Annotated in this window: 84 protein-coding genes, 2 tRNA genes, 2 rRNA genes, 3 pseudogenes and 2 riboswitches (1 of these 93 running past the window's edge); of the genes and pseudogenes, 16 read left to right on the top strand and 75 right to left on the bottom strand. The window is 41.3% G+C overall.

Annotated elements, in window-relative coordinates; genetic code table 11:
• The 21 genes from L1611_RS17685 to L1611_RS17585 form a co-directional block, all read right to left on the bottom strand.
• On the bottom strand, positions 1-29 hold the start of the coding sequence (locus tag L1611_RS17685; protein WP_236315038.1) for a type II secretion system F family protein. 913 nt of this gene lie to the left of the window's left edge; the window shows 29 of its 942 coding nt (coding positions 1-29); it begins with the start codon at positions 27-29; its stop codon lies beyond the left edge, outside the window.
• A 4-nt stretch (positions 30-33) separates the two neighbouring features.
• Positions 34-966, bottom strand: coding sequence for a type II secretion system F family protein (locus L1611_RS17680; RefSeq protein WP_236315037.1), 933 nt, complete (start codon positions 964-966; stop codon positions 34-36).
• Positions 963-2,303, bottom strand: a complete 1,341-nt coding sequence (locus L1611_RS17675) for a TadA family conjugal transfer-associated ATPase (RefSeq protein WP_236315036.1) — start codon at positions 2,301-2,303, stop codon at positions 963-965. The genes L1611_RS17680 and L1611_RS17675 overlap by 4 nt, the downstream gene beginning before the upstream one ends.
• A 14-nt stretch (positions 2,304-2,317) precedes the next feature.
• Positions 2,318-3,442: a CpaE/TadZ family protein gene (locus tag L1611_RS17670; protein ID WP_236315035.1), complete on the bottom strand. Its 1,125-nt coding sequence runs from the start codon at positions 3,440-3,442 to the stop codon at positions 2,318-2,320.
• A 15-nt stretch (positions 3,443-3,457) separates the two neighbouring features.
• Entirely contained in the window at positions 3,458-4,246 is a 789-nt protein-coding gene (locus tag L1611_RS17665) for an SAF domain-containing protein (protein ID WP_236315034.1), read from the bottom strand.
• 15 nt (positions 4,247-4,261) lie between these two features.
• On the bottom strand, positions 4,262-4,999 hold the full coding sequence (locus L1611_RS17660) for a hypothetical protein (RefSeq protein WP_236315033.1): 738 nt from the start codon (positions 4,997-4,999) through the stop codon (positions 4,262-4,264).
• A gap of 776 nt (positions 5,000-5,775) precedes the next feature.
• On the bottom strand, positions 5,776-7,071 hold the full coding sequence (locus L1611_RS17655; RefSeq protein WP_236315032.1) for an NCS2 family permease: 1,296 nt from the start codon (positions 7,069-7,071) through the stop codon (positions 5,776-5,778).
• A 217-nt stretch (positions 7,072-7,288) separates the two neighbouring features.
• Positions 7,289-7,390: riboswitch (purine riboswitch) on the bottom strand.
• Between the two features lie 79 nt (positions 7,391-7,469).
• The gene (guaA, locus tag L1611_RS17650) at positions 7,470-9,008 is read right to left on the bottom strand and encodes a glutamine-hydrolyzing GMP synthase (protein WP_236315031.1); all 1,539 of its coding nucleotides are present in this window, start codon (positions 9,006-9,008) and stop codon (positions 7,470-7,472) included.
• Positions 9,009-9,411: 403 nt separating this feature from the next.
• A riboswitch (purine riboswitch) is annotated at positions 9,412-9,513 on the bottom strand.
• Positions 9,514-9,552: 39 nt separating this feature from the next.
• The gene (locus L1611_RS17645; RefSeq protein WP_236315030.1) at positions 9,553-11,769 is read right to left on the bottom strand and encodes a transglutaminase domain-containing protein; all 2,217 of its coding nucleotides are present in this window, start codon (positions 11,767-11,769) and stop codon (positions 9,553-9,555) included.
• A complete protein-coding gene (locus L1611_RS17640) occupies positions 11,756-13,021 on the bottom strand; it encodes a DUF58 domain-containing protein (RefSeq protein ID WP_236315029.1) in 1,266 nt (421 codons plus the stop codon). The genes L1611_RS17645 and L1611_RS17640 overlap by 14 nt, the downstream gene beginning before the upstream one ends.
• Positions 13,018-13,992 (bottom strand): AAA family ATPase, encoded by a 975-nt coding sequence (locus L1611_RS17635; protein ID WP_236315028.1) that lies wholly within the window; start codon positions 13,990-13,992, stop codon positions 13,018-13,020. Before L1611_RS17635 ends, L1611_RS17640 begins: the two co-directional genes overlap by 4 nt.
• A gap of 445 nt (positions 13,993-14,437) precedes the next feature.
• On the bottom strand, positions 14,438-14,608 hold the full coding sequence (locus tag L1611_RS17630) for a hypothetical protein (RefSeq protein ID WP_236315027.1): 171 nt from the start codon (positions 14,606-14,608) through the stop codon (positions 14,438-14,440).
• Between the two features lie 228 nt (positions 14,609-14,836).
• A complete protein-coding gene (locus tag L1611_RS17625; RefSeq protein WP_236315026.1) occupies positions 14,837-15,142 on the bottom strand; it encodes a WGxxGxxG family protein in 306 nt (101 codons plus the stop codon).
• 892 nt (positions 15,143-16,034) lie between these two features.
• A complete protein-coding gene (locus tag L1611_RS17620) occupies positions 16,035-16,775 on the bottom strand; it encodes a hypothetical protein (protein ID WP_236315025.1) in 741 nt (246 codons plus the stop codon).
• A gap of 271 nt (positions 16,776-17,046) precedes the next feature.
• Positions 17,047-21,273 carry an immunoglobulin-like domain-containing protein gene (locus tag L1611_RS17615; protein ID WP_236315024.1) on the bottom strand — a complete coding sequence of 1,409 codons (4,227 nt, stop codon included), beginning with the start codon at positions 21,271-21,273 and terminating at the stop codon, positions 17,047-17,049.
• A 168-nt stretch (positions 21,274-21,441) separates the two neighbouring features.
• The gene (locus L1611_RS17610; protein WP_236315023.1) at positions 21,442-24,255 is read right to left on the bottom strand and encodes an immunoglobulin-like domain-containing protein; all 2,814 of its coding nucleotides are present in this window, start codon (positions 24,253-24,255) and stop codon (positions 21,442-21,444) included.
• Between the two features lie 382 nt (positions 24,256-24,637).
• Positions 24,638-28,273, bottom strand: coding sequence for a LamG-like jellyroll fold domain-containing protein (locus L1611_RS17605; protein ID WP_236315022.1), 3,636 nt, complete (start codon positions 28,271-28,273; stop codon positions 24,638-24,640).
• A gap of 85 nt (positions 28,274-28,358) precedes the next feature.
• A complete protein-coding gene (yjfF, locus tag L1611_RS17600) occupies positions 28,359-29,342 on the bottom strand; it encodes a galactofuranose ABC transporter, permease protein YjfF (RefSeq protein ID WP_236315053.1) in 984 nt (327 codons plus the stop codon).
• On the bottom strand, positions 29,342-30,391 hold the full coding sequence (locus L1611_RS17595) for an ABC transporter permease (protein WP_236315021.1): 1,050 nt from the start codon (positions 30,389-30,391) through the stop codon (positions 29,342-29,344). Before L1611_RS17595 ends, yjfF begins: the two co-directional genes overlap by 1 nt.
• 1 nt (position 30,392) lies before the next feature.
• The gene (locus tag L1611_RS17590; protein ID WP_236315052.1) at positions 30,393-31,883 is read right to left on the bottom strand and encodes a sugar ABC transporter ATP-binding protein; all 1,491 of its coding nucleotides are present in this window, start codon (positions 31,881-31,883) and stop codon (positions 30,393-30,395) included.
• A gap of 256 nt (positions 31,884-32,139) precedes the next feature.
• Entirely contained in the window at positions 32,140-33,150 is a 1,011-nt protein-coding gene (locus L1611_RS17585) for an ABC transporter substrate-binding protein (protein WP_236315020.1), read from the bottom strand.
• 458 nt (positions 33,151-33,608) lie between these two features.
• On the opposite strand from L1611_RS17585, the gene L1611_RS17580 reads away from it, so the two are divergent.
• Together L1611_RS17580 and L1611_RS17575 are read left to right on the top strand one after the other, a co-directional pair.
• Positions 33,609-35,381 (top strand): sensor histidine kinase, encoded by a 1,773-nt coding sequence (locus tag L1611_RS17580; protein WP_236315019.1) that lies wholly within the window; start codon positions 33,609-33,611, stop codon positions 35,379-35,381.
• The gene (locus L1611_RS17575; RefSeq protein WP_236315018.1) at positions 35,356-36,891 is read left to right on the top strand and encodes a response regulator; all 1,536 of its coding nucleotides are present in this window, start codon (positions 35,356-35,358) and stop codon (positions 36,889-36,891) included. Before L1611_RS17580 ends, L1611_RS17575 begins: the two co-directional genes overlap by 26 nt.
• 194 nt (positions 36,892-37,085) lie before the next feature.
• On the opposite strand, the gene L1611_RS17570 is transcribed toward L1611_RS17575, so the two are convergent.
• The 14 genes and pseudogenes from L1611_RS17570 to L1611_RS17510 all read right to left on the bottom strand — a co-directional run bounded on the left by L1611_RS17570 (position 37,086) and on the right by L1611_RS17510 (position 55,111).
• Positions 37,086-38,141 carry an aldose epimerase family protein gene (locus tag L1611_RS17570; protein WP_236315017.1) on the bottom strand — a complete coding sequence of 352 codons (1,056 nt, stop codon included), beginning with the start codon at positions 38,139-38,141 and terminating at the stop codon, positions 37,086-37,088.
• A 180-nt stretch (positions 38,142-38,321) separates the two neighbouring features.
• The gene (gene mmsB, locus L1611_RS17565; RefSeq protein ID WP_236315016.1) at positions 38,322-39,479 is read right to left on the bottom strand and encodes a multiple monosaccharide ABC transporter permease; all 1,158 of its coding nucleotides are present in this window, start codon (positions 39,477-39,479) and stop codon (positions 38,322-38,324) included.
• A 1-nt stretch (position 39,480) separates the two neighbouring features.
• Positions 39,481-41,022, bottom strand: coding sequence for a multiple monosaccharide ABC transporter ATP-binding protein (gene mmsA / locus L1611_RS17560; protein WP_265738500.1), 1,542 nt, complete (start codon positions 41,020-41,022; stop codon positions 39,481-39,483).
• A 73-nt stretch (positions 41,023-41,095) separates the two neighbouring features.
• On the bottom strand, positions 41,096-42,172 hold the full coding sequence (chvE, locus tag L1611_RS17555) for a multiple monosaccharide ABC transporter substrate-binding protein (RefSeq protein WP_322972574.1): 1,077 nt from the start codon (positions 42,170-42,172) through the stop codon (positions 41,096-41,098).
• A gap of 125 nt (positions 42,173-42,297) precedes the next feature.
• The gene (araA, locus tag L1611_RS17550) at positions 42,298-43,779 is read right to left on the bottom strand and encodes an L-arabinose isomerase (protein ID WP_236315014.1); all 1,482 of its coding nucleotides are present in this window, start codon (positions 43,777-43,779) and stop codon (positions 42,298-42,300) included.
• Entirely contained in the window at positions 43,757-45,466 is a 1,710-nt protein-coding gene (locus tag L1611_RS17545; protein WP_236315013.1) for a ribulokinase, read from the bottom strand. Before L1611_RS17545 ends, araA begins: the two co-directional genes overlap by 23 nt.
• Positions 45,467-45,484: 18 nt before the next feature.
• Positions 45,485-46,177, bottom strand: a complete 693-nt coding sequence (araD, locus tag L1611_RS17540) for an L-ribulose-5-phosphate 4-epimerase (protein ID WP_236315012.1) — start codon at positions 46,175-46,177, stop codon at positions 45,485-45,487.
• A 321-nt stretch (positions 46,178-46,498) separates the two neighbouring features.
• The gene (locus L1611_RS17535; RefSeq protein WP_236315011.1) at positions 46,499-47,635 is read right to left on the bottom strand and encodes a GntR family transcriptional regulator; all 1,137 of its coding nucleotides are present in this window, start codon (positions 47,633-47,635) and stop codon (positions 46,499-46,501) included.
• Positions 47,636-47,881: 246 nt separating this feature from the next.
• The gene (locus L1611_RS17530) at positions 47,882-48,154 is read right to left on the bottom strand and encodes a DUF6250 domain-containing protein (protein WP_322972576.1); all 273 of its coding nucleotides are present in this window, start codon (positions 48,152-48,154) and stop codon (positions 47,882-47,884) included.
• Positions 48,145-50,523 (bottom strand): glycoside hydrolase family 32 protein, encoded by a 2,379-nt coding sequence (locus L1611_RS17525; RefSeq protein WP_407681744.1) that lies wholly within the window; start codon positions 50,521-50,523, stop codon positions 48,145-48,147. The genes L1611_RS17530 and L1611_RS17525 overlap by 10 nt, the downstream gene beginning before the upstream one ends.
• A 327-nt stretch (positions 50,524-50,850) precedes the next feature.
• A pseudogene (locus tag L1611_RS20975) lies at positions 50,851-51,465 on the bottom strand (glycoside hydrolase family 32 protein); the annotation flags it as partial.
• Between the two features lie 62 nt (positions 51,466-51,527).
• Positions 51,528-52,523 carry an ABC transporter permease gene (locus L1611_RS17520; protein WP_322972573.1) on the bottom strand — a complete coding sequence of 332 codons (996 nt, stop codon included), beginning with the start codon at positions 52,521-52,523 and terminating at the stop codon, positions 51,528-51,530.
• Complete coding sequence (locus tag L1611_RS17515) at positions 52,501-54,066, bottom strand: sugar ABC transporter ATP-binding protein (protein ID WP_236315009.1); 1,566 nt, start codon at positions 54,064-54,066, stop codon at positions 52,501-52,503. The genes L1611_RS17520 and L1611_RS17515 overlap by 23 nt, the downstream gene beginning before the upstream one ends.
• A 73-nt stretch (positions 54,067-54,139) precedes the next feature.
• On the bottom strand, positions 54,140-55,111 hold the full coding sequence (locus tag L1611_RS17510; protein WP_236315008.1) for a substrate-binding domain-containing protein: 972 nt from the start codon (positions 55,109-55,111) through the stop codon (positions 54,140-54,142).
• Positions 55,112-55,464: 353 nt separating this feature from the next.
• Here L1611_RS17510 and L1611_RS17505 point away from each other — a divergent pair, with 353 nt between their 5' ends.
• The 6 genes from L1611_RS17505 to L1611_RS17480 all read left to right on the top strand — a co-directional run bounded on the left by L1611_RS17505 (position 55,465) and on the right by L1611_RS17480 (position 64,373).
• Positions 55,465-56,346, top strand: coding sequence for a DeoR/GlpR family DNA-binding transcription regulator (locus L1611_RS17505; RefSeq protein WP_236315007.1), 882 nt, complete (start codon positions 55,465-55,467; stop codon positions 56,344-56,346).
• A gap of 472 nt (positions 56,347-56,818) precedes the next feature.
• Positions 56,819-58,588 carry a cache domain-containing sensor histidine kinase gene (locus L1611_RS17500; RefSeq protein ID WP_236315006.1) on the top strand — a complete coding sequence of 590 codons (1,770 nt, stop codon included), beginning with the start codon at positions 56,819-56,821 and terminating at the stop codon, positions 58,586-58,588.
• Between the two features lie 33 nt (positions 58,589-58,621).
• A complete protein-coding gene (locus L1611_RS17495) occupies positions 58,622-59,806 on the top strand; it encodes a response regulator transcription factor (protein WP_236315005.1) in 1,185 nt (394 codons plus the stop codon).
• Positions 59,807-59,822: 16 nt separating this feature from the next.
• Complete coding sequence (locus L1611_RS17490) at positions 59,823-61,088, top strand: ABC transporter substrate-binding protein (RefSeq protein ID WP_236315004.1); 1,266 nt, start codon at positions 59,823-59,825, stop codon at positions 61,086-61,088.
• Positions 61,089-61,277: 189 nt separating this feature from the next.
• Positions 61,278-62,738, top strand: coding sequence for a glycoside hydrolase family 68 protein (locus L1611_RS17485; RefSeq protein ID WP_236315003.1), 1,461 nt, complete (start codon positions 61,278-61,280; stop codon positions 62,736-62,738).
• Between the two features lie 87 nt (positions 62,739-62,825).
• Positions 62,826-64,373: a glycoside hydrolase family 32 protein gene (locus tag L1611_RS17480; protein ID WP_236315002.1), complete on the top strand. Its 1,548-nt coding sequence runs from the start codon at positions 62,826-62,828 to the stop codon at positions 64,371-64,373.
• Between the two features lie 244 nt (positions 64,374-64,617).
• On the opposite strand, the gene L1611_RS17475 is transcribed toward L1611_RS17480, so the two are convergent.
• The 4 genes from L1611_RS17475 to L1611_RS17460 form a co-directional block, all read right to left on the bottom strand.
• Entirely contained in the window at positions 64,618-65,538 is a 921-nt protein-coding gene (locus L1611_RS17475; RefSeq protein WP_236315001.1) for an AEC family transporter, read from the bottom strand.
• 236 nt (positions 65,539-65,774) lie between these two features.
• Positions 65,775-66,902, bottom strand: a complete 1,128-nt coding sequence (locus L1611_RS17470; protein WP_236315000.1) for a hypothetical protein — start codon at positions 66,900-66,902, stop codon at positions 65,775-65,777.
• 269 nt (positions 66,903-67,171) lie between these two features.
• Positions 67,172-68,101: a DMT family transporter gene (locus L1611_RS17465; RefSeq protein WP_236314999.1), complete on the bottom strand. Its 930-nt coding sequence runs from the start codon at positions 68,099-68,101 to the stop codon at positions 67,172-67,174.
• A 22-nt stretch (positions 68,102-68,123) separates the two neighbouring features.
• Positions 68,124-68,636: a MarR family winged helix-turn-helix transcriptional regulator gene (locus L1611_RS17460; protein WP_236314998.1), complete on the bottom strand. Its 513-nt coding sequence runs from the start codon at positions 68,634-68,636 to the stop codon at positions 68,124-68,126.
• 350 nt (positions 68,637-68,986) lie between these two features.
• Between L1611_RS17460 and L1611_RS17455 the strand changes: the two genes are divergently transcribed.
• Both L1611_RS17455 and L1611_RS17450 read left to right on the top strand, forming a co-directional pair.
• Positions 68,987-69,472 carry an ImmA/IrrE family metallo-endopeptidase gene (locus L1611_RS17455; RefSeq protein WP_236314997.1) on the top strand — a complete coding sequence of 162 codons (486 nt, stop codon included), beginning with the start codon at positions 68,987-68,989 and terminating at the stop codon, positions 69,470-69,472.
• Positions 69,473-69,503: 31 nt separating this feature from the next.
• A pseudogene (locus L1611_RS17450) lies at positions 69,504-70,681 on the top strand (site-specific integrase).
• Positions 70,682-70,907: 226 nt separating this feature from the next.
• On the opposite strand, the gene L1611_RS17440 reads toward L1611_RS17450, so the two are convergent.
• A complete protein-coding gene (locus tag L1611_RS17440; protein ID WP_236314995.1) occupies positions 70,908-71,897 on the bottom strand; it encodes a GIY-YIG nuclease family protein in 990 nt (329 codons plus the stop codon).
• Between the two features lie 95 nt (positions 71,898-71,992).
• Between L1611_RS17440 and L1611_RS20715 the strand changes: the two genes are divergently transcribed.
• Positions 71,993-72,127: a hypothetical protein gene (locus L1611_RS20715; protein WP_265738499.1), complete on the top strand. Its 135-nt coding sequence runs from the start codon at positions 71,993-71,995 to the stop codon at positions 72,125-72,127.
• Between the two features lie 151 nt (positions 72,128-72,278).
• Here the strand turns inward: L1611_RS20715 and L1611_RS17435 are convergent, their stop codons facing one another.
• The 4 genes from L1611_RS17435 to L1611_RS17420 all read right to left on the bottom strand — a co-directional run bounded on the left by L1611_RS17435 (position 72,279) and on the right by L1611_RS17420 (position 74,971).
• The gene (locus L1611_RS17435; RefSeq protein ID WP_236314994.1) at positions 72,279-73,229 is read right to left on the bottom strand and encodes a hypothetical protein; all 951 of its coding nucleotides are present in this window, start codon (positions 73,227-73,229) and stop codon (positions 72,279-72,281) included.
• A gap of 136 nt (positions 73,230-73,365) precedes the next feature.
• Positions 73,366-73,614, bottom strand: coding sequence for a hypothetical protein (locus L1611_RS17430; RefSeq protein ID WP_236314993.1), 249 nt, complete (start codon positions 73,612-73,614; stop codon positions 73,366-73,368).
• 143 nt (positions 73,615-73,757) lie between these two features.
• Positions 73,758-74,630: a hypothetical protein gene (locus L1611_RS17425; protein WP_236314992.1), complete on the bottom strand. Its 873-nt coding sequence runs from the start codon at positions 74,628-74,630 to the stop codon at positions 73,758-73,760.
• A 5-nt stretch (positions 74,631-74,635) separates the two neighbouring features.
• The gene (locus tag L1611_RS17420; RefSeq protein ID WP_236314991.1) at positions 74,636-74,971 is read right to left on the bottom strand and encodes an excisionase family DNA-binding protein; all 336 of its coding nucleotides are present in this window, start codon (positions 74,969-74,971) and stop codon (positions 74,636-74,638) included.
• A 183-nt stretch (positions 74,972-75,154) separates the two neighbouring features.
• Here L1611_RS17420 and L1611_RS17415 point away from each other — a divergent pair, with 183 nt between their 5' ends.
• Together L1611_RS17415 and L1611_RS17410 are read left to right on the top strand one after the other, a co-directional pair.
• Positions 75,155-75,691, top strand: a complete 537-nt coding sequence (locus L1611_RS17415; protein ID WP_236314990.1) for a helix-turn-helix domain-containing protein — start codon at positions 75,155-75,157, stop codon at positions 75,689-75,691.
• 8 nt (positions 75,692-75,699) lie between these two features.
• A pseudogene (locus L1611_RS17410) lies at positions 75,700-76,886 on the top strand (site-specific integrase).
• A gap of 198 nt (positions 76,887-77,084) precedes the next feature.
• Here the strand turns inward: L1611_RS17410 and L1611_RS17405 are convergent.
• From L1611_RS17405 to groES, 5 genes are all read right to left on the bottom strand, one after another.
• Positions 77,085-78,155 (bottom strand): hypothetical protein, encoded by a 1,071-nt coding sequence (locus L1611_RS17405; protein WP_236314989.1) that lies wholly within the window; start codon positions 78,153-78,155, stop codon positions 77,085-77,087.
• A gap of 106 nt (positions 78,156-78,261) precedes the next feature.
• Entirely contained in the window at positions 78,262-82,110 is a 3,849-nt protein-coding gene (locus L1611_RS17400; RefSeq protein ID WP_236314988.1) for an SIR2 family NAD-dependent protein deacylase, read from the bottom strand.
• 316 nt (positions 82,111-82,426) lie between these two features.
• Entirely contained in the window at positions 82,427-85,000 is a 2,574-nt protein-coding gene (locus L1611_RS17395) for a helicase C-terminal domain-containing protein (RefSeq protein ID WP_236314987.1), read from the bottom strand.
• A 296-nt stretch (positions 85,001-85,296) separates the two neighbouring features.
• Entirely contained in the window at positions 85,297-86,940 is a 1,644-nt protein-coding gene (gene groL / locus L1611_RS17390) for a chaperonin GroEL (protein WP_225067697.1), read from the bottom strand.
• A gap of 63 nt (positions 86,941-87,003) precedes the next feature.
• Positions 87,004-87,288 carry a co-chaperone GroES gene (gene groES, locus L1611_RS17385; RefSeq protein ID WP_236314986.1) on the bottom strand — a complete coding sequence of 95 codons (285 nt, stop codon included), beginning with the start codon at positions 87,286-87,288 and terminating at the stop codon, positions 87,004-87,006.
• Between the two features lie 227 nt (positions 87,289-87,515).
• Between groES and L1611_RS17380 the strand changes: the two genes are divergently transcribed.
• Entirely contained in the window at positions 87,516-88,229 is a 714-nt protein-coding gene (locus L1611_RS17380) for a CPBP family intramembrane glutamic endopeptidase (protein ID WP_236314985.1), read from the top strand.
• Positions 88,226-88,429 (top strand): DUF4305 domain-containing protein, encoded by a 204-nt coding sequence (locus tag L1611_RS17375; RefSeq protein ID WP_236314984.1) that lies wholly within the window; start codon positions 88,226-88,228, stop codon positions 88,427-88,429. Before L1611_RS17380 ends, L1611_RS17375 begins: the two co-directional genes overlap by 4 nt.
• A 28-nt stretch (positions 88,430-88,457) precedes the next feature.
• On the opposite strand, the gene L1611_RS17370 is transcribed toward L1611_RS17375, so the two are convergent.
• From L1611_RS17370 to moaC, 6 genes are all read right to left on the bottom strand, one after another.
• Complete coding sequence (locus L1611_RS17370; RefSeq protein WP_236314983.1) at positions 88,458-90,011, bottom strand: anti-sigma factor; 1,554 nt, start codon at positions 90,009-90,011, stop codon at positions 88,458-88,460.
• Positions 90,008-90,508, bottom strand: coding sequence for an RNA polymerase sigma factor (locus L1611_RS17365; RefSeq protein WP_236314982.1), 501 nt, complete (start codon positions 90,506-90,508; stop codon positions 90,008-90,010). Before L1611_RS17365 ends, L1611_RS17370 begins: the two co-directional genes overlap by 4 nt.
• Positions 90,509-90,908: 400 nt before the next feature.
• Positions 90,909-91,661, bottom strand: a complete 753-nt coding sequence (gene tatC, locus L1611_RS17360; RefSeq protein WP_236314981.1) for a twin-arginine translocase subunit TatC — start codon at positions 91,659-91,661, stop codon at positions 90,909-90,911.
• 18 nt (positions 91,662-91,679) lie between these two features.
• Positions 91,680-91,871, bottom strand: a complete 192-nt coding sequence (locus L1611_RS17355) for a twin-arginine translocase TatA/TatE family subunit (protein ID WP_236314980.1) — start codon at positions 91,869-91,871, stop codon at positions 91,680-91,682.
• Between the two features lie 35 nt (positions 91,872-91,906).
• Complete coding sequence (locus L1611_RS17350) at positions 91,907-92,545, bottom strand: redox-sensing transcriptional repressor Rex (protein ID WP_236314979.1); 639 nt, start codon at positions 92,543-92,545, stop codon at positions 91,907-91,909.
• A 56-nt stretch (positions 92,546-92,601) separates the two neighbouring features.
• On the bottom strand, positions 92,602-93,081 hold the full coding sequence (gene moaC / locus L1611_RS17345) for a cyclic pyranopterin monophosphate synthase MoaC (protein WP_236314978.1): 480 nt from the start codon (positions 93,079-93,081) through the stop codon (positions 92,602-92,604).
• 209 nt (positions 93,082-93,290) lie between these two features.
• Between moaC and L1611_RS17340 the strand changes: the two genes are divergently transcribed.
• Positions 93,291-95,222 (top strand): ABC transporter ATP-binding protein, encoded by a 1,932-nt coding sequence (locus L1611_RS17340; protein ID WP_236314977.1) that lies wholly within the window; start codon positions 93,291-93,293, stop codon positions 95,220-95,222.
• Between the two features lie 912 nt (positions 95,223-96,134).
• On the opposite strand, the gene tsaD is transcribed toward L1611_RS17340, so the two are convergent.
• The 20 genes from tsaD to L1611_RS17240 form a co-directional block, all read right to left on the bottom strand.
• Positions 96,135-97,157, bottom strand: a complete 1,023-nt coding sequence (gene tsaD, locus L1611_RS17335; protein ID WP_236314976.1) for a tRNA (adenosine(37)-N6)-threonylcarbamoyltransferase complex transferase subunit TsaD — start codon at positions 97,155-97,157, stop codon at positions 96,135-96,137.
• Entirely contained in the window at positions 97,157-97,606 is a 450-nt protein-coding gene (rimI, locus tag L1611_RS17330) for a ribosomal protein S18-alanine N-acetyltransferase (RefSeq protein ID WP_236314975.1), read from the bottom strand. The genes tsaD and rimI overlap by 1 nt, the downstream gene beginning before the upstream one ends.
• A gap of 9 nt (positions 97,607-97,615) precedes the next feature.
• On the bottom strand, positions 97,616-98,308 hold the full coding sequence (gene tsaB, locus L1611_RS17325; RefSeq protein ID WP_236314974.1) for a tRNA (adenosine(37)-N6)-threonylcarbamoyltransferase complex dimerization subunit type 1 TsaB: 693 nt from the start codon (positions 98,306-98,308) through the stop codon (positions 97,616-97,618).
• Positions 98,289-98,759 carry a tRNA (adenosine(37)-N6)-threonylcarbamoyltransferase complex ATPase subunit type 1 TsaE gene (gene tsaE / locus L1611_RS17320; RefSeq protein ID WP_236314973.1) on the bottom strand — a complete coding sequence of 157 codons (471 nt, stop codon included), beginning with the start codon at positions 98,757-98,759 and terminating at the stop codon, positions 98,289-98,291. The genes tsaB and tsaE overlap by 20 nt, the downstream gene beginning before the upstream one ends.
• A gap of 16 nt (positions 98,760-98,775) precedes the next feature.
• On the bottom strand, positions 98,776-99,750 hold the full coding sequence (gene thiL / locus L1611_RS17315; RefSeq protein WP_236314972.1) for a thiamine-phosphate kinase: 975 nt from the start codon (positions 99,748-99,750) through the stop codon (positions 98,776-98,778).
• 141 nt (positions 99,751-99,891) lie between these two features.
• Positions 99,892-100,845, bottom strand: a complete 954-nt coding sequence (gene ilvA / locus L1611_RS17310; protein WP_236314971.1) for a threonine ammonia-lyase — start codon at positions 100,843-100,845, stop codon at positions 99,892-99,894.
• A 56-nt stretch (positions 100,846-100,901) separates the two neighbouring features.
• Positions 100,902-101,489, bottom strand: coding sequence for a 3-isopropylmalate dehydratase small subunit (leuD, locus tag L1611_RS17305; RefSeq protein ID WP_236314970.1), 588 nt, complete (start codon positions 101,487-101,489; stop codon positions 100,902-100,904).
• A gap of 14 nt (positions 101,490-101,503) precedes the next feature.
• Positions 101,504-102,916 (bottom strand): 3-isopropylmalate dehydratase large subunit, encoded by a 1,413-nt coding sequence (gene leuC, locus L1611_RS17300; protein WP_236314969.1) that lies wholly within the window; start codon positions 102,914-102,916, stop codon positions 101,504-101,506.
• Positions 102,917-102,947: 31 nt separating this feature from the next.
• Positions 102,948-104,060, bottom strand: coding sequence for a 3-isopropylmalate dehydrogenase (gene leuB, locus L1611_RS17295; protein ID WP_236314968.1), 1,113 nt, complete (start codon positions 104,058-104,060; stop codon positions 102,948-102,950).
• A gap of 247 nt (positions 104,061-104,307) precedes the next feature.
• Positions 104,308-105,849, bottom strand: coding sequence for a 2-isopropylmalate synthase (locus L1611_RS17290; RefSeq protein WP_236314967.1), 1,542 nt, complete (start codon positions 105,847-105,849; stop codon positions 104,308-104,310).
• The gene (gene ilvC, locus L1611_RS17285) at positions 105,836-106,861 is read right to left on the bottom strand and encodes a ketol-acid reductoisomerase (RefSeq protein WP_236314966.1); all 1,026 of its coding nucleotides are present in this window, start codon (positions 106,859-106,861) and stop codon (positions 105,836-105,838) included. The genes L1611_RS17290 and ilvC overlap by 14 nt, the downstream gene beginning before the upstream one ends.
• An 18-nt stretch (positions 106,862-106,879) precedes the next feature.
• Entirely contained in the window at positions 106,880-107,404 is a 525-nt protein-coding gene (gene ilvN, locus L1611_RS17280; RefSeq protein WP_236314965.1) for an acetolactate synthase small subunit, read from the bottom strand.
• Positions 107,401-109,110 carry an acetolactate synthase large subunit gene (gene ilvB, locus L1611_RS17275; RefSeq protein WP_236314964.1) on the bottom strand — a complete coding sequence of 570 codons (1,710 nt, stop codon included), beginning with the start codon at positions 109,108-109,110 and terminating at the stop codon, positions 107,401-107,403. Before ilvB ends, ilvN begins: the two co-directional genes overlap by 4 nt.
• A 462-nt stretch (positions 109,111-109,572) precedes the next feature.
• Positions 109,573-111,240 (bottom strand): dihydroxy-acid dehydratase, encoded by a 1,668-nt coding sequence (gene ilvD / locus L1611_RS17270; protein ID WP_236314963.1) that lies wholly within the window; start codon positions 111,238-111,240, stop codon positions 109,573-109,575.
• Positions 111,241-111,262: 22 nt separating this feature from the next.
• The gene (gene ilvE / locus L1611_RS17265) at positions 111,263-112,165 is read right to left on the bottom strand and encodes a branched-chain-amino-acid transaminase (protein WP_236314962.1); all 903 of its coding nucleotides are present in this window, start codon (positions 112,163-112,165) and stop codon (positions 111,263-111,265) included.
• Between the two features lie 524 nt (positions 112,166-112,689).
• Positions 112,690-112,765: transfer RNA gene (locus L1611_RS17260), tRNA-Asp, on the bottom strand.
• 168 nt (positions 112,766-112,933) lie between these two features.
• Positions 112,934-113,010 (bottom strand) — tRNA-Met (locus tag L1611_RS17255).
• Between the two features lie 205 nt (positions 113,011-113,215).
• The gene (locus L1611_RS17250) at positions 113,216-114,352 is read right to left on the bottom strand and encodes a trans-sulfuration enzyme family protein (RefSeq protein ID WP_322972572.1); all 1,137 of its coding nucleotides are present in this window, start codon (positions 114,350-114,352) and stop codon (positions 113,216-113,218) included.
• Between the two features lie 588 nt (positions 114,353-114,940).
• Positions 114,941-115,056 (bottom strand): 5S ribosomal RNA (gene rrf / locus L1611_RS17245).
• A 186-nt stretch (positions 115,057-115,242) separates the two neighbouring features.
• Positions 115,243-115,343 (bottom strand): 23S ribosomal RNA (locus L1611_RS17240); the annotation flags it as partial.

Raw genomic sequence — 115,343 nt, 5'->3', positions numbered from 1 at the left:
ACGGTATAAATGCTGAATTGTGGGCTCATTTTACTACACCCTTATCCTTGTGATCCGTTTGATGATGACGAATGCGACAGTAATCATGCCGGTGAATACTGCGAGCAATATTAAACCGAATGTTGTAAAGATGACGTTCAAGAAGCCTTTGATGAATAAGTTCATCATCACAGCCATCAACAATGGCATGATGACAAGGATATAAGCGATCGATTTCGATTCAGCTGTCACTGTCTGAATCTCTTTATATACTCGAGCACGTTCTTCAAGCGTTGTAGCCATCAGATCCAATACTTCCGCCAGGTTCCCCCCGACTCTCCGTTGGATCAAGATCGTGCTTACAAAGATATTGATTTCATTACTGGATACCCTCTCGCGGAATCGATTCATCACTTCGTCAAGAGCATCTCCCAACCGAAGCTGTTGGTCCATCTTCTTGAATTCCGGACCAGAAGGTGCTTGGATTTCATTCCCGACCATTTCGATCCCCTGGGGTATGGTCTGACCTGCTTTGACCGCATTGGACATCATCCTGCATATTTCAGGAAGCTGCTTGTTGAAGCTTTCATTCCGTTTGTTCTGTCTGGAGCTTAAATATAATTTGGATGCCAGCCATGTGATCAAATAGGAAAGCAAGAATCCCATGAACAGGATCAGGCCGAGTACAAAATAACTGAAAAACCATAGGACAGCGATCGACAATATATAAATGCCCATGTATTCAGACGGCTGCAGGGGGGTGTTTGCCTGGATCAGTTTCTTCTTCAAGTCTTCTGCGAGCTCAGAGTTATCGAATTTGTCGCCGATCAGGAGGATGAAGCTTTTCCGTTTCAGCTGACCTGAGTCCTTAAACCACTCTTCTGCTTTCTTGGATGTTTTTTGAACCGTTGCCAACCGTTTGAAATAATAGATTGCAAGCATGAAAGAAAACAATGCACCGCTTAAAAGCAACCATGCGCCTGTCATGCGAGCACCCCTTCCGAGAACATCGATTCAGGGATCTCGATACCATAAGCTTTGAAGCGTTCAAATGCTTTCGGCACATAACCTGTCGATTCAAAATGCCCTTTCACACTGCCATCTGCCCTTACGCCCGTACGAACAAACCGGAAAATATCCTTGATGACGATCTTTCCGTCTTCCTCGAAGATTTCTGCGATGCTTACGATTTTCCGCTTACCATCGGTCTGTCTCGAGGTCTGGACAATCAGATCCAACGCCCCGACAAAATATCCGCGGATAACATCGACTGTCAGCGGCAACCCTGACATGATGACCATCGCCTCCAGTCTTCCTAAAGCATCCTTTGGAGAGTTGGCGTGGACAGTCGTCAATGATCCTTCATGCCCCGTGTTCATCGCCTGGAGCATATCGATCGCCTCCGAGCTTCTGACCTCCCCGACGATGATCCTGTCAGGCCTCATCCGCAACGCGTTTTTTACAAGTTGCCGGATTGTGACTTCTCCTTTTCCTTCCATATTCTCAGGTCGTGCTTCCATCCTGACCAGGTTGTCATATGTAAATCGAAGTTCAGCCATATCCTCGATCGTAACGATTCTTTCCCCGCGCGGAATCGAATCTGATAAGACATTCAACAAGGTTGTCTTTCCGCTCCCAGTCCCTCCAGACACAAGGATGTTGAGTTTAGCCTGGACTGCGGCCGCCAGGAACTCTCCCATCCGTTCGGTGAATGAACCGAACTCCATCAAATCCTCCATGGTGAAAGGCGTCTTATTGAACTTTCGGATGGAAATCGAGGGACCATCCAACGTTATAGGTGGTATGACCGCATTCACACGACTTCCGTCAAGCAAGCGTGCGTCCACCATCGGAGAGCTTTCATCGATACGGCGGCCTAAAGGCGCAATGATCCGATCGATGATATGACGGATATGTTGATTATCCTTGAAACGGATATCCGTCCGTTCCAGTTTACCACCTCGTTCAATATAGACCTCCCGGGGGCCGTTCACCATGATTTCTGTAATCGAATCATCCTGAAGCAACGCCTCCAAAGGACCGTACCCAACTGATTCATTGATGATCTGGCTGATGATCTGATCCATCTCATTTTGTGGAATGATGACTCTCTCTTCTTCAATCATCTGTTTGACTAATCGTTCTATCGTTTGTTTCCGTTCCTGGGCAGGCAATGTTGTAATTGATTCAAGGTTGGATTCTTTGATCAGACGACTTTTATAATGACGTACCCACGATTCCTGCTGTTCCGTTTCAACATCCCAGCCATTTTCCGGAATTTTATTCAAAGGTGCCGTTCCTGCCGCTTTTTGTAACCAGGACATATCTCTTCACCCCCTTATCCCAACAACACTTTATCTACAAAAAGACGGATGTCCCTTGCCGGTTTGAATCGGCCTTTGTCCTTCTCCTTCTTATAAAAGCTCTCTCCCATATTCAGAAAAGGCTGTAAGGAAAAGAAGTCTGAACGGACTGTAGCATCCAATTCTTTTCCAATCAATTTCGAAATATCCTTTTCTCCCAATTCACTTTTCGGATGGGCCCGGTTCAACAGGATTGAAAGGTTCCCTCGCGTTCCAAGCTGAAACCGCTCAAATAATTCGATGGCGTATTTGTAGCAACGCAAGGAAAGGCTGTCAGGGTTCAGTACATAGTGAATCTGTGTCGCTTCATTTAATCCTGTGAAACTGACCGTGTTGATCGTCGTCGGAAGATCCAATATGACATGATCGAAATGCGTCCTGCACGTCCTGATGATCTTCGTTATCAATTCCTCAGTGATATCTTCAGCTTTAGCAGGGTTTCTAGGCCCTAAAAGAATATAGTTGCCGGTCTTTTCATCCCGTGTGGCCACGTTCTCGATATGATTTAAAGACAGTTCTTTCAAAACTGGTTGAAGGTCTATATACGATCGATCTGTTTCTACGCTGTAAATCGTCTCTAGACCCCCGAATTGAGCACTGAGGTCAATCAAAATGACCCGTTTACTTTGATGGATTTGTAAAGATTGGGCTGTCATAGCAGCTAACAGCGTCTTCCCGCTGCCACCTTTCGCACTGTAAAAGGCATCAACCTGCCCGCCGCCTACAGAGACTTCCCCGAAACTTTCCTGTTGTTTCTTCACTTTTTCTTTTGAAGATTGGATGATATCGTTCAATCTCGATTGCTCTTCAGGATAGACGACCACATCATAAGCCCCGGCTTTCATCCACTCTCTTCCTTCTTCAAAAGAGCGCTCTGAAGTGATCCCGATCAGAAAGCTGGAGACAGGTGCTGTAAAACCTTCCGCCTGTTTCAATGCTTCACGATCAATGAAGTAGAAGTTGTATTGATTCAAATTTGAAAACGAACGTTTCCATTGTTCGTTTACCTCCGAATCAATTCCATGAGCCCCCAGAATATCTATCAGAGATTGTTTTATCGTTTGATTCGTCGTTATGATCAAGGCTTTCAACTGACTCACCGGACATCTTCTCCTTTACTGCTTCTCGTCTTTTTTGTCTTCTGGTTTTTCTGCTTTTTCACCATTCGGTTTGTCAGCTGCAGCATCATCAGGCTTCTTTTCTGCCTCTTTTTGTGTCGGTGCTTCCTTTTGTTCTTCTTGCTTTGGTTTTGTAGAAGTTTCTTCTGAGGCATCCGGTGTTGCATTATTGTCTTCCATGACCTGGTTGACCCTTAAGACCCGGATCTGTTTGGCTGCATTTTGTGAATGGATCAATCGTTCCGCATCATTCACCGGTAAGGAAACTTTGATTGCAGGGGGGCCTTCACTCTTTTCTTCAAATTGGACGACACGGACACTTTGCAGAAGCCGTTCTGTAATGACCCCTTTTTCTTTGTTATCCATGACAGATATGATATCTACCAAATCCCCTTCAGCTACCCCCTGGTCGATAAGGACATTTTCGCTAGGGTTCAGCCAGACCACTCTATGATCAGCAGGAATATCAATCTTTTTCCTGACTACACTTTTTGTGACCAGATCTCCTTCTTTCAAGTTGACAACGGTTATGGAATCATCCAAATCTTCTGATCGCTGGATGAATGAATCCACTTGGGCTGTTTTCGGCATCTCCACCCATGTAATGTCGCCATCCTCTAGTGAGGTATACGATTGGACATCCTTTGCCGCTGCGGCAACTTTTACTGTCGCGCTCAGGGAATCCTGCGCCATTTGGATCTGGTTGATGATAAATCCTGCAGCTGCAACAGCTAAAATGAATGCAATCGCCAAAAAAATGAATGCTTTTCTCTTAGCATCGATCATTGCTTCGTCACTCCATCAATTTAAGGTAGGTTGGTTTACTATATGTACAAAGGGTACATTAACAGGTAGATTGTACTCTTCTAATTCATAATGTTTTATATGATCCTTTACGGATAAATCATTTGAAAGGCCTTTCGATACCAGCCATGTTTGTGACGAAAGGACATCATCACGGCTCACCACACTGTCGACCAGTTCATCCAGACTGCCCGTTTCTTCAATTTTCGCTTTGCCCTTTTCAGAAACCAATAGTTTGAATGGTTTCTTTTTCTTTTTATAGATGGAGCGTATTTGATTTTTATAAAAGGCTTTAGGATCGGGGGTAATGATCCATTCTTGGGTAGTACTGCTGTATTGTGCAATACGATTGGTAACTGTGGATGAAGATTCATGGCTCTCTCGAGATAATTTATCGAGCAGCATATAGAGTGTCGCACGGTTATGTAGGATTGGGTAACAGTTTAATGATTGATCTGGGTACAACCAATTCTGAAGCCTCCGGATCAATTGGATATCGGTATAGGCTGGATCATAGAAGTATAAGATTTCGTGCGTATCAGATAAATTTCTGAAAAAGCGGATCTGCTCCAACTGGCTGAATGGAGTGATTCCGAGAGATCTGGACAATGACTTCGATTCCTTATCCTGGATGATTTCCTTGATCGGTTTAGGACCAAACTTTGTGTTTACTGGTTTAATGATTAAATCTTCTACTTGAAAGTTCCCTAACGTTTCATCAATTACAAGTTTCATAGTGAAACATCCTCCAACAAATCGACTGGGTGGTCAAGTCACTCGTGAAATTAGTGTAGAAATGACAAAAAATGTTCATATCATAAGGAAAAACTACCAAACAATGCCACACCCGTCAAAGTAGGTTTTAAAACAAAAATGTCAAAATATGGTTTTAAACTGATCCTTCAGAACCAACATCTTGAATTCAAGATACTTTTCGGGACAGTATCAGAGTAAAAAGGACCTTTGCGGAGATTTTTGTCCGATCTTATCCTTTTGGCAGATTTAGATATGATAATTCGTTTAAGGAAAGCCTTTATAAGCTTATATATGTAAATTTATGAAAATTTTTATATTTCTATATTGTTACAAATATTTTCGTTAAACGACTTTTCATAGGTCTAATATCACGTTCTTTCAGACACAAAGAGATGTTTATAAAGTTGAATGCCGGTAACAATATTCGGCGTTTTTCGCACAAAAATATCTTGGTGAATTAGTCTAAAAAAAACGGACTTGCCGCTTTGATTGCAGCAGGTCCATACGGATACAAGAAAAGCGCAAACGCCCTGATCAGCCACGAAGGTCACTGGAAGTCTGACGAGGAGGCTCGGATCAAACAAAGTTCGGTTCTGCGTGTCGACCGCCGCAGGAGGACTGAAGTGATCCAAGTGGTTGGGCGGTGGAGCTAGACATCACTTCACCGCGACCAAAATTTTATACTTTGTCTTATCCTTTAAAAGAAGGGATGGCCATTCATCAGACGGCCATCCCTTGATGCTTTTCAATTGCGCCTATGCCAGGAATGCAAAATACAAGATGAAGATGAAAAACATGAAATACATGATCGGGTGTACATCTTTCCATTTTCCTTTTACAAGCATCGTGATTGGATACATGATGAATCCGAGTGCAATCCCTGTTGCAATGCTGTATGTCAATGGCATGGCAATGATCGTCAAGAATGCTGGAGTTGCAATTTCGAACCGATGCCACTCAATCTTGCCGAGTACAGCGACCATCAATACTCCCACAATGATCAATACCGGTGCTGTCACAGACGGTGTGACCACACCGAGCAATGGTGAAAATAGCAGAGCTAATAAGAAAAAGCCTGCTGTCACAACGGAAGTAAATCCTGTTCGCCCACCGGCTGCAACCCCTGAAGAAGATTCAATATAAGCGGTTGTCGTAGAGGTTCCCAATACGGCTCCGACTACTGTAGCAGAAGAGTCTGCTAAAAGTGCGCGTCCTGCGCGCGGCAATTTGTTGTCCTTCATCAATCCTGCCTGAGATGCAACCGCCATCAGTGTACCTGCCGTGTCAAAGAAGTCGACGAACAAGAATGTCAACACGACGACCAGCATATCGATTGTCGTGATTTGATTCAAATGTTTGACCGCTTCACCAAACGTAGGCTCTAAACTAGGAACCGCACCGATAATACCAGACGGAAGTGGGATTTGTTGAAAAATAAGACCTACGATAGCTGTAAGTACCATCCCATAAAAGATACCGCCCTTGATCCCACGGACCATGAAAATGACGATGACGACCAATCCGAAGATGGCAAGCAGTGTATCACCACTTGTCAAATTCCCTAGCTGTACCAAGGTGGAATCGTTATTCTCGACAATTCCTGCATTCTGTAAGCCGATGAAAGCGATGAACAATCCAATACCGCTTGCGGCAGCATATTTCAATTCCTGCGGAATCGCATTTATGATCGTCTCTCTGATCTTCAATACGGTGATGACGATGAAAACCAATCCAGAAACAAGAACACCTGCAAGTGCTGTCTGCCATGGAATACCCATGACCATGACAACGGAATAGGTGAAAAAGGCATTAAGCCCCATTCCTGGTGCAAGGGCAATCGGATAGTTTGCCAAAAGCCCCATAACAAGTGAACCGATTGCAGCAGCAAGAGCTGTCGCTACAAAGACAGCCCCCTTGTCCATCCCGGCATCTCCAAGGATCGCGGGATTGACGAATAGAATATATGCCATAGATAAAAACGTGGTCAAACCTGCAATGAACTCTTTTCGATAAGTTGTTCCATATTCCTTAAAACCAAAAAAACGATCCATCCCCCAAACACTCCCCTTTTCTTTTGGTGCCTGGTACACTTTCAAAACCCTTGAGTACCAAGCCTTCTCAGATAGTGCCAGGCACTTTTTCAAAACCCGTGTGTACCAAGGGTTTGAAAAAGGTGCCTGGCACCGAAAAAAACAGAAAAAAAGCTTCAGGCAGATACCTGAAGCTTTGACGACAAGGGTTGGAACAGGCCAATCCAATGATAGGTTGTCCTATTGATTCATCCCTCGTAGTCAAGCTATTTACGGTAGCCTGGTAGAAACTTTCGGGCCTTATCCCCGACATTATACGATGACGTTATCTTTATTATTTCTTTATCAGTGTAATGGCGTTGACGAAATATGTCAACAAAAACACGAACATTAATCGATTTAAAAGTATTATTGTTCGTTTATTCCCATTCGATTGTGGATGGTGGCTTAGAGGTGACATCATATACGATACGATTCACATGATCTACTTCGTTTACGATCCGGTTCGAAATACGTTCTAGGACTTCCCATGGAATTCGGGCCCAATCCGAAGTCATCCCGTCAATGGAAGTTACCGCCCGGATACCGACCGTATAATCATAGGTCCTCATATCCCCCATTACCCCTACACTTCTCATGTTCGGAAGCGCAGTGAAGTATTGCCAAATTTCACGGTCCAAACCTGCATTCTTGATTTCCTCCCGCAAAATCGCATCAGAATCACGGACAATCTTCAGCTTTTCTTCCGTCACTTCTCCAAGAACACGAATACCGAGCCCTGGACCTGGAAACGGTTGACGCCAGACGATCTCTTCAGGCAGCCCGAGTTCCGTTCCGACTTTACGTACTTCATCTTTAAAAAGAGTGTTCAGCGGCTCGATCAATTGGAACTGCATATCTTCAGGCAATCCGCCGACATTATGGTGTGATTTGATCGTTTGTGCTGTGTCAGTTCCACTCTCGATGATATCGGTATAGAGTGTACCTTGTGCCAGATAGTCGATTCCCTCCAGTTTAGAGGCTTCTTCATCAAACACATAGATAAATTCATTCCCGATGATTTTACGTTTCTGTTCTGGGTCCGTTACACCCTTCAGCTTCCCTAAGAAACGGTCCTTCGCATCGATTTTGATCATATTCATATTGAACGAGTCACCGAATGTTTTCATGACGCTGTCGGCTTCACCTTTTCGCAGTAACCCGTGATCAACGAACATACAAATAAGCTGGTCGCCAATCGCTTTATGGATAAGTGCCGCGACAACAGAAGAGTCGACTCCTCCACTAAGCGCGCAAAGGACTTTTTTATCCCCGACGATTTTTCTGACCTTCTCGATTTCATCTTCAATGAAGTTTTCCATCGACCAGATCTTTTTACATTTACAGATGTTGACGACGAAGTTCTTTAGCAGTTCTATTCCATATTCACTATGTCTTACCTCAGGGTGGAATTGGACACCGTAAAGGTTCCGGGATGGATCGCTCATACCCGCTACAGGACAGGAAGGGCTCGTCACATCGGTCTGAAAGTCTTCAGGAGGTGCAACGACAAGGTCACCATGACTCATCCATACCGTTTGTTCTTCTGGTAAATCTTTATACAATTCATTGTAATGGCGTAATGCCACGGAAGCTTTACCGTATTCCCGGTGGTTCGCTTTTTCAACCTTGCCGCCGAAATGATGCGTCATTAATTGCATTCCGTAACAAATCCCAAGGACCGGGATACCTAAATCAAAAATTCGTTCATCGCATTTTGGTGAATCTGGTGTGTATGCACTGTTGGGGCCACCTGAGAAGATGATTCCAGCAGGGTTCAGCTCCTTGATTTTTTCTACCGTGATTTTATGGGAATGAAGTTCACTGTATACACCTAAGTCACGGATACGTCTTGTAATCAATTGATTGTACTGGCCGCCAAAATCCAGTACAATAATCATTTCTTCAGTTGTATTCATGTCAGCCACCTCTCTTACGGATCTATTATTTAGTTTGTCAATAATCCCAGAATCATACTTTCCCTCGTCGTTCAGGCTTTTCTATTTTAAAACTAGGCTTAGTTGAATTTTTTTGTTGATTTCTTGCCTAATGATAAGGGTAACTTCTGCGCTAAAGCTTGATTTCGCCACATATCCCCATCAGGAAAAGCAAGCCAGACGAGACCCTCAGTGAACTGTAATTTAAGGATCTTCGACTAAAAAACACAACGTCCTGTGGGGAACCTTGAAGCCAGCATATCCTGTGCAAGTGAGGAATCTTGCGGATCGCCCGTGGAGGCGAAAATCAACCATTAAGAATAACAGAGCCTAAAAACAAAGTAAAAGAACCCAAACCAATGAAGGCAGGGTTCTGGTTGACACGCACAAACAGGCCTGCCTCCATAGTCAGATCATTTAAGGTGATCTGGTAGAAACATCCGGGCCATATTCCCGGACATATATGAAGGGAGTAGAGTTTTCCGTATAAAATATGGATTTATTCTAACAGTCGCCTATGACGCGGTCAAGGTCGTATCCTTTTAATTAAATTTTCCCACAATTCCTTCGTGTCTTCCCAATCAACTTGACGTGCATGATTACTATAGCGGGTGTGCTCATATTTCTTCGTCAGAATTCGCATATCACCTGTATCCAAATAACGGTCCACCTCAAGGGCGTATTCCCGTAAAGTCTGGTGTGGCCGCTTCTTGATCCCATATTGCTCAAGCAACCAGAGCAAGCGATGGTAAGCATCATCAAAGACATGCTCATCATCCTTACGTTTTCTGAAACGCCACAGGAAGTATTTGTCCAGCCAATTTTTACGGGTCAAGTATGCGAACATTCCTGAAATTACCAACAAGATCAGAAGTGATAATGAACCCCACTTCAACCACGTAAGGACTTTATCAAGGTCAATCGGGAATTGATATCCGGTTGAACCTGAAGAATCCTCGGTATTCCGCGCCTGTTCATTCTGTTCATCCTGTTCTTCTGGCACATCTGTTTCTGATGTGTTGTCCTCATAATCAGATACAAAGTTAGGCAAGTCCAGGAAGCCTTGTGTCGGTTCGAATGGTACCCAGCCAACACCCTCAAAATAGACTTCCACCCACGAGTGGGCGTTAGAATTCGTGATCTGATACATACGCCGTCCATCCTGCAGAGTCTGTTCATAGTCCCCGCGGGTAAATCCTTTTACCCATCGTGTCGGAATGCCGATTGTTCTGAGCATAACGGCCATTGAAGACGAGAAGTTATCACAATAGCCGAGCTTCGATTCGAACAAGAATTGGGCCACATAGTCATCATTACTGCCCGGAACAGCCACATCCGTCGTATTATAAGAAAATCCATTCCTGGAAAAATATCGTTCGATAGCTTTCGCTTTCCCATAAGGATCATCTTCATCAGCGACAATCTCTTCTGTAAGACTCTGAATTTCCTCAGGAAGATCTTCCGGCAGCTGAAGATACCGTTCCGTAATTTCAGCCGGATAATCTGTACTGCTGTTGCTTAACAACGTTTCTGAAAACTGGGGAACTTTATAATTGACTGTATATTCCCCTAGCCCCGACTCTTCAGCCTGGTCGAATGTCATCAACTTGTTCGTGATCGTATTCATTTGATAGATCCGGTCTTCTTCAGTTTCAATTGACTGGAGCTCGCCAGGGAAAATGACGAACGGGTAGGAGTTATTCCGTAATACCTCTACTTCAGCCGTCAACTCTTCTGAACGTACATTGTCATTGTATGTGACTGCATGAATGGAATCGAGTGACACATCATCCGGATTGACAGACTCGCTTTGAGGTTCTGCAGTCTCTGTTTTCCAGCCTTGCCCTGTATAAACTTCCTTCGATTCCACCCGCCAGTAATGCAGCTCTTCAATGGTCGTCATGAAAACCGGCGAGTCATCGTAAACGAAAGGGCCTCCTAGACGACTGTCATTTGTTCCATATCCGATCTTTTGGATTCCCCCACCATTACCTGGGCCATCCCCTTCATCTGACTGGTTGCCGACTGCTGTTATGAATGGAACTGGATCAGGCCATTGCGGTGCAGCTTTTGGGGCCAGATAGCCGAGAAAAGACGAAAAGGCAATCAATGCCGCAAGGGGCACAATCCACATCATTGGGAATTGGTTTTCATTGACTTTGAATCCCTTCAACTCTATGATCCTAATGAACCTTAGAATCCCCAAAAGCACAAAACCGATGATGACAGTCCTGACGATTGCACTGGACGCATCATAAACTGTGAAGGTATCGACAACCGTTACATAAAGGACCGTTATGATGAAAAACAAAAAGATTCGCCGCGCCTGAATCAGCCAGTAGTGCATCAAATAACTGATCAGCCATAATAATATCAGGAACAAAAAGGTTCTGCTGATGCTGCTCATGCTATCCCAGTCCCTAGCAAAAGCATGCTTCATACTTCCGAATAAATCATTGATCAGATAGCTCATCCATTGAAAATCAAAGAAAGAAACAGGAAAATAAATCGAATGCAAGGCATATAGAAGCGCTAATACCTTGATCGGGAAAGCGACCCAAACTGATAATTCAAAGTAAGACAACGTAAATAGGAAAGCTGAAAACAAGACGAAAATCGATAAGTAATCTGTGTCGGTGAACGTTGACAAAGGCCGCAACCATTCCCAGAACAGTAAGAACCCGAGCATATATAACAAGAACGAACCGACAGAGAACTTCTGTTTATCCTCATACTGTGGCATTTTTGACACCCGCCTTCACAACTTCACCGAAGTTATCATGATTCACTGGATACACGGTAATCTCTCGGGCACGCAACCTTGTCAACAGATTTTTTTCCTCATCCGATAGTGTTTTCTGTTTTGCTATATAGAAGAAAATGGTTTGTATTTTGTTTGCCGCCATGCGTTCCATCGTAAAAATGAACGAATCAGACAAGTCCGGACTGATCAACAGCACCGTAACACCCTTTGACATTTCATGGACTTCCCTTTTCAGAACGTCCGTAAGTGGTGTTTTCGTATCAGGCTGGATCTGTGCTAAATGGTACATGAGCTTCGCTTCGTAATTTTGACCGGTTTGGAAAGACATGTTCGTATGCTCTTTAGATACGCTATGGAATTCAACCGAAGTCCCTTTACTGATCGAATACTTCAATATTGAAGCCGCTAAGGAGACAGCCCTCTCAAATGACTGCTGTCCATTCCGATCATAGCTTGGATGACTTCCGTCAAGAAAAATGACGAAATCATCATTCCTTTGTGTTTCGAAAACTTTTGTAACCAGCTTGTTTGAGCGTGCAGTCGCCTTCCAATGCAGCCAGCTCAGCTTATCACCAGGTGTATAATCCCGGATGCTGACCGCCGATGTGAAATCCTGGTGAGCTTGCTTCCCAGCCCTTTTCATTCCAGAAGGATGGGTTTCAAATACATTCCATCCTGCCAACGAATACGTCTTCGGATAGACTTGGATCGTTTTCTGTACGGGGATCTGGACGGATTGTGAAATGAAGCCGAACAGATCTCCTGTCTCCAATGACACAGATTTAAAACGATGGATCCCACGTGGAATCGGTTTGACGAGATAACCGTAACTCACTCTTCTTTTAAAAAGAGGGAATAACAGCGCTTTTGCCTGAGATTGATAGCTATATCCTTGACCATCAGCATAGGGGGCCATCAGTCTTGGGAGCCCATCTTTCACCACTAAAAAGAACAACGGTATCGGAAATCGGCTGTAGATCGTGATGGTGACTTTCATTTCCTCTCCTGAAATGAAGTTCGAGCTCTCAATATGACGTTCCACAGAAATCCTGGATAAACGGAATGTCAGTATGAAGACTGTATAAAGTACAAGCGGTAGTACAGAATAGAACAGAAACCAGCTAACGAATCCACCCTGGAACATCGCATAGGAAAATGAACTTCCTAACAGCAAAACGAGACCGATCATGCCGAACGTTGTGCGATATTTAGCCAGTTGTTTTTTTATCATGCCTTTTCTTTCCTAAGCACCGGAACTGGCGTACGTTCCAATATTTCATTGACGATCTTCTCAGGTGTGTAACCATCGAAGCGGGCTTCAGGCTTCAAGATGATTCTGTGGCACAATACATTCGGTGCTAAATACTTCACATCATCCGGCACGATATAATCCCGGTTTAACAACAGTGCATAAGCTTGGGCTGTTTTCATGAGCGCTAAAGAACCACGAGGGCTGACCCCGAGATGGATTCCACTATGTTTCCTCGTACGAATGACAATATCAATGATGTATTGTTTTACCGTTTCCTCAACATAGACGGATTTGACTTGATTCTGCAATTCAAGCAAATCATCAAGCTGGAGGACAGGCGTCAACTTTTCGATCGGATGTTGCCTTTCATTGCGTGTCAGGACCTGAAGTTCTTCACTTGCAGATGGGTAGCCCATATTGATTTTCAATAGGAACCGATCCAACTGTGCTTCTGGCAATGGGTATGTACCTTCGTATTCGATCGGGTTTTGGGTCGCCATCACAAAAAAAGGCTTTGGTAAATGATGGGTAAAACCGTCAACTGTAATACTCTGCTCCTCCATCGCTTCCAAAAGGGCTGATTGTGTTTTAGGAGAAGTCCGGTTGATTTCGTCGGCAAGGACGATGTTTCCCATTAATGGTCCAGGACGGAATTCGAAATCCATATTCTTTTGGTTATATACTGAAACCCCGGTCAAATCTGAAGGTAACAGATCAGGGGTAAATTGGATCCGGTTGAATTTTGCTCCTACCGATTGTGCGATGGAACGGACCATCATCGTTTTTCCGACACCCGGTACATCCTCTAGTAATATGTGTCCTCCAGTTAATAGTGAAATGATACTTAATTCGGTCGCTTTTCTCTTTCCAACCATTACTTTTTCTACGTTTTCCACTATTTTTTCTAATTGTGGATGATATGACTCATATCTGATGCTTTTTGCTGACATTGAATACAATCCCCCTCTAGTTATCTACCTGCCGCCTTGATCATCAAAACCATTTATTGAAAACCCTGAAAAACCTTACCTGCTAGGTACAATTCCTCAGGGTTCATGTCTGGGACATTTGAGAAAAATCCTATCCATTATAATTTCGGAATGATAAGACAAAATCCTTGTTTTTTAAAAATTTTCCCTCATATTGTAACAAATTGGCAAGGTTTTAGATACGATTGTTTGAAGAATTACACAATTCAATCAAACTCGAATTGTGTTGGGGGTAAGTATAGTATTCATACGTCCAATACCAGGCCTGGTAGAGATCGATTAATGGGTAATTGCTGTTTTTTCCTCATTCTTGTGTAGAGTATAGCTTACGCTTGTCTATATGCGGATTTCCTTATATTACAGCTTCGCCTTACTCCCTCCTTTCCAGATGGTACAACCATCTTCATTACGATCCAAGTACCTTTCCAAATTTATTTTCATATATATCCCTGATCCAGACTTTTTTAATCAGACTTTTTGGTGTCATACCGAGTTCCTTCGCCATTCTGATGTCATTTTCATTCAATCGGCAGCGCTTTTTCGTCTCTGCCCTATCAGATTTCTTGTATTTTCCCATGCCTCTGAGGCCTCCCATGTAATTCTGAATACACCTTACGAAAATTGCTTCTGAATTTCAAACAAAAGGATGAACCTTTATAACACAGGCTCACAGAGCATGATGGCTTCCATTTTTCTAAAGATTTTCAAAGAAATCATTCCATCGCTAATTCCTGCGGCTTTTCGAGATGTTTTTCACATAAAAAAATCCCTACACTCCTTATTAAGGGTATAGGGAAATCCTTCTTCAGTCTGTTACGCGACGGTCTTCTCTTCTTCTAAGCCCTAATAGTCCTAACAATCCTGCTAAACCGATCCATTCCCAGTTACGATCTCTAGGAGCACCGGTTTCACGAATCCCAACACGGTCATCAGCATCACGAATGCCAACCCTGTCATTGTCCTGGTTTGTTCGGACACCTGTGCCGATTCGGTCTCCATTATCCTCATTCATAATACGATCATCGTCACCGGTGGCTAATGCCGGTGCCCCAAGTGAAGTAAAAACAAGTGCCATTGTAAAAAGAACGGCGATCAACTTTTTGTTCAACATAAGAAACCTCCTAATATCGGGATTTTAATTAAATACAGTCATAGATTAACCAGAAGTCTAATCTTTATGCAGAAAATATTTAAAAGGGGGTATAAGAGGTTCGGCCTTGGATCAAGATGGGATGGACAATCCCATCAGTATGTCTTATCCATCTTAATTATCTTTACTATGTGGTCGAAAACTTGACCTAGTAACAACTTTATTTTCAGTATTTCTTTCTTACTTATCCTTCACTTCAAAAAATGAAGTTTAGTGTGAAGGAAAAAGGATAATACAAATATGAGGTGGTTACAATGGTTAATTTTTTGATTGCAGCAACGATTTTATTCATAGTAATCAATCTTTTTTACTTCTTCAGCAATAGGACTTATCGAAAAAGTTACTTCAACACCGTTTTATTTTTTTCGATATGTACTCAAAATTTGTAGATATTTCTCGGGAAATTGTTGTGATTTAAGAAAATGGTGCTTAATTGTCGGAATATAGAAATTTCGAATATCGGTGTTGTCCCCTTTAGTATATCGCCCGGCGATACAAACAAAAAAAGACACCGTTAAGAATCTTTGTTAATTACAGTCCCAGGGGCACATTTGTATCGGGTATCGCCATAAACAAGTTACGCATGAATTCTTAAAGGACTTGTTTGTCCGTATCGCGTAACGCTACAAGTACCACGATGTAAGATTGAAAACAAAGAAACATCGATTCATATCGCCTGGCGATACGACACAAAAAAAGAACCGACCATTTATTTCTCGACCAGCTCAATAAGGATGATTTCTGTTTTTTAAACCGTCATAGGTTATGAATGGCGCATATCGCTTACATGTATTTCCAATGAATTTAAATTGAACCCCTCATCTACTTTTGGTAAATATATACAATAGCTGACTTATTTTCGGAATAAAGAGAATAAACCGCTCCGTTTTCCTTTAGGTTTTTGTATCGCATCTTCTAAACGTTTATTAAAATCATTTTGTGAACGCCATTCTTTTATCTGCTCTTCCCTCATACTTTGTATTTCTTTTTGTAAGAGTTCACTTTTTTGCTTTTCTTGTTGCAGCAATTCTTCATAATGATGTTTTTCCTGTTCTAATAAGGTTTCGTAATAAGTATTTTGTTGCTTGGTCAAATTTTCAATTTTAGCATTCGTTTTTTGAGCTGAATTCCCGATATTAGAACTTATAGCATGATGATCTTGCTGGAGTCGTGAAACTGTTGTTTTAAGCTGTGACATATCGTTTGTCAATTGGACATTCATTTCCCGTGTAGCTGCGAGTTCATTGACGACATACATTAAGACCTCTTTTAATTGATTAGGGTCATGCGGCACATTTTTATATGTATCGGATATCGCTATCTCTGTTTCATTAGAGACTTTCAAATTTTCTCTTTGTTGATACACAAGGTCTTTAGCCGTTTCGTCAAGGGGCTTGTCCGTATCGCGTAACGCTATAAGCGCTCCGATGTCACTTTGAACAAAGATACGTCGATCGCCATCTTTCAAAAACTCGTATCCATTCCGTTCTAAGATCTGCCCATACTTTCGGACAGTAGGAGTGGCAATATTCACTTCTTCTGCAACTTCTTTAGTAGAGAATGCTCGTTCATTTGGTTGTATATCGCGTCGCATATCGGGCCTCCTTCTCTATTAAATATGAAGGTTTTCAACTTTAATTGCAAGTTATATCGCCAGGCGATACGAAAAAAAAAGAACCGATAAAGCAATTTTAACATCTTAAGAAAGCCTACTTCATTATCTGATCAGCCACGAAGGACTGAAGTGATCCAAGTGGTTGGGCGTTGGAGCTAGACATCACTTCATCGAAACAAAATTTTTATACTTTCTTAAACCGGTTAATTAAATAAGCAGGAGGGGCACCCCTCCTGCTCACAAGTAAACCTTATTGATTTAAAACTTTCTCGATTAAAAGATCCGCCCGCTTACTTAACGCCTCTTTTGCATCTTCTGTAACATGGGCAGCTTTGGCTTTGTCGAGGTGTTTCAAGAAGTTTTCGAGATGTTTTACTGTCTGGATGTCATGGCCATTTTCCTGGTGGTGGATGACTTGCTTCATGCTGTTTTCCAGCTTTTTCACCAACGGACCATTGACGTCGCCGTTTTCCACATATTGTGCCAGCAAGTCATCCAGATGGGCGACGCTTGTTGTGGTAGCGACAGATACAGGTTCGCTGGCTTCTGAGATGTTGCCAGCAGCATCTACTGCTGTCACGGTGTACTCATATGTGGTTGCATCGGTTAACCCGGTGTCCTGAAAAGTAGTCGATGTTGTTGTACCGACCTTTTCCCCGTCACGGTAAACGGTATAACCGGTTACTCCTACATTATCTTCGGAAGCTTCCCAGCTCAGTTCCACTCCACTTTCCGAAACGGCTGTTGCTTCGACATTGGTTGGAGCTGTCGGTGCTGTTTCATCGGTTTCCTCGAACTCTTTCAGCTTGAAAGTTGCTCTTCTTTCTTCTTCCTCTGAATCAATCATACGCACTCCTAGCGTCTGATCGTCTTTCTGATACAAGAACCGGCCATCCTTGTATGCCTGGAACGAAGTCCAGTCTTCCTCAGCCAAGCCAGGTGTTACTTTGAATGTAGCTTGTTCTTTAAACTTTTCTGATCCGTCATGCTTGGCTAGTTTAATGTCACTGCCATCTCTGATCAAGTAAAACCCTGGATTGTCCTCCGACTGGAAGGATACGTACTCTTCCTTATCGTTTGCCAGCCCGGCTACTTGGTGCCATTGATAATCATAGGTGGCATTTTCCATATCCTCCACCTGGATGTCGCCGTCCACATGGCGTACATATGAGTCTTGATTATCGTATCCCTGCAGTAAATACGGAGAATAATGGATTCCGGAAGCTGTTGGCACAACTTTCTGAATCGAGCCGTCCGGATTATAGATCAGTTCCTCAATAGCAACCGAACGTCTATATTCCCCGCCAGTCGGCAATGCGGCATTATGATAAATGAGATACGATTTTCCTTCAAATTCGATGACGGCCGGATGGCTTGTCGGGCTGTTATAGACGGTATCCATCAGCTTACCGCCATACACCCATGGACCTTCCGGGCTGTCGCTCGTTGCATAAGCAAGCTCTTCCGGATAGTTCATTGCATAGGTAAGGTAATAGGTTCCTTCCTTTTCATGGATGTGAGGGCCTTCTGTAAACGTGCCAGGCATCCCTTCTATTTCCACTTCATGAATTTCTCCATCAAATTCGATCATGTTGTCTTTTAACTTTGCATAATAAAGTTTTGTGTTACCCCAGTACAGGTAAGCCTGCCCCTCGTCATCGATAAACACGGTGGGGTCAATGTCATCCCATGCGTAACCGTTACCCATATTGTCAGGGTTTTTGGTATCGGTGCTTTTTACTAGTGGGCCGCCGATGGCATCTTTCCAGCCAGTGACGGGGTCATCCGATTCTGCTACACCAATCGCCATTCCTGGTGCATTTAGGTCGCTGTTCTCGACTGTCACATACCAGTAAAATTTCCCGTTTTTTTCAATTGGTTCAGAAGCCCAGGCAGTGTTGCCGTTTCCCCACTCAAAAGTCGTTCGAGGCACGGAACCTTCCAACTCCCAGCTTTTCATGTCACTGGAAGAATAAATATCCCACTCTTTCATATTAAAGAAGTTACCTGTGACAGAAGCCTGGTCATGTCCAGCATATAAATACACTTTGCCATCATGTTCGATCGCAGCGGGATCGGCGCTGAAACGATCTTTTATGATCGGGTTGCCAACGATATCATTCGGTTCCGGTTGGGTTGGAATGTCGCCTTCTTCCGCATGCGGGATGTTGTTTTGAAGTCTTTCATACTCCTCCTGGGTAATGCTCATCACATCTCCGTGCCGCGGTCTGTCCGGCAGGTTGATATCCTCGGAAAGCTTCCAGTCCGCTGAATCGATATCGGTTGTTTCGAATAACGTATAGCCTCTACCTCCCCCGTATTCATCAATTAACAGATAAAACTTATCTTCTTCTGTGTTCGACTTGAAGATTTCGGCACCTTCGCCATGGTCGAGCACATCCATGCCGATCCCTTCTTTTACCAGTTCAAAGTCACCAAAGAAAGAGTCGCCTACTTCCTGGAAAACGTGCTCCCGGATTTCTTCGCCGGCCCATTCTTTTTCAGAGTAATACGTACCTTTAGTGATCCGGTAGATTTTATCGTTGTGTTCGATCGCTACCGTATCCAAAATGTCATGGCCTAAGTCCAACAACGTTTTAGGCTCTGTGAACGTATGGAAATCTCTCGTTTTGGCATACATGATCCGGTTATGGCTTTTGCCATCACCATATCGGTCTGCCACGCTGTCATAAACAAAAGAGGACCAGTAGACGATATATTCTCCTGTAGAGTCGTCATAAAAAACCTCTGGTGCCCAGGTGTTCCCTGTTTCCGGTGTCGTAATTTCTACCATTCTTTGCTTCGACCAGTTTACAAGGTCCGTGGATTCCCAGATCATCAAAGAATTGCTTCCCTCTCTAACGGTTCTTGCCCAGTTGCCACCAGTTCCATAAACTTTCAGGTCTGTCGCAAGTAAATAAAACTTGTCCCCTTCAGGAGAACGGATGATCGATGGATCCCGCAGTCCCTTTTCTCCGAGATGGCTTGTGATGACCGGCTCACCATTGTTGATTTCATTCCATTGAGTTACATCATTGCCATCACTGAATGCGAATCGGATTTGCTCGCCATCCTCATAAGCTTCGCCGTTGAAGTAGGTCATCATATATGCCGCGTTATCTTCTGCATTTTCCGGCATTTCTTTCACTCTCGTCGTAAACTCTTTTACAGCTGTTTCCTGATTCAAAGTCAGTGTTGCCGTCAGATGAACGGTTACATCCCCTTCGCCATGTGCCGGACGGGAAACTTCACCGGTTGTCGTGATCAGGGACGTGTCTGATGATGCCCAGCTGATCGTGGAACCATTTTCCCCTTCTGTCGGCAAATTCAAGTTACCGCGGACATCGCCCTGGTTATAGACAATCAAGGCATCGGTATCCGCTTCGATTGCATCAGCGTCTTGCATTTTTCTCATAACAGTTAGGGTGAATTCTTTCGTGACCGAATCTGTTCCATCAGAAATCGTCGCAGTAAGGGTAACGGCTATATCCCCTTCTAAATAAGCAGGCCTGTTCACCTTTCCATCATTTGAAATGACATCCGGGTTACTAGATTCCCAAGTGATTGTTGTGTCGTAAGCTCCTGAATCAGGAAAATCCAGGTCAGTCGTAATTTGCTCGGCATCGTCGTTATATCTGAGGAAGTGAAGAAGCGTAAGTTCCTCAGCAGCTTTTTCTACATAGTAACCGTTTAAATTGCCGATATCCTCCACTTTTGCCACTGCTTTTTCGTATAGAGTACCAACTTCTTCTGCTGTTAGAGCATCATTGTAAACTTCAAAGTCGGCAACCATTCCGTTAAAATATGGATCAGCAGCATAGAAAGACTTTCCTATGTAACCACTAAGTCCATCCGTTTTCTTAATATCGGCTAACGTGATCCCGTTGGTTGAGCCAGTTGCCACCAACTCTCCATCAACATACGTTTCCAATGTTTCTTCCGGTCCGTTGATAACGTTCGTGACAAGCTTCCACTCACCTGAAGCCAATCTTGGCGAAGCGGCATACGTTTCATTACGCCACCCGTTCGTCGCTATACCGACCCGATCAGCCGAACCACCGATATAAGCCGGAGTATAGTACACATAGTGCGTGTCACCCTGGCCAAAGCCATAGACCCATTGTGCTCCTCCGGATCCAGCCCAGTTGACGAGGGAAGATACAGTCATACTTTCCATCCCGTCTAAAACCCCTTTAGGGATTTCAATAAACGAATCCGTCTGACCGCCTTTAAAACTGACAACACTGGTGTTGGTGTCATCGTTCGTGATCAACTCAGCGTTTTCCGGGTTGACGAATGTTCCATTGAAGTTACCAGTACTGTCTTTAACGGTAGTGCCATTGACATCGCTCATATCATAGTCCAAAATTTCCTTATCCTCTACTGCCGCAGAAGCATCTATAGCACCAAAGGTAAAAAATGATGAAGTGACCAAAGCTACAGCAAGGGCAAAAGATATTCCTCTCTTTTTAAGCATGTCGTTTCTCCTTCCTGTTTTAAATACTTCAAAAAAACTAACTAAGAGAAATACGGGGGCTTGTCTCTTTAATTTGCACTCACGCTGCCAACCAGAATGCTAAAGTTTGTATGACCATAATAGGGACAGCTGCCCCTCTATCAAAACAGGAACGGCTTTTCCCATAGATCAATTCAAACCATTATTCTGTGAAAGGTTCACCTGCTCGCTTAAAGCAGCTTTTGCAACTTCTGATAGGTGTACGGCTTTTGCTTTTTCCAAGTGTTCGAGGTAGTTTTCCAAGTGTTTCATTGCCTGAGCCTCATGTCCTTTTTTCAGGTGGTGGATGATCTGTTCTAGGCTGTTAGTCAGTTTGGGTACCAACGGACCGGTCACTTCCCCGCTCTCCACGTATTGTTCGGTTAATTCCTGGAGATCAGCAATGCTCGGTTCCGGTATGACGGTAACTTTTACCGTATCGATATATCCGCCTTCGACAGTGGTTACTGTAATCACAGCTCTGCCTTCTTGAAGTGCAGTTACGGTTCCATTTTCGTCAACGACAGCTACTTCTTCATTATTGCTGGACCACAAGACATTATGATTATCCGCTTCTGCTGGTACAACCGTTGCGGCTAAATGGATTACTTCTCCCTCTGTCAGCTCAACAGCTTCCTGATCAAGGGTAACCCCCGTTACCGGATTTTCAGATACGGGAGCTTCCACTTCTACTGGTACATTTTCCAGAAGTGCGTCATATTCCGCTTGGGTTACCGGTAAAACGGTCCCGTGACGAGGTCGGTTCGGTAAATCATAATCTTCCGGGATCGTCCATTCCCCGGAATCAAGGTCTGTTGTTTCAAATGGCACATAACCTCTGCCGCCGAACTCATCGATAAACATGTACCATTTTTCTTCGGTGTTTGATTTAAATACCAAAGGTCCCTCTCCGCGGCTTATGTCACCCTTGCCAATGCCTTCCCGGATTAGTTCAAAGTCCGGATCAAGTACAGAATCCCCGACTTCCTGAAAAATGAATTTTCCGTTTGGCGTAGAGGAAGTATTGCCTCTTTCATCTTTTGTGAATCGATAGATTTTGCCGTCATGTTCAATCATGGTTGTATCAATGATCGAATAGCCATAGTCCATGTAAACTTTTGGTTCACTGAATGTGTGGAAGTCTCTTGTTGTGGTGTACATCATGCGCTGGTAACTGTTTCCGGTGCTGCGATCGTCTTCATTTTCATAAAGTTTGGAAGCCCAGAAGATGACATATTCACCGATTTTTTCATCATAGAAAATTTCTGGTGCCCATGTATTTCCTGCTTCCAGCGGGGCAACTTCTACCATTCTTTGTTCCGACCAGTTTATGAGATCACTAGATTCCCAGACCATGATCGATCGGCTGCCGTTGGTTTGGGCTCTACCCCAGTCGCCGCTTCCATACATTTTTAAATCAGTGGCAATCATGTAAAACTTATCGCCTTCAGGAGAACGGATAATAAAAGGATCTCTCAAGCCTTCTTCGCCCAGGCCTGAAGTGAAGACAGGCTCTCCATTATTTAGTTGCTGCCAGTGCAGCGGGTCATTTCCTTCACTCAAACCAAAATAAATTTGCTCGCCATTAGCATAGCCTTCCCCAGTGAAGTAACTGAATAAGTATCCTTGATAATCTTCTTTTTTCGGCATTTCTTTAACATGTGCCAAGAAAGCCTTGGTTAAGGTTTGATCATTTAGCATAATTGTCGCTTTAAGCTTAACGGTTACATCTCCCTCACCATGTGCAGGTCGGTTAACTTCTCCGGTCGGAGTAATGATGGACTCATCCTCGGAAGTCCAGGAGATGGTTGTGTTATACTCTCCTTCTGTCGGAAGAGTGATGTTGCCACGAACATCGTTGATATTGTAAACAGTTAGTTCTTCGGCTGCAAAATTCACTGCAACAGAGTCCTCGGGATTATGGATTACAGTCACGGTAAATTCTTTTGTAAGAGAATTTGTACCGTCCGAGATAGTCGCTTTCAGCACTACTTCCTGGTTTCCTTCTTCATAAGGAGGACGGGTAACGGAACCATCGTTACCGATGACATCCTTGTTGCTGGATTCCCAAGTAATCATCGTTCCATTTGCACCATTTTTTGGGAACGATAAGTCTGTTTTCACTTCCTCTTTACTTGCATTTCCATTCAAAAAATCGTCGTAATCCAACTGGGCTGCAGCAGAGTCCAGCAGTAATGTTTCCATTTTTTCAATTTCCTCATCTGCAGCTACCGTCAATTCTTTTATTTCTTCTGCAGTTAAAGCCCCATCATAAACTTCAAAGTCTGCAATCATTCCGTTGAAGTTTGGGTCAGCACCATAAAAAGATTTACCTAGATAACCACTGATTCCATCAGTATTTTTGACGTCTTCTAATGTGAAGTTTGTAGAACCACTACTAGATAATTCTCCGTCAACATATAATTCCAACGTTCCACCGGATATGACGGTGGTAACTAGTTTCCACTCGTTCCTGGATAAAGTGGATGTTTTTGCGGAAACTTCATTTCTCCATCCATCAGTTGAAATTCCGAATCTTGCCGTTCCGTCACTAGGATAGCTTGGGGTGAAATAGATGTATTTTCTGTCGTTCTGGCCAAACGTGTAGAGCCATTCCGCTCTGTTTTTCCCGCTCCAGTTTATTAAAGCGGATACAGTTAGGCTATCTTTCCCATCCAAGACACCTTCCGGAATAGTGATATGGGCGTTGTTCCCACCAAATTTCACCACGCCGGCATTGTCTGTCGATATTAATTGGGCATCATCTGGGTTCACCAATGTCCCGTCAAAATGACCAATGCTGTCGTTGATGAGGGTCCCTTCTGCCTCATTCATCTCATAATCCAGGATTTTCTCGGCATTTATGGCCGCAGACGATTTGGATGGCCCAATAACGAAAAATACTGCTAAAACCATGGCTACTACCGTAATGAATGTAAAAAATTCCTTTCTGTTATCCAGCATCTAACCATTCCTCCCTAATTGTTAGATATCTATTTTACAGTGAGATAACTGCATTTTAATTTTTTTGGTTGTTTTACCGTCAATTCCCCACTGTCCATCAGAATGACGGCAAAACTCCCTATCACAAAAATGCCCTGCATAAAGAAAAGCGTAAACGCCCTGGTCAGCCACGAAGGTCACTGGAAGTCTGACAAGGAGGCTGACGCCGCCGCAGGAGGACTGAAGTGATCCAAGTGGTTGGGCGGTGGAGCTAGACATCACTTCACCGCAACCAAAATCTTTATACTTTCTTCAAATGAAAATAAGCTGTCGTCTCACAAAGAAAGCGAGTGGGGTTCAGCTCCTGATTCAGAAGCCGACAACCCTTCGCTATTCCTGCTCCTTATTCAGAACTCATCATCTCTATCAATCGTTTCGCTCGCTTGCTTAACGCTGCTTTAGCGTCCTCCGAGAGTTGGCCTGTTTTTGCTTTGTTCAAGTGTTTTACGTAATTTTCAAGATGTTTTACGGCTTGTGGGTCTTGGTCTTTTTCCTGGTGGTGGAGAACCTGTTTAAGGATGTTGGTCAATTTTTTCGCTAACGTACTGTTCACTTCACCGTTTTCGACATATTTGTCTGTATTTTCTTGAAGAAGATCGAGGCTTGTCGTGGTGGTAACACTTATCGCTTCACTTGCTTCCGACACGTTGCCGGAAGAGTCTGAAGCTGTGATCGTGTATTCGTATGTGGTGGCATCCGTTAAGCCAGTATCTTTGTAAGTGGTCGATGCAGTAATGGCAACTTCTTCACCATCACGATACACAGTGTAACCGGTTACACCGACATTGTCGGTAGATGCTTCCCAATTTAGTTCGATTTCACTTTCGGAAACTGCTGCTGCATAAATATTTGCCGGCTTAGTCGGTGCTATTTCGTCAGCTGGTTCTACCAGTTCAGCAATCTCTACTGCTGAAAGGGCGCGGTTATAAACCCTGAAGTCATCGAACTTCCCATCAAATAGATTGTGGGTACCGCTTCTGGACTTGCCCAATGTATTCAATGTTGTTTCCAACAACATCCTTGGTTCCATATTAAAAACAGAACTACTTGCCACTTCTTCCCCATCTACATATAGCCTGGCATCAAAGTCGTTCATGGTGACAGCTACATGGTGCCATTCGTTTGTAGACATGTTTGGTGACAGAAGTGCATATTTGTAGTTGGCTCCAAGTTTGGATGATTCATTCCTGAACTTTTCGGTAAACGGTGTCACAATCGCGAACTCGAGGTTGCCTGTATCACCCTTTGTACTCAGATACATCGTATTACGGTTGGTGATTCTCCCTGTTTCGGAGGAGAAGTCAAAAATACGTTGGTCAGCCTGGTCATTTTCGATTTGCACCCAGGTTGACATGGTCATGTTTTCCAAGTTTAAGTCTTGAATCAAATTTTCCGGCATTTCCACATAACCCGTAGATCCGTCCAAGTTGACAGCATCGGTATCAATCACTGCACCACCGACCAGCTGGGCATCATGGCCATTGCCTGATACGTCTTTGACAGTCGTTCCATCAACATCATCACCGTCGAATGTGTAGCGAACAACCGGGTCTTCCACAGGCACTGGTGTATCAAGGCCGTACTTTTCTTGAAGTGCGTCATATTCCTCGTTTGTAATCGGAATGACCGTACCGTGACGCGGTCCCGGTGGTAATGCATACTCCGATTCTGGTAACACGTTGTTGACTAATTGTTCACCATCGGATAAATCGGTCGTCCAGCGGACATGATATGGCCACGAATCCAGGAACAAGTACCATTTGTCCTCATGAATATCTTTAAAAACTGTCTGTCCTTCATTGTTTCCTCCATGGCCAATTAAACCGAGATTGCCATTTTTCGTCCCTTCAACCGGTTCGAATTGGAAGCCATTTTCTTCAATCCCGTCCAAGTCGTCGAAAATATTGGTTGCTTTTTCATAGTAAACTTTGTAGTTCACTTCTGATTTCGTGAACCTGTATAGTGTTTCACCGTCTTGTATAAAGCTCGTATCAATTGTCGGGAAAGAATCATCGATCATCACTTTCGGCTCAGAGAATTCATAGAAATCCCTTGTGGTCGCATAGTACATAACATTGTACTGGCCATTCGGTCTGCCGTTCGGATAATCGCCGTACGTTTCTTCGTTCGGAATGGAAGACGCCCAGAATACGACATATTCGCCTGTTTCTTCATTATAAAAAGCTTCTGGCGCCCAAGTGTTACCGCCGTTTTCCGGTGCCACTTCCACCATTCTTTGCTCACTCCAGTTTACAAGGTCATCGGATTCCCAAACCATGATTGAATGACTTCCGGTGATCTGGGCTTGGTCAAAGTTCGTGCTTTCCCCCATTTTCAAGTCAGTTGCGATCATGTAAAATTTATCTCCTTCAGGAGAGCGGATCACAAACGGGTCTCGCAATCCTTTTTCACCCATTGTCGACTGGATGACAGACTGGCCGTTGTTAAGCGCTTCCCAATGCAATGGGTCTTTGGCTGTGGCAAATGAAATCTCTTCCCCACCTTCATACTCCCCGGTAAAATAGGAGAAAAAGTAGGCGTCGTAATCTTTTTCGCCTGGATCGGCGATTACCGTTACGTCAAATGTCTTTTCGATTTTGGCTTCACCGTTCGAGATGGTTGCTGCTAAAGAAACCTCTGTATCTTTTTCCGGCCGGTCAACTTCGCCAAGTTTTTTAGGATCCTCACCAGTTTCGGCAGTGCCTTTGATAATGTCAGGATGCGAAGATTCCCAAGTAATCGTCGAGCCGTTTTCACCGGTTGTCGCTAAACTTATGTTGCCTTTTACATTATCCTGGTTATAAATGACTACATCAGCAGAATCGAGTTCCGCCTTTTGTTGATCAGTATATTCACTTAACACAATGACATGGAATGTCTTCGTAGTTTCCAGCCCTTCATAGGAAAGGGTTGCTGTAAGTTCGACTTCACCTGCTGGTTCGCCTACCGCTGGTCTTGTTACGATCCCGTCATCGGCAATGATGTTCGTATCACTGGAAGACCAGGTAATAGCGACTCCATGCTTTCCTTGACCCGGAAGCGACAAATCTTTAGTAATTCCTTCCGTATCCACATCACCTTCTGCCAGGTAATCAGAAACATCCAGTGATTGTGCCGCATCATCAAGTACAAGTTGATTGATTTGGTCGACTTTTTCAGCTGTTTTGCTGGATAAAGCAACAACTTGTTCAGGACTCAAGGCCTTGTTGTAAACACGGAAGTCACCGACCATCCCCTTAAAGTAGGAATCATTCTGGAAGATCGACTTTCCGATGAATCCAGAGAAATCTGCTGAGGAATCAATAATATTCGCTAATTTATCCCCTTTGGCAGAGCCTGATGCAACCTCTTTACCGTTTACATATAGAGTCAAAGTATCATTGGATCCCGAAAAGACTACGGTCACGACTTGCCAGCTTCCAGATTCCAATGCCCTATTTCCTCTGATCAGCGCTTCATTTCTCCACCCGGCTTCTGAAATTCCTGCTGCGGCGATATTGTTGCTTCCATGCCTTGGTGTTACAAAAAAGTAGCTGTTGCCATTTTCGATGTCGCTCGAAACTTTTCCGAATCCGTAAATCCAACGGTTGACGCCATCGTTCGTCCAGTTGACGAGTGTGGAGACAGTCACATTTTCCAACCCGTTTAATAAGTCACCGCCATCTTCGTCTTTCGGAATCTCAATATAACCGCTGTCGGAATTGGAGCCGCCCCCATCAAAGGCAACGTATCCGGCTTTCCCGTTGGTCACCAGCTGACCGTTGCCGGGATTTTTAAATGTACCGTCAAATTTCCCGTCACCTGCGACATTTCGAATAATAATTTCGTCACCGTTTTCCATGAAGGCATTCATATCGTAGTGCAGAATCAGATCTTCTGGTTCCGCAGCCCCGACATGATGTACAAATCCCTCAGGAATGGTACTAAGTACGAGTAGAACACTTAAAAAAATGTACAAACTGGTTTTCCTTCGTTCCATCATATTCTCCTTTCATTATTAGAGATTTTGACGTGCCAGCTTTTCTCGCCAACTTATTTCACCACCTCCCTTCCTGAATGGTTTGTCAATGCTCGGAAATGAGCCCGGTTTTACTTCGTCCTCTAACTGAACTCAAACGCTGGAAGACAATGAATAGAAGGAGCAAAACGCCGATCGCTATTTTTGTCCACCAGGAGCTCAGTGTTCCTTCAAATACAATAAGTGTCTGGATTACTCCTAATATCAAAACACCGATGACACTGCCTGCAACATAACCGATTCCGCCAGTTAGCAACGTGCCGCCAATTACGACGGCTGCAATGGCGTCCAACTCCAATCCATTGGCATGCAGTCCATAGCCGGATAGCATGTAAAAGGTGAATACTAGACCTGCAAGTGAAGAACAAAACCCACTCAGCGTATAAATAAGGATTTTCGTTTTTCCGACAGGCAGCCCCATCAACAAGGCAGACTGTTCATTCCCACCGATTGCATAGACGTTTCTTCCAAATTTGGTATAGTGGGCCAAAAAGATGGCCGCCACCACTACAACGATGGCAATCAGCACACTTATGGAAATATAAAAATTACCAAGATGAATTTTGGTATTGGCCATAAACTGAAAAAATGGATGGGAGATCGCAATCGTTTCAACACTAATCACATAGCTCAACCCCCGTGCCAAAAACATCCCCGCCAATGTGACAATGAACGGCTGGAGATTGTAAAAATGGATGAGACTGCCCATGATCACCCCAAGGATAGGTCCGATCAGCAATGCAATTGGGATGACAATGATCGGTGAAATGTTAGCCTGAAGAAGGCTTGCCGTCACCATGCTCGTCAATGCGATGACGGAACCTACGGACAGGTCGATTCCCCCAGACAAAATCACAAAGGTCATTCCAACAGCTACAATGATCAGAAAGGCGTTATCAATAAACAGGTTCAACACGACTTGCGGTGAAGAAAAGCCGGTGTAATTAATCGAACCATACAAAAACATAAGAATAAATAAACCAAACGTGATTAAGAGCGGGTAATACTTTTTGTTGAGCTGCCAGGACATCACGAGATTTTCACCCCTTGTTCATTCAAGCTGTTTTCCGGTTCCTTCTTATGCGGTTTTTTCATACGAGGTCGCAGCACTTTCTGCCTGAATTCAGGTGATTGCAGCAAACATACGATGATGACGACAACCGCTTTTACTATAAGGTTTGTTTCCGGCGGGATGCCGATCGAGTAAATGGTCGTTGTCAGACTTTGAATGATCAAAGCGCCAATCACAGAACCCATCAAGAAGAACCTTCCGCCCATCAACGATGTACCTCCGATAACGACGGCCAGGATCGCATCTAGTTCAAACCATAATCCTGCATTGTTTCCATCGGCGCTTGAAACGTTCGAGCTCAGGATCAAACCGCCGACACCTGCACAGAACCCTGAAAATAAATAGACCAATAGAATAATATTTTTCGAATTAATCCCCGCCAACCGACTCGCTTCCGGGTTGGCACCTACGGATTGGATGAACAGCCCCAGCGCCGTCTTTTTCGTCATATACAGTGCGATCCCCAGCACTGCTGCCACTAAATAGACAGAAAAAGGAATCGCAAACAAATAGCCGCCGCCAATAAAGGAATAAGGCTCATAATAAATGGTCGTTATTTGTCCGTCCGTAATCAATTGCGCAATCCCGCGTCCTGCCACCATTAAAATCAAGGTGGCGACAATCGGCTGGATCCCGATCCGTGATACCAGCAGCCCGTTCCAAAGTCCGGCAGCCAAAGACAAACCGAGTGCAGCTGCGATTGCCATAAACAGCGGTGTTAGACTCGTATCGGATGCCATTCCCTGAACAACCGTCATAGCAGCAATCGACCCGGACATGGCAATTACCGATCCAACCCCAAGGTCAATCCCTTTGGTTGCAATGACAAGTGTCATACCGATTGAAATTAACATTAGCGGCGCCCCGCGGTTAACAATATCGACGAGACTTCCGGTCAGGTGGCCATTTTTGACTTCGATCTTAAAAAAGCCCGGGTCAAAAAATAAGTTGATCGCAAGGATGATAAGCAGAATGATGACCGGCCAAAACAATCGTGACTTCAACATTTCAACCCACCCCTCCCGCAATTTCTCTCATAATATCCTGCTGGGTAATGTGCTCCCGGTTTTCCAGTTCCGACACCTTTTCACGATCCCGTAAAACTGAAATCCGCTTGCATGTACGCAAAATTTCTTCCAGCTCGGAAGAAATGAATAAAATTGACATGCCCTTTTCGCTTAACGACACCATCAGTTTCTGGATCTCCGCCTTTGCTCCGATATCGATTCCGCGCGTTGGCTCATCCAAAATTAGTAAATCCGGATTAGTCAGCAGCCACCTAGCCAGAAGTACCTTCTGTTGGTTACCGCCACTCAAGTTTTTGATTAACTGCTCTGGATTGGGAGGATTGATGTTCAACAGTTTGATATATTCATCGACAATTTCTTCTTGTTGCTTTCTCGGCATATAGTTAAACCAGCCCTGTCTTCCCTGCAACGCTAGAATCATATTTTCACGTATCGACAAATCGCCGATAATTCCTTCAGATTTCCGGTTTTCTGATGAAAAAGCAATGTTGTGGGCAATCGCCTGTTTCGGGGAATTTAAATGCACCTTTTTCCCTTTGACTTTAATCGTACCGCTGTCTGCTTTATCTGCACCGAACAGAAGCCTGGCCAGCTCCGACCTTCCCGAACCAAGCAGTCCGGCAAGACCCATGATTTCCCCTTTACGAAGTTCCAGGTTAAATGGGTGAATGTTACCGGCTTTAGATAGCTGTGCTGCTTCCATCACCGTTTCCGATACACCTTTATTCTCTGCCACCGGATTTTCGTTAATCGACTTACTATCGATAAACTCCTTGCCGATCATCTTCGAAATTAATTCGTACCTTGGCAAAGATTGTGTTTTGTATTCGCCAATCCATTCACCGTTCCGTAAAACCGTCAAACGATCTGTAATTTCATAGATTTGATCAAGAAAATGACTGATAAACACAATGCAAAGGCCATCCTTCTTCAGTTTTCTAATGGTGGCAAACAGTTGCTGAACCTCATTCAAATCAAGACTCGACGTCGGTTCGTCTAAAATCAGCACCTTTGCCTTCACATTCAAGGCACGGACAATTGCCACCATTTGCTGAATGGCGACGGAATAAGAGCCGAGTGTTTTCGAAACATCGATATCCAGATTAAGCTCCGTCAACAGCTCTTTCGCTCTCCGGTTCATTTCTTTCCAATCGATCCTGCCTCTTTTGATGATTTCGCGTCCAATGAATATATTTTCAACAACGGACAGGTTCGAACACAGGTTGACCTCCTGATAAACAGTACTGATTCCCAGGTTCTGGGCTTCAAGGGGGGTCGAAACTTCAACAGGCTTGCCGTCAAGCGTGACCGTCCCTTCATCTTTCGTATAAACCCCGGTCAGCACTTTAATCAAGGTGGATTTCCCCGCTCCATTTTCACCCATTAAGGCATGTACCTCTCCCGGGAACAAGCGCAAGCTTACATTTGATAACGCTTTAACCCCCGGGAAGGTTTTAGTTATTCCCTTCATCTCTAATTTCGGAAAGTGTTTCTCCAATTTGATACCTCCCTTTTTAACATAAGAAAAGCGTAAACGCCCTGTTCAACCATGCAGGTCACTGGAAGTCCGACGAGGAGGCTGTTGCCGCCACAGGAGGACTGAAGTGATCCAAGTGGTTAGGCGTTGGAGCTAGCCATTCCATCATTGAAGCTAATTTTTATACTTTCTTGTCCAGTAAGAAAAACAGCCGCTCAAATTTGATTTAAGCGGCTTGGCCATTATTTTCTTAGTATTTACGTGTTGGAAGAAGCTCTTTTGCTTGATCCATTGTGTAAATGCCTTCTTCAACAGAGATACGCTTATCAAGCGTTTCTCCTGCAAAATGAGCTTCGATCAGCTCAACAAGCTGCGGGCCAAACAATGGGTTACATTCTACGGTAACGTTCATCTTGCCGGCGGCCATCGCTTCAAATGCCCCTTTTACAGCGTCCACACCGATGACTGTTATGTCTTCGCCTGGTTTCAAGCCGTATTCTTCAATGGCCTGGATGGCACCGATCGCCATATCGTCGTTGTGCGCGTACAGCACGTCGATGTTTTCCCCATCAGACTTTAAGAATGCTTCCATGACTTCTTTCCCTTTTGCACGGGTAAAGTCGCCGGATTGTGACTTGATGATTCTGAAGTTCGGATGTTCAGCCATTACTTGTTCAAAACCTTCTTTACGGTCGATAGCCGGTGCAGATCCGACTGTTCCTTGAAGCTCCACGATATTAATATCGCCATCGACACCTTCCATTTCTTCCACGAGCCAGTTGGCAGCTTTTATTCCTTCTTCAACGAAATCGGAACCAAGGAAGGTCACCCACAAAGTGTCATCCTCGAAATCTACCGCTCTGTCAACAAGGAATACTGGGATTCCCGCGTCTTTCGCTTCCTTAAGTACAGTTTCAAAACCAGTTTCTACTACTGGAGAGAATACGATCGCATCGACTTTTTGCGCGATAAAAGAACGGATCGCTTTGATTTGATTTTCCTGCTTTTGCTGGGCATCGGAGAATTTCAACTCATGGCCCGCATCGGTGATTGCGCTCTTGATCGATTTGGTGTTTGCTGTTCTCCATTCACTCTCAGCACCTACCTGGGAAAAACCAATCACAAGCTTATCGCTAGAGGCCTCGCCTCCTTCTCCACCACTATTTGTGTTTCCTTCTGTATTAGTGGATGAGCATGCAGCCAATACAATGATCAATAGCATGAGAAACACTACCCTAAACCTTTTTAACTGTATTACCATTAACCAAGTCCCCCTTTGTCTTTATTGGATCTTTTAATAATGAGCTTGTTGTTTTCATCAGCCTAGTTTAATTGTAAAGCGCTTTCAAAGTGAATTGAATAGAATCATTTACTCAAAAAATAGAAATATTTTAACACATAGGGAGCAGGCAAACGAAAAAGTGGAAAATTTTTAGGGAAAGTGTAATTTTTTAAGTGATACTAATTCCAAACAGACCTTTCTTTTAACGAATCTGCCTATTTTTTCGATATCCCTTGATTCGCTATAAAAGTAGCAAGGTGCAACTATTTTCAGAAAAGTGTATTTATTTTACTTGAGGATTGTGATTTAATGGTAATTAATACTTGTCAATCTAAGCCATAATCAAAATTCACCCTGGAACCTCTTTTTAACCCCAACTAATTGTAACCGTTTACAAAAGTAATACTGGGGAGTTTATTTGCAAGGGGAAAAAATGAATGAAACTTAAAAAATGGTTGGTTTCCAGTCTGCGGACAAAACTCCTAGTCATGTTCATCCTGTTAACAGTGATACCTCTCATCATCATTGGGATGGTCTCATATATAAAGTCAATCCATATCATTTCTCATAATGCCCGTACCTCAGCCCAGCTTCAGGCTAATCAGGCCAGCCAGGCAATCAATGTCATTTTTGAAGATATCCAGCGGTTTACCGAGATGGGGAACCAGGAAAGCACCGTACATTTCCTGCTAAGCACGGAAAACATTTATGAGGATGCGAAGAACATCTTAAACATGTTTGCTTTTTACCGTGAAATATACCCGTACAGCGAAAATATCCGTAATATAAAAATCTATAATCTTGATGGCAGGGTAATCAGTGAAGCAGACGGGGTCCATCAACTGGAGAAGAGTCCTAAAAACGATCCGGAATATACGAACCTGCTGCAACGGGAAGAACACTCGATGATCGTCCCGACAACAATCAATAATACACCCGTGATCTCGATCACAAGCTCTGTCATATCAGAAGTTACCGGTGAAGTAATCGGGTTTATCAATATGGTGGTAGACGCTACTGCCATTGAACAAATACTTGATCAAACATCTCTGGGAGACTCCGGTATTTTTTACATAGAAACGGAGTTAGGTGAGTCGATATTTTTCCCAACTGAAAACAAAAAAGGCCGGGCTTTCATTGCCAACAGGGAATTGATCCGGAAAAGGACTTCAGGAGTGATCATGAACCAATCCGGAACGACCGTCACTGTTTTCGACACGGTCGCATCTACCGGCTGGAAGGTCATCGGACAAGCTCCGGTCAAAGAGATCATGAGTGATTCCAATGAAATCCGGACACTAATTGTTTTTACCGTCGCCTGCAGCATCATCTTTACGATCACACTCTATTATTTCATCTCCTTGAGACTGATTAGACCCATCCGTCATCTGAAGGAAAAAATGAAGCATGCTTCCGATGGAGATTTGGATGTACAGGTAAATAGCGAAAGCATGGACGAAATCGCCGATCTCAGTAACAGCTTCAATATCATGATTTCAAAAATAAAGTCACTGCTTCAGCAAAGCGTGGAGGAACAAAAACAGCTGACCAATGCAGAATTCCGGGCGCTTCAAAACCAAATCAATCCACACTTTTTATACAATACACTGGACAATATCATCTGGATGGCAGAAAGCAAGAAAAGCAACGAGGTTATTGAGATGACAACAGCACTATCCCGCTTTTTCCGAATCACCTTAAGCGGCGAGAAAGATTGGATTACCATTGAGAATGAGTTGGAACATATTCGCAGCTATCTTGTTATCCAAAAAATCCGTTACCGGGATATTCTGGACGTTTCCTTCCATATAAATGAAGAGATTCTTCCACATAAAATCTTAAAATTGACCTTGCAACCATTGATTGAAAATGCCATTTATCATGGGATAAAAAATAAACGTGGTAAAGGACTGATTATTATTAAAGGTGATTTTGATTTTGACGGCAACATCCGGATCGAGATCATCGATAACGGAAAAGGCATAAAAGAAGAACGATTGCATGAAATCCAGGAGCGGTTGGCGCGCGGCCTACCGATGAGCGGCGGTAACAGCGGTATAGGCATGTACAATGTCCAGCAACGGATTCAGCTCTTTTTCGGGCAGCAGTACGGCCTTGACGTGAACAGCAGGTATGGTGAAGGTACGATCATTACATTAACCATCCCAACGGAAGGTGAAACCAATGAAAAAAGTATTTCTGTTAGATGATGAGGTCCAGGTTCGGGAAGGAATGAAGAATAGGATTGACTGGAGGGAAGAAGGCTTTGACTATTGCGGGGATGCTCCAGACGGCGAGGTTGCCCTCCCTTTAATTCGAAAAATTCAGCCCGATATCGTGATTACCGATATAAAGATGCCGTTTATGGATGGTTTGGAATTAAGCAAAATCCTCCGGGAAGAAATGCCGGACATCAAAATTATCATTTTAAGCGGGCACGATGAATTTGAATATGCCCGAAAAGCGATGCGGATTCAAATTGCTGAATATTGCTTAAAACCGATCAGTGCAGGCGAACTACTGAAAACCCTCCATAAAGTGTCTTCTCAAATTGACCAGGAGGAACTGAAAAAGAAGAAAATGGACGATCTGAGAAGTGAAGCTACAAAAAACAGATCGATGTCGCAGGAAGCTTTTTTGAGTGAAATTTGTAAAGGTTTTCTTTCGCCGTCCGAAGCGTTAAAAAAGGCTGCCCAGTTGAATGTCGACTTAATCGCGAGTTTTTATTATGTATTCATTTTGGAAACAGAATCAGTATCAACGGGTACCATCAATTCAATTCAGGCGGATTATAATTGCCTGGCTTTTAAGAGCACTAAGAAAGAAATGGTATTCATTATGAAGGACGAAACAGAAAGGCTTCTAGAGGATGAGGTGAACGAGCTCAAAGAAAGGTTGGCAGGTTTGCAGAATAACGATAGCTCGATCGTATTTGGATTCGGAAAAGTAGAAAGCCGGATACAGGGTATCGCCCTCTCCTACGCCCAGGCAGTAGAAGACAAGAGCTACAACAAAATGGTTCAAAAAAACAAAGCCCAGGGCAGCGAAGAACATATCCTGAATAATGATGAACTGTTCATTAAGACTCGGAATAGGTTGATCTCGTTTCTTAAAGACGGTGACCCGGCTAAGATACCTGCTTTTGCCGAAAACTACACATCCTATTTAAAAGACTCGAATAACAGTGCACCTTTTTTCATCTATTATTCCTTGATCGACTTCACGCTGACTATAAAGCAATATATGAGGGAACAGAGGATCGAGGATGTCGGTCTCCTGAAGGAAATGGCCAACCGCGAAGTACGGGCAGGCTGGATCCGGGAATACTCGGAAGTTGAAGCATACATGGCTGATATGCTGAAGGTTGTCATGGAATCCGAGATTTTTTCATCTGTGAAGGTTAACCCGCTTATTCTTAAAGCTCAAGAGTATATACATCAGCATTTTTATGAATCGGAATTATCCTTACAAAGGATCGCAGATATGGTCAATGTCAGTCCCTCCTATTTCAGCCGGATGTTCAGCCAGGAAACCGATAAAACCTTGGTTGAGTATATTACACATATTCGGATGGAGAACGCCAAAAAGCTGCTGAAATCGACAAATGACAAAACCTATGAGATTGCTCAAAAGGTCGGGTACAGTGACTCCCATTACTTTTGCAACCTATTCAAAAAAGTGACTGGGATGACAACAAGACAATATAAGACGCACGGTTAGGTGAAAACGGAAGCAGGCTTACTGAAGCAGTCGATATTCGCCATAGTGAAGGGGTTCCGCCATGCCTTAGCCAATATCGAGGGGATCATCAAGCCGTGTTTTTGGCAGCATATATCACTCGAAACAAGAAGAAAAAGCCTCTCAAAAGTCCAGTGTACTCATGAGAGGCTAATTAGATCAAAGGTTTGTCAATTTCATTCTGATACTCCAGTTCCGAACTTAAACGACGTTCGTCTATGGTAAGGCCTATCGGGAGTAAGGAAAATATCGGGAAACCCTGTTTCATGTAAGGATGCTGGGGAGCTCTGCGTTTCGATACATATCCCTGAGTGTGTCATCGTTTTTCCTTCAGACAAGATTTTCCCTTCTGGAAGATTATTAGAGGTATAGATGACAATGCCTGGTTGATCCGTTTCCACCTCAAGCGTACGTCCTGACTCTGCATCTTCCAGCCGGATGGCCGGCTTCCTTTCACCATCCAACAAGAAGAAATGATCTATGCCACCATTCGCAGCTCTTTGTTGAGCAGTTTCATTGGAAAAGCTGGATCCTAGCTTTCTATTTTGACGGAAATCAAATGGTGTATCTGTTACATCTATCCATTTTCCAGTCGGAATGAGCTGATTATCTAACTCGGCAAAACGTGAACTGTTTAAAAGTAATGAATGGTGATGAACGGTATGATCGGCCTTTCCACTTAAATTAAAATAAGAATGATTGGTCATTGTCAGCACCGTTTTCCGATCCGTTTCTGCGAAATAATCGATGATCAACTGGTTATCGTTCGTCAGTGTATAGGTGACCTCAACGTGAATGGTCCCGGGGTATCCTCCTTCACCTTCAAGACTTTTGTGTGAAAGCTTTACACCTATTTCCCTATCCCCCTCAAATGGAGAAGCTTTCCAGAGACATTGATGAAAGCCACGCTCACCTCCATGGAGATGGTGTTCCCCTTCATTCGCTTCTACTACATACTCCCTTCCTTCTATTTGAAATGAGGCATTTTTGATACGGCCAGCTACCCGGCCGATTAATGCCCCCAGAAATCCTGGATTTTCAATGTAATCCCCGAAATCTTCATAGGTAAGCACTACATTCTTAGAATTCCCATTTTGATCAGGGACAGAAATATTCGTGATGATCCCTCCAAAGTTTAAAAAATGGACACTCATACCCTGGTCATTTTCCAGTTGAAATAATGTCCAGGCTTTTTGACCAGGAACTTGAATCTCTTGCGTTTCCATGTTCATGAAAACTTCTTCCTTTCCCAACGACTGCCCCGAGGATAAGGACAGTTTGTATAAGATAATTTAGCCCAATATTGAACAACAGACAAAGTGTTTTAGATAAAGGGCCGGTTTTCCTATGGATCCTTGTTCAAGTTAAGGCAAGCTCATTAGCAAACAAAGCAATAACTTGCCTTAAGATCTCTATTTATTTTTGTTCAATACGTCAAAGGCGACTGCTGCTAAAAGGACCAATCCTTTAATAGCTTGTTGCCAGTCAATACCAATCCCCATGAGTGACATACCGTTGTTTAATACTCCCATGACTAAAGCTCCGATTACAGCTCCGAATATGGTGCCGATTCCTCCAGTGAATGACGCACCACCAATTACAGCTGCGGCAATTGCATCCAATTCGAATAAATTACCAGCTTGAGGAGTGGCGGCATTTAAACGACCAGCAAAAATCATTCCACTTAAAGCAGCTAAAATACCCATATTCATAAAAACGAGAAACTTCATTCGTTTCGTTTTGACACCAGACAATTTAGCCGCATTTGCATTCCCGCCGACTGCATAAATGTGGCGTCCTAGTACAGTCTTATTCATTATAAATGTGTACCCGAGGACGAGGGCTACTAATATAAGCAATACATAAGGAAGACCTTCATACTGAGCCAGTATATATGTAAATAAGTTGATTACAACTGAAAGAAGGATGATCTTCAACATTAATAAAGGCATGGATAACGTATTGAATCCATATTTTATATCCTTTTTCCGTATGGAAAATTCACTGACAATATAAATTACAGTAAAGATGAGGCCGATAAGGATCGTAAATAATTGTAATTCTCCATTGCCAAATAAATCTGGTATGAATGATGAACTTAATTTTCTAAAGCTGTCCGGAAACGGTGCAAGGGTCTGACCTTGCAACACGACCAAGGTTAGTCCTCTGAAAATTAACATCCCAGCTAAAGTAACAATGAATGAAGGTATATTTACATAAGCCACCCAATACCCTTGCCATGCGCCAATAAGGGCTCCGAGAGCCAAACATATGATAATGCCAAGGAATACAGGTAAGTCCCAGCTGACGAGTAAAACACCAGAAACCGCTCCTACAAAAGCTGCAACGGATCCGACAGACAAATCTATTTCACCCGTAATGATGACCAGCATCATTCCTATAGCTAATACAATGATATAGCTGTTTTGCATAATAATATTCGTTACATTCAATGGGGTTAGTAAGATCCCATGGGTCAATATCTGGAATAGAATGATTATTCCTACCAATGCGATAATCATCGTAAATCTACGTATGTTACTAGCAAGTAATTGTTTAATACCCTCCATTTTAAGACCTCCAACTTTGTGTCATATATGTCATTAACGTCTCTTGGTCAGCTTCATCAATGTCCACATCAGCAGTGATTTTCCCTTCACAAAGCGTATATATCCGATCGCACATCCCCAGTAGTTCCGGGAGCTCTGACGAAATCATGATAATACTTTTGCCTTTCTCTGCTAATTCATTAATAATCTTGTAGATTTCGAATTTCGCACCTATATCTATTCCTCGGGATGGTTCATCCAGTATTAATAGATCCGGGTCAGTAAAAATCCATTTTCCGAGTACTACCTTTTGTTGATTTCCCCCACTGAGATGATTCGTTACTTGTTCAATGGACGGTGCTTTGACATTCATTTTTGTTTTTATGGATTCCGCTTCAACAATTTCATCATTCATATTGAGGATGTTTTTATTGGAAACCTTTTTTAGATTCGATAATGTCAAATTTTTACGGACACTATCAATAAGTATTAAACCATAATCCTTACGGTTTTCTGATACGTATGCAATTTTATGTTTAATAGCTTCGCTTACATCATTTAATTTAATTTTTTGACCACCTTTATAGAGTTCACCGGATATCTTTTTACCATAGGATTTACCGAATATACTCATTGCAAGTTCTGTACGCCCTGCTCCCATCAACCCGGCGATCCCTATGATTTCGCCTTTTTTCACCTTAAGATTGACATTGTGCAATAGTTGTTTATTTGGATCTAACGGATGATATACAGACCAGTCTTTCACTTCAAACACAACTTCATTTCCTATTACCTTTTTTCTTTCTGGATAAAGGTTGGTCAAGTCTCTCCCTACCATATCTTTAATAATGATGCTCTCCGTAATTTTTTGACTACTTAGATGATAGGTTTGAATGGTTTGGCCATCTCGAAGTACTGTCAGACTATCAGAAACCTTCAAAAGTTCTTTTAACTTATGGGAGATTAAGATCGAAGTCATCCCTTGTTCTTTAAGCTCTACTAAAAGATTCAATAGATTCTCACTATCTTCTTCGTTAAGTGCAGCTGTGGGCTCATCTAAAATAAGTAACCTGACATCTTTTGATAACGCTTTCGCTATTTCTACCAGCTGTTGTTGGCCAACCCCAATATTTTTAATTTTTTCCTCAGGGTCTACTTTCAGGCCTACTTTTTTCAGTAGTTCTATCGTTTTTACTAACGTTTCACTCCAATTGATCACACCATTTTTTTGTTGTTCATTACCAAGAAAGATATTTTCAGCTATTGACAGCTCTGGTATTAAAGCGAGTTCTTGGTGGATTATAACGATCCCTAGCTCTTCACTCTCATTAATATTTTTAAATTCACAAAGGCTGCCATTAAAAATAATCTCACCTTCGTAGGTTCCATAAGCGTGTACTCCGCTCAGAACTTTCATAAGTGTGGATTTTCCAGCACCATTCTCACCGATTAATGCATGAATCTCCCCTTGTTGAACATTTAAGTTTACATCGTCTAAAGCCTTAACTCCTGGAAACCTCTTCGTAATACTTTTCATCTCTAGAATTGGACTATCCACGGACATCACACCCTTGATTGAAAGTAAGTAAGATGATTTAGCGATAGAAGCAAAATGCTAAATCATCTTACTCAAACAGTTATTTAAGCTGATCTTCAGTATAATAACCAGATTCAACAAGTACTTCCTTATAATTGTCAATATCTACAGGAATCGGTTCAAGCAAGTAAGCTGGCACCACTTTTGAACCGTTATCATAGGTTTCTTTATCATTGACTTCAGGTTCTTCGCCTTTAAGAACAGCATCAGCCATTTGTACCGCTTTTTCTGCTAAACTTCTTGTATCTTTGAAAATGGTTTGTGTCTGCTCGCCTGCGATAATAGACTTGATGGAGGCCAATTCAGCATCTTGACCGGTTACAATCGGCATCGGTTTGTTGCCTGAACCATAGCCGACCGCTTTTAAAGAAGAAATAACTCCCCTGCTGATTCCATCAAATGGTGAATAGATCACATCCAATTGTTTACCTGAATAATGGGCACTCAAGATATTATCCATTCTTTCTTGTGCTTTACTTCCACTCCATCTTAACGTAGCAGCTTGTTCGAACTTTGTTTGCCCACTTTGGACAACTAATTGACCTTTATCGATATAGGGTTGCAAGATTGACATTGCCCCGTCCCAGAAGAAATAAGCATTGTTATCATCCGGGGAACCAGCGAATAACTCGATATTAAAGGGGCCTTTCCCATCTTTTAAACCTAATTCTTTTTCAATATATTCACCCTGTTGGACACCAACTTGAAAGTTATCAAAAGTTGCATAGTAACTTACGTGATCAGAGTTCATGATCAATCGATCATAAGCAATAACAGGTATTTCTTGATTTTTTGCTTGATTCAAGACATCCGTCAATGCTTCTCCATCAATAGAAGCGATTACTAAAATGTCTACACCTTTCGTAATCATATTTTCTATTTGAGATATTTGGTTTTCTACAACGTCTTCTGCATACTGAAGGTCAACTTTATATCCCAATTCTTCAAATTCAGCAGCCATGTTCTCTCCGTCTTTCACCCAACGTTCAGAAGACTTCGTCGGCATCGCTATTCCAACGCTTTTCTTCCCTTCTCCTCCGCTTGCTCCTTCCGAATTACCACATGCTGTCATCAAGGATAAGACGATAATAGATACTAAAACTAACATCTTCTTCATTAGATTGTCCCCTTTAGAAAATTATTGAACACTTCCTACCACACCAATAACACCGTTTTCATTATTTATTGCAAGGCACACCTCCTTAATCAATGACCATTAATCTATGAAAATTTTAATAACGACTAAACTCTTCTGATTTCATCCATCAGTTTGAGTTCATTCCTTAAATGTCGTACATTGGTTGACTGATCGATGATGATGCATTCAATTCCTGCCATATCAGCGAAATCATATAACTGCTCTAAAGTGACTTCCGTTGAAAAAACGGTATGATGTGCTCCTCCAGCATAGATCCATGACTCAGTAGCTTCACTTAAGGAAGGCTGAGGTTTCCAAAGCACTTTCGCAACTGGTAAGTGCGGGGTCTTTTCTTGTACACGGACTGCTTCTACTTCATTCACTACTAAACGGAAACGTCCCCCTAATTCTATTAAGGAAGCATTGACCGCTTTTCCCTCGGTTCCATTAAAAACGAGACGTGCCGGATCATCCTTCCCTCCGATATCAAGCCGCGAGACCACGATTTCCGGCTTTTCACTAGACAGTGTTGGACAAATTTCCAACATATGTGAGCCAAGGACCATTTCATTTTCCGGGTCTAAATGGTACGTATAATCCTCCATGAAAGAGGTTCCTTTATTATGTGAAATAATTTTCATCATTCGTAAAAGAGCAGCCGTTCTCCAGTCCCCTTCACCTGCAAAACCGTACCCCTCTGCCATCAAGCGCTGAACGGCTAAACCAGGTAACTGCTTCATCCCGTGCAAATCTTCAAAATTGGTTGTGAACGCATTATAATTTTTTGAAGATAGGAAAGATTTCAAGCCCAGTTCGATACGAGCCTGCTCCTTAATGGATGCTTGAACCCCCTCTGAATCACCATCAATCAGATCATATAATTCCGTATACGTATGATATAGATCTTCCACTTCCTGTTCTGTGACTTTTTCTATTTCCTCTACCAAATCACCTATTCCATAATAATCAACTGTCCATCCGAATTTGATCTGAGCCTCCACTTTATCTCCATCGGTTACGGCTACATTACGCATGTTATCCCCAAAACGCGCTACACGAATGTTGCTTCCTTCTGTATGAGCAACGGCTGTTTTCATCCATCCGGCCATTTTTCCAACAACTCCAGCATCCTTCCAGTGACCCACCACAACTTTTCTCGCGATATTCAGGCGGGATACCATGAATCCATACTCACGGTCTCCATGGGCGGATTGGTTCAAGTTCATAAAATCCATATCTATGGAGTCCCATGGAACATCCCGGTTATATTGTGTATGAAGATGAAGCAAAGGCTTCTGCAGCGCTTTTAATCCAGCAATCCACATTTTTGCCGGGGAAAAGGTATGCATCCACGTCAGCAATCCTGCACAATGATCATCCGCGTTTGCTTCAACCATGACTTTATGAATATCGTCTGATGATGTCAAAACGGATTTGAACACGATCCGAAAAGGCAAGTCTTGCTTTTCATTTAAATCACCCACGATTTCTTCTGAGTGAGCCTGGACTTCTTCTAATGCTTCTTTTCCGTATAAATGCTGACTTCCTGTAACAAACCAGAATTCATAAGGTCTGATTTTCAACATAATAACTCCCCTTCCTTGCATTTCCTGGATTTCTAAGCGCTTTCAATTTTTTCATCACCTGATTTTCTCCTCTTCCAAAATAGTCATGAAGGGTAGAATATTCCTGGTATAGCTCTTCGTAGATTTCAACATGGGCAGGGATCGGTTCGATCGTTTCTTCTTTTATCCTTGCCATCTTCTCAGCAGCCTCAACGACATTATCAAACCCACCTCGTTCACTGCCGGCCGCTATGGCGCCAAACATTGCAGCTCCCAGGGCTGGGGTTTGTTTTGAATCAGCAATTTTTATCCTGCGGTTGGTAACGTCCGCATAAATCTGCATGAGCAATTTGTTCTTTTGAGGCAGGCCACCGCAAACATAAAGTTCATCCACTGGTACCCCATTGTGATGAAAAGCATCGACGATTTTCCTTGTCCCGAAGGCTGTAGCTTCAATGAGAGCCCTGTAGATTTCTTCAGGCTTTGTTTGCAGAGTGGCTCCGATCAGAAGCCCGCTTAATTCGGTGTCAACGAGTACAGAACGATTTCCATTCCACCAGTCTAATACTAGAAGTCCTGTTTCACCTGGGTGATACTCCGAAGCCTTATGTTCTAAATATTGATGCACATTCATTCCTTGTTTGTCCGCAGCGTCCTTGACGTAAGAAGGTACACCGTGAGCAATGTACCAGGCGAAAATATCCCCTACAGCCGACTGCCCCGCTTCATACCCGTACAACCCTGGGATGATACCATCTTCTACGACTCCGCACATGCCCTCTATATATTTTTCTTCATCTCCAAGCAACAAATGACAGATCGATGTTCCCATGGTCATGACCATTTTTCCAGGCGATGTCACTCCAAGAGCGGGTACAGACGCATGAGCATCTACATTTCCCACTGCTACTGGAGTCCCTTCGCACAATCCGATCCTTTTCGCCATATCCTTTGTGATTCCCCCAGCTTTGGTTCCTAAAGGGACAACCTCACCTCTTAACTTCGTATCCGTCAAATCTTCTAATCTAGGATCCAAGGATCGAAAAAAGGCTTTGCTTGGATAACCGTTTTTTTTATGCCAAATCGATTTATACCCAGCCGTACAGCTGTTTCTCAAAAGGTTGCCTGTCAGCTGGGAGATCACCCAATCTGCAGCTTCTATGAATTGATCAGCAGCATCATAGATTTCAGGTGCTTCTTCGAGGATTTGCCATATTTTCGCGATCATCCATTCGGAAGAAATTTTACCTCCGTACCGTTTCAAAAACTCTTCCCCACGATGTTCGGCGATTCTATTCAGTTGATTCGCTTTATCCTGAGCAGCATGATGCTTCCATAGCTTCACCCATCCGTGCGGGTTATTACTCCACAAGTCATTGAAAGAAAGCGGGGAGCCTTCCCCATCGATTGGAAGCATCGTACAGGCTGTGAAGTCGATCCCTAGGCCAATGATATCCTCAGCATCAACGCCAGAAGCATCTATGACAGAAGGGATAGATTCCTCCAGAACTTCTATATAATCACCTGGGTGCTGCAGAGCCCATTCATGTCCAAGCTTAACTTCTGTTCCTGGCAGCCGCTTATCAATCACTCCATGACGATAAGGTGTGACGTGGTCCGCAACTTCTTCCCCATTGGTTAGAGACACTAATACCACTCGCCCGGATTCTGTCCCATAATCCACTCCTATTGCATACTTTGTTGACATAACGTTCCTCCTCACTAATCATTGACCGTAATAAGCATTCGCTCCATGCTTTCGTAAATAATGCTTATCTAATAACGCCTGGTCCATGTCGGGTGTATCAGGATTTATTTGATACGTATGAATGGCCATTTTCGCTACCTCTTCTAAAACAACGGCATTGTGCAAAGCATCCTTAGGATTACGTCCCCAATTAAACGGTGCATGACTATGGACAAGTACACCAGGTACTTGACTAGGGTGAAGGCCCCTCTTCTCAAAGGTTTCTACAATGACGTTTCCTGTTTGCTCTTCATAATCTGCATGAATTTCACCATTAGTCATCTTACGCGTACATGGAATCTCTCCGTAAAAGTAATCTGCTTGCGTCGTCCCTAAACAAGGAATACCTTTACCTGCCTGCGCCCAGCTGGTCGCCCAGGGAGAATGGGTATGTACAACGCCTCCAAGATACGGATATTTTCGATATAGGACTAAGTGTGTCGGTGTGTCAGATGATGGTTTTAATTTTCCTTCAACAACATTCTCCAGAAGATCCACCACAACTAAATCTTTTGTCGTAAGCTCGTCATAAGGAACTCCGCTCGGTTTAATCACCATTACCTGTTTCTCTTGATTGAAACCGCTTACATTTCCCCATGTAAATGTAACAAGATTAAGTTTAGGGAGAGCCTTGTTTGCCTCAAGCACTTGCTGTTTTAAATCCTCCAGCATAGCCAGCCACCTTCCTCTCAACTTATACGTATAACTTTGTCTGTCTGTTTAATCTTAAAACAATTTATACGTACAATCAAGAAAAAGAATGACAGAAAATAAAAAATTTTTTATTTTTATAGGCAAACCCCTTCATGACAACGTTCCAGGGCCCTCAAGTTATGAAAAGTTGTACCTTCTTAAAATGTAAAGAAGACTTGGCAAAGCCAAGCCTTAGGCGTAGGATGAGTCATAGTTGCACTTATACTGAAGAAAGTATTTTATACTTTCTTTAAGTGTAAAAAAGAGTACTATTCGTTAAATAGTACTCCTTCGTATTCTTTACGTGGCATCCCGAAGGCTTTTACTTGAAGGGTTTATATTTTTAGTAGATTGACGTAGGACCAATTCAGGGGAATAGATCACGCTTTTCACTTCTTCAGTACTATCTTGGGTTATTTGCTTACGTTTGATCAATTTTAATATTATTTTTCCAGCAGTCTTTCCTAAATCAGCTTTCGGATGTTCAATGGACGTTAACTTTACTTCTGACATTTCCGCCAAAAACGAGTTATCGAAACCGATGATGGATAAATCATCAGGAACACGAAGGTGGTTCTCTCGAATGACATTCAGCAATTTCATTGCCAGTTCATCGTTATAACATACGATGGCTGTAGGACGAGGCACTTGCTGGCTTAAGAAGCTTTTCAGTACTTCAATCGGCTTCGTATGTTTTTCGGATGTATTATAAGAAATAATATGCTTAGGATTGATCGGGACCCCATACTCTCGATGAGATTTTAAGTATCCTTTCATCCTAAGAGTTCCTTGCATGTCATCGGTTTTGAAAAACCCGAGGATGTCCTTATGGCCATTTTTAATCAAATGCTCTGTCTGCAAGTACGCGCCCCGTTCATCATCAACGATAACTCTTACTGGCTCTAATGCATCATAATAGGCGTTGATCATAATGTATGGAATATTCAAACGTTCAAGATTCAAGTAATAATCAATGTTTGGGTTGGAATAAGCACTCTGGGTCGGCTCAATGATGACTCCATCAAACCCTTGGGATATAATCTTTTCTAAATAAATTCGTTCTTTTTCATGATCATTGTTTGTGTTGAATAAAGTGACATGATATCCCTGATCACTCAAATAGCCTTCAGCTCCACGAATGATCGAGGGAAAGATATAATCAGAAATGTAAGTTGTAACAATAGCAATATTTTTCCTTGAACCTGAATCTTTTCTCGTCTGCTCCGTACGATCCGCACAAAAAGTACCTGCACCTTGCTCTCTATAGAGCCACCCTTCGCTCACAAGCTCTCCAATCGCTAACCTGACCGTGTGCCGACTCACATTGAATTGGCGCATCATCTCACTTTCAGATGAGATTTTTTCATGCGACTTATACGTACCATCTAAAATCTTAGATTTAATAGACTTTTTGACGAACTTATATTTGGTTTCCATTCATTCACCCCACAGCAACATATTCGTATAAGTTAGCTTACCATACTTTATCATTTAACTATAAAGAATTATTTTAGGATATATTAAGGATAAACAGGTCCGTATTCTAGATATACGACATTATTAGAATGCATGAAATCTAGAATAAACCGACTTCCCACATTTGAAAAAACACAAAAAACCCGAATGGCAGACACCTTTTTGAAGTGCCTATCATTCAGGTTATAGTCTGTCTACAAAATGATGTCAATCTTCATTCATCTTCACTTTGTTAAACACTACTGTTGAATCCCATACGTTTAAGCCTAAATACCCCTCTTTATATGTGGAATCCTTTATGTCAATCACTAGCTTTTTGTCCAAATATACCTTTATATGTTCACCTTTCGTTTCTACCTTTATGCGATAATCCCGATTGGCTTTTAACTTCAACTTACCATCGTCATTGTAGGTTGCCAGGTCAATTCCCTTTCCATCTAAAAATTTGATAAGTTTGACTTCATTATTTTTTACATCAATATTGGCTGCATATCCGTTCTTTGCATCAGGATCAGAACGAAAACCAAAGCTCCTGCGCCTACTAAATTATCAACTAAATCTTGTTCAGGGTCGTCCGGATGGGAGTCGGAATCCAGCACTTTAATATCCGCTTCATACTGAAAATCATGTCCTTCTTGAGCCGATATATTAAAAGAATCGCCACTGCTTTGGCCTTGTAATCCTTCCCTCGTCTTTGCCCAGCTCCCCGAAACAGGCTTCCAGCCGGTTAAATTTGTTTTAAAACGATTCTTATCTTTCCAAATACTCTTTAATGGATAAATTTCCAACGAATTTAAGGTGACCTCTCCATCTTCACTATATATCTCCAACCCTTTACTTGAAGGATCAGGAAAAATTTGGTCGGTGATTACGATTTCTCCGTCTGTTCCGAATACTTCAACAGCTGAGCGATCAACAAAAATATGCATTTTCACTTTACCATCTGAAGCTGTTAGCGGGCCAGCATGCCTATCTACAACATGATCACCATAGTCAAAATCATCGGAATTTGCACGATCAACAAAAAGCTGTTCCCTTGCAATATCGTACCCTATTTTAGTGTATTCTTCTCCATCCCCTTTTCTCACTTTAAAACCAAACTCTGATGCATTCGTATTAGAAACATCGAATTCGGCGATCATTTCATACGTATCTCTTGAGAAATCAGAAAGAAGGCTGCTGTTGTTTGAAATTACTACATTATCATAGGAAGTCATTTGTCTATTGTTTTGAATACTTTTTAGAGAAACAGGCGTTTGTTTTAAACGGGTCCCCTCTTCGGTTTGAGTGAGTTCCATTGTGCGTGGTAAAGACATCGAACTTCTCCAAGTTGAGGTAGGTGTTTCGTGAGCATACTGCCAGTTGCTCATCCAGCCGAGCCAGTATTTTTCTCCATGATCTCCTTCGATCCCACTCCAGTCAACGGCAGCATAATAATCCGCTCCGTAATCACTCCATAGTACTTTATCTGGAGGATTCTCATTGGTAAATGTTTTTCCATCAAAGTCACCAACAAAGTATTGCATACCAGATCCACCAGCAGGGCCCCCGTCATTGATACTTACTTGCAGGACCCACTTCGTGTTATTGGAATCTCCATCAATCGGAAGTTCCACTAATGTCGGGCACTCCCAAACTCCCCCATTACTTCCGTGGGTTGAATCAATCCACTCTCCTGATACCGATGTCCACTCTTCAATCGTCCCGCTTTGTTTGGAATTATTTTTTTCGGGCTCTTTAGCTACCTGGTCGACCTCATCAGGAATCGGTCCTTCATTATAAACATTGAAATCATCGATGTTGATATGCCCCCACCCGCCAGTAGCCTGATCCACTGCTTTAATATAGAAAACTTCTCCCACATATTCAGAAGCATCCCAGACATAACGCTTATATGTTTCGTCATCTTTAAACTTAGTGTTAGCCTGGCGGATTAGTTCCTGTCCGTCAGAAGCTCTAACCAAGGATACATAACGGTTGCTGATATCATTCCCTCCGCCTAACAGAAAGTTGATTTCCCCGGACCCACTTAATTTGAAGTAGGAAGAACGCAACTCGCCTATTGCATTATCCCCACCATGAAGGTCGGAAAATCCCCATAAATGATAATTCCCTTGAGCCTCAAAAGGTCCACCCCAGTAGTTGCTTACATCGGTAACGTGATCATCTGTAAAGGCATTTCCTTTCATAGAGGTCCATCCAGTCAAATCGCCTGTTTCAAAATCATGGTTGGCAATTACGATATCAGAAGTTCTAATGTTTTCTCCTTTTTTTACATTTTGAAATAGTGTGGTAGAGTTCCATACATTTAACCCAAGGTACCCATCTGTAAAAGTACCATCCTTAACATCATGAATGAGGGTGTCATCAACATAGACTTTTATATGGTCGTCATATGCATCGATTTTCAGGCGATAAGTCTGGTCCGTTTCGATACTCATCGATTTTTCAGCTAAAACAGTGATTTTCCCGTTCTCGATCTTCATCAGCTTCGCCACATCGTTTAAAGCATCAACATTGGCAAAGTAGCCGTTTTTTACATCTTGATCAGCACGGAAAACGAGAGCTCCAGCTCCACCTTCTCCTTGATCTTTTGATACTTTGACTTCCGATTCGTACAAAAAGTTATCGGCCGTTTGACCACTCAAAGTAAAGGCATCTTCTTTAGAAGCCCCTGTTTTCCCCTCTAAGGAGTCTTCCCATGATCCGCTGATCGCCTTCCAGCCAGACAAATTAGTTATGAAATTGGATGTATTTGTAAATTCGACGTTACGAAATGCAGCCGTTGAGCCACTGGATATCAACCCATAATATCCATGGGCAAATGATTGGTCATTCTGCTGTATCATAAGCTGATCATCCACAAAGACTTTTATATTGTCACCATCAGCCACTGCCTTGACGTGATACGTCGATGAAGTTTCTACGTCCATTGTTTCACGAGCCAGCTCTTCTACGTCACCATTCACGATTTTACTGAATGTCACGCGATCATTTTTTGCATCAACATTGGCGATGTACGCATTGTTTCCTTCTTTGTCCGATCGAAAGACTAATCCGCCGGAACCCTCACGGCCATTCTTTTCATTAAGCGTTATATCACCTTCATAACTAAACGAACTTCCGGTATAGTCGGACATAGCGTACGATACCCGATCAAGACTGTTGGATTGGATACCGCCATCTGGACCGAATTCACTTGCAAATTCCCATTCTTTTAAATTGGGAGATGTATAAAACATAATTTTATTTTTGGCCGCAAGCGACATGACCCACTGGCTGGAGTCTTCATGCCAGAAAACCTTGGGGTCACGCCAATCTGCGACAGGAGGATCCGGCATCACCGGGTTACCTTCATACTTTTCCCATGACCTTCCCTTATCAAGACTGTAAGCAAGACTTTGGACTTGTCCATTTGGGCCGGAGTGGGTAAAAATAGCGACCATTGCTTCCTTCCCAAAACCTGCTGTATTCTCCCAATCTATAACGGCACTTCCTGAGAATATATGGCCATGTTCGTCAGGATATAAAGCAATCGGAAGGTGCTCCCACTTTACAAGATCTTTACTAACCGCATGCCCCCAATGCATCGGTCCCCAAGTTGTACCGTAAGGATGGTACTGGTAAAACAAATGGTATTCTCCTTCGTAATAAACCATCCCATTCGGATCGTTCATCCAGTTTGCTTCAGGAGAAAAATGAAATTGATTCCGGTAGGGCTCTTCATAATATCCTGACTCATCCGCAAGTACATATGCCGGCACACCTACAATAAGCAAACAGAGCAACAACGAAAACCTTCTATTCCATACAGATTTATCCAAATGGTAATTCCTCCCCTTCCTTTACATTTTTAGGAACGTAACCGGTCAATTAATACTGCTGATACAATGACTCCTCCCTTGACGACAAGTTGCCAGTAATAACTGACGTCCATTAGCGTAAGACCATTAGTAATGACTCCCATAATCAACACTCCAATGATGGTGCCCTGAATCTTACCGACACCGCCTGTTAATTTTGAACCACCTAAAATTACCGCTGCGATGGCATCAAGTTCATACATATTTCCTGCCGTCGGCTGACCTGAGTAAAGTCGGCCAGCGAGTACTACACCGCCTAAACCAGCGAGTAAGCCGCTGATAGAATAAACATTAACCAATGTCTTTTTCACTTTGATCCCAGTTAATCTAGCCGCTTCTTCATTTCCGCCAATCGCATAAATATGGCGTCCAAACATCGTGTATTTTAAAACAAGAAACATAACGATATACACGAGGATCATTAAATAAATGGGTGTAGGGATCGATAAAATAGAACCTGATCCTATGAATCGAAAGGTATTAGATTCTAAGACAACCGGATAGCCTCCACTTGTGACATAGGCCAGTCCTCTCACATAGGTCATACTCGCTAATGTAACGATAAAAGCAGGCAGGCCGATCTTGGCTGTAAATACGCCATTAATGAAACCCACAAGATAACCAGCTCCAACACCGAGCAGCATGGCTAAAATCGGATTTATTCCTGTCTGGGAAGCCATGACCGAAACGACTCCGGATAGGGCTACAATGGATCCCACGGATAAATCAATACCACCGGTCAAAATAACAATCGTCATTCCTGCAGCTAAAATGGCAGTAACCGATACTTGTTTTAGGATGTTTGTCAGATTGGACGAGTCTAAAAAGTTTGGTGCCATTACGCTCATTACTATACATAGCAAAATTAAAATAATGACCATCCCAAGCTGATTCCAGACGGTTGAAGCATGATGACCGAGCTTGAATCGGGACTGGACAGGTGGCTGGGCCGCTGGCTGCTGATTAGTCGACAGAATTGATTTCATCTTTATTCCCTCCCGTTGCGTAATGCATAATGCGTTCTTGAGTAGCTTCATTTTTCTGAAGGTGTCCGGTGATCCTTCCTTCATTCATAACAAAAATCCGATCACTTATCCCGATCACTTCAGGAAGTTCAGAAGAGATCATCAAAACTGCGAGCCCTGCATCGGCAAGTTCTGAAATAATTTTATGAATTTCCGTTTTTGCTCCTATATCTACACCACGTGTTGGTTCGTCGAGCAGCAGTACTTTAGGGTTTGTCGACAGCCACCTGGCAATGACCGCCTTTTGCTGGTTCCCGCCGCTCAAACCAGAAATTGACTGATCGGGTGAGGCTGTCTTGATTTTTAAGTTTTTGATATACACGTCAGCTGCATGGTTTAAAGAATTCCAATTAATCTTCAAGCTCTTTTTATGCTTTTTTAGTTCCGCCAGCAAGATGTTTTCTTTTACAGACATATCAAGAAATAGTCCTTGTTCCTTACGGCTTTCTGGCACGAGGGCAATCCCATACCTGATTGCATCGATCGGGGACTTGATTTGAACCTTTTCTCCCGCTACCCGGATTTCTCCCTGAAGGATATCCGAGGCGCCAAAGATCGACCGGACAAGCTCTGTTCGACCTGCCCCGACAAGTCCTGCGAATCCGACAATTTCTCCTGGATAGATCTGAAAAGACAGATCCCTTACAAAAGTATTATCACTTAAATTCTTCACTTCTAATGCAGGGTTTTCTTTATCCCTTGCTTTTATATCGTTTCCTTTCGACCGTTGAAACAAGCCTTTCAGGTCACGGCCAACCATTAAATTGACTAAATGATCCGTGTTCGTTTCTTGGATAGGACCACTTTTAATCCACTCTCCATCACGCAAAACGGTATAACGATCGGAAATTTTAAAAATTTCTTCCATCCGATGGGAAATATAGACGATCGCAACACCCTGTTTTCTTAAGTCCTTTATGATTTCAAAAAGCCTGTCAATTTCTTTATCCGTTAAAGAGGCAGTCGGTTCATCCATAATCAAGACTTCAGCTTTGTATGAGAGGGCTCTTGCAATTTCCACCATCTGCTGCTGGGCTACACTTAACGTCGATACTAGTGTTTCTGGCTTTAAATCTGATCCCATGGAAGTCAACACTTCCTTTGCCCGTCTATGTACTTTTTCCCAGCGCACCATGCCGAATTTATTTCGGGGATATTTTGTTCCCATCAAGATATTTTCACTGATGGTCAAGTTAGGGGCCAAGTTAAGTTCCTGATGGATCACACCAATACCCATTTTTCTTGCCGTCATCGGGTCCTTCCAGGTAACTTGGTCAGTTTTATAAGTGATTGTTCCACTGTCTTGGTCAGGCATATAAACGCCCGATACTATTTTCATTAATGTGGATTTTCCGGCTCCGTTCTCTCCCATTAAGGCGTGGACTTCACCAGGGTATAGCTCGATGTTTACATTTTTCAACACCGTTGTGCCAGAAAAAGTTTTATTAATCCCTTCCATCTTTAAAATAGGCGTTCTTGCCTCTACTTTTTCCTGCATAATCATAGCTTTCACTCCTTCCTTGATTGAAATGACGGCCCTTGTTGAAACCACAAGGACCGTACGTTCGATATAAAGATTACCAACCTTTATAGGAATCTAAGTTGTCTTGAGTCACTAAATCTACTGGAATTTTGATCACTTCTTCGATAGATTCGCCATCCAATACCTGGATTCCAACATCCATAGCTTTTTTGACCATTTCACCCGGATTCTGGGCCGATGTTCCTGCAATCGAACTTCCCTCTTTCTTCATCGCTTTAATGACATCAGGAGAGCCATCGACACCCACAATGTAAAACTCATCCTGGCGGCCAGCTTGCTGCTGTGCAATCTCAGCCCCAATGGCTACAGGGTCGTTGTTGGCAAAAACAGCATCAATGGTTCCTGGCTTATTCGCCTGCAGAATGCTCTCCATCACCTGCAACCCTTTTTCACGGTTTCCTTCGCCATTTTGCTTAGCGATCACTTTAATATCAGTTCCTTCAATCGTATCTTCAAACCCCGCAATCCGATCTTTTACAGCGGTAACAGGAGGTCCGTCAATTACAACGACATTCCCCTTTCCACCAAGATCTTCAATCATATATTCAGCTGCGAGAGCTCCTGCCTGGTAGTTATCAGAGGTAACCGTACCTTCAATCCCTCCACCAGCCCCGACATCAACGCTAATGACGGGGATTCCGGCTGCATCTGCTTGAGCGACAGCCCCGGCGATTCCCTCAGAATCAACAGCATTCAATAAAATAAGATCTACACCTTGGGTAATGAAGTCCTCTATTTGAGAGGTTTGCTTAGCTAAATCTGCATCAGCTGCCTGGATGATAATTTCAGCTCCTAATTCTTCCGCATATTCTCCAGCAGCTTCACTCATCGACACGAAAAACGGGTTTGCCAGATTGTTGAGCGTCAATCCGATCTTAAGATCCCCTTTTTTGTTGTCAGCGCTTTCATTTTCCTGCCCAGAAGTTTCGTTATTTCCACATGCAGACGCGAATAGAAGCAGAACTCCCATTAAAATTACACCGATCTTCTTTTGTTTGATTTGCATTTTTATTACTTCCCCCTCGATGGATTATTTTCAGAAATCGATGAATACGCTTACAAATGAACGAACATTCCCCCTCCTTTCTAATCACCGTTACACATATTTCATTTAGCCGATTAAAGGAATGATTTTGTTATATGTGTAATAAATCCCAATATTGGTTGTGATTGTTTATGCTTATTAATGATGATATATGCGTATTTGATGATTGTCAATAAGTTTTCTAAAAATTAAAAATATAACGAATTTCTTTATAAATCCCTACTAAATGCTCTTTCCCATGATTATCCTCATCATACAGTTTGAATTAATTTGATTACTTATGCTTATTTTTAGCCATATGAAGATAAATGAGTATGATCGCAAATCAAAAATCAGGAATCGCGCAATCATCTTTTTACTTTAAGACTTCGAGATTAGTCTATAATGATAAAAAGAAAACGTTTACGAAGGGAGAATTGCTGTTCATGTTTATGGAAGAGCGTAAAGCGCAAATTCTTGAATACTTACGCCATATGTCTCGGGCGTCCGTTCATGATTTAAGTCAGCAATTTAATGTTTCAGAGTCTACGATTCGAAGGGATCTTAAAGAACTTGAGGAAACAAATAATATTAAAAGGACACATGGCGGTGCCATCCTCTTACAGCCAGTCAGTTATGAGGCATCAATCGGAGATAGAAAAAAAGATTATATCGCAGAAAAGCAAGCCATTGCTAAAAAAGCGGTGGAGTTCATTAACCCAGGCGATGCCATCCTTCTAGATTCAGGAACTACAACTTATGAACTTGTAAAAGAGTTAAAGACCTTTTCCAATCTTTCCATTGTGACCAACTCGATCATTATCATGCAGGAGCTAGCAGATATTCCTGGCTTGGATGTAATGCTGCTAGGTGGTAATTTACGAAGAGAAACATCTGCATTGGTCGGACCTTTTGCAGAACAATCACTCAATATGATTCGAATTGATAAAGCATTTATCGGTACTAATGGTTTGGACCTTAAAGAAGGTATCATTACTACCCCTAACCTAACCGAGGCTCGTATTAAGCGTATGATGATCACGAACTCCAGGCAAACCATCCTATTGACTGATCATAGTAAAATCGGCAAGGTGAATTTTGCTAAAGTTGCTGACCTATCCGCTATAGACTTTTGTATCGTAGACGCTAAAGTACAGGACCATTTCGAAGAGGAAATGAAGCGTTATGGAGTGAACGTACATATCGTAAAACTTTAAAACTATAAGAATATTTAATTCTCCATTCTCACAAAAAAGAGGATCCTATTAATGGAGCCTCTTTAGTGATTGCCCCTTTTTCGTTTTTATGAAGCTAATAAAGCCAGCCTCTCCATCTTTCCGGGTATTTCACTAATTTAAGGGATGAGAACTTAGCCCTCCTTTTCCCCATAAATTCCATCATCTAGATAGTCAATTTGTTTCATTTTTTCAATTCTATATAACGTTTACATTTTTTTGTGAGCGTTTCCGAAATCAGGTGCTCAGCGGATTACCCCTACTATGTACTATACCCTTGGGCATGATTGACGCTTTTTACATGTTTGTTATAGTTTAGGATATTATGAATTTCTTTGCTATTTAATAGAGTAGTCCTAAACCATTTTTCAATCAAATCCACTCTTAACGACCCATTATCTTGCTATAAGTAAAATATATTCCATTGGTCCTCTCGTGAAAGGGGCGCTTTGAGATGAAAAGCATTCAGCGCCGGTTATTGTTAATGCTGCTTGTGTTCATCATCCTGCCCTATTTTTTGTCTGTTTTTTTAATTTACAGCTATACGAAAAATAGTGTGGAGCAGAATGAACTTGAAAACAGCCGGGCACAGATGCAGGAGAGCTCAGAAGAACTTAATCAATACTTTAAGGAAATGATCAACCTCCCCTACATCCTGTATCGTGACCCTGAGTTGTTCCGGATATTTAATAATGATGTAGATGATTCAGCTTACCTAGAGAAAAGCTTAGAAAATTACTATTTGACGCGGAACGAAATCCGGCAGGTACGGCTTTATTTAAATCAGGATAAGGAATCCATCGCTGTATATAATGGAATGGTCAGTGCGCGAAAATCAAAACCTGATTTTTTAGATAAGGACTTGATGAAGAAACTCTACCATTCGAACTTAAAGTACATATTAGAACCGCCTCACCCTATTGAGAATTATAATAATGCAGCGATAGTGCCCCAGTCAGACAGCACTGTGGTCATGACACTCCATCATAAAATAGTAGATGTGCTCACGAACGAATTTCTCGGAATCCTGACTACTGACATCGATTCAGATATGTACACTCAAATATGCAATAACCTGATCCAGGAAAACGAAGAGACCGTGTTACTGGTTGACGAAAACGATCAAGTGATTTATGCAAACAACCTTAGTCTTATCGGCAAACCCGTGACTGCTGAGCTGCAACAGCAAATGAAAGAAGATGGCGGTACGGGTGATGATATTATCTTATCAAGAACTTTATCCAGCCCACTCCATCAATGGAAATTGGTGAAGATCACGCCTAGTGAAATCTTATTTCATGATGTCAGGAAAACGGCCTATACAAGCATATTGGTCGGGATAGGTGTAGGTTTATTAGGGTTGTTGATGATCAGTATGATTACGATTCGAATTACCCATCCGATCAAACAACTGACTCAAAAAGTGCGCACGATAGAAGGCAGTAAAATGAACGCTCCCTTTGATGACTCTAGACAAGACGAAATCGGTTATTTGGAGAAACATATGAAAGATATGATGAATCGCATTAACCTTCACATTGATCGTGAATATAAGCTTGAGATTGAAAATAAGGAAAACCAATTCAGAGCTTTAAAGGCCCAAGTGAATCCTCATTTCTTATTCAATGCCCTGCAATCAATTGGTGCAGTTGCTTTAAGATCAAAGACTCCTAACGTATACCGTCTCGTAACGTCTTTATCAAAGATGATGCGTTACTCCATACAGGCAGACGAGTGGGTGCTCGTACAAGATGAAGTGAATTATATTGATTCCTACCTCACCCTGCAAATGGAACGTTTCCGAAATAATGTGAATTACACCATAGAAATGAACGAAACGGTTCTTAATACGACGATACCCAGTATGATTCTTCAGCCACTCGTTGAGAACTTTTTTAAGCATTGTTATGAAAAGGGCAATTATAAAGCCCGTCTATCAATACGTGGGGAAATACAAGACGGCTTCTTACACCTTATCGTAGAGAATGACGGAGAAAGTCTGACGTATAAACAGCTCCAAATGTTAAGGGAAAAAATATATACAGATCCTCATGAAAGCTTATATTTACATAACCATATTGGTTTAAAAAACATTCATGATCGTTTGGTTCTTAATTACAACAAAAGGGCAGGGTTAGAAGTAGAAACGGATCAAGGGCAAGGGTTCCACGTGAAGATTTTCATTCCCTGTCCAATCCAAACCAGTTCAACAGCCAATGTATGATAGCCAGTTTCATATACGTAGGAGGGATAGCTTTTGAAGGCTTTAATTGCTGATGATGAAATGAATGTACGCGACGTCCTACGCTATTTAGGACAATGGGACCAGCACGGCATAACTGAAATTTTAGAAGCAAGAGATGGTCAAGAAGCAAAAACGATTATTGATGAATCTCAACCTGAACTGATTTTTACGGATATTAAAATGCCAGGAATGACCGGAATAGATATCATAGAATGGCTCGACGGCATTTCCTATCCCGGTAAGGTCATATTCATTACAGGGTACAACGATTATTCATTTATGCGCCAAGCGATTAAATACAGCAGTTTCGATTATCTTTTGAAGCCGATTGAACCTGAGCCCTTTAACAAAACGTTATCTGAAGCAGTGGAAAGCTGGAAGAATGACCAAAAATCCCGACATTCGGATCAAACAGTCGATAAAGACTTAAAAAAGCTGTGGCTCAATCAAATAATGACAGCGGCTTGCATGGGGGAAGCTTTTGAACCAGATGACATCCTCCCTTACCTCCCTACTGCTGATCAATATGAATTATCGTTAATTTCTTTTTATCAAATGCATCATCCTGATCCTTATGTTGATTTACTGGCAGACATGCTCGTTCAAAGAAAATTAGGAAATGCGTTTTCCCTACACTTTGATCGAAATCTTTGTCTTGTCATCAGTATTAAAGACGAATGGCTAACGATAGAAGAATGGATGAGTCAAGAATTTGATATACCTGTTCGACTTGTGAGTGGTGAGCGATTATATTCATTAACGGATATTCCAAGCTCCTATCAAACTTTACAAACAGCCATCGATAATCACGAGTATCGGTCAAATCATAGAATGGATGATTTGGATACCCCCCGCCGAATAAAGGATATCGTTTCCTATGTAAATGATTTTTATATGGAGGAGTTGAGTTTGGAGAAACTATCCAACCTATTCTTCTTCAGCCGAGAACATATTTCAAGGAAATTCAAGGAAGAAACCGGATTGCCTTTGTCTAAATATATTACGAAATTAAGAATTGACCAGGCTAAAATTTGGTTAAAAGAAACAGAAGAAACCATTTACTCGATTTCTTTATTGCTAGGCTATCAAGATGAGAAATATTTTTCAAAACTGTTCAAAAAGGTCGTAGGCATCACACCTTTTGAGTTTCGAAACAAAAGACAACAGCAATTTGTCAGCAGATCGTTTACGGAATAAGAAAAGAGGTGACAGAATGAAAAAAGTCTTACTTTTATGTTTAATCGGAACGCTGAACCTATCTCTTTCAGCATGTCAGTCAAAGTCTGAGACAAAAGAAACACCAATAAAAGAGCAGGAAATTACACTAAAAGTAAGAAATCCAAAAGTAGAGATTGCTTCACAGTTTGAGCAAATGGTCCAGGCTTATGAAAAGAATCATCCAAAAGTAAATATAGAAGTCTACACGGTCGGTGGGGCGATGGATGACTTTTCTGATCTTAAAGCCCAAATTGCTGCAGGTAATGGTCCCGATATTTTCACAAACCCCGGGTATGAAAACGCCAAAGTTTGGAGCGACTATTTAGAAGACCTATCTGATCAGCCATGGGTAGAGAATGCACTTGAAGATACATTAACGCCGATGAGATTTGATGGTAAAGTACTTGGAATGCCAATGAACCTAGAAGGATACGGCTTCATTTATAATAAAGATTTATTTAAGCAGGCAGGCATTAAGGCAATGCCTGCTACACTAACTGAATTGACAGTTACCGCTGAGAAACTGCAAGAAGCAGGAATTACACCTTTTGCCACTGGCTACTATGAGAAATGGAAATTGGGTGACCATCTTTTGAATATCGCATTTGCCCAGCAGGATAACCCAGCTGCTTTTATAAAAAACTTGAATGAAGGGAAGGAAACGATTCCCAACAATCCGAAATTCAAGGACCTCATCCATTTGTTGGATGTCACTTTAGAATATGGAAGCAATGAACCACTCTCGACAGACTACAGTATGGAAGTAAATACTTTTGCAGCTGGAGATGCAGCGATTATCCTGCAGGGCAACTGGATACAGCCTATGATCGACCAGCAATCCCCCGATATGAACATCGGCATTATCCCTATTCCCATTAATGATGATCCGGACAAGGAATCCTTAGTCGTTAACACACCTAGTTACTGGGTAGTCAATAAACAGACAACAGAAGAAAAAAAGAATGAAGCAAAAAAATTTTTAAACTGGATGGTTGCCTCTGAAGAAGGAAAACGATACTTAACCGAACACTTAAAATTCATTCCCGCTTTTAAGCATATCGAGCCGGAAAATTCAGGTCCTCTTGCCGATCAAATCATACAGTATTATAAAAAAGGGCAAACGTTGTCCTCCAACTGGTTTGATTTTCCAGTAGGAGTAAGAAAAGAATTTGGTTCGGCCACACAACAATATATAAAGAACCAACTTAATAAGGAACACCTATTACAAGAATATCAAAAGTCCTGGGAAAAGGCTCAGTAAGTCCTATCCAGGGCTTTTTTCACTCTTTCCTCACCCCAAAATAGAACAAAAATCCTATATATCAAATCAAAGCTAAATTCCAATCAATATCCTCCATATCCAGATCCGCCCATCCCCCCTATAATTTAAATTGTCAAACAGCGGAAAAACGAAAAAATGATCCGCAAAAAAAATATAGGAGGAAAGAATATGAACGTAAAAAGATTGGCCAAACAAGCTACAGTAGTCATGCTTAGCACAGCAATTCTGGCAGGAGGGGAAGGATTGATCGCGCATGCTGATTCCCGGGACCATAAAGAAGATTACGGAATTTCCCACATCACGCGTTCTGATATGGCGGACATGATTAAGCAGCACGATGATCATGCGGTCCCTGAATTTGACGCATCTAACATTCAAAACATTCCATCAGCTACAAAAACAGACGAGAACGGAAATGAAATTAAAATGGATGTTTGGGACACATGGCCGCTCCAAAACGCGGACGGTACAGTGGCCGAATACAATGGCTACCATATCCTATTCGGTTTAGCAGGTGACCCAAAAAATGCACACGACACATTCATTTACATGTTCTATAAGAAAGCAGATGAGAAATCAATCGATGCGTGGAAGAACGCTGGACGTGTATTCGACGATGAAGATAAATACAAAGCTGACGATAAATATTTGAAAGATCAGTCAGAAGAGTGGTCCGGTTCCGCTACCTTCACCTCTGATGGAGAAATTCGCTTATTCTACACCAACCGTACAGAATTTAATGAAGAAAAGGAGCTTTACGGTAAACAGACGCTAACTACTGCGCAAGTTAACGTATCTGAACCAAAACAAGGCACTCTTAATGTGGATGGCGTCGAAGATCATAAGTCAATTTTTGAAGGCGGCGATGGGTCTGTTTATCAAAATGTCAACCAGGCTTTTGGAAATGGGGATATTAACTATAATGAAAACCATACGTTAAGAGACCCTCACTACGTAGAAGAAAATGGCCGTAAATACCTGGTGTTTGAAGCCAATACAGGAACTGACTTTGGCTACTCTGGAGAAGAATCCCTTTACAACAAAGCATACTATGGCAAAAGCGAAAAATACTTCCAGGATGAAAAAGCTAAACTGTTAGAAAGTCCGAAAAGAGAGTTTGCTGAACTGGCGAACGGAGCGATCGGCATCATCGAAATCAACGATGATTATACACTAAAGAACGTAATGGACCCATTGATTGCTTCCAACACTGTTACGGATGAAATTGAACGTCCAAACATTTTCAAAAAAGATGGTAAATGGTACTTATTCACAAGTTCACGCGGATCTAAAATGACGATTGATGGCATTGATGATGAAGATATCTACATGTTGGGATATGTGTCGAATTCATTAACTGGTCCATACAAGCCGATGAACAAAACGGGAATTGTTTTACACCATGACCTCGATCCAAATGATGTGACATGGAATTACGCACACTATGTAATCCCTCAAGAAAATAGCGATGAAACTGTTGTTACAAGCTATATGACAAATAGAGGGTATTTTGAAGACAAAAAGTCTACTTTCTCTCCAAGCTTTAAGCTGGACCTTAAAGGACCTAAATCTTCCGTTATAGAAGATGGAATCCTCGAACAAGGACAACTTACAATAAATGAAGAATAAGCTTTAGGATGAAAAGAAAATGCCGACTTCTCTAGGCATTTTCTTTTCTTTTCAATTAATCCATTATAAAAGCGGTGAGCAACTGATATGCTAAAGCAGAATCAAAGAAAATGGCTGGCTGGATCGCTTCTCTTTTTCTTGATCATTGGCTTGTTTTTAATCTTTGAGCGACCAGACCATAGGGAAAAAGAACCACAAGATAAGGAAACGTATCGTGCAGACTATCATTTTACAGCTCCGGATAACAGGAAGAATGACCCGCAAAAACCAATCTATCTGGATGGGAAATATCACTACTATTATCTCTATAACCGAAACTATCCCAAAGGTAACGGAACAGAGTGGCGTCATGCGACCTCTAAAGATTTAGTCCATTGGAAAGATGAAGGGGTGGCTATTCCTAAATACACGAATGAAAACGGGGATCCGTGGTCAGGTTCTGTTGTGGTAGACCAAAATAATACAGCCGGCTTTGGAGAAGAGGCTGTAGTAGCACTCGTTACCCAGCCTTCTGCAAATGGACAGCAGGAACAGTATCTCTGGTACAGTACGGATAGAGGCCAAACGTTTACCTCCTATAGTGACCATCCGGTAATGTCCAACCCAGGAGCTGAAGATTTCAGAGATCCTAAAGTTATCTGGGATGACCGAGAACAGAAATGGGTCATGCTCATGGCCGAAGGAACAAAAATTGGTTTTTATGAATCGAAAAACCTAAAAGACTGGAATTACACCAGTGGATTTCAGACAAAAGATATTGGACTCGTAGAATGTCCGGACTTGTATAAGATGCGGGCAAACGACGGAACACTGAAATGGGTGTTGGGCGTAAGTGCCAATGGCAAGTCGATCGGAAAGCCGAATACTTATGCTTACTGGGTCGGTAATTACAATGGTGATGAATTTATCCCCGATCACGAAGAGCCTGAATGGCTGGATTACGGTTTCGATTGGTACGGCGGCGTTACGTTTGAAGATGGGACAAGTGATAATCAGCTCAGCCACCGATATGCTTTAGCCTGGATGAACAATTGGGCATACGCAGACCATACCCCTACCCTCCAGGAAGACTTTAACGGATTGGATTCCATCGTTCGAAAAATAGAATTAAAAAAAGGTGATGAGGACTCCTATTACTTGGGTTCACAGCCGTTAGAAAAACTAAATCAATTAACAGATTCCTCAGATTCTTATCAACAAATCGAGGTCGACGGCTCAAAAACAATTGGGGCAACTGGTACGGCTTACCAGATCGAAGCAGAGATATCCTGGTCGAAGATCGGGAACGTAGGGTTGCGTCTTCGGGAATCAGCCGACAAAACGCGTCATGTGGACGTCGGTCTTTCACCAAAGGACCAGTACTCTTATGTCAATCGAAAATCAACAGACCAGCCAGATGAAAGTGGTAAGTATATAGAAAGTATTGCTCCTTTTGATCCAAGTCAAAAAAAGGTTCACTTAAAGATCCTTGTAGATAAAACAAGTGTTGAAGTATTTATAGATGACGGTAAAGTGGTACACTCCAATCAGGTGTTCCCTCCACTAGAGGATAAGAACATCACACTATATTCTGAAGGAGGCCCCGCAACTTTTGAAAATATAGAAATAAAACACTTTGACTCCATTTATGATTAAAACTCAAGCGTAGGTTTTTATGTCACTAACGAAACGTAAAAAAGGGGCTGTCCCATTAGTGTCTGACTCTCACCGTCCCTAGCAACATTTTGAGAAAAAGTGTGTTTTTGAAACAACATGTTGTGTGGTGGTGTCTGACATTATTGTTTTGGGACAGCCCCTTACGCCTGAACTTTTGCTTCTTCTATCGCATTAATGACTGAGGCTTTGTTCAATACGTCTCTGCCTTTGGTAGTTCCCCAAGTTAAAACAACAGCTGTGAGAAATAAATGGTGAGCGTAACGGTCACCATACTAAATACCGTTGACGCTAATACGATTTGAGCAGCCAGTTCTGGTTCACCGCGGTATTCCTGTGCGATAATTGCACTGTTTACAGAGCTAGGCATCGCTGATGAAATGAATAAAGCCTGGGCAAGCAATCCCTCATAGCCTAGAACCCAAATGATTAAACCCGCAAGTACTGGCCCCACAATCAATCGTACTCCTAAACTAAAATAAACAATAAGCAATTTAAATTTAAATGTCAGCTGCGCCACTTGTGCTCCGAGGGTGATCAATGCGATTCCGACCATGGCATCCGCGACATATTCCCCGGGCTTGATGATAAAATCAGGAAGCTTGACATTTCCCACGTTTAAGAGAACTCCGAGAAACATAGCGTAAATCGCCGGCATTTTTAGTAAGCCGATCATGGCACGTCCTCTTCCTTCCTCCACCGCTCTCAATGAAAATACTCCATATGTATAAGAAAAGACATTCTGTAACGTCATCACGATAACTTGTATAGTTGCTGCAACCGGGTCCTGCTTAAAAGCCAGATCGTTCACAGGGATTCCATAGTTGCCTGAGTTATAAAGAAGTACACTATTCGTAAACACCCCCCTTACACCTTTGCTATACCTCCCTGCCTTGGCAATAAGCTGGACCAGAACATACAAAACGCAGATGAACACCGCAAAAAACAATATCACTTTTCCTAGTAGGCCAATAGAGAAAGAAGATTCATAGAGGTTCACCAGTACAAAGCCAGGGCTTAGAAAGTATATGTTCAGCTTAGCCAAAGTGAAAAGATCCAGTTGAAATGATTTATGCATTACAACCCCGATTCCAATAAGAAGGAAAACAGGAATAATAATATTGATAAAAATATAAATGATTTCCATACTTCCCCCACCACAATCTTTTATAGAAACAAACACGGCCCTCTCGTGGAGGACCTTCTTAACAGACAACTTCAACCCGATTTTACTTCATTATATTTTCAAAATACTTCAAACCCATCTCTGGGGGCGACACAGTAGTGGTGGATCAGTAACCCGATCGTATGCAGAGCAGGTTCACAGCTTAATACATCGAGAGTATAATTCTTTCCATTCCACTCCATAAACTTAAAAAGGAATTAAGTTTGGAAACGTTGTAATAAAAATAAATAGACCATTACGCTACCAATATAAAAACTAGTGAAGGACATATTCCACTGAGCTACTTTAAATGAACTTTCTTTTACTATACTTGACATGAGATCAACTGTAGCATTAAATGGACCAACCAAAAAAGCGGACACAGCACCTGCAAGCATCGCCACAGTTAAAATTAGAGAAGAAATCCCTAAAATTTCTGGATTCAGAGATTCTGCCATAATAGTCACTGTCACAGCTGGGTGAAGCCCTAAAAAAGCAAAAACCAGAGGTATAAGGGGTAATACTATTAAAAAGAAGTCTACTCCTATTATATTTCTAAACTGGCCGATCCAACTATTTAGCAAATCATTAGTACCGGATATTTTAAGACAAGATATGAAGAAGCCAGCCGATAAATAAATATAAAATTGGTCTTTCATTTTAATCGAAAAAGAATCTATATGCATTAGTAAATTGGCTTTAAACTCTTCTTTCTTTTTCAAGAATATAGACCATATAAAAGCAAATGGAATGACTAGTAACGATACAAGAGTAATAAATGAATAAGGTAGTTGAAATTCCCCTATTGAAATAACAACATTAAATAAAAGAATGGCCCAAAAGATGTGGAATATCCTTTTTGTCGTATGAACGCCTCTTTCAACAGCAGCAGCCATTTCATTGTTTGACACTTTGGTTGATAAGCTGACTCTTCTATTATTACTCCGTATACCTAAACACCAATCTAATAATAGTCCAAATAGGCTTAAAGGTAAAATGTATGGAAGAATAGTTATCCAATTCACACCTGTGACGCTAATTACGATTCCTACAATTGGTGTAACTGGAGCCCACATTAATGGCATTACATAGCCGTGTGTAATGGCTTTACTCATAAACTGATCTTCATACTTAACAAAAAAGCCAGGAAGTGCTGGTTTGATAGAATGATACATCATTGGTAATGTAGCTAAATTCATAAAAATGCTAAAAAAATAAGATATCCCCGATGTCATTGAATAAAGATAGCCGGAGGTTTTTACTTTTCTTTGTATGATGGTTGTAATATCATCACTATACCTGCCAATTTTAATGGGGATTCCTAATATAGGGATTAATGTAATCATAGTATCAGATCAAGCATCGGACCAAAAGCCCCAATATACTCTATCCAAGTCGCATGACTAACCCACAGCATAATTAAACCAGAAATTAAAAAAAACATTCCCAATACCCTAACAAACTGTTTAACCGAAAACATGGTTAATAGCACGATTAATAAACAAAAAGCAGATAGCATTTTCTCTCTGGCTGTAACCGAGGAGCCGTCTTGATACGCTTCTACAATGCTTGAAAACCCCTTATTGTTTAAAAATTAAACATTAAGGGGTCTTCTCTATTTTTGATAAACCCTGCTTTGTTCACGTGTTTTTTTTATTCTATAAATAGAAGCATTTTTCCCGTATGCTACTGCTACTACTACAATCAATGCAGTCATAATGGTGAAAAGACCCACTTCTTCGTTCAAAAAAATATACGCAAAAAAAATCGTAAAAAAAGGTTGAAAGTATTGAATTTGACTAATTTTCGCTATATTAACTATATGCATAGCAGCATACCACATAAGCATTGCAAGATATTGACTGATAATCCCTAATCCTAATAAAGATAGCCAACCGCTTAAAGGAACAACTAGGATTGAACGGTCCAAGAAGGGAATAATGAGAAGAATAACGATAGGCAAAATGATGATCAGAGCCCAAGTGATAACTTCCCATGATCCCCCTAGTACGTTAGTCATTTTTGCCCCTTCCACATAACCGACGGCCGATGTAATAATCGCTCCAAAGAGAATGAGGTCTGTAATTTGGAGTTGCTGTATTCCTTGACTTAAGGTAAAAAACAGAACAGCTAAACAAGCAATCAGACTCCCTATCCAAAATCTTAAAGCTGGACGTTCTCCCGTTCGTACTAAAGCATACACTGTGGTAGCAATAGGCATTAAAGCAAATTCAATGGCTCCGTGGGAAGAAGGAATGTACATCATTCCCCATGCTACAAATAGCGGAAAAGCAAGCACTAAAAAGAAAGCCACGATTCCTAATGATTTTAACTGTTTAACTGCAGGCACTATCGCCTTTTTTGATTTTTTCATACAAAGAAAAAGAACCACAGATAATGCTAATAATCCTGCTATAATTACCCTTCCAAAACTTAAAACAAAGGGATCAAAATGGTTAATCCCAATCTGGGTCAAAGGTAAAGTTAGACTTGCGCCCGCTATACCAAGGAACCCAAGCAACCATCCTATTCTTTGCTTAGGCATACCTAAATCCTCCTTCTAATGATCATTTCAGAGGTTTGCTCACCGGACAATCGTTGTTATGCAAGCAGGCATCCGCATTACAAAGACGACAAATTACCCTCGTTTGTTCCAAGTGATTGGCTTGCGTACTTAATATTTTTTCTAAGATGGATTCTAACCACTTTTTCTCCTCGTCGTTAAGCATATCTATACCATGTTTGAAGAGCACTTCTCTTTTCTCAAAAAACTGTTGGATTTGTTCTTCTCCTTTTGTTGTAACAACAAGTTGTATGTTTCTATGATCCTCTCCTTTTTGCTTCGCTATCATCTCTTTTTCCACAATTTTGTTGACGAGACGAACAGTTCCTGAATGGCTGAGTGATAATGCTCGGCTAAGAAAATCAACAGATTGGTAAGGGTAATGGTAAATTGTCACAAGAGCAGGCATAACATTATCGCCAAGGAGGAGTTCATTCTTCGATAAACCTTGTGTTTTGTCGGTTAAAATTGTTGCAAAAGCATTTAATAAATTTGTTAATCGTCCGTTAATCAACATAAAATATTCCCTCCTTATCCATATGTATGCGTCATACATACACGATAACACAAAAATGAACTTGTATAAATGAGGAAGAGTCTTGAAATTGTATTACTTTTAAACTGACTCTTCGCTAATCATTTCAGCATCAAGTCTTCCAGATAACTGCCCTTATCTGGAAGACTTGATTTCAAAGCAATCCTCTCGTTGGCAAAGTAACTACGATTCTAATACCCCTCTAGGAGACCATTTCATTTCATAATACAGGAAAATAACACCTCAAAAACTATTTAAAACCATTAATTGTCATCCTTGATTGATTTATAGAACATATGTTCGTATAATTGCTTTTAAGGAAGGTGATTGGTTTGGGATTTCCTATTTATTCAACCACAATTCTTGAAGACTTAGTTACACAATGGTATATAAACCACCGCTATACTAAACCGGAAGATTTGAACATACAAGACATAGGGTTGGAGTCTCAAATCTTTCTTCGATGTAAACCGATGCAAGCAAGGTTTATGAAAGTAGGTAGATTCCAAGAAATCATAGTAGATAGTCGTTTGCCTACAATATACCAACGCGAGCAGTTTTTTCATGAACTTTGCCATGCCTTAAGACACGCTGGGCGACAAACAATGATGCCCACAGCATTTCACGAACTACAAGAAAGAGATGCACGACATTTTACCCTTTATGCATCTTTACCTGCTCATATGATCAACGAATACACTGTTACAAGCCCAGCAATAATTGATCAATGGTCTAGGGATTTTAAAGTTCCCAGGAAGCTATGCATTGAACGCTTAGAAAAAATAAAAGGAAGAATTGTACCATCCATTAAGATTTAATTAAATATGATTGAACAAGGAGGGGATAACTATGGCAAACTTCCGAAAACGTGGAGCTAGATGGTATTTTCAAATATATTTGGGGAACGACCCTATCACTGGAAAGAAAAAGTTTTCTTCAAAGGGTGGATTTAAAACAAAAAAAGAAGCACAACTCGCTGCAGCAGAAATTGAGAAGGAAGTTTATGAGAACACATATGTTAAAGAACAAGATGTAGTATTCAAAGACTTCACTTTAGAATGGATTAAAATTTATAGTGAAAGTGCCAAAATAAGCTCTGTAAGGAATCGAAAACATAATATAGATCACTTAAATCGATTTTTTGGACATAAAAAGATTAAAGATATCAGCCGAAAACAGTATCAAGCCATGCTAACCTCACTTCATAAAGAAGGGTATGCTTTTAATACGCTTGATGGTATTCATTCAACAGGACGAATGGTATTTAATAAAGCTGTAGAATTTAATATTATCAAGAGTACTCCATGTGAATTTGCTAAAATCCCACGTAAAGTAGAGACGGTTGAGGAAGTGGAGAACAATAATGGAGAGATTAAATTCATGGAGAAACCTGAACTCATTCGTTTTCTTTCAGCTGCAAAGGAAAAAGGAATTGATAAAGATTTTCCCTTGTTTTTAACACTAGCCTATAGTGGATTACGGGTAGGTGAGCTAATTGCATTAAAGTGGGCAGACATTAATATGACTAGAGCAACTTTAAGAGTGACAAAGACCTATTATAACCCTTCCAATCGTACAAAAGAATATCAGTTGCTTACTCCAAAAACAAAGGGATCAATTCGCACGATTAAAATGGATCCAGATGTAATCATGGTATTAAAAAAACACAAAGAACACCAAAAAAACTCATTGAAAAATCTAACGGTTATTACAATCAACTTGATTTTGTTTTTGCAAAAGAAACCAATAATCCAGGGTATCCTGAGTTTTTAAAGACTGTAAATACAAGAATGCAACGTTTGTTGAAACTAAGTGTGATAAACAAAAAACTTACTCCTCACTCTTTACGACACACTCATACTTCTCTCCTTATAGAAGCAGGAGTTGGTATTAAAGAAATTCAACAACGGTTAGGCCATGGGGATATAAATACGACCATGAATATATACGCGCATATCACTGAAAACATGGAAGAAAAAGCCTCTCAAAAGTTCAGTGAACTTATGAGAGGCTCATTAGATCTATAGTGTTTTTACTGCCAGGTATGTCAAAAGTATGTCATTTTGACTTTTGGGGTGAAGCTTAACCCTTGATATCAAGGGTCATGGGTGCATGATTACATCATGCCGCCCATTTAATAACCCTATAAAAACTAAAAAATACGTACATGAATCCTTGATAAATCAATATTCCTGTTAATTTATCCTAATAAAAAATATATTTGTTTAACATTATCGGACACTAATCGGATACCTAAATATAAATATCAAAATTACAAATTTCCTGAAACTTAGAGTCCGATAAATACCCTAGATGTTTGAAATAATTTATTTCTTCATCAGCAAATTTAAACCATTCATTTGAATTGAAATAAGGATGCTTATAATTTTTAAATTTATTTTTTAAATAAAGCTCAAGTCTATATGCATTAGGATTCTTTATAACTTGAATTTTATTAAGAACTTTTCCTTTATACCGGTATTGAAATAACTCTTCTGCTTTAATAAATCTTGAAGTTAAGTTATTGAATGTTACACCTATTTTATACACTTGGTGTTGTTCACTTCCAAATACATATAAATAATTATACCTGCCAAAATATTTGATTAATTCATAATCATACTTTAAGTTGATAAACTTCGATAAGTAACCAAATGTCTCTCCTGGAAAAAACCGCTTAATTGTGAAGTTTTTAAAAACCTCATTATATCTAATCAATTTTTCAAATTCTTTTTTAAAATTTTCATACCTATAATCCTCTATAATACACCTATTTTTTTTCATTTCAGTAAAAATTGATTCTAGATCCAGTATATTATTTATTTGTTTTTCAAACATTTTGTATTTTATTATGTACCTTAATTGTAAGATGTCTAATTTAACACTTTCAATGTAATTATTATTGACTATAGAACTAAACGGCTTTTCACCAATAAAATATGCATTACAAGTATCTAAGAAGGAATGAATAGAAGAAAAAATTGTTGATTCATCATCACCAAGCTTAAAATTTTTATAATAGAACATAGATTCTAGTTCACTAAGATCATTTTGTATATTCTTAACTAATTTTTTCCTTGTTTCCAGATATTTGCGACTACCTGATAGAATATCAATATTTGATTCTATGTTCGTAATTTTAAAATCCGCCTCTTCTTTTTCTTTTAAATTAAATTCTCCCTTTTCTTTAAAAAACTCTTCGTTAATTTTTTCTAAATATTTAATCTCCTTAGAAGGAATCAATTGTTCCACCTACTTATCGAAACTTATATGCTTTGGATCGCTTCTTATCTTACATTAAAGATGGAAGAGCTGATTCTTTAAAAGAGGCTATGAACTTGTATGAACAAGAGGCCAGACATGAAGAACAAATCAATGAACTCAGAGTGATGCAAATTCTTCAAGAAGCTACATATCAAAAAGCGAATGAAGCTACTACCTTAGGCTGGATTAACTTATTTGTTCGTAGATAAATTGCTGAGAATGTAAATAATTCGGTTAATTTTAACTAGTAAACCTCAATTTTCAAATTAAAAAGCCCTGAATTTAACCGAATACGGCTAAATTCAGGGCTTTCACTTTCCTAAAGAGGTAGGCATGTAAATTAATACATTCATTTTTGTTTTACAATTCTTTAAATAATTCAATAAGTTCTTGATCAGATAGTTTGTTTGTAGTTTTTGGATCTTTTAGTACCCTAATAATTGAGGTTCTAAAATTATCGATTAAATCTGGATTTTCCATTGTTACTCTTCTGGCATATTGCTTTTCATTTAGTCCAGCTTGTTTAATTTCTTCTTCCCTGATATCTTTTTTAAAAACCTCAATTTTTAGCGTTCCATCTTTCTTCTTAGTTTTTTTAACTAAATTTGTATCGTCTTTAATATGTTGCTCTTGTCGCCTAACTAGAACATGAGTTGAGCAATATTGACCAACTGTATACCTAAAAGATTTTACAGCTATTTTTTTAGGGACTAATAAAATATTTTTATCATCAACGATAAGAGGACGACCTTTACACGTTCCCCAAACTTTAGTATTGTTATTCCAAAAATAACCCAGATCTTTTGATTCTTTCCCTAATTCAATACCAAGTAACTCACATTGCTTCTCTGTATAATCTACTAAATGCTGTCTGATGATATTAGTTACTAAATCAGATAGTCTATCCTTACCAAAATCACTAACAAACACATGGATATCTTCTAATCTTCTAATCAATCCTGCTTCTACCATTTCAGTAGATGTTATATTGTCAAACAACTTTTCTAGCATTTCAGCAGAAGCTCCTGTACCTTCCGGATTATTCCGTGACATACCAAAACAAGTTTCATTTGGTTCTTTTGAAAAACCAAAAAGCTCTTTAGCTTTTTTCTTGTCTCCTTTTTGATACAGATCAAGTATATGGTCGAAAAAGCCAGAAATAGTTGAAGAAGCTTGTTTAGACCAATCATCATCTCCAATATGAATCCAACAAGGATCTATAAATAATTCATTATCTCGAGATGTATTAACATCAACAAAATCTAAATCCTCCTGTTTTAAACCTAGGTTAAAATATTCACTAATTTGCATGCAGCTTCTCCCCTTATCTTATACTTTTCAACCTTTACATATTTACTTTACCATAAATCCATTATTTTGTAATTTATACTTATAATTCCTTTTTTGAATAGCAGAACTTTTCATTTTAATTTTTATAAAAATCTCTTTACTTATTTATCAACGAATAAATAAAACGTTGTCTTCTTTCTCTACGTTCAGGAGTGGTAATCCACGGGTTTTTTTCTTCGAAGTCCACAATATCAGTCTCTAAAAAAATGGCAGTTCTTCCATTTGAAACAAAAATGATTGGTTCTGGAAAATCTCTATATTTAATTCTTTCATGTATACTTTGCCTCGGCATATTCCACCTGTTCGTTAGATCAGCGATCGATAGTATTTTTGGAAAATTATTCATTTCTTTTTCTCCGTTTCCCCGAAGGTTATTCAGCTCCGCTGAACGTTTTTTTCGTTTACGAAAAAACCCACTGCACTGACTGACATCTGTCAGTGCGTAAATGGGCACTTTGTCAATTTACGACTTTGTGATTAATTAAAAAATTAAAGCATTTTTTCTTCCCCTACAAAACTTTCAATTTCTTTTGAAAGTTCTTCAAATAAGTTAAATAAACTCTTAAAAAAATAATTTTCATTATTTTCTACTCGAAACTCTCTTTTTGTCTTTCTAAAACATTTTAATAAGGTTTGACTTAATTCTCGATCAAGATACTCTATTTGTAAAAGTTCATTTCTTTTATCTTCAACTCTTTTTTTTGCCCTGAAAATAATACCAATTAATTTAGACATTTCCTCATAACCACAGAATAGATCTAAGATATTGTATGTTAATGGTGGTACACTACCTTTTAAACTCTTCTTCAAATGTATATCTATTTCTATGTCTTTATTACATTGTTCCAAATAAGGAAATGGTGTATTTATATTATCTACTACCGTATCTATATATGTTTCTTCTTTATCTAGATTGTTGTCATTCTTTACATTATTGTTTGTGGTTAAGGTTAGGTTTCCACCTGGTTTATCACTGGTTAATCGTTGGTTACTAAGCTGGGGAATTATAAGACTATCTGATTGGTATATATCATATTTCTCTATTGTTATGAGTGTATATTTGTTGGTTGATTGTTTGGTTAAAAAATTTAGTTTCTCAAGTTTGGATAAAGTTGTTCTTACGACTTGCTCCGTGATAGCTTTATCTTTTTTAAACCAATCATTTACAATAATACTTCTTGATGTTACCAGCTGCCCACGTAAAACTAGGACACGTTCCCCTATATACTTGTCAAACCAAAAATTATCTTTGTGATTAGCATTTAGAATAAGATATATTGCAATTAATTTTTGTTTTGAATCTAACCTTAAGAATGTCGAACTTTCAAATATTTTTCTATGGAGCTTTACCCAACCTTGCAATTCTTTCAACTCCCCTCTTGAATCTTAAAGATTTCCATATTGTTTTGTAATTTATTAAAGAATTTCAAATCATTATTTCTAATATTCATATTTGCTGTTATTTCATCTAGAAAAGCATCGACTTCATTCTTTTTAAATAAATATTTGCACCCTACTTTGTAATATTTTAATCCGTTCTTTATTAATCGATCTTCAATAATCGGTTTACTAATATTAAGATACTTAGATAGTTCGCTATAAGTTAAAAAGTATTTTTGTCTTGCAAGTTCCTCTACATGCTTATTAATGGCTTCTTCTAAAATGTTATTGACAGTTTTTTCATCAATCCGTACATCGTCCATACCATCACCTCATTGTTAAATTCCATTTGTAATTCAAGGTTTACATTGTAGGTAAAAAATAAGTTAAAACCTGTTTGTAATCCATGGTTTACAAGTGTTTGAAGTAACAATACTAGAAATTTGTAAACCTGTCAACCATGGTGTACAATTTATTATATAATTTAGGTAGAGGTGTGTGAAAACGTGAATGAACTAGGTGATTTTTTAAAGCATTTAAGAGGTAATTTATCCTTGAGAGAAGTTCAAGAAGGTACTGGTATAAGCCATACCTATCTAAGTACTTTGGAGAAGGGAGTTGATCCACGTACGAAAAAACCAAGAAAGCCCACTCCTGAAGTTCTATTGAAACTTGCTCGGTTTTACAAAGTAGAATATGGTACTTTAATGTTTTTAGCCGGTTACGTAAACTCAAAAATGAATTTTACGGATGGGAACTTTTCCATAGAAACAGATGATGTTGTTGAGAACATGAAGGTAAACGGTTTATCTTTTGAAGAAAGAAAAGCAGAAGTTACTAAACTTGCATTGAAATCCGAAGAACTTGACGAACAACTAGGGGAAATCAGAAATATAAAAAGTAAGACTACAAGCAAAAGTTTAGAAAAAAATGATTTGTTCTCTCTTCTTAATCTTGATACCGATTTATACTATAAAAACAAACTTTTAACCACTGACGAAAAAGAAAAAATTAAAGTAATACTTAAAACCTTTTTTGAGTAGGTGATTCTATGGCAAGGATCTATAAGAAAAAAAATAAAAAAGGCATTAGCTGGGGTTATCGTGTTTATGTAGGAACAGATCCCATAACGGGTAAAGACATTAGAAAAAGTAAAGAAGGTTTTTTAACACAAAAAGATGCAAAATTAGCTGCTGCTCTTTTTGAAAGACAGATTCACAACAATGAATATATCCAACCTTCAAGAATGAACTTTGAAGCTTTATGTAAGGACTGGGAAAGATATTACAGTCAAGATGCAAAGGAAAGTAGTTTAAGAGCTAGAAGGATTGCACTTAAACATATCATTAGAGAATTTGGACATATTGCAATACAAAAGATAACCAGAAAAGCATACCAAGATATAATAGATCAGCTTTCAATAATTTCAGCTCTAATTACTTATCAAGTATTCATACCTCTACCAATATGGTATTTGAGTATGCATATTCACTAAAATTAATAAAAGAAGTGCCTACAAAAGAAATTAAATTACCTAAGAAAAAAATAAATGTAGCTGACCTGGAAAAAGGTAGTTCTTTATCTGAGAAGTTTCTCGAAAAAGAAGAATTGGAAGAATTTCTTACTGTTACAAAAAATGAAGGCTTAGAAGCCGATCTATTAGCATTTACTATGCTAGCATATACTGGCTTACGCATCGGTGAAATGATTGCTTTAAAATGGTCTGACATTGATTTAAACAACCATACATTACGTGTAATTAAAACTTATTACAATCCAACTAATAACAAATCGAAATACACATTACTTACACCTAAAACAAAAGGATCTATACGTACAATAACTCTTGATCCGTTATTAATCAGATTGCTCTTAAAACACAAGGAATTACAAGAAAGAGCTATTAAAGAAAAACTTTATTATATAGATAATGATTTTATTTTTGCTACAGACGAAGGCTATCCTAAAACGATAAAACTCCTCTCCATTAGAATGAAGAGAATTTTAAAGTTAACCACAATTAAGAAACAAATTACACCCCATTCATTTAGGCATACACATACTTCTCTATTAATTGAAGCGAATGTCCATATTAAAGAAATTCAAGAACGATTAGGACATAGTGACATTAAAACAACTATGGATATATATGCTCACATGACAAAAAACGTAAAAAAAGAGTCTTCCGATAAGTTCAGTAACTTAATGAAAGACCTCTCGTTAAATCTTAATAGTTAACTTTAAGCAGAAGTTCATAAGTTTAATTAAAAAGACTTCCCTTGAATGCTTTAACAGGCGAATAGGGAAGTCTATCTTCTATAAGTCTAATCCCTCAAGGATCGACCATACAATTATTAAAATGTAACTACCACCATTTGTCAAATCAAAGAACAAATTTTGTGACACGTTAAAAGATAAATATGCCCTTAACCAGCGTTAAAAAGTACTACTTCCATTTTGAATAGAGTATAAAACTTTCTTATCATAAATTAACTGCCATATTATTTTGGAAACAATTTCATCTAATCTACAACAAATTGATAAATAAATCCAATTCTCTCTACTATATTCATAATAGTCAAACCAAAAATGTTTCATATATTTTGTAGCGTAATCTTCCAATAGCTTTTTCACTGCCATAAAATCTCCATGTGCTATTTTATTTCTAATTTTTCTAATTAAAACTACAAATCCCTTTTTCTCATCATCCGATTTAAAATCATTATCAATGATAAAATATGGAAGCTTTTCTTCTAATTCTATATACAACTTTTTTTGGGGATTAATTATTAACATTTCTATAAGAGAAAAGACTTTAAATAAATGGAATGCATTATAATTGTTATCGTCATATAAGGCATTAATTAGGTAGTCTAATTTTTGAAAATCCCCATAGTTATCTAGATAACTGTCTATTAACTTACCAAACTCAATTAAATCATCTATTATATTTCGAGAGTCTGAGAAGGAACTATAGGCTTTCTGTTTTATTGATGCAGTAATGAAATTTAACATTCTCGTTTCTTCATATCTTGCTCGTTCAGAAGAATATATAGAAAAGGGTACATTCCACTTATTATTTTTGCTATTAAAGCTATATTTAGTTATAAAAGAATAAAAATGAATAAATTTTTCTTCAAACTCTTTTTCACATGTGGGATTATCTATGTACCTATTTTTATTTTTTAGATATGAGTTATCATAATCTCCTACTTGAATGCATATTAATTTACTAGCAATTTCTTCTAGATTTTTTTCTTCAGAATCTTTGAGTTCAAGTAGACCTTTAAAATTTTCATGTGACACAACATCACTTAAGTTATAATTTTTAAATCGATTGTCATATTTATTAAACTTCTTAATATCAAATTCTCTATTATGTATTTCTTCTTTCATATTTTCTACTATTTCTACTAGCCATTCTTTAGATAAATTAGATATCGTAATACCCAGCTTATGAGAAATAATAATCTCCTCAATTTCACCAAAAATATTAAGTATAACCATATCCTTCTCCTTTTACGTATCATTCATGTACCTTTATATTCTTCTATAAAAAAGATAAAAGAGTCGCAATTCTACAAGAAATGCGACTTATTATTAAATTGAAATACTATTCCTGATTTTCCAAAGAGTCTTTCCATAATTGTCTTACCTCTGGTAAAGGATCATTTTTTGAAATTTCCTTCCACTGATTTATTATTTCTGGAATCTCTTGTTTTTGATTTTTAAATAATTGGTAAAGACTTTTTGCTAGTTCTGAAGATAAAGCTCGATAATCAGGAATGTACTCAACTAGAATTGGTAGTTGGCCAATTCTGTTTTCACTATCTTTAAGTTTTGAGAGATCTGTTTCATCCAAAAGAAACTTGAGTGCGTTACATAACCAAACCCTATGACGATCACTTAATATATTAGGAAATTTATTAATCGTTAAAATAAGGATCTCTATAGCCATACCTAAACAAGGTTGTCTTCGGCTATAAATCTTATAAACTAGATCATCTAGCAATTCCTTTGGTATCGACGGAATACTTTCATACCTTCCATAAACCAACCAATAGACAATTCCGTTAATAGAGGCACGAACTGTGGATTCATCTAGCGAGTTTAGCCCTATACTTAACTTCTCTTGAACATTTTCGGATGGATATATGTCAATGTATAAAGTAGTCGGTAAAGTAGCATTGATGCAAAACCCTGATTCTTCAAAATCGTTTAGAATTTTCAAAATTTTACCTTTAGTGTCTTCATCATCTTTTTTTAATTTAGGTAAAATAATTCGAGGAAACATATTCATTACATTTTGCACATGTTGTTTTGGATCATCACCCAAAAGATTGGTACCCCATCTTAAAAGATCATCCTTTTCTCTCGCCCACCATTTAATTATTTTCTCAAGTAAATTAGAAACTTCTTCTAAATTCCAATTAATATATTCATCCTCTTTTTCTGCGCAAACAAACAAAGGCGTACTGTTTAACCAATTTGTTGTAAAATGCCTAAATTCAACTCCTCCTGAATAAGAAATTCCCGATTTTCCATCTTCAGTCTCTCTGTTGAATATTGACGGCATCTCTCTCTTTGTTAAATACTCATGTAATTTCTCTTTTGCATCTCCCTTGTTTAACTCTGGCAAATGTAGAAATGAAAATTTATAGTAATGGGTATCTTTTGGTAGACCAATATCATCAGTCCTTGACCAAAGCGTTGTGGCAAACTCTTGTTTTTCAGTACTATTCAAACAATTTATATCATAAATTGCTTTTAACCTCATAATTGCTATTCCTCTAGCCTTTTTAGATCCCTCTTCAGATATTTTTAGTAATCTTCTAATATCTTCTGACCAGGCTGCTTTATCATAATCAGGACTTAGTTTAAACTCATCAGACCATTTAATGTAATGGAAAGGATCAATTAAGTCTCTAATAAACTCACCAGAATCTTCACCCGGTATAGGGAATTTAAGTAACTTAGGCATCACTTCTACTTTTTCATAATCTGACATTGCAAACAAAAGCCTTCTAAATAATTTTTCAGTATGTCGAAGTAAATTATGGTCATTATAAAAATTTGAGTCTAAAACTATTTTTATTCCAAAATTGAACAATTGATAAAGTTGATCTGATGAAAAACGAAAGCAAATTCTTGACATGATCTGAATTAAATTACCTAAGTGCCTCCTTAAAAAACTATCTTTATTACCTTCTTTACTAAAAACTTGTTCCATTGATGGTAAAAACAATTTAAAAAAGTGATTTACTTCATCATCAGATAAAGTCGCTACACGTATTCGATCAAAAAATCCAGCAATCTCCTTTTCCTTTTCAGTTCTAATCATTGAACTTAAAGCCCAAAGAGGAGAGTAAGGTTCAATCCATTTTGCAGAATTAACCACTTCCTTAGTATACATTCCTACGATTCCAATTTTTATTGGCATACCTGCATTTTCCATCATTTTTAATAAAGAAAATGCTAAATGAATTGTATCAATATTTTTCTCCCCTAAAGAGGTTTGATGGGTTATAGTTCCTGGATCAAATCCTTTAATGGTTCTGTTTGTAGGTAAATTATCTGGTACAGAAGATTTAAGTATAGAACTCATAATTTCAGTCTCTTGCCAAGGGTTACAACGATATTTACTTAGTACAGCCCAACGATCAGTAAATTGTCGAGTTGCTTCTCTCTCCCAACGGCTTTCTTTTAAAGCTTTTAAAAGAACCATTGCCCATCCTTCTTGGGATAAAAGTGAAAAATCAATTTGGTTTGCTTTGATTCTCATTCTTATTTTTGACAAAGAAGTTTCTGCAATTTTTTCAGCTTCTTTACGCTCACCTAATTCTGTAAGAATTGATGCACGTTTAATTTCCCAAAATGGTAATTCATCAGTTAAAGGCCACTCATCTAATGTTTTTAAAATATTTTTTTGATCAAAATTATATAAATAAAAAAGACTTTTTTCATAATGCCACTTTGCTACCCATTCTCTATTATAGTGAAGAATAAGCTTTAGTTTTTCTATCCATAAAAAAAAGCGATCTTGATCTTGGTCTTCTCTTGATACTCTAGCAAGTGAAAATATTAATTCAACCCAACATTCTTGTATAGTATATAAATCAATATTTTTGTTTTCATAGAAATTTAATTGATTTTGTTGTTCACTATCATTTTCTTTATGAAAGGGATTAATTGAATTAATTACAGCTGCAATTTTATCCACCCAGTGGTTAAATAGTGGTCTTAAGGAAATTTCAATCCTCCAATTCATTTCAAAAATTATTAATAGCCTTTCCTCCAAAGAAAGTTTTTCAAGATTATTTAAAATTGGATTAATCCAATTTTCTGTATATCTCCATATTTTGTCCCTTGATTCTTTAGGAGTAATAACCCATCCTGGAAATTCTTGACGTTTAATTTTCCAAATTTCATAAATGTGAAGAAGATCTTCTTTTTCTAAATCTTTCTTTTTAGGCATCGAATCTCCCAAATCAGATAAAGGCGCAGGACCTTTGGGAATAGGGGGCAAACCTTCGCTTGGTGTATCATAAACAACTTCTCTTGAACTCGGCCAGTTCATTATATCAGGTGACTTTCCGTGTTTTAGATTGAGCAAAGTCCATTCTAATGCTTTCTGATATCTTAAAGCACCAGGATATTCAACATGAGGAAATATTGGTGTTAAATCTATTGGAATAATTCCCCTTGCCTCTAGGGTTCTCCTTTGGGTGGAGTTTACAAATCCAATAAAATATATAGAAGGCGTATCTGAACCGAGGTTATCACGTACCCAACCAATCCAGTTGAGAAAATTTGGATCATCACCAGAAAAGCCAATTAGGCATAGTGTATTTTCCATGACTGATTGTTGAACAGTATTTACAAAAGCCGCATATTTTCTAGGATAAGTTCTATAATCTTCTTCACTAATAATAAAAGGTCTATGAGAAGGAAAACTTCCATGGAGTTTAACTATTCTGGGTTTAGTTTGGCTAGGTATATCTGAAGTTGTAAGCACCACATCATATTTTTTATCATGTATAAATGGTAACGTTCTTTCTAGCAATGTATCATAATTAGTTGTAAATACATCCGACCAGGGAAGTGATAAAAAAAGTTTATGTAGTCTTCCAGGCACATAATTTTCATCTGGCAATGCTTTCACAAGTAGTTCTTCAAGTGCTTTCCTACCAAAAACTAACTCATATTCATCAGCTAGTTTTAATGCATCACTTGTAGCATAACTCCCTGAATCGTTTTGATTTGGATATAAATCTTTTTTCATTTTATCTACAAGTTGACCCCACAAAAGAAATGATTCCGCTTTTTGTGAAATTTTCTCTGCATTCAAACTAAAACCTGATCCAACCATTACTGAAACGCTTCCATATTCTCTTCCAGACCATAATCGTTTTCTAATTTGCTCAAAATGATGTTGGTCAGGGAGTATTCTGTTTTCAGCCATTTTAAACAATCCCCTGTCTAAAAAATTTTTAAATCTTAAAAATTATCGATTCAATAACTTTAATTTTCAGTCTAAATTTTACCATATCTTTCTAAAGTTTTTTTATTTTTTAATTTTCTAGAAGAGTCAATTATCGTAGAAGTACTGACAGTTTTATATAAACACATCTAATGTTATTCTCCCAAGGTATAAATGATTTGAAAGATGACATAAAAAAAGGATTCAAAAAAGTTCAAAACTTTTTCGAAACCCTTTTAATTAAGGATTCATCTATTATCGGTTACTTTGACTAGTTATTTACAATGGTCTTATTATTTTACTCACTTTTATTAACATTTTTTTTTAAATGACTACTTTTTCTAATTGGTCTTTCCGGTAATAAATTTAAAATATCCATATGAGTAAGCTCTGCTTCTTTAAGATTTTTTTCAAGCTCACTGTATATAGTTGCCGGGGTTGATTCTTTCCAAGTATCTCGGATCAACTGACGTATACGTTCAGAAATCGAATGAATTTCCTCAGGCAACCATACATTCATTTCCTTTGAAGGACTTGCTGCATGTGCTGCTTCTACATCTGGGCCAGCTATCATTAATTTCCAATTCACATGGATATCAGGATATTCTTCTTTAATCCATTCCAAATGATTGTGAGTTTGACCAACTTCCTTTTTGGAATAAGGGGCTACCCCACCTTTATCGCTTTTACTTTCAATCATAATACCTACCTCTGAGGATAACCAAAAATTATCTGGACCGCGCCCTATACCTGACTCTTGATCAGGTCTAGTACTTTGAAAACCTAGATACCGTCCAAGCCATTTTATTGACTCTTCATATACATTTGAAGAAACAATTTTTGCTTGGGATAAGGCTGAGAGTCTATCATCCATTTGAGAAAACGAGCCATAGTTAATTTCTCCACGTTCACTAAGCACTTTCAATATACGGGCTGACTGTGATTCATTATCTGGAATAAGTGGAGAAACGACAACCCTTTCTCTTTCCTCTGGGATAACACCAAGTACACGAAAGCTTTTTGCTGCTCTTTTTAAATATATATTCGCCGTTACTTCATCACCAGCTTTTAGGTAGCAATAGCCGATCCAATGTGAATGCCAAGCAGCAAGCCCCTTATCATCTTTAAACAATAAATCTAAGTGTTGTTCAAGTTTCCTAGCAGCTTTTACATAATCCCGATTCCATAAATGCTTAATGAAGTGTGTTTCCGCAATTGGAAGCTGTACGTTCTCTTCCTTTTCAGTTTCAGACTCCGAAGAATCTTGTTCTGATGTAACGGATGCATTTTTGACTTCTTCCTGGTGTAATTCAGACCATCCAGGATTTCTTTCTAATACTGATTTCTCTAATTCCTCTAGTTCTTCGATAGAAGTTAAGGCTTCTGACATTCGTTCACCTAATTCAAGCTGGGCACAGATATAACGGGGTAAACGATCCCTATTTGGTTTTCTTGTAATCCAATCAGCTAAATCGTTACCAAAAAGATACACAATTCCATAATCATCATTACCCCTTGATATTCTACCCAACGATTGTACTACCCGTGAAGCAATTGTTCCTTGTAATAACTTTACTTCCCCTAATGAATTCCACATTAATTTCTCAAGATAACCAGTGCCAGATGGAAGCCCGTCAATTACTAGTGTTCTACATGTATCATTTGGAAAATCCATTCCCTCAAAGCGCGCTGGAGCAACTAATAATCCTGAATTTGCAGATTTAAATTCATTTACCCTTTGTGCAAAATCTTCACTTGAAAATGTCAATTCATGCTGACGCCAACGACGAGCCCTTCTTTCACTACTAGATATAACAAGAACTTTATTTGTCTTGCTATAATCAATTACATGTTCAAACAATTTCTCCAATAGTTCCTTATTTACGTATGGAGTTACTATTAACCTTTCAGATTCTCCCGCCCGTGTTTTAGGTGCGATTCTTTCACCAGGTAAAAAACCAAAGGATCTAATAGAGTCAATATTATCTTGTACAGTTGCAGAAAGAAAAATTTTTTTGGTGTTTTCTCCCATGAACTTCAACAGGTGTACTGGAGGCAAAAATGGGGTAATCTCAATTGAATAAGAAGTGAGGAAAACGGAACATAAATCAAGATGATCCCGTAAGTACTCCCAGGCATACTTTGTAGAACTTCCGGTTGGAACACCCTCTTCTACCATAACCTGTGTTATTTTTTTGTATGCTTCTTCCCAAACAAACATAGGAATGAAAAGAACTGTGGGATCATTCTTATGGTTCACTACTTGGTCAAACAGTTGAGATGAATGAATATCCTCGAAGTACTTCTTTACTGTGTTTATTAACGTAGAATATGTTTCCGGAAAATCATCTTCAGACAAATGAAGAGTATAGTGGTCGCGAATAATATGGGAAGCAACATGTGAATCATCAAAAATTAAGCCGGAAATCTCATCTTTAGCAAAACGACTAAATCCGTTAAACAATGCTTGATAAGTTGTAATACAAAGAACCTTTCCCATATTAAATTCTCTTTCATTCTCAAACTTCCGATTATAGTAAGTTGCTACCTTCAGACCCAAAGATTTTGCCGCATCCGCAGTTTGTTTAATTAATTGTATTGAACCACAAAGATAAAAAACTCTACCCTGCGTTTCATTTACAAGAGCTTGTCCTTGTAATAAACCAATGACTGTTTTTCCCCCACCAGTATTTAATCCAACAACAAGATTGGGTTTATCCCGTAATTCTTGCCATTTTTCCAAAGCTAAATACTGGCCTCGCCACAAGTCGTTTAGACCTCCGCTTCTTGTTAAACCATCATATATTTTTATTGGATGTGTTTCATGAAGCGCTTCCTCTTTCTTCTTAAATTTATTAAAATCTATTGGCATTCCAATTCCCCTTTTACTTAAACTTGTTTATCTTTAAATTTTATCATAAATATAGTAAATATAGTCTTTTATTGGTAAAAAGCTCTTTCAAACTTCGGATTTTTGGAATAGATATAGAAAAATAAAGAAATTTCTTGGGAAAATCACAAATAAAAAAGAGGCATTCAGAAAGTTTTAGTAACTTAATGAATTGCCTCTTCTATAAAACTCATTTTAAATTATCGGTCACTTTTTCGGACACTTTAAACTTAGCGAAGGCTTAAAAACCCTTTATTTAAAAGGATTATAAGTCTTTATTACATCATGCCGCCCATTCCACCCATTCCGCCCATGCCGCCCATGTCAGGCATTCCACCGCCGCCGTTGTTTTCCTCCGGCTTATCAGCGATGACTGCTTCTGTTGTAAGAAGCATTGCAGATACAGATGCAGCGTTTTGTAGCGCAGAACGTGTAACTTTTGTAGGGTCTACGATACCAGCGTCGATCATATTTACCCACTCGCCAGTCAATGCGTTGAAACCTATTCCCAGGTCTTCACCTTTCAGACGCTCAACAACAACAGATCCTTCTAGACCAGCGTTGTGTGCGATTTGACGGATCGGTTCTTCAAGCGCACGTAGAACGATCTTCACACCCGTTTTTTCGTCTCCAGCTGTTTCGATCGCTTGAACAGCCTTCAATACGTTTACTAGTGCAGTTCCCCCACCAGAAACGATTCCTTCTTCAACAGCTGCACGAGTTGAGTTCAATGCGTCCTCGATACGAAGCTTACGTTCTTTCAATTCCGTTTCAGTTGCAGCACCTACTTTGATGACTGCTACGCCACCTGCAAGCTTAGCAAGACGCTCTTGTAATTTTTCCTTATCAAATTCAGAAGTTGTTTCTTCCATTTGAGCACGGATCGTGTTCACGCGGCTGGCGATTTTTGCACTATCTCCAGCACCTTCGACGATCGTTGTGTTCTCTTTCGTGACAACAACTTTAGAAGCTGTACCGAGTTGGCCGATGTTCGCAGATTTAAGGTCAAGGCCTAGATCTTCAGTGATCACTTCTGCTCCAGTCAAAATTCCGATGTCTTCAAGCATTGCTTTACGACGGTCACCGAATCCAGGTGCTTTGACAGCTACTGCGTTGAATGTACCGCGAAGTTTGTTCACAACAAGCGTTGCAAGAGCTTCACCCTCAACATCTTCAGCAATGATCAAGATCGGCTTGCCTTGTTGGACAACTTGCTCAAGTACAGGAAGAACTTCCTGGATGTTTGCGATCTTCTTGTCTGTTACAAGGATATAAGGGTTTTCAAGGACTGCTTCCATCTTGTCAGAGTCAGAAACCATGTATGGAGAAGCATATCCACGGTCGAATTGCATACCTTCAACCACTTCAAGTTCAGTTGCGAAACCTTTTGATTCTTCGATTGTGATGACGCCGTCGTTTCCGACACGCTCCATCGCTTCAGCAATCAATTGGCCGACTTCATCGTCACCAGAAGAAATGGCTGCTACTTGAGCGATTGAGTCGCGGCCTTCAATCGGCTTAGAGATTTTCTTAAGTTCTTCAACTGCAGCTGCAGTCGCTTTTTCGATTCCTTTACGGATGACCATCGGGTTTGCACCAGATGTTACGTTTTTCAATCCTTCACGGATCATAGCTTGTGCGAGGACTGTCGCTGTAGTCGTACCGTCTCCAGCTACGTCGTTTGTCTTGCTTGCAACTTCTGATACCAATTTTGCACCCATGTTTTCGAATGCATCTTCAAGTTCGATTTCTTTTGCGATTGTCACTCCGTCATTTGTGATAAGTGGAGAACCGAATTTCTTCTCAAGAACTACGTTGCGTCCTTTTGGTCCAAGAGTCACTTTCACTGCATCTGCAAGTGCATCTACACCACGAAGCATGGAGCGACGAGCGTTTTCACTAAATTTAATATCTTTAGCCATTTGAAAAAAACCTCCTTGATTTGTTGTATGTAGGGAATCCTCCCTATTCGATCACGTTACCGCTTATCCAACAATAGCCAGTACGTCAGATTCACGTAAAATTAAGTATTCTTTACCTTGATATTTCACTTCAGTACCAGCGTATTTAGAGTAGATAATAGAGTCTCCCTCAGTCACTTCAAGAGCAACTTTTTCTCCATTATCCGTTATACGGCCTGTACCTACCGCAACGACTTTACCTTCTTGCGGCTTTTCCTTTGCTGAGTCTGGAAGTACAATCCCGCTCGCAGTTGTTTCTTCGCTTTCAAGAAGCTCGACAATAATACGATCACCTAACGGCTTTAACAAGTGAAACACCCTCCTTAAGGATAATAGTTTTAAATTATTAGCACTCTTAACGAGTGAGTGCTAATTCCATTTTTAATATTAATCAATCTTCATTTTTTTTGCAAGTAGGAAGATAAAATTTTCTAAATTGATTTTTCCTGAATTCATCAGAAAGGAATTTCGCAGGATTGTATGTTAAAATGGAGCATTGAGTTAACGAGAAATCTCGAATGAAAGAGGAGAAAAGTTTGAATAAGCGATATGCGTGGATTCTAATCACTTATATAGTAATGTTGCTCTCTGGAATTGTCGGTGGTCCGATTTTACTTTCATTTGATGTTCCGAGGGACCAAATACCAGGTTTATGGAATGTGATCAGTTTTACAATCGGCCTCATCATCATTTTCATCTTATTGATCCCAGAGTTTAAAAAACCGTTATACCGGGACGAAAGAGTGAATCTCCCACAGACGATCGGTTGGGCAATCCTCGGTGTCCCGATGGTATTTATCGCTCAGATCATTGCTGCTTCAATCGAAATGAAGGTTTTTGGAGTGGAGCCGGGCTCGAAAAATACCGAAATGATCATCGATTTGACGCTATCAGTGCCTTTATTGATACTCGTCGTATCTGTTATCGGACCGATCCTTGAAGAAATCGTGTTTCGGAAAGTCATTTTTGGCACAATCTATAAACGTACTAATTTCATCATAGCTGCTTCGATCAGCTCACTTATATTCGCTGTCGTCCATAGGGACTTCAGTCATCTACTCGTCTATGCAGCACTCGGGTTCACTTTCAGCTTCTTATATGTGAAAACGAAACGCCTGATCGTTCCGATCGTTGCCCATGTAGCTGTCAATACATCGGTGATGCTTATACAAGTGGTCTTCCGGGATGAAATACAAGAGCTTGAAAGACAACTACAGAGCACTCAACTTATCATTGGAGGCTTACTATGAAATTTTCACCAACCTTTTGGATCTTCGCCTATTTCATTTTAGGTGTGATCTTTACTTATTTAGCGATTTTCTATTCAAGGGAATATGGCGTGTGGTCGTTCTGGCCGCTCATCAATATGGCCCTCGCAGCATATGATTTCCTTAATGCCTATCGGATGATCGAATTAAGGAAAAAATTAAAGAACATGAAGAAAAAATAAGGATTGACCGCTTTTGGTCAATCCTTATTCAATATCTGGTTTCGTACTTCTCTTCTTCAAACCCTGTTGATGCATTGATGAACCTTCTTTCCGGACTCCTTCCTGAAGAGCCGGAAATCTCCATGTCACTTTCATTTTCCAAATCATATGCATGTACAAGCTCATAATCACCTGTCATCCGACTCGGAATCACAAACGTTTCCGTAAACTTATATCGTCTCTTTATGCTATATTGGGCATCTTCCAGATCGACCTTTTTGTGAAGTCTCTCTAACCCTACATCAGGTGATAGTTTCTTTTTAAAATTCTTTGCAAAAAAAGCGTCATGTATATAGGTCTGATTCACAAATAAACGGTGGATGTTCCCAGTACGTGCATCTATTTCAATGACAAAGAGATCCTGCCCTTCCACTAATAGCCGATAACCTCCATTCGTAAGGCTGTACGTATAGGAATACAACTTTGCGCCGTCCTCATTCGAAGAGCTGAAGTAATTGATTCCTTTATAATCAATCTCAAACTCTGCTTGTTCCCCATACATATTCCTAAGAACATTCGTTACACTCTCCAAAGATTCTTTTTCACCGGTCAAGCTCCCTTTCAATTGAGGCGGGTTCATGCTACTGATCCTGAGTATATGTCCTGTAAAGGCATCGATTTCTCCATCAAATTCATTTTCAACATAAAATTCCACCAACCCTGGTTCATAAGGTGAGTGGTTTCCTCTGTCGAATTCCACCTCTGAAGGATCAACATGTAGATATTCGGATATCCGTTCCTTTAATTGATCATAATTCAACCGGTCAACATCTTTCGGTAGCTGATGGAATCGATTGTAATAAAAAGCTAACTCATTAATGTTTACAATTGCATCCTCTAAGCCTTCAATATCGACTGTTTCAAGATAAGAGCTGTAGCCATGGTGAAATTTGTTGTACTCATCTTGTGCTTCATTCATGTATTGATAACTGTATTCCTTCAATTTACTGTAAACCTTTGTGTCCACTTCATCCCATTGTCCGTTCTGTTCCCGCTTATGCAAGATTTCCAATGTATCGAAAAGGACCTGATAGTGGAGGTTCAAATAATGATCCGTTCCCCTATACTTTTGCTGTTCCCACCAATTGAACGAATTCGAATAATCATCCGTTTGTCTTCTGTCGATGTACATTTTCTCATGAAATTTCAAACTTTCGAGACCTTCATACCGGGTGGCTTCAACAGCATCAACAATCAAACTTGCCTCCCTGTATAACGTATCGCTCCAACTGAAGATCTGCTGCCTGGAGTTTTCATACTTATTGATCAGCATCATGGCGATGATGATTCCTAAGATTACTGAAAAGATCTTTAACCTTCGAAATTTAATTTTCATTTTGACCCGATCATCAAGGGTTCCTGGTACTTCTTCAAAATCGGGAAGTAAAGATGCTTTTGTAAACCCTTCCCCTTGCTGATAGATCCGGGCACATTCAGAGCAATTTTGAAGGTGCTTTTCGACCATTTCTTTTACTGGAGGACTCAATTCATTTTCCATATATAGTGGATAGATATCCTGAATAAGCTGGCAATCATCCTTCATTTATGTACACCCCCAAACTCATTGTTATAACGTTCTTTAAATTTTTTTCTAGCTCGATGTATTCCGATTCTCACAGATCCTACTTTTTCATCTAAAATCTCAGCAATTTCTAGATAACTCATCCCATGCTGATCTCTTAAGAGTATGAATGTCCTTTCTTTTTCAGTTAGGGATAGGAGAATAGTTAGGATTGAATCTCTTTCAATCATGGACTCCACACCTTCGTCAGTACTCTTCCAATTTTCATGTACTTGGTTGATCGTCTCGTATTTGGTTGAGCTTTTTCCTTGATAAGATAAGTATGTATTCCTGGCAATAGTGAACAACCACGTCTTCAAGGAACTTTCTCCTCGAAAATGTTTAAGGTTTTTGTATGCCTTTATAAATGTATCGTGAGTAAGTTCCTCGGCTATATGAGTATTGTAAGTACTTCTATACAGATATGTATAAATCGGTTTCTTGTATGTTTCATAAATCTCTGTAAAAGGCTCTGACATCTTCTCTCTATCCCCCTCCCTATATACATGTAGACTTCATCATGCTCAATAAGTTACATGAATTTTCTGTTCAAAAAAAAGAACCGTTTTTTTACTTTTTCTATATATCGACAAAAATTAAAGTGTATTGCATACAAAACGAAAAATCGAGTAGGAGGGTCACCCTGGCTTTGGCTAACAGCTACAACGGCCTTCACCGTCTGGACTTGAACCCTAGAGCTTGCTCCATGCCGGTAAAGAAAAGCGTAAACGCCCCGATCACCACGAAAGGTCACTGGAAGCCCAACGAGGAGGCAGTGCTGCCGCAGGAGGGCTGAAGTGATCCAAGTGGTTGGGCATTGGAGCTAGACACAACTTCATTAAAAAAAGCGATCGCACGCAATGTGGATCGCTCATATAGTCATGCACTGTCTTCCTTTTCTGCTTTCGCTGCTGTCCTCATCGCTTTTCGATGGGCGAATCCGGAAATTACAATGCTGATTTCATATAATACAATCAACGGCACCGTCACCATTAGATGCGAAATGAGCTCTGGAGGTGTGATCAGACCTGCTATGACCAGCAAAACGAAATAGGCGTATTTCCTGATTTTCCGGAGTACCGCTGGTGTCACCAATCCTAATCGTGTCAAGAACATGATCACAACAGGGAATTGGAAGAGGATCCCGAACGGTAGTGTCAGCCGGAATAAGAAATGGAAGTACTCATTGATTCCATATACTTCATTTACACCTAATAAATTCGAAAGTCCGTTCATGAAATCGATGACGAACGGAAACAGGATGAAATACGAGAAGGATAGCCCCGCTATGAACAAAATGAATGTAAGCGGAATGTACATCAATGTCGTCTGCCGCTCTTTTTCATACAAACCAGGACTGATAAACGCCCATAACTGATAAAGTGCAATGGGAGAAGTGATCAATAACGCAATCAGAAAGGCGAAATCCAAGAAAACCCTCAAAGGGTCTGTCAGATTGAACACATTCAGTTCCAATCCAGCAGCCTCAGGGGTTTGCTGCAAGTATTGAATGAGGGGCATCGCAAGAAAGAACCCTGCAATGAATGCTCCTATGAAAACGAGTATGACGATAAAAACCCTTTTACGCAATTCTTCAATATGGTTTTGAAGTGTCATTTGTGTTTCCGTCATACAAAACTACCTTCCTGTCTATTGCTCGTCTGTTTTAGCCTGTTTGTTCTTTTTCTTTTTATCATCGTCATCGTCTACAAGACCGCTCGTTGCGTTCTTGAACTCTTTCAACGTTTTCCCTGCCGCTCTTCCAAGCTCAGGCAGCTTTTTAGGGCCGAAAATCAATAATGCTACAACTCCGATTATTATCCAACTTCCTGGACCAAGCATATTGGTCACCTCCTCTAAATCTTCGGATGTTCAAATCAGTCCAACGGGTAATGCTTCAAAAAGTAAATCAACGATTGCAGTTCGACTGCAAGATCTATATGATGAATCCGAACATGTTCTGGTACAGTCAATCGTGCTGGTGTGAAGTTCAAGATCCCTTTGATGCCTAATTCGACTAATTGGTCGGCTACAGCCTGTGCGTTGTTGGCTGGTACTGTCAAAATCGCAACGGACACATCCTCATCTGTGAAATTTTTCAGTTCATTCAAATGATGGATCGGAACGCCGCTGATGTCTGTCCCTACTTTCTTCTTATCGACATCAAAAGCGAGCTCGATGCGCGTGTTGTCATTTTTCAAAAAGTTATAATGTAATAGGGCTGTTCCTAAGTTCCCCACACCGATCAACATGACCTTCGTCACTTCATCTTGATCGAGCGTTTTCCTGAAAAATGTAAGCAGGTAATTAACATTATAGCCATAACCCTTTTTACCTAGTGCTCCAAAATAAGAAAAATCCCTTCTTATTGTCGCAGAATCGACTTTTACAGCTTCACTGAGCTCTGAAGAGGAGACACGAAGCTTTCCTGATGAAGAAAGATTTTTCAAAAACCGATAGTACAAAGGTAAACGTTTAGCTGTAGCTTGCGGAATTTTTTGATCTTCAACGCTCATCGGACCCCTCCATTCGTTATGAGAACACCAACTGAATCTATTGTTTGATCTATGGTTTATCCTTTGTGATAATCGCCGCTTTTACCACCTGTCTTTTCAAGCAGGAAGGTCGGGCCGATCACCATACCTTTATCGATCGCTTTACACATATCGTACACCGTAAGGGCCACTGCGGATGCAGCTGTCAAAGCCTCCATCTCAACACCCGTATTCCCTTTCGTTTTCACCATCACGTCGATGAGTAATTCATAGTTCTCCTCGATACTCCAGTCGAACGATATATCCACAGCTTTCAAGGGCAATGGATGACACATCGGAACGATATCAGGCGTCTTTTTGGCTGCCATGATGCCTGCCACCTGGGCAACAGACAATACATCACCTTTTTTGATGTTACCGCCTTGGATAGCTTTGTAGATTTCTTCAGTCACTTGGACGCTGCTTCGGACTCTTGCTGTCCGTACTGTAGCTTCTTTGTCTGAAATATCCACCATCCTTGCACGGCCCTGCTCATTGAAATGCGTGAAATCACCCACAGAATCACCACCCTAACAGAGACTATACACCCTTTTTTATAAAAAAGTAAGGCATCAAATAAGGTAAAATATCACAAATCCTTGAATATTGTTTGGTTGCCTGGACTTTCCTTGATAAGCTACACTATTAATATAAGTTCAAAGGTTGACGAATAAGAAGTTCTAGGCACGATGGCTTCGCCGTTACCTTGTTAACGAGGTGAAACAACATGATTGTCATGCAAGTCCAGGACATAACGAAATATTTTGGTGCTGACCTTATTTTATCGAATATTAAACTTGAAGTACAATCCCGGGACCGAATCGCCCTTGTCGGTAGGAACGGCGCTGGTAAATCTACATTGTTGAAAATCATCAGCGGACAGCTTTCCCATGACTCCGGTTCGATCATGAAACCGAAAGAAACTGAGATCGGTTATCTTGCTCAAGATGCTGGATTGGAATCGGATCACTCCATCTGGGAAGAGATGATAGGAGTTTTCAGTCATCTGCAAACAATGGAGGCCAAAATCCGTACACTTGAGGATAAAATGGGTAAAGAGCATGTTCTGAATGATAAAGGATTATATACGAAAATATTAGCAGAATACGACACCCTTCAACATGAGTTTCAGCTGAAAGGCGGATTCCAATACGAGAACGATATCCGTTCTATTTTACATGGATTCCGTTTTTTTGAAGAAGATTATGATAAACCGATCTCTTCTTTAAGCGGCGGCCAAAAAACTCGGCTTGCCCTCGTCAAACTGCTTCTCACCCGACCTGACCTTTTGATTTTGGACGAGCCTACCAACCATCTCGATATCGAAACGTTGAGCTGGCTCGAGGGGTACCTGCAGTCCTATCCCGGTGCGCTGCTGATTGTTTCCCATGACCGCTACTTCCTGGATAAAGTGGTCACACAGGTTTATGAGATATCGCGCCAAAAAAGCAAGAAGTATATTGGTAATTACAGCAAATATCTTGAACTGAAAGCCGAGCAATATGAACAGGAAATGAAGGAATACGAGAGACAGCAGTCAGAAATTGCTAAGCTCCAAGACTTCGTCCAGCGGAACATTGCCCGTGCTTCCACAACCAAACGCGCACAGAGCAAACGGAAACAGCTGAGTAAAATGGACAAGTTAGAGAGACCGGAAGGCGGAGAGAAATCAGCCCAATTCGGGTTTACGATTGAACGCCCTACCGGAAATGACGTATTGCAGCTTAATGATGTTGCGATTGGCTACAACCAAGAAATTCTCGTCAGAAATATCAAACTACAAATCCAAAAAGAAGAAAGTATTGCGCTCGTTGGTCCGAACGGAATTGGAAAATCGACACTGATCAAAACAATCATGAGACCTGAACGTAAGCTGGATGGAACGATCCAATTCGGCTCAAATGTACAAATCGGGTATTATGATCAAGAACAAGCAAACTTAAACAGTAATAAGTCCGTTCTTAATGAGCTTTGGGATGAGTACCCTGCCCATACGGAAAAGGATATCCGCACTGTGCTTGGAAATTTCCTTTTCAGCGGAGATGATGTTTTGAAAGGTGTCAATGAATTAAGCGGGGGCCAGAAAGCAAGACTTGCGCTTGCCAAGTTGATGCTTCAGAAAGCGAATGTCCTCATCCTAGATGAGCCTACCAACCATTTGGATCTAGATAGTAAAGAAGTATTGGAGAATGCCTTGATCGAATACCCAGGTACGATCCTGTTCATTTCACACGACCGTTATTTCATTAATCGTATTGCAACGAGGGTCATAGAGTTATCCCCAGGTGGTCTTGAAAACTATCTTGGAGATTATGATTATTATATGGAGAAAAAAGCCGAACAGGCCGAATTTGCACGTATCGAGGCTGAAGAGCAGAATCGAGATCAACAAATGGCTACTGGTACGGAACAAAAAGAAAAGTTCCAGATCGATAAACAGGCAAAAAAAGAAGAGCGGAAACGTCTCCGTAGAGTCGAAGAAATCGAAGTGAAAATTGAAACGTTGGAGAAAACGATTGAAGACTATGAAAATGAACTGGGCAAACCTGAGGTCTTTCAGGATTATGAAAAATCCCAAGAGTATAACCAAAAGCTTAAGAGCGTAAATCAAGAATTGGAACACCTTATGGAAGAATGGGAAAGTTTACAACTGAAATGATATGAAAGGATGAATGGCTTATAATAGGTCATCATTCTTTTTTTTGGCTGTTTTCTAAAAGATTGTTGCGAATTGAAAGTTGACCTTTGTAGCTGAACAGGGTGCTTGTACCTGTCATTCGTCAATAATAATCAACATATACACATAATCCACAGAGTTATACACAGCTTTGATAGCAATTCTTCCGTTTTTTTGTCGATTTTTCCACATTATCCACACAAACCCCTTGTTTTACCCACAAAATTTTATTCACATCCACAACTGCTTATTTTTCTATGTTCTGATGTTGTTATCCACAGTGTTCACAACTTGTGGATAAAAGTTCTCCACACCATAGTTCGACGCAGTTCGACCTTTATCACAATCTTTATAGAATCGGAAAAAACGATGATACTCGTCTTTTACTGTTCCGTTAAGTCCACTAAAAATGAATTCTGACAACAGGTTATGTCGAATTATGCGGTTGGTTTTTCTTGAAACAAATACCTTATCCACACAAGTTGATCCTAAAATCAAATTTAACGGTGAGAGTCGGACACTTCCTGTTTTATCTTCAAAGATCAAAATTTGTCTTGAAACCGTCAAAATAGCTTTACAAACAGCAGGAGACTACCGTTTTGGACATTCATCCAGTCCCATCAAAAGTCATAAATCGGGGGGAAAGCGACTATAGTCCGCTTTCCTTTTTCGACACTGTCCAAGGTCGGGATGCAAAGCTTTTCACAATATAGATTCACGCCGATTTCGAAATAATGGCGCTAAACAAGACTTTCTTACTACGTTCCACGCTAAAGAAAATTTGGCGAAGGCTGAGCCCAAGTTGCCCTTATACTGAAGAAAGTTGTTATACTTTCTTTAAGTGCAAAAAAGACCCGGTCTGCCTGTCGGGTCTACATCCACTTCTCTATTCCCTTAAAAAGCTTCTAATTCCAATCCTGGGTTTCCATTGAGTTTCATATCGGCTCGTTTCCCTTTTTGGTATTCGATCGAGCCTGCTGCCGCGATCATCGCTGCATTATCAGTACAGAGCCATAAAGGCGGAATCGATAACTGGATCCCTGTATTAGCAAAACGATCGGTCAACCTTCCACGCAAACCTTTATTGGCTGCTACTCCCCCTGCCACAACAACCTGCTTCACACCATACTCACGAGCAGCACGGTACGTTTTTTCAACGAGGACTTCAATGACACTTTCCTGGAAACTTGCTGCGAGATCATTTGGATTGATCTCTATCCCCCGCTGTTTTGCATTGTGAAGAGTGTTGATCACCGCTGATTTCAGTCCACTGAAACTGAAATCGAATGAATCCGCTTCAAGCCAGGCGCGTGGAAGATCGATCTCTGGGGAACCCTCCGCGGCCATTTTGTCGATGTGAGGGCCTCCTGGATAAGGAAGCTTCAGTGTCCGAGCAACTTTATCGTATGCTTCTCCAGCAGCATCATCCCGCGTCTCCCCTATGATTTCATATGAACCATGTTCCTTCATCAGGATCAATTCGGTGTGGCCCCCTGATACGACGAGAGCAAGCAAAGGAAACTCTTCCATCGGTTCCTGCAAGCGATTGGCATAAATGTGTCCAGCAATATGATGGACGGAGACCAGCGGGATGCTGTGGGCTAAAGCGAGCGCTTTTGCCGAATTGACTCCGATCAAAAGGGCTCCTACCAATCCAGGGCCTTCTGTTACAGCAATCGCTGATAAATCGTCAAACTCCACATCCGCTTCCTTCATTGCTTCTTCAATGACAATTGTGATCTGCTCGACATGATGACGGGAGGCAATTTCGGGGACGACACCGCCGAATCGCTTATGGCTTTCTATTTGAGAAGCTACGACATTCGAGAGCAGCTCCGTACCGTTCTTCACGATTGCTGCCGCTGTTTCGTCACAGCTTGTTTCTATTCCTAATATGATTTCGTCTTTTTCCTGCATTATAAATTCACCCACATTACTAAAGCATCTTCTCCGTTGTCTGTATAATAATTCTTTCGGATCCCACCGTTTTCGAATCCGTATTTGCGGTAGAGGCGTTGTGCGACTTGATTGCTTAACCGTACCTCTAACGTCATGGTCTTTGCCCCCATTGTCCGGGCTTGTTCCATTGCTTTCCTCATCAAGGCATCCCCATATTTCTTCCCTCTGAATTCAGGGATGATCGCGATGTTGGTGATATGTGCTTCATCAATAATGATCCAAATGCCGCAGTAGCCGACCGGCTTTTCATCCACCTCAAGGATCAGGTAGGTGGCAAATTGATTGTTCACGACTTCATTGTAAAAGGCATCTTTACTCCATGGATGCGGGAAAGAGGCTCTTTCTATTTTCATTACATCTTCCAGATCATTTAATGTCATGATACGAAAAGTCAGATTTTTAACCATATCAGGCACCTACTTTTTCTGGTTCGCAAGCCACTTCGCTTCTGCTTCAGCTAAACGTAAGTAACTTGGTGTAAAGGTGTGAGGGTTCTCCCCGTCGCGCGCCACCCCAAGTGCAGCAAGTTCGGAAGCACGTGGATTATGATCGGCTGCTTGTCCGAATACGGCTCTATCACCGAGCAGTTCTTCAATCTTTTCTCGGTGAAGCGGAAGATCATTCCCCAAAAACAGCACCTTCCTGGACTTGTCTTTTATCGTATCGATCCAATCAACCAGTTGCATGATCCGTTCGTCTTGAAGCAATTGAAAGCGATTGTCGATATTTCCATAAAGGCTTGTGTATATCTGTCCTCGTCTCCCGTCGAACAACGGACAGACTGCCCCATCGAAATACTTGCCGTTCTGGGCAAGAACTTCAAGACTCGAGACACCCGTTATCGGTATGTTCAGTGACCAGGCCATCGTTTTGGCGACAGATACACCGATCCGGACACCTGTAAAAGATCCAGGACCTCTCGCCACGATGATACGATCGAGATCACCAGGTTGCATATCAACTTCCCCTAGAAGATTCGCTATGGCCGGCATCAAGCGGACCGAATGATTCTTTTTCATATTTGTCGTCAGCTCACCGACGATTTTGTTATCGGATATCACGGAAACACCCATGACCAGGTTGGATGTGTCAATCGCTAATGCTTTCATTCCTAAACTCCTCACATACGCTGTTCGCCCTGTCTCCAATCGGTTCGATCGTCATTTCACGTTCATCCTCATCGATAAGGCGGATGGTGATCGCTAAACGATCTTCAGGTAAATAATCTTTGATGAGATGAGCCCATTCGACGACTGTCACGCCCTCACCCTCAAAGTATTCATCAAAGCCGAGATCTTCATCGCTGTCTTCCAAGCGATAGACATCCATATGATATAACGGAAGACGCCCCTTATATTCACGGATGATCGTGAAAGTCGGACTTTTTACTACCCTATTGATATGTAATCCTTTCGCCAGCCCTTTCGTAAACGTCGTCTTACCAGCTCCAAGATCTCCTTCCAAAGTGATCACGTCACCCGGCTCCAAATGTTCCGCCAGACGGGCACCTAACTGCACCGTCTCTTCTGGGCTTTTTAATCTGAATTGTAATTGTTCCACTTCTATCACCTGATTCTTATCCACTAAAATGATTGTAACCTTTTTTGGAAACCGGAATCGTCTCATGATCCTTAAAGAGACTGACTCCTGCCTTCCCTTCAACTACTGCTCCGATTTCATGGATTGCCAGTCCATGTTCACCGAACAGTTGTACTAAAGAAGCCCAGTCCTCTAATGGGACAGTACCCACCAATTGAAAGTCCTCCCCGCCGTAAAGCATCCAATCCAATACTTGATCAGAGGTAAAATGGTTGAATTCCTCTACAGTCGGAAGTTGATCATAACGGATTTGTATGTGTACATTGCTCGCTTCAGCGATTTCATGTGATTCGCTGGCAAGGCCGTCACTAATATCGTTTAACGCAATTTTATACCCACTCGCGGCTAGAAGCAACCCTGCTTCGACTTGCGGGGCGGGAAGCTGGTGCGCATCAACGAGCCTTGTCAGATTCTCTGAAAGTCGATCTTCTAATAGGAGTTCAAGTCCTGCAGCCGACAACCCGACTGGACCTGTCAAAAATACGACATCGCCTGGCTGGGCATTTTTCCGCAGAAGCTTCCTGCCCTTTTGGACCCGTCCATGCGCGGTAACCGACACGACCAGAGGACCTTTTGTGGCAACAGTATCGCCTCCGATAAGATCAATCCCATATTTATCTGCTAAGCCTTCCATCCCTTTATAGATCTCTTGAAGCTCTGTTTCAGACCACGAATCAGAAATGGCGATCGAAACAAGATAAAATCTCGGTGTCCCGCCCATAGCTGCTACATCGCTGATATTGACAGCTAAAGCTTTGTGCCCGATTTGATAAGGGGTCATCGTTTTCCGGCTGAAGTGGACGTTTTCGACCAGCGTATCAACGCATAAGATGTCATCGAAACCAGCCTCAGAACGGATGAGTGCTGCGTCATCACCAATCCCTTCAATCAATGTTGGTTGGTGGTTCTGTTTCGGCGTTATGCTCTCGATCCACTCGAATTCATCTTGCATCAGATCGCAACCCCTTTCGTTAATCTATCCCTCTACATTATAGTCTATTGACAGAATAGAAAAACCTTAGGCTTTTTCCCTAAGGTTTTTCTAACAATATTCTATCCTATTCCCAATGAAAATCCTACTTGATTGCTATGCTTAAGACATCGAAGTCAGTGGTCGATCATCGTTATATCGATGACTTAACTTCCTATAATGGTCAAGTTTACTGAGATCGACATTCCCTCCGCTTACGATACAGCCGACCTTTTCCCCTTTTCCGGAAATCTTGTTGCATAATAGCGAGGCGACTGCTACGGCACCTGCCCCTTCAACCAGCGTCTTTTCCCTTTCAAGCATGAACATGATTGCATAAGCGATTTCTTCATCACTTACCATCACCATTTCATCGACGAACTGTTCAATGATCGGGTACGTATGCTTTCCTGGTTTTTTCACTACAATCCCATCGGCTATGCTTTTCACCTGGTTCAGGTAACCGGTATTCTTCCCTGTGAATTGATTGTATGTTGCAGGTGCTCCCGTAGACTGAACCCCGATCACCTTCAAATGAGGGTGGAAGGTTTTGGCGGCAACCGCAATTCCGGAAATCAGGCCACCACCTCCGACTGGCACAATGATTGTATCCAAGTCTGGACATTGCTGCATCATTTCTAATGCGATTGTGCCTTGTCCTGCCATGACTTTCTCATCATCAAAAGCATGAACGAAAGTAGAACCATTGGCAAGCATATCTTCACTGGCTGCCATGAAGGCTTCCTGATACGTCTCTCCTATCAACTTGATTTTGGCACCATACGATTTAGTAGCATCCACTTTGGCCTGCGGCGTCTTCTTCGGCATGAAAATCTTAGCTGTTATCGACCTTTCAGAAGCGGCTAACGCAACCCCTTGTGCATGATTCCCTGCTGAGGCACAAACGATTCCGCGTTCAGCTTCTTCTTCTGTAAGTGAACAAATCTTATTCAGGGCACCCCGTAATTTGAAGGACCCTGTCCGTTGCAGGTTCTCCATTTTCAAGTACACTTGACGGCCAGTGAGACGGTTCAAGGTCTTTGACTGCTTCAGCGGTGTCCTGTGGACGTCATGCATCAAATTTTCTACTGCCTGCACGATCTCAGTACCATTTAAGAAATTCCCAACACACTTCACTCCTGTCTTGTTTTTTCATATTGTTCAATCTGCTCCTCATAAGAGAGGGTGATTGATATTTCATCCCATCCATTCAGCAGCATCTGTTTCCAATACGGATCGATTTCAAAGGTTGACTCAAATCCTTCTCCATCATGGACGGTTTGTTGCTCTAAATTTACGGTCAACGAATAGTCTGCCCGTAAGCCTTTTTCTAATAACGTTTCGACTTCAGTGTGTTCCAAATTGATCGGCAGTATCCCATTCTTCAAGCAATTGTTATAAAATATATCAGCGAAGCTTGGAGCTATGACAACTTCAAAACCGAAGTCCTGAAGTGCCCACGGGGCGTGTTCACGGGAGGATCCACAGCCGAAATTCTCTCCTCCGACTATAATCGATGCTCCAGCATACTTCGCATCATCCAGGTGGAAATCTTTGCGTAATTCACCATCGTCATCATATCGCCAATGAAAGAAAAGGAATTGACCGAACCCTTGGCGGTCGATCTTTTTCAGGAACTGCTTCGGAATGATCTGATCTGTATCTACATGATCCCGATCGAGCGGGAAAACCTTTCCACTGATTTCACGGATTCCTTTCATGACTCTCACTTCCTCTAATGTACTACTGTCATCATTTCACGGACATCTGTAAAACGTCCTTCAATCGCTGCCGCGGCTGCCATCGCCGGACTTACGAGATGGGTGCGCGACCCGTTCCCTTGTCTTCCTTCAAAGTTCCGGTTAGACGTTGAAGCACAGCGTTTTCCCGGTGGCACGATGTCATCGTTCATTGCCAGGCACATGCTGCAACCGGATTCCCGCCATTCAAATCCTGCATCCAGGAAGATTTTGTGCAAGCCCTCTTCCTCTGCCTGGTTTTTTACAGATTGTGAACCAGGGACGACGAGGGCAGTCACACTGTCCTTGACCTTCCTGCCTTTCACAACCTCTGCTGCTGCCCGTAAATCACTTAAACGTGAATTCGTACAAGATCCGATGAAGACGAAATCAATGGGAACTTCATCGATTTTTTCGCCGCCTTCAAGACCCATATAGGCCAGAGCCCTCTGAATAGCCTCTTGCTCCGATTTTTTTGTGGATTGATCCGGAGATGGCACATGGCTGCTGATGCTGATCCCCATTGATGGATTCGTCCCCCACGTCACCTGGGGTTCTATTTCAGAACCATTGATCTGAAGGGTTTTGTCATAGCTCGCCCCATCATCTGAGGCGAATGACTTCCATTTCTCAACAGCTGTTTGGAACTGGTCTCCATCCGGAACATGACGTTTCCCTTTCAAATAATCGAAAGTCGTTTCATCCGGACTGATGATCCCAGCTTTTGCTCCAGCTTCAATGGACATGTTGCAGACCGTCATCCTCTCCTCCATTGTGAGGTTCCTGATCGCCTCTCCTGTAAATTCGATTACATGTCCTGCTCCTGAACCGACGCCGAATTTTGCAATGATTCCCAAGATAAGGTCCTTGGCAGTCACACCGAAACCGAGTTTACCTGTGACTTCAATCTGCAATGTTTTCGGCTTTGATTGCCAGAGTGTCTGGGTGGCAAGGACATGTTCGACTTCACTTGTACCGATCCCGAATGCTAAGGCCCCGAACGCCCCGTGTGTGGAGGTATGACTATCTCCACACACGATTGTTTTACCGGGTTGTGTAAGACCTAATTCTGGACCGATGACATGGACGATACCTTGATCTGGATGATGGATATCGGCAAGCTCGATACCGAACTCCTTACAGTTCTTATCAAGCCTTGTCATCTGTGTTTTTGCCACTTCATCGTTGATCACTGTCCGGTTGACCGTTGGTACATTATGGTCCATCGTTGCGAATGTAAGATCCGGCCGTCTCACTGACCTATCCTTTAACCTCAATCCCTCAAACGCTTGGGGAGAGGTGACTTCATGAACAAGGTGGAGATCGATGTATAACAGATCCGGCTTACCGCTTTCCTGATAGACGACATGTTCATCCCACAATTTTTCAATGATATTCTTTGGTTTCACTTCAATTTCCTCCACTGCTCAGGGTTTCTTCTTACAAGTAAGCTGCTAAAATGCCTGACATGGCGTGATTGGGCTTCAGATGTTCGACGACGAGATCTGCCATCTCTTGCGTTTTCAAAACAGGACCGATTTCTTGGCCGCTTAAATCACCTGTCCGGGCACCTGAGCTAAGGACTGCCTCCACAGCGGCTTCGACACTATCTGCCTCTTCTTCCATTCCGAATGAATGTCTCAGCATCATCGCTACGGATAAAATCATTCCCAGCGGGTTTGCCTGGCCTTTACCGGCAATATCAGGTGCAGAACCGTGAACAGGTTCATAAAGCCCGAAGTCGTCTTCTCGCAGACTAGCTGATGGAAGCATGCCCAGTGATCCTGTCAACATGGAGGCTTCATCGCTGAGGATGTCTCCGAACATGTTCTCCGTTACGATGACATCGAAATGCTTCGGCTGATAGATAAGTTTCATCGCTGCTGCATCTACCAACAAATGCTCTACTTCCACGTCCGGATACTCCGGTGCCATCTGATCGACGACTTCCCGCCACATTCGGCTTGATTCAAGCACATTGGCTTTATCGACTGATGTCAGCTTCTTCCGTCTGCCAGAGGCGATCTCGAATGCCTTGCGGACGACATTTTCGATTTCCTTTTTCTCATACTGGAGGGTATCGACTGCAACTTCCTTATTCTTCCCTCTTCTTTCTCTCGGCTCTCCAAAGTAGAGGCCGCCTGTCAATTCCCTTACGATGATGAAATCGACGCCTTCAACGACGCTGGGCTTCAGGGGCGATGCATCGATGAGCGCTTCAAACGTTTTTACCGGCCGGAGGTTTCCGAATAATCCCAGCTCTTTCCGGATCCCGAGCAACCCTTTCTCTGGTCGGAGTTCGACAGGTACTTCATTCCACTTAGGTCCCCCGACTGCCCCGAGCAAGGCGGCATCACTTCGTTTACACGCTTCAAGTGTTTCCTTTGGTAGAGGAGTGCCATGATGATCAATGGCAACACCACCAATATCTGCTTGAACAACCTTGAATTGATGTCCAAATTGATCTTCAACAGCTCTTAACACTTCAAGGGCCCCATTCATGACTTCTTGGCCGATTCCATCTCCTGGTAGTACTGCCACTTGCTTTTTCATCATTATCCCTCCATTTTCTTAGAATTTAGTTAGAAAAGCGGAAGCGACCCGCTTAGTCACGTAGGTCATTGGAAAACTGACGAGGAGGCTCGAACCAAACAAAGACTTGGTTCTGCTTTGGCTCACACATAAGATGATAATCAAGGTGTCGCCGCCGCAGCAGTTTAAAGTGATCCAAGTGACTGGGTCGCTGAGCCACCACTTCTCTGATCAAATATCAGTTTTCAAAGTTATCAAATTGATTAACTTATACCGTTGCTTTTTTCGTTTCTCGTTGATGCACGTTCCGTACCCTGTTGACTGCATCCAGGTAAGCTCTTGCAGATGCTTCGAGTACATCCTGGGCGGTGCCTCGGCCGCTTGATTGGACATCATTGTATTTCACCTGTACATAAACCTCAGCCAATGCGTCTCTTCCTCCACCTACTGAATGGATCTTGTAATCAAGCAATACGATCGAATCCTCGATAAGCTTTTCAATCGTGTTATAAATCGCTTCGACACTTCCGAACCCGGTTGCCGCCTCCTGGTTGTGGGTTCCGTCCGGTTTCACGACAGCAATCGTCGCTGTTGGAATATTATCCATTCCATATTGGACTTGCAAGCTCTTCAACTCGTAAGTTGGGACGCCTTCTGCTTCGGTCTGTTTCTCCATAAGAAGAGCGAAAATATCATCGTCAGAGACCTCTTTCTTCTTATCAGCCAAATCCTTGAACATCTGGAATGCTTCGTTCAGCTTTTGGTCTGTCAATTCAAAGCCCATGTCCTTCACCTTGTTTTTAAAGGCGTGCCTTCCGGAATGTTTACCAAGGACGAGACGGTTGGTCTGGACACCGATCAGTTCTGGGCTGATGATTTCGTAAGTCGTCTTCTCTTTCAACACACCGTCCTGATGGATGCCTGATTCATGAGCGAAGGCGTTATTGCCGACTACGGCTTTGTTACCAGGTACCTTCATACCAGTGAGCTTGCTGACAAGGTTGCTCGTCCGTTTCAATTCGTCAAGCTTCAAACCTGTCTTCGCCCGGTAAACATCATCTCTGATGTGAAGGGCTACTGCAATCTCTTCAAGCCCTGTATTTCCGGCTCTTTCACCGATTGCGTTGATGGTTCCTTCGACTTGGTCCGCTCCATTTTCGATGGCGGCAAGTGTATTGGCTGTGGCCATCCCCAAATCATTGTGGCAATGGGCGGATAGCTTCACTTTATCTACGTTAGGGACATTTTCCTTGATGAATCGGAACAGACCGCCATATTCTTCAGGTGTCATATAACCGACCGTATCGGGAAGATTGATGACGGTAGCACCTGCATTGATGACTTCCGTAATAATCTTAACCAAGAATTGTTTATCGGAACGGCAAGCATCTTCAGCTGACCATTGGACATGTGTAAAATTCTTTTTCGCATATTTGACGGTTTCCACAGCTTTTTCAAGCACTTGGTCAGTCGTCATTTTCAGCTTGTAGGTCATGTGGATCGGTGAAGTAGCAAGGAATACATGAAGCCTTGGTTCAGCAGATCCTTTCAAAGCCTCCCAAGCTGCATCGATGTCTTTTTTATTTGCACGGGCAAGTCCCGTGACGGAACTGTTTTTCACAGATTCCGCAATCCGCTTGACCGATTGCAGATCCCCCTTAGACGCTGCCGGAAAGCCGGCTTCGATGATATCTACACCTAGTCGTTCCAATTGATTGGCGATTTCAAGCTTCTCCAGGAGATTCAAATTCACACCAGCTGATTGTTCACCGTCTCTTAGGGTCGTGTCAAAGACATCAATTTTGGCCACTGCCTACCACATCCTTTTCCTTTTCTTTCTTGATGAACGGCATTAGGTCTCGTAATCTCCTTCCTACTACCTCGATCTGATGATTCTTCTCCCGTTGGTTCGTAGCGTTATAGACAGGACGGTTCAATTGATTTTCCAGGATCCAGCCCTTCGCGAATTTTCCGGATTGGATATCTTCTAACACTTCCTTCATCCTTGCTTTCGTTTCTTCGTTCACTACTCGTGGGCCTGACACGAAGTCACCCCATTGTGCTGTGTCAGAAACAGAGTAACGCATTCCTTCGATTCCATCCTCATACATGAGGTCGACGATCAGCTTCAGTTCGTGTAGACATTCGAAGTAGGCGACTTCTGGCTGATAGCCTGCTTCCACCAGCGTTTCAAATCCAGCCTTCACAAGAGAGGTGAGCCCTCCGCAAAGGACTGCCTGTTCACCGAACAAGTCCGTTTCCGTTTCTTCCTGGAAGGTCGTTTCCAAAATACCTGCTCGGCCCGCTCCGATTCCTTTCGCATAGGCTAACGCTAAACTTTCAGCTGCACCCGTCACATCTTGATGGACACCGAACAGTGCCGGAACCCCAGCCCCGCTTTCAAACGTTCTTCTTACGAGATGCCCTGGTCCTTTTGGGGCAACCAGGAATACATCGACATCTTCGGGAGGGACGACTTGGTTGAAATGGACGTTGAATCCGTGTGCGAACACCAATGCTTTACCTGGGGTAAGACCCGGTTTGATTTCATTATTGTAAACGGCAGGCTGCCATTCATCTGGAAGGAGGACCATGATGACATCCGCTTCTTCACTCGCTTCTCTGACAGATTTGACAGCGAATCCGTCTTTTTCCGCTTGCTCCCATGACTTCCCTTTACGTAAGCCGACGACAACATCATATCCGCTATCCCTCAAGTTCTGTGCATGTGCGTGACCTTGGGAACCATAACCGATTACAGCGACTTTTCTTCCTTTCAACACATCATTCTTTACATCATCGTTATAATATACTTTGACCATTATCCATCATCCTTTCGATTATTTTAAAAGTGTGTAATGCTTAAGATCAGTGACTGACTTCTGAAACCCTCTTGTAAATGCGGTAATCCCTGTTCTGGCGAGCTCCTTGATGCCATATGGCCTTAACAGCTCGATGATCGCTTCAATCTTTTCTGCGTCCCCTGTCACTTGGACTGTAAGGGTATCTCTTGACATATCGATGATCAATGCCCGGAACGGTTCGACAATGCCGCTAATTTCGGCTCTCGTCTGTCCGGTTGCGAGTACTTTGATGAGTGCGAGTTCCCGAGCAACGATCGCCTGGTTTGTGATATCGGAAACCTTGAGGACGTCGATCTGCTTGTTCAGCTGTTTCAGGAGCTGTTCGATTTGCCGATCATCCTCGACATTGACGACGAAAGTCATTTTCGAAATCCCTTCTGTTTCGGTATGACCGACTGTGATGCTCTCGATGTTGAAATGGCGCTTCGTAAAAAGCCCTGTCACCCGATTCAACACACCACTTTGGTTCAAAACAGTTGCTGTAACGATTCTTCTCTTCATGGTTTCACCCCGATCATTTCATGGAGCCCTGTTCCTGGGGCCACCATCGGATACACGTTTTCCGCCGCACAGACGCGGCAATCGATCAAAGCTGGTTCATCATCATTCAAGACTTCGGATAGTAACGCTTTCGCCTCTTCGATTGTAGAAACTTTGAATCCTCTAACGCCATATGAATCAGCTAGTTTGACAAAGTCTGGCTGCAGGTTGAAAACAGAGTGTGAATAACGTTGTTCATAAAAGGATTCCTGCCATTGCCTTACCATACCGAGAGTTCCATTGTTGACGATGACGATCTTGACTGGAAGGTCCAATTCCCTCAAGAGGATGAGCTCCTCGGATGTCATTTGGAATCCACCGTCGCCGACAATGCTTACCACTCTTTTATCAGGTTCAGCGATTTGGGCTCCGATTGCTGCTGGGAAGCCGAATCCCATCGTTCCCAGTCCTCCGGATGTCACCCATTTATGTGGATCGTTGAATGTGTAGTATTGGGCCGCCCACATCTGATGCTGGCCGACATCTGTCGTTACGATTGCATCTCCACCTGTCAGCGAGTGGATTTCTGAAATCAGCTTTTGCGGGGAGATTACATCCTCCAACTCTTTGTGCCAGTACGGATATTCCTGTTGATATTGACGCAGGTGAACGAGCCATTCTTCACACATTGAACTTGATCCTTGTTCGTCTGCAAGCTTCTGCAGTGCCGCTTTCGCATCTCCTACGATCGGGATATGCGTTTCAACGTTCTTTCCGATCTCTGCTGGATCTACATCGATATGGGCCACAACAGCTTCAGGGGCGAATGTTTTCAAATTACCTGTCAGACGGTCATCGAACCTGGCACCGATATTGACGAGCAGATCACATTCGTATAAAGCCATGTTGGCTGCGTAACAACCATGCATTCCTCCCATTCCGAGAAACAACGGATGATCTGCCGGAAAGCCGCCTAAACCGAGTAGTGTATGGACGACAGGGATATTTTTCGATTCAGCTACCGCCCGTAATTGTTCAGATGCTTTTGCATGAAGGATACCAGCTCCTGCTAGAATAACTGGTTTCTTGGCAGATTCGATTGCCTCATTCAGTTTTTTGATCTGCAATACATTCGGATTTTTCGTCGGTTGGAATCCTGGCAGATGGACCTTCCCACCAAAATTGACTTCTGCCGCTGTTGCTGATACATCTTTCGGAATGTCAACGAGCACTGGTCCTGGCCGGCCATTCGATGCGATATGAAAAGCTTCTTTCACAATCCTAGGGAGGTCTTTCAAGTCACGCACCTGGTAATTGTGTTTCGTGATCGGCATCGTGATGCCAGTCACATCTGCTTCTTGGAAGGCGTCTGTTCCAATTACACCAGAGGCGACCTGCCCTGTAAAAATGACAAGTGGCAGTGAATCCATCATCGCATCTGTTATGCCTGTTACCAGATTGGTCGCACCTGGTCCGGAAGTCGCTAAAACGACTCCGGGCTTTCCTGAGACTCTTGCATACCCTTCAGCTGCATGGATTGCGCCTTGTTCGTGTCGTGCCAGGACATGCCTGATCGGATTTCGATAAAGTGCGTCATAGATTGGTAAAACCGCTCCTCCCGGGTATCCGAAAACGACTTCGACTTTCTCCTGCTTCAAGGCGTGAATCAGAGTCTCGGCACCAGTCAGCCGCTGCTCTTCAGGCTCTGCCTTTACTTTCACCTTCATTTCAAATCTCCTCTCTGAATTTTTTTGATTATGGCGCAAGAAGTGATGCTGGCTCCAGCACCTGGAACATTTTCAGTTCACTTCGGCGGCGACAGCCTCCTCGGTGACCCTCCAATACTTTCAAAGCTTTGTTACATATAAAAAGCCTTTCCACCCACTACTGCAATGTTTTTTCATTGCGTAAAGGATGAAAAGGCTTAGATCCTCTTCATGGTACCACCTTTGTTTATAGCACCCTTACAGATGCTACCTCAGGGGGCTGACCCAACTCTTTTTTGGGTCGGTCCCGTTTTTTTATAACAGGTAACTTATCGTTAAGTTACCCGGCCGCACCTACTAGAACAGTTCAGTGCCACACTCAGAGGGGATGTCGCGGCTGGGAGTATTACCGGCTTCCACCTATACCGGCTCTCTGGAAATACAAGTTCCAACCACTTTTACCTCGTCGTCGATTTGATTGTATCAAATTTTCATTATTCCGCCTGTACTTGCTGATGTAACTAGTTTTGCATATCGGGCTAAATAGCCTTTTTTGATTTTCGGAGGCGGTTGTTCAAAATTTTGCCTGCGCTCCTCTAACTCTTCTTCCGAGATCATCAGGTTGATTGAACGGTTTTCAAGGTCGATGAAAATTGAATCTCCATCTTTTACGAAAGCGATCGGTCCACCCTCTGCCGCTTCGGGTGATATATGACCGACGGAGATGCCTCGGGATGCCCCTGAAAAACGGCCATCAGTAATGAGCGCTACCCTCTTATCCAGTCCCCGTCCCGCAATGGCTGCGGTCGGGGCTAACATTTCAGGCATCCCAGGACCGCCTTTCGGACCTTCATACCGGATGACGACAACATCTCCTTCTTGGACCGTACCGTCATCGATGCCTTGCTGAGCCTCATCCTGGGAGTCAAAGCATATCGCTTTGCCTATGAATGTCCTGATGGATGGGTCGACAGCGCCAACTTTGATGACTCCGCCTTCTGGAGCGATGTTTCCGGTCAATACCGATAACCCGCCGACTTTACTATACGGATTATCTTTTTTTCGGATCACTTTGTCATTTTTGATATCGTAAGCTTCGACTGTTTCATATAACGATTTTCCAGTGACGGTTATCCTGTCACGGTTGATCAATCCATCTATTTTACAAAGTTCTTTGATGATTGCGCTTATGCCGCCGGCTTTGTGAACATCATCCATCGTATAATCTGATGCCGGGCTGATTTTTGCCAAGTATGGGGTCTTTTCAGCGATCTCATTGATTCGCTTGAAATCATATTCAACCTCTGCTTCATTCGCGATCGCAAGGGTATGAAGTACCGTGTTCGTCGAGCCACCCATAGCCATATCAAGTGCGAATGCATCATCAATTGCCTCTTTCGTAATGATGTCTCGCGGTTTGATATCTTTCTTGATCATATCGACGAGATGGTGAGCAGCTTCCTTTATCAGTCGATGACGCTCATTGGATGTAGCTACGATCGTTCCATTACCCGGTAGCGCTAAGCCGACCATCTCCATCATGGAATTCATCGAGTTCGCTGTGAACATCCCTGAACAGGAGCCACATGTCGGACAAGCGTTTTGCTCGATGTCCAACAGTTCTTCTGCTGTCATTGTTCCGGATTGGTGAGCGCCGACACCTTCAAAAACGGAAACAAGAGATAATGGTTTCCCCTCTTTCGATGTTCCGCCTTCCATCGGACCGCCCGAAACGAATACGGAAGGAACATTCGTCCTTGCCGCCGCCATCAACATCCCTGGAGTGATTTTGTCACAATTGGGGATGTAGAATACACCGTCAAACCAATGGGCATTGATCACGGTCTCAGCCGAATCAGCAATGATTTCCCTGCTTGGCAAGGAATACCTCATTCCGATATGGCCCATCGCAATCCCGTCATCCACGCCGATCGTATTGAATTCGAAGGGAATGCCTCCTGCCTCGCGGATCGCTTCTTTCACGACCTGTGCAAATACATTCAAATGCATATGGCCCGGAATGATATCGATATAGGAATTACACACACCGATAAACGGTTTTTCAATATCCCTTGTTTTAACTCCCGTGGCACGTAACAGACTTCTGTGCGGTGCACGGTCTATTCCTTTTTTGATCATATCACTTCGCATCTAATTCACCACCAACTTGCGATTATCCCGCTTGGACCTTCTTGTCTGAGTAAACTTTATATCCATCTTCTGTCACTGTTTTTCTAAACGCTTCTAAAAGCTTATTCGTATATTCACCAGGACGTCCGTCTCCTACCTGTCTTCCGTCGACTTTCACAACACCAATCACTTCTGCAGCTGTTCCAGTCAAAAATACTTCGTCTGCTGTATAAACATCATGTCGGGTAAATACCTCTTCCCGCATTTCAAAGCCTAATAGTTGAGCAATTTCGATAATGGCATTCCTCGTTATACCTTCTAACGCTCCCACATAGCCTGGCGGCGTTTTGATCACATTGCCTTTGACGATGAAGACATTGTCGGCAGAACCCTCTGCAACGTACCCTTGATCGTTGAGCATCAATGCCTCACTCACACCAGCGAGATTGGCTTCGATTTTGACGAGGATATTATTTAGATAGTTTAACGATTTCACTTTTGGCGATAATACATCCGCACGGTTTCTCCTGCTTGCGACCGTAGCGATTTCAATTCCAGCCTCATACAGCTTTTTCGGGAACAAAGCAAGCTGTTCCGCAATGACGATGATTTGAGGGTCTCTGCATGAACTTGGATCAAGCCCGAGGTTTCCGACTCCTCTTGATACGACTACACGTATATATGCATTACGCAAATCATTCCGCCTTAATGTTTCAGCGATGATTTCCGTCAATTCATCTTTACTTTTCGGGATGTCAAGCATGATTGATTTCGCCGAGTCATATAGGCGATCAACATGTTCTTTCAGGCGAAATATGTTGCCATCATACATTCTAATACCTTCGAACACCCCATCTCCGTATAAAAATCCGTGGTCATACACAGATACAACAGCCTCATTCTTGTTAACAAAATGGCCGTTCAGGTAAATCCATTGTTCGCTCATGTCGATCGCTCCTTTCATATCATTTTTTCTATTTCATATCTTTTCTTTTTTGCTATTTTGAATTTGGTTTCAAACCTTTTCTGACGGGCAATGAAGTTTTGTCAGAGAATTATGTTGATGACAATATTACTCCGGTGTTTTCAAAAGGTCAACCTTATTTTTAGATAATTTAGACTAATCAGTTTTTTAGTAAACGCTTACATTGCGTTGGCATAAGGGTTTTAGAGGATTCAAAAAAATTTTTTTCAGTAGTGTTTAGAGGTGAAAACGAACGGTATTCAGAGGGAATCGTTTCCAACGTTTCCAAGTATGACGGTGGTGAAAGTGGCGGTACTTAAGTTCCAGACGGTGATTGTGGGGATAAATGGAGGAGAACGTTCAGCATTTTAACAATAAAAAAGACCCTTATAAGGATCTCCAGAATTTGTGACAAATTATCAACTTTATTTTCGGAGTGGAAAATCGTAAAGGATTGGCTCATTTTGACGAAAATAAAAAAACACGAAACCGTTGTTTCATGTTAATGGCGGACCCGACCGGATTTGAACCGGCGATCTCCTGCGTGACAGGCAGGCATGTTAACCCCTACACCACGGGTCCAATTATGTATGTGTTTATTTGACTTAAAATGGTTGAACCAGGCACCACGATTTAAAACGAACTTTGATGATAACTCGACGTAGTACGTTTTATATTGGTTGCACCCCTTCGGGTACTCCATATGTTCATTGAAAGTTTGAAGTTCGACGTAGTACAATGAACTTTTATTGGTTGCGGGGATAGGATTTGAACCTACGACCTTCGGGTTATGAGCCCGACGAGCTACCAGACTGCTCCACCCCGCGACGATAATAGTATACGGACGATAATTTTGTTCTTGATGTCGTCCTTTCTCTGCGAGCGTACACTGTCGATGCTAGCTGCAAAGTGACGGTCCTTTTCAACCGGACAATTACTAATATAACACGTATTAGTTATGAATGCAAGTGAATTTTAAACATTTTATAAGGAGGGAAGTACTGCCAACAAAAAGCAGCACTTCCCGTCAATTTAAGATAATGCCTTGCTGAACGCATCCTCAATATCCTGGTAATCTTCAATCCCTACTGAAATACGGATCAATTGTTTGGTTATCCCTAAACGCTCCTGATCATTCGCTGGTAAAGCTCGGTGGGATGTCCCAATCGGATAGGATACAGTCGTTTCAACTCCTGCTAAAGTCGGAACCACACCAATCCAGTCTAGCTTCTCACAAAAATGATTCGGATCGATCTCCTCGTTTAAAACAATCGATACTATGGCTCCATTCCCTTTATCAGACGCTTGTTCAGGAAAATAAACCTTCTCTATACCAGCATGTTCTGCTAAAAAGCTCGCAAGCTTCTGAGCATTCATCGTATGCCTTTCCATCCGGACACTTAAGGTCTTCAACCCTCGACACGTTAACCACGCTTCAAATGGACTGAGGTTGCTGCCAAAATTCATGACCTTGCTCCTTGCTTTTTCGACAAGAGCGGTATCTCCGACAACTACGCCTGCTGTGATATCTGAATGTCCCCCGATATACTTCGTCGCACTATGGGCTACAAGGTTAACTCCTTTTAGATACGGCTGAAGCAGATAAGGTGTCGCAAATGTGTTATCAATCATCGTATAGACATTTGTCTCTTCAGCAATATTAACGATTAAATCTATATTCTCCACCCGTAAAAATGGATTAGTAATCGATTCAGAGTAAAGTAAAACCGTGTTGGACTTCATGGCTGAACGGATGCTCTCCTCACTTTCAAAAGAAGTGAAAGAGACTTCAATACCTAAAGAAGGTAATTCTTTTGCCAACAGTTGATAGGTCCCGCCGTATAGATCCTCACAAGCGACAATATGGGATCCTTGTTCCGCAACAGCAAGGATACCGGCTAAAATTGCCGAAATTCCTGATGATGTCGCAATGCCATTAGGTGCTCCTTCTAACTGTGCGACTCCTGTTCCCAAGTCTTCTGTATTCGGATTACTTACTCTGGAATACATATGAGGTGATTTACCTTCAAAATAACCCTCTAGTTCTTCGAGGTTTTTAAATTTAAATGCGGACGTTTGATAAATCGGTTGCGCTTTACTTGTTGACTCTGACTTAAGCCTTTTATGAAAATGTACTGCCTTGGAATCAAAACGGAAATTATTATTCAATTCTATCGCCTCCATCTATCAACAAATATAACATGAACGAAACCACACCGAAAAACCATATAACCTGGTATATTTTCTCACCATGTTTATTGGGAAACCATATTGTACAGTTTCCAAAATTCAATTAATCACGCAAGAATCGGACGGATTCGCGCCGATTTCCTGATAATCACGCGGATATTTCTGTAATCGCGCCAATTTCCTGATAATCACGCGGATTTAGGCCATATTCACGCCAAACAATAAAAAGGACCTACTGCTGTATCTTCTTCTGAGTACCTCAATTTCGCTTTTTCTCGATTTAAAACGCGGTCCTCTGCATCATGGCGCTCATCCCAACACCATTAATCAAAGGTTACTTGCCTATTTTGGGTAATCACCGATAAATTTCGGAATTGCACCGTTATATTTTAGATGTGCACCGTTATATTTCAAAATCGCACCGATAAATGTTGAATCCGTACCGATATACTTCAGGATCACACCGATATATTTTTCCTCTCAACCCTCTCCTTCAACGTTGCTTGATGTCCTTGCGGACATCGATTGAAACACAAAAAAGAGCAGTCTCTCGACTACTCTTGTGGTGCCCGGCGACGTCCTACTCTCACAGGGGGAAACCCCCAATTACCATTGGCGCTGAAGAGCTTAACTTCCGTGTTCGGCATGGGAACGGGTGTGACCTCTTCGCCGTCGTCACCAGACTGTATGAAATTCAAGGGATCTGTTCCCTCAAAACTAGATAATGGTTCTTGAAAACATCTTCGATGTGTTGTCTAGCTGCGACTCCTTGAAACTCGGGATCACTTCATCATTCCTGCGGCGGCAACAGCCTCCTCGTCATGACTCCAGTGCCTGTCGTTTCAGGACAGTCGTCTCGCTTTTCTTGTGTGGTTAAGTCCTCGATCGATTAGTATCTGTCAGCTTCACGTGTCACCACGCTTCCACACCAGACCTATCAACCTCATCATCTCTGAGGGATCTTACTCGC

This window comes from Pseudalkalibacillus salsuginis, assembly GCF_021646685.1.
Taxonomy (GTDB): domain Bacteria; phylum Bacillota; class Bacilli; order Bacillales; family Fictibacillaceae; genus Pseudalkalibacillus; species Pseudalkalibacillus salsuginis.
This window is presented reverse-complemented; position numbering and strand designations above follow the sequence as displayed.

Coding starts and splice junctions, on each gene's coding strand:
- L1611_RS17615 (WP_236315024.1), bottom strand. CDS start 21,273: ATGCTTAAAAAGAGAGGAATATCTTTTGCCCTTGCTGTAGCTTTGGTC.
- ilvN (WP_236314965.1), bottom strand. CDS start 107,404: ATGAAGAGAAGAATCGTTACAGCAACTGTTTTGAACCAAAGTGGTGTG.
- L1611_RS17460 (WP_236314998.1), bottom strand. CDS start 68,636: ATGTTGATTAACGGACGATTAACAAATTTATTAAATGCTTTTGCAACA.
- L1611_RS17525 (WP_407681744.1), bottom strand. CDS start 50,523: ATGATACAGCAGAATGACCAATCATTTGCCCATGGATATTATGGGTTG.
- ilvA (WP_236314971.1), bottom strand. CDS start 100,845: ATGCATGACGTCCACAGGACACCGCTGAAGCAGTCAAAGACCTTGAAC.
- L1611_RS17585 (WP_236315020.1), bottom strand. CDS start 33,150: ATGGTAATACAGTTAAAAAGGTTTAGGGTAGTGTTTCTCATGCTATTG.
- L1611_RS17420 (WP_236314991.1), bottom strand. CDS start 74,971: ATGGACGATGTACGGATTGATGAAAAAACTGTCAATAACATTTTAGAA.
- rimI (WP_236314975.1), bottom strand. CDS start 97,606: ATGGTTAAAAATCTGACTTTTCGTATCATGACATTAAATGATCTGGAA.
- L1611_RS17365 (WP_236314982.1), bottom strand. CDS start 90,508: ATGTCAGAGCCTTTTACAGAGATTTATGAAACATACAAGAAACCGATT.
- L1611_RS17625 (WP_236315026.1), bottom strand. CDS start 15,142: ATGTTGAACAAAAAGTTGATCGCCGTTCTTTTTACAATGGCACTTGTT.
- L1611_RS17400 (WP_236314988.1), bottom strand. CDS start 82,110: ATGGCTGAAAACAGAATACTCCCTGACCAACATCATTTTGAGCAAATT.
- L1611_RS17630 (WP_236315027.1), bottom strand. CDS start 14,608: ATGGGAAAATACAAGAAATCTGATAGGGCAGAGACGAAAAAGCGCTGC.
- L1611_RS17475 (WP_236315001.1), bottom strand. CDS start 65,538: ATGGAAATCATTTATATTTTTATCAATATTATTATTCCTGTTTTCCTT.
- L1611_RS17510 (WP_236315008.1), bottom strand. CDS start 55,111: ATGCAAATCAAACAAAAGAAGATCGGTGTAATTTTAATGGGAGTTCTG.
- mmsB (WP_236315016.1), bottom strand. CDS start 39,479: ATGGAGGGTATTAAACAATTACTTGCTAGTAACATACGTAGATTTACG.
- tsaB (WP_236314974.1), bottom strand. CDS start 98,308: ATGAAAGCATTAGCGATTGACACATCCAACCTGGTCATGGGTGTTTCC.
- L1611_RS17580 (WP_236315019.1), top strand. CDS start 33,609: ATGAAACTTAAAAAATGGTTGGTTTCCAGTCTGCGGACAAAACTCCTA.
- L1611_RS17675 (WP_236315036.1), bottom strand. CDS start 2,303: ATGTCCTGGTTACAAAAAGCGGCAGGAACGGCACCTTTGAATAAAATT.
- L1611_RS17620 (WP_236315025.1), bottom strand. CDS start 16,775: ATGCGACGCGATATACAACCAAATGAACGAGCATTCTCTACTAAAGAA.
- leuD (WP_236314970.1), bottom strand. CDS start 101,489: ATGAAAGGAATCCGTGAAATCAGTGGAAAGGTTTTCCCGCTCGATCGG.
- chvE (WP_322972574.1), bottom strand. CDS start 42,172: ATGAAGAAGATGTTAGTTTTAGTATCTATTATCGTCTTATCCTTGATG.
- L1611_RS17405 (WP_236314989.1), bottom strand. CDS start 78,155: ATGGTTATACTTAATATTTTTGGTGAAATTGAGGAGATTATTATTTCT.
- groL (WP_225067697.1), bottom strand. CDS start 86,940: ATGGCTAAAGATATTAAATTTAGTGAAAACGCTCGTCGCTCCATGCTT.
- L1611_RS17520 (WP_322972573.1), bottom strand. CDS start 52,523: ATGAAATCAATTCTGTCGACTAATCAGCAGCCAGCGGCCCAGCCACCT.
- L1611_RS17545 (WP_236315013.1), bottom strand. CDS start 45,466: ATGTCAACAAAGTATGCAATAGGAGTGGATTATGGGACAGAATCCGGG.
- L1611_RS17485 (WP_236315003.1), top strand. CDS start 61,278: ATGAACGTAAAAAGATTGGCCAAACAAGCTACAGTAGTCATGCTTAGC.
- L1611_RS17430 (WP_236314993.1), bottom strand. CDS start 73,614: ATGAATAATTTTCCAAAAATACTATCGATCGCTGATCTAACGAACAGG.
- L1611_RS17570 (WP_236315017.1), bottom strand. CDS start 38,141: ATGAACATGGAAACGCAAGAGATTCAAGTTCCTGGTCAAAAAGCCTGG.
- araA (WP_236315014.1), bottom strand. CDS start 43,779: ATGTTGAAAATCAGACCTTATGAATTCTGGTTTGTTACAGGAAGTCAG.
- L1611_RS17640 (WP_236315029.1), bottom strand. CDS start 13,021: ATGATAAAAAAACAACTGGCTAAATATCGCACAACGTTCGGCATGATC.
- L1611_RS17500 (WP_236315006.1), top strand. CDS start 56,819: ATGAAAAGCATTCAGCGCCGGTTATTGTTAATGCTGCTTGTGTTCATC.
- L1611_RS17595 (WP_236315021.1), bottom strand. CDS start 30,391: ATGTTGAAGTCACGATTGTTTTGGCCGGTCATCATTCTGCTTATCATC.
- L1611_RS17435 (WP_236314994.1), bottom strand. CDS start 73,229: ATGCAAATTAGTGAATATTTTAACCTAGGTTTAAAACAGGAGGATTTA.
- tsaD (WP_236314976.1), bottom strand. CDS start 97,157: ATGCAGGAAAAAGACGAAATCATATTAGGAATAGAAACAAGCTGTGAC.
- L1611_RS17660 (WP_236315033.1), bottom strand. CDS start 4,999: ATGAAACTTGTAATTGATGAAACGTTAGGGAACTTTCAAGTAGAAGAT.
- L1611_RS17535 (WP_236315011.1), bottom strand. CDS start 47,635: ATGGAAACCAAATATAAGTTCGTCAAAAAGTCTATTAAATCTAAGATT.
- L1611_RS17480 (WP_236315002.1), top strand. CDS start 62,826: ATGCTAAAGCAGAATCAAAGAAAATGGCTGGCTGGATCGCTTCTCTTT.
- L1611_RS17575 (WP_236315018.1), top strand. CDS start 35,356: ATGAAAAAAGTATTTCTGTTAGATGATGAGGTCCAGGTTCGGGAAGGA.
- thiL (WP_236314972.1), bottom strand. CDS start 99,750: ATGCAAGATGAATTCGAGTGGATCGAGAGCATAACGCCGAAACAGAAC.
- leuB (WP_236314968.1), bottom strand. CDS start 104,060: ATGAAAAAGCAAGTGGCAGTACTACCAGGAGATGGAATCGGCCAAGAA.
- L1611_RS17465 (WP_236314999.1), bottom strand. CDS start 68,101: ATGCCTAAGCAAAGAATAGGATGGTTGCTTGGGTTCCTTGGTATAGCG.
- ilvB (WP_236314964.1), bottom strand. CDS start 109,110: ATGAAGGTGAAAGTAAAGGCAGAGCCTGAAGAGCAGCGGCTGACTGGT.
- L1611_RS17490 (WP_236315004.1), top strand. CDS start 59,823: ATGAAAAAAGTCTTACTTTTATGTTTAATCGGAACGCTGAACCTATCT.
- L1611_RS17665 (WP_236315034.1), bottom strand. CDS start 4,246: ATGATCGATGCTAAGAGAAAAGCATTCATTTTTTTGGCGATTGCATTC.
- L1611_RS17370 (WP_236314983.1), bottom strand. CDS start 90,011: ATGAAGGATGATTGCCAGCTTATTCAGGATATCTATCCACTATATATG.
- mmsA (WP_265738500.1), bottom strand. CDS start 41,022: ATGTCCGTGGATAGTCCAATTCTAGAGATGAAAAGTATTACGAAGAGG.
- L1611_RS17395 (WP_236314987.1), bottom strand. CDS start 85,000: ATGCCAATAGATTTTAATAAATTTAAGAAGAAAGAGGAAGCGCTTCAT.
- L1611_RS17355 (WP_236314980.1), bottom strand. CDS start 91,871: ATGCTTGGTCCAGGAAGTTGGATAATAATCGGAGTTGTAGCATTATTG.
- ilvD (WP_236314963.1), bottom strand. CDS start 111,240: ATGCGAAGTGATATGATCAAAAAAGGAATAGACCGTGCACCGCACAGA.
- L1611_RS17610 (WP_236315023.1), bottom strand. CDS start 24,255: ATGCTGGATAACAGAAAGGAATTTTTTACATTCATTACGGTAGTAGCC.
- L1611_RS17350 (WP_236314979.1), bottom strand. CDS start 92,545: ATGAGCGTTGAAGATCAAAAAATTCCGCAAGCTACAGCTAAACGTTTA.
- L1611_RS17505 (WP_236315007.1), top strand. CDS start 55,465: ATGATCGCAAATCAAAAATCAGGAATCGCGCAATCATCTTTTTACTTT.
- L1611_RS17515 (WP_236315009.1), bottom strand. CDS start 54,066: ATGATTATGCAGGAAAAAGTAGAGGCAAGAACGCCTATTTTAAAGATG.
- L1611_RS17590 (WP_236315052.1), bottom strand. CDS start 31,883: ATGAAGGGAATAACTAAAACCTTCCCGGGGGTTAAAGCGTTATCAAAT.
- L1611_RS17605 (WP_236315022.1), bottom strand. CDS start 28,273: ATGGAACGAAGGAAAACCAGTTTGTACATTTTTTTAAGTGTTCTACTC.
- guaA (WP_236315031.1), bottom strand. CDS start 9,008: ATGAATACAACTGAAGAAATGATTATTGTACTGGATTTTGGCGGCCAG.
- araD (WP_236315012.1), bottom strand. CDS start 46,177: ATGCTGGAGGATTTAAAACAGCAAGTGCTTGAGGCAAACAAGGCTCTC.
- L1611_RS17340 (WP_236314977.1), top strand. CDS start 93,291: ATGATTGTCATGCAAGTCCAGGACATAACGAAATATTTTGGTGCTGAC.
- L1611_RS17645 (WP_236315030.1), bottom strand. CDS start 11,769: ATGCCACAGTATGAGGATAAACAGAAGTTCTCTGTCGGTTCGTTCTTG.
- ilvC (WP_236314966.1), bottom strand. CDS start 106,861: ATGGTCAAAGTATATTATAACGATGATGTAAAGAATGATGTGTTGAAA.
- L1611_RS17680 (WP_236315037.1), bottom strand. CDS start 966: ATGACAGGCGCATGGTTGCTTTTAAGCGGTGCATTGTTTTCTTTCATG.
- L1611_RS17655 (WP_236315032.1), bottom strand. CDS start 7,071: ATGGATCGTTTTTTTGGTTTTAAGGAATATGGAACAACTTATCGAAAA.
- tatC (WP_236314981.1), bottom strand. CDS start 91,661: ATGACGGAAACACAAATGACACTTCAAAACCATATTGAAGAATTGCGT.
- yjfF (WP_236315053.1), bottom strand. CDS start 29,342: ATGTCCTGGCAGCTCAACAAAAAGTATTACCCGCTCTTAATCACGTTT.
- L1611_RS17635 (WP_236315028.1), bottom strand. CDS start 13,992: ATGTCAGCAAAAAGCATCAGATATGAGTCATATCATCCACAATTAGAA.
- ilvE (WP_236314962.1), bottom strand. CDS start 112,165: ATGAGCGAACAATGGATTTACCTGAACGGCCATTTTGTTAACAAGAAT.
- L1611_RS17470 (WP_236315000.1), bottom strand. CDS start 66,902: ATGATTACATTAATCCCTATATTAGGAATCCCCATTAAAATTGGCAGG.
- L1611_RS17375 (WP_236314984.1), top strand. CDS start 88,226: ATGAAATTTTCACCAACCTTTTGGATCTTCGCCTATTTCATTTTAGGT.